The organism is Prevotella sp. C0026C3 (assembly GCF_056590795.1).
In genome coordinates, this window is sequence record NZ_JBWPWW010000008.1 from 1 (window position 1) to 104,925 (window position 104,925).

Consider the following 104,925-nt stretch of genomic DNA (forward strand, 5'->3'; position numbering starts at 1 on the left):
AAGAATATTACCAAGTAATAGCGAAATAAAATGACCCACCCGACCAGGGCATTTAGTGGGTCAATAATAAATCGTTTTACTGGGTCTAAGATACTTTGCCAGCGTGGGTCAAATTAGTGTGGATTTTCCAATAAGCAAGCGATACAAATTCTCGTTGAGCAGGCCCTACGACGGCAAGATCAAGACCCTCGCCGTCAAGCGCAGTCCGCTGGGAGAGTATTTCGTCATCATGGTTCTTGACAAAGCCCCTGTCAGTCTCGGAAAGACACTATCTTTGTGCACGTCAAGGGCACATACGATTCTCATAAGCCTACATTTGAGGATTATTAATTTTTTTGCTCAAAGATAATACATATTGTGACTTAGAGCACGCATTTAGGACAAAGAATTTATGCTGGCCTTGACACTTTTCCGTCAAATGGGAAGGCGATTCGGGAATTTATTTCCCGTTTTTTATTTCCACTGGCTTATATATCGCGATTTTGCAATTAGAACAACGTTCAAATACAGCGACATTGATGGAACGAGGAAAAGGAACAGAGAGGGAGAGGAAATTACGGATGATCGGACGATATGAAGGGCAGAGTTCATTTGTCATATCATTGTGAGCCATATAGGTACCGATTAAAACGTAATTTCCTGGCTATCAATAGGGTTATGGTAGTGCATCGTAAGTAATTATCCAATATAAGAATGCTCATCTTCAATAATTATAGAAAAGAATACTAGACTCCTTGAATATGCGCTTGCCAAACCTAATATTTGTACGTTGGATGAAGATAGTAAATTAACATTCATAGATAAATAAAAAGCAATTACAAGAAAGTGTATACACGATGTAAATACGGTATAAGACAAGATGAAGAAACACATCCGGAAATACCTGTACCTTGAATATTTCACCTATGCTATATTCTTCAATTCTTCATTGACTATTCCATGGATTCATAGTAATATTTCCGTTTTTGATAGTTAAAATAGCACATTTTTCTATTACTTGCTCAAATAACTTAAAGAATTCATCCGCTATAAATGTTTTTTCAGTAACTTTGCTTTCATTAAACATAGTGATGATTTCTTTGCAATTCTTTAATATCTAATGCCATAAAGTAGCAATTAATCTAGCTATTCTTCAAATCAGAAATGATAGATATTTCGTTGGACTCACATTAAAATATTTAAAACTAAAATCTACATTATCATGAAGAAAAAATTATTGATGACGGTTATTGTCTCTATTGCAGTATTCTCTGCTTGTAACAATAGCGATGAGAAGTTTACGCCTGCTTGCAATGGAGAGGAAGTTAGTTTCTTTGTAAACAGTAATCCAATTACACGTACAGTGGTAAGCACTTCAGACGGTTCTACCCAATTCAAAGATGGCGATTTGCTTGGTATCTACGCTACTGGTGGCGCGACAGCTACTAACGTTAAGTATAACGTAAATGCTACCGATGGAGGCAGTCTTACCGTTGCAAATCAAGGAAATGAGATTACATGGACAGATGCAACAGCTATTGGTAATTTTTATGCTTATTACCCTTATGCCGAATCAAATGCTGATGGTACTGTGGCATTTACAGTTACCAATCAAACTTCACAAACCGATTTTGAAGCTAATGATTTCTTGTATGCCAAGTCTAGTGCTACAGGTACAGCTGTAAAATTTACCTTTAATCATGGACTTTCTTTGGTAAAGGTGGTACTAGTAGGTGACGCATTGTCTGATGCTACTAGTATTACTGTTAAAGCACAGCCAACAATAACATGGACACACACTACTAATAAGTTCGCTACAAGTGGTGAAGCTCTCTCTATTAAAATGTGGAAAGTTTCAGAATCGTCACAAGAATATTGGGCTGTAGTTCCCGCACAAACATTTACTTCGGGTAGTGAAATGTTCAAAATAGCTGTAGGTTCAACCGTTTATAGGTATAAACCTGCAGAAGATAAGACTCTTACACAAGGCGGTAGTACTAAGTTTACCCTGTCTATTGATGCAGAGAAAAAGGTCGTGGCAGTCTCTACTGATGTAACTACAAGTGGATGGAATACTGATGTCGACCAAACCGGTAAGTTAGAGAAAGACCCTATAGTACCTGTGGAATTGATTTCGTCTGCACAAGGAACTTTCTCAACTTCTACAACCCTAACTGCTCAAAAAGAGAAGCAGACTTGTGTAGAAGGTTGGAATACAGTTATTACACAGGCAAGTTTTAAAGATAACGCGATAATTGCTTTCGATAATACGGAATCGGCTATGTCATTAGTTCGTAAAGATGGTGCATGGCATAATGGTACACTTTATTATTGTACACAAGAAAATGCAGCTAAAGCAGGAAAATATACCTTAAAGTTTAAGGTGAAAGCCAGTATGGCAAGTGAACTTCAACTAGGGGTAATACCTTGCATGGGCGAGAAATTGTGGTTTTACGAAAACGGAACAACTAATACTATCAAGCATATTGCTGCAACAACCGAATGGGCTGAGAAAACATTCACTTTTGATTTGAATAAAATAAAAGAAGGAAAAAGTGATCGTGCTGCAACTGCAAATGACTTGAAGAAGGTGCTTGTGTACTTTGTACCGGATATTTGCAGTACGACTAAGTTCTTTATTAAAGACGTGACCTTTATTGAAAATGTAAACTAATACAACGTGAGTCCAACGAACATAATATGTATATGATTATTTCAAGATCAGATTATTAGAGAGTTTGGCAGCCCTAATCTCAATGATAGAATGGGTAGGATACCCTTGCCTTGATTAAATAATGTAAAATCGTCGAATTCATATAACCTATACACTAGCTCTGAAAAAATAAATATTTAGGTATGCAAGAACACAATGCCGAATTATTAATATTGATTAGTTTTGGAGGGTTCATTATTTTGTTGTAATTTTGCACATTGAACATTTTTATTTAAACCAAACATCGTGGCTGAGACAAAATACATCTTCGTAACCGGCGGAGTGGTATCATCATTAGGCAAAGGTATCATCTCTGCATCTATTGGTAAACTTCTACAAGCAAGGGGATATAACATCACAATTCAAAAGTTCGACCCGTACATTAACATCGACCCGGGGACGCTAAACCCTTACGAACATGGCGAATGCTATGTCACAGTGGATGGTATGGAGACCGATTTGGACTTGGGACATTACGAGCGTTATACCAGCATTCAAACCACTAAGGCCAACTCTCTTACTACAGGTAGAATCTACAAAGCTGTCATCGACAAAGAACGTCGTGGTGATTATTTAGGCAAGACCATTCAGGTTGTGCCCCACATCACCGACGAAATCAAGCGCAATGTGAAGATGCTTGGCCAAAAATACCATTACGATTTCGTCATTACAGAGATTGGTGGTACCATCGGCGACATCGAAAGTGCTCCATATATGGAAGCCATCAGACAGCTCAAATGGGAACTTGGTAAGAATGCTATCAACGTACACTTGACGTACGTCCCCTATTTAAAGGCGGCTGGAGAATTGAAGACGAAACCTACCCAGCACTCAGTAAAAGAACTACAGAGCATTGGTATTCAACCCGACATATTGGTTTTACGAACCGAGAAACACCTCGGAGAAGGCATTTTAAAGAAAGTTGCAAGCTTCTGTAACGTAGATTTCGACTGCGTTATTCAGAGTGAAGATCTGCCAAGTATCTACGAAGTACCTGTCAATATGCAGAACCAAGGACTCGATGCAGCCATCCTTCGCAAAATAGGCGAGCCTGTCGGTGAGAAACCTACGCTCGGTCCGTGGAAAGAATTCCTTGAAAGAAGGAACAAAGCTACCGAAGAAGTACACATCGGCCTGATTGGTAAATACGACTTGCAAGACGCTTATAAGAGCATACGCGAAAGCCTTTCTCAGGCAGGTACGTACAACGACCGCAAGACCGTACTCACTTTTATCAACTCAGAGAAGATAACCGAAGAGAATATCAGCGAACTCTTGGAAGGTCAAGATGGTATCATGGTATGTCCGGGATTTGGTCAACGTGGTATCGAAGGAAAAATTATCGCTGCTCACTATGCTCGCATCCACGACATTCCTACATTTGGTATCTGCCTAGGTATGCAAATGATGGTGATTGAGTTTGCTCGCAATGTATTGGGATATAGCGATGCTAACAGCCGTGAAATGGACGAGAAGACCGAGCATAACGTTATCGACATCATGGAAGAGCAGAAAAATATCACCAATATGGGTGGTACTATGCGTCTTGGTGCATACGATTGTAAACTGCGACAAAACTCTCGTGTCTTCGATATTTACAAACAAGAGCATATTCAGGAACGCCATCGCCACCGCTATGAATTCAACAACGACTATCTGACCGAGTACGAAAAGGCCGGCATGATGTGTGTTGGAAAGAATCCGGAAAGCGACTTGGTAGAGATAGTAGAAATTCCAGGACTGAAATGGTACATCGGTACGCAGTTCCATCCGGAATATCAATCGACCGTTTTAAAGCCACATCCACTCTTTGTAGACTTCATTAAAACGGCTAGCGAAAGCAAGAAACACTAAACATTTCATACGATAGCCAAGTCCCATTGTTATTTTACGAGACTTGGCTATCATTATCTAACAAACAATAATGGATCGCAATAACGTAATAGGACTTGTATTAATAGGCCTCGTACTGATAGGCTTCAGTTGGTGGAGCCAGCCTTCTAAAGAGGAACAGAGAGCAGCATTCGTACAAGACTCCATCGCAAAAGCAAAACAAGAGGAAGCAAAGAAGGCTGCCGAATTTAAGTCTAAAGCCCAACAGACTGCTGAGAAACAAGCAGCACTAACCGATACCACAGCTCTTTTCCACGAATCATTAGTGGGTGAAGCACACACTGTTGTCCTCAAAAACAAGAAACTAGAACTATCGTTCAATACGAAGGGAGCCACCGTAACCAAAGCTGTTATCAAGAATTTCTCAGATCGTAATGGTAACAAAAACGTGACTATCTTCGATGGGAAAGACCAAAGTTTGAATTATACATTGGCGGCCAAACAGACCAATATTGCTACGCAAGACTTGTATTTCCAGCCAAGTCAGGTAACAGATTCTACTGTTACATTCACCGCTAGTGCCAATAGTGGTCAGGCTATTACTATCAATTATACACTTGGCAAAGATTATCTGCTACGCATGCAGATGCGTGTGAGTGGCATGGCAGGCCTATTTGCCCCAAACACATCAACTATGGATGTGACTTGGGAAGACATGTGCCGCCAGCAAGAACGCGGTTTCACATTCGAGAATCGCTACGCTACCCTCACCTATCACAAAGTAGATGGAGGCACAGATTACTTGAATGAAACCCAAGAAAAGATTGATGAGAGTATCGAAGACAAAACAGATTGGGTGGCATTTAAGAATCAATTCTTCTCAGCCGTAATGATTGCGAAGAATGATTTTGCGGCAAATTCACTGATGACAAGTATCCCCCAAGAGAAAGAAAGCGGATATTTGAAGCAGTATAGAGCTAAATTGAAGACTTTCTTCGACCCCAAAGGTAATCAAGCATCGGAGTTTGAGTTCTATTACGGTCCCAATGATTTCAGGCTATTACAAAAGGTTGAAAAAGAAAGTACCTTTGGTAAGGATCTTCAACTACAACGCTTGGTTTACTTAGGCTGGCCACTCTTCCGCATCATCAACCGCTGGTTTACCCTCTATGTATTCGATTTCCTGACCGGACTCAATATCAATATGGGTATCGTATTGATACTGATAACCCTCTTGCTAAAGGTTATTACCTACCCGATGGTGAAGAAAAGCTACATGAGTTCAGCCAAAATGCGTGTGTTGAAACCGAAATTGGACGAGGCAACCAAGCAATATGACAAGCCGGAAGACCAAATGCAAAAGCAACAAGCCATGATGGCTGAGTACTCTAAGTATGGGGTAAGCCCACTATCAGGCTGTCTTCCTATGCTGATACAGATGCCTATCTGGATTGCAATGTTCAACTTTGTGCCGAACGCTATCCAATTACGAGGTGAGAATTTCTTATGGATTAAAGATTTAAGTACCTACGATCCCATCTTCGAATGGAACAATAATCTTTGGTTGATAGGCGATCACTTGAGCTTAACCTGTATTCTTTTCTGCATAGCCAACGTCCTTTACTCTTGGATGACAATGCGTCAACAGCGCGATCAGATGGTAGGTCAGCAGGCTGAACAGATGAAGATGATGCAATACATGATGTATCTGATGCCTCTATTCTTCTTCTTTATGTTCAACGACTATAGTGCCGGACTGAATTTCTACTACTTCGTCAGCCTCTTCTTCAGTGCTGCTATCATGTGGGCATTGCGAAAAACGACCAACGACGAGAAACTTCTTCAACTCTTGGAAACACGTTATAAGGAGAACCTAGCGAATCCTCAGAAGAAAATGGGAGGCTTAGCTGCCAGACTCCAAGCCTTGCAAGAGATGCAACAGAAGCAACAAGAAGAAACCAGACGTAAGCAAGAAGAACTCAATAGAAAGAAAAAAGGATTATAAATAACACAGAAGCCACTAACTCGAATTCGGAAAAAGAAGAAAGTTAGTGGCTCTTTTAGCATTATAACAACAAATATGAACAGAATAGTGGGACTAGCAATGGCAACAATGCTCACTGTATCAACACAGAGCCAAGCCCAAGAACAGAGTATCATAGGGCCACATCACATCACTTTACAATCCGACTTGATGACTCCGGAAGCACTTTGGGCCATGGGCAGAATAGGTGGTTCACAGGTTTCTCCGAATGGAAAACAAATAGTATATCAAGTATCTTATTACAGTGTAAAAGAGAATAAGAGTCATACAATACTCTATCTTGCAGACATAAATGGCAAGAACAAGAAACAACTTACACTTGATAACAAGAGCGAAAGCGATGCTACATGGATTGAAAACGGCCAAAGAATAGCCTTCTTAAGAGCCGGTCAGATATGGAGTATGAAGGCAGATGGAAGCGAACGCAAGCAATTATCACACTCAGTTATAGACATTGAGGGCTTCCGTTTTAGCCCCGATGGCAAGAAAGTGGTGCTCATCAAATCGATTCCTTACTACGGAACCATCAAAAAGAATCCTGATGATTTACCCAAAGCTACAGGTAGATTGGTCACCGATATGAACTATCGCCACTGGGATCATTACGTAGAAAGCATTGCTCATCCATTCCTTGCAGAGGTATCAGAGGCCGGTATCAACAATGGAACAGACATCATGGAGGGCGAACCTTACGAAAGTCCGGTTGCTCCTTTTGGTGGAATAGAGCAAATAGCATGGAGTCCTGACTCTAAAATCATTGCCTATACTTCTCGAAAAAAAGAGGGAATACAATACGCAATCTCCACAGATACCGACATATATCTTTACGATATAGAGACTAAGCAGACCAAAAACATCTGCAAACCAGTCGGTTATGTCGAGCCAAAGATTGATGCTACCAAGACGATGAAGACTCAAGCGGTGAATCATCAAGATGCAGATATGAATGTAGGCTACGATGTCAACCCAAAATTCTCGCCCAATGGCAAATACATTGCATGGCAAAGTATGGAGCACAACGGCTATGAGAGCGATCGCAACCGCCTATGCGTATACAACTTGGCAACCGGAAAAAAGAAATACGTAACGGAGAGTTTCGACTCCAATGTAGACGATTACTGCTGGAATAACGACTCAAAAACACTTTATTTCCTCGGTATTTGGCATGCCACAGAAATGATATATCAGACTAACCTAGAGGGAAAAGTGATACAACTTACCGACGGTTGGTTTGACTATGGAAGCATACAACTAGCCAACAACGGTAATATGCTCTTAGCAAGCAGACACTCTCACCAGAATGGCGACGAACTTTTCTTGGTGAAACCGGGCAAAGAGAAGAAAGCAATTGTTAGTCAAATAACTTTTGAAAATAAGCATATATACGACCAATTGGCACTCGGCAAGACAGAACAGCGCTGGGTGAAGACCACCGATGGCAAAGATATGCTCGTTTGGGTAGTACTTCCGCCACACTTCGATGCCACAAAGAAGTACCCCACTCTATTATTCTGTGAGGGTGGACCACAAAGTCCGGTAAGCCAATTTTGGAGCTATCGTTGGAATTTCCAAATCATGGCAGCCAACGGGTACATTGTTATTGCCCCCAACAGACGCGGACTTCCGGGCTTTGGAAGCAAATGGAACGAGGACATCAGTGGCGATTGGACCGGTCAATGTATGAACGATTACTTCAGCGCCATTGACGATGCTACCACCAACTTACCTTATGTTGACAAAGACAGATTGGGATGCGTAGGAGCCAGCTTCGGTGGTTTCTCGGTATTCTATTTGGCCGGTCACCACGACAAACGATTCAAAGCGTTCATCGCACACGACGGTGCTTTCAACCTCGAAAGCATGTATACCGATACCGAGGAAGCATGGTTCTCTAATTGGGAATACGAGAGTGCGCCTTGGAACAAGGATATTACTGCCAATGGCAAGAAGACTTATGACAACAGTCCTCACAAGTTTGTCGACAAATGGGATACTCCCATCCTCGTCATTCACGGTGAAAAAGATTATCGAATCAATGCTAATCAAGGTATGGGAGCATTTAATGCAGCCCGTATGCGCGGCATCCCGGCCGAACTTCTCATCTTCCCCGATGAAAACCACTGGGTATTGAAGCCACAAAACGGTATTCTCTGGCAGCGTACCTTCTTCAGTTGGTTGGATAAATGGTTGAAAAAATAATAATACATATCAATAAAAATGGTCGAAAAAATACAAAAGAAATTGAGTGACAGTGCCAGTGCTAGATGGACAGCCTTGTTCATCGTAGCCTTCACAATGATGATGGGATACTTCATCACCGACGTTATGTCACCTCTAGAAGTACTACTTACCAAGCCAGCATCGGCTGGTGGACTAGGTTGGAGTTCCGATGATTACGGATTCTTTGCCGGCTCTTACGGTCTCATCAACGTCTTCCTGCTCATGTTATTCTTCGGGGGTATCATCCTCGACAAGATGGGAATCAGATTTGCCGGAATCTTATCATGCGTACTCATGGTTGCCGGTGTATTCATCAAATACTACGGAATCACTGGAGATTTCGGCGATACCAAATTCACACTCGATTTTGTCAACTTCTCATTACCGATGTCGGCGGCTATCGCTTCACTCGGTTTTGCCATCTTCGGAGTTGGCTGTGAAATCTGCGGAATCACCGTTTCTAAGATTATGACGAAATGGTTTGCCGGTCACGAGTTGGCATTAGCCATGGGATTACAGGTGGCATTGGCTCGTCTAGGAACTGCGGCTGCTATGATGGGAAGCCTCCCTATTGCCAAGGCTTTTGGCAATTCTATTGGTGCTCCCATTCTCTTAGGCGCAGCACTCTTAATCATTGGTCTGCTGGCATTCTTGGTTTACAACATCATGGACAAGAAACTAGATGCATCGACAGCTGCATATAATGCAGAAAACACTGTAGAGAGCGAAGACGAATCATTCCATTTCAGCGATTTGAAACTTATCTTTACCAATCCCGGCTTTTGGTGTATTACCATCTTATGCCTCCTTTTCTATAGCGGTGTGTTCCCCTTCTTGAAGTTTGCTACCAAGCTAATGGTTGCCAACTATGCCGTAAAAGAGGAATGGGCCGGTATCATTCCCGGCTTGATTCCATTTGGAACCATCTTCCTTACTCCCCTATTCGGTTCTATATATGATAAGGTAGGCAAAGGTGCCACACTGATGTTGATCGGTAGTACTATGCTAACAGGCGTACATCTCATCTTTGCTACCCACATCATGCCATACGGTTGGTTTGCCGTTATCATCATGATTATTCTAGGTATTGCCTTCTCTTTGGTACCATCTGCCATGTGGCCAAGCGTCCCAAAGATTATTCCTTTGAAGTATTTGGGAAGTGCTTACGCCGTTATATTCTACATCCAGAATATAGGATTGTCCTTGGTTCCAATGTGGATAGGAAGAGTTAACGGAAGCGACCCAAGCTATACCACCTCCATGAGTATCTTCACCGGCTTCGGTATCGCTGCCATTATTACATCGTTGGTGCTCATTGCCATCGATAAAAAGAAAGGATATGGCCTACAAAAAGCCAATATAAAGAAGTAAGATAACAATATTATAAAACAATCCCTTTCATGGAATGGAACAAAGCCATCTGTGAAGGGGATTTTTTATTATTCTTTATTTACTCATAAAACTTCACTTCTCACTCGAACTTCATCCACTCGTCATCCTGTGCACTTATCTACGACTCCACTGCAAGGCCGTAGCAAGATTGCTGCAAGGCTGAGTCAGCGAAACTGCAGAGACTAAACAGCAATGTTGCCATGCCTCTGCAGTAAATCCAATAAAAAGTATAGATATCCTAAAAGCGACATGGTAAGATGGTGATATAGCATGATTAGGAACATCAATACATAACAAAAGCGGTGCAACCCAAACAAGTTGCACCGCTTTTCTATATTTCTAAATGCTGCTTAGCACACTTTTTCAAGCTTCTTCATAATCGCAAGCATGAAGATAAATGCCAACAGGCAGAGCACAATAAGCAATCCCCAAACCACATACAGAGGCGCATGGGCCCACAATAAGGCAGGAATACTGGTAAGATAGTTACCAATAGCGGTAGCCACAAACCATCCTCCCATCATCATACCTTTGTACTTTGGAGGAGCAACCTTGCTGACAAAAGAGATTCCCATGGGTGAAAGCAGAAGTTCACCGAATGTCAATACCAAATAGGTAGAGATGAGCCAATTGGATGATACCAATGTTTCGGGTGTAGCACCGTTAGCAGCTTGCATCGCTGGAGAAGGAAGACCGACAGACCCAACCGTCATAATCATGAAACCAATAGCAGCTACCAACATACCGTATGCTATCTTACGAGGAGCAGATGGCTCCTTACCTACGCGACCTAGCCAACCAAATAGTGCCATACTTACAGGTGTCAAAGCAACCACAAAGAATGGATTGAACTGCTGGAAGATAGGAGCATCAATCTCTGTTGAACCTGATATATGAGCATATTTCCATGCCAAACCGGCAGCAGCTAAAGCAACTATAGCACCGGCAATGCCTTTTCCACGACTTGTTTTAGATTGGAAGAGACCAAATAAGCCATACACCATCACGATAGCCAATACCAAATTAAATACGTCGAAGAACATACTTTCAACACCGGTAGTGCTCTTCACGGTGAATTCATCGGCAAAAAGGGTTAACGTAAGACCATTCTGATGGAAAGCCATCCAGAAGAATACAACGACTGCAAACACCAAGATAAGAGCCGTAATACGGTCTTTGGTTTCCTTGGGTGACAACTCTACAACCTCATCCTTAGCCTCAGAAGTACGTACTGTACCATTTCCTTCTACATGTTTAAAAGTGCTTCTGAATCCATAATAGATAAGGATAGAAACTATCAATGAGATACATGCCACTCCAAAAGCAAAATGATAACTATCATTAACACCTACACCGAGATTGTTCTGAGCCCACTTCATGATACCAACGGCAGCAGAAGGAGCAAAGAGCGCACCAATATTGATGGCCATATAGAAGATAGAAAAAGCCGAATCGCGCTGAGATGAATAGCGAGGGTCATCATATAGGTTACCCACCATTACTTGCAGATTTCCCTTAAACAATCCGGTACCAGCCGAAATCATCAACAATGCGGCTGCCATACCGATAATTGCAATGACATTTGCGCCTAGTGGCATAGCTAAAACCACGTATCCGGCAAACATAATCATCACACCTATCTTCACCATTCGGCCATAACCGAACTTATCGGCAAGGATACCACCAATGAAAGGAAGAAAATACACTAATGCGAGGAAGGCAGCATAGATAGAACCGGCCGTTCCTGCTGAGAAGCCAAAGTTGGCTTTCAAGAAGAGTACAAAGGTAGCTAGCATGGTGTAATAACCGAATCTTTCGCCGGTATTAGCCAATGCTAAAGCATAAAGTCCTTTAGGTTGGTTTTCAAACATAAGTCATTAAGAATTTAAGTGATTATTTTTTATTTTTGTTTTTCTTGGTTTTAACTATATCAAACCAGTAAGTCATCTTTACCACAACATTACTTAGATTAGATTTAGCAAAGTAATCTTTCTTTGAAGCACCGTATAAATTGCCCAGTCCAAAATAATATCTGGCCTCCAACGCAAAGTGTCCTACGGCAGGAATACTATATTCCAAACCTGCGCCCGCAGCAATTCCATAGTCGAAACTATGCTCCACGGCCATCGTATCTTGCGCTACTACTGAGCTAACACGGTCTTTGGTATTCCTTGAAGCGAAGTCGAAGTTCATCTGAGTACGCTCACTAAGCAGCCAACCAAACTGTGGTCCCAAGTTAATAAAGAACTGTGCGCCTCGCGTTTCGCGCCCCCATGCCAAATGGGCAAACACAGGTACCTGCACATAAGAGAGTGTTCGGCTGTATTCTTCGGCTACTCCAGTGGTGGCATTTATCACCGGTTTATCGTTTACATCCAAAATATCTTCTTTCCAACCTACCTGAGAATAGTTCACTTCTGCCACAATAGAACAAATCGTACTAAAGTATTTTTCACTTTTATAACGGATAGATAAACCACCGGTCATACCTCCCAGCCACTTCTGATTCACTTTGGGAGTAAAGCCTACTTGACTCATCACGTAGCCCCCATTAACTCCGACAGAAAGGTCATTACGGTACTCTCCCACCTGAGCGTGGGCAAAAGATGCCGTCAAGAGCATTGCACCTACAAATACCAAACGGATATAACGGTTCTTCATATCAATAGTTGATGCTCTCAATAGTTTGATTAACAGTATAATGAATCAATTGGAAACAGTCATTCATATAACCTCCATTGCCCACCTTATTGAAATACAAAGGAGCCTGCATAGCCTTATATACATTCTGGGATTTACTTCCTATAAAGGATTTTCCATATCTCCACAGACCTCGAACAAAATAAGAAGCATGGTCATAACCTGTCAATGCGAAGCGAGGCAACGCATTCTGCATACTCGCATGGAACCATCGCGTATAATTATTTATAGCCTCTTTCGTTTGACTATCAACAGGATTATAATAGAATGTGGTAGGAATATAAGTGTCATATTTATAAAATGACGGCAGATAATAGTCCACATACATCAACCATTCCGTGTATCCAAACATAGAAACTCGTACCTGTGGATAACTGACAGACAAACCATCAAGTTTGGCAAGTGCCACTCTCAACTCCGGCGAACGACCAGTATTCAGAATAACAACATTGGGCTCTGTACGACTAAACGCCTTGGCAAACATCTCTTCACTCGATTTCAAGTTCGTAATATTATACTTGATACCGCGTTGATCCAACTGTTTACGTAACCCGAATGTGAATATTCCCTTGCGACTAGTGGTATCATTGCAATCGATAAAGACAGCATGATGGTGCGGAAATCGCTCCAAAAAGGCTTTGATAGCAGCATCATTCTGCTTCGTCGGGCTCTGATAGATTTGATAGACCTGCTTATATGCCTCCACGTCATTGCCACTAATAGAGAACGGAACGACCAATTTAATATCGTTACGTGTACAGAATTCGGCCAACGATTTGAGCTGTTTCGTGTACAAAGGACCGAATATCAAATCGCATTTCTTGGCATTATCATCTAACAATACTGTTCTTACATCAGCATCAATAGCTACATTCCAACTATGGATAGAGGTGGAAATACCCTCCTTCTTCAGCTTATCACATGCCATCAAGACACCACGATAATACTCAACCATGCGTCTACCATCACCGTCAACATCGTGTAAAGGCAGCATCACACCAATATTCACGGTGCGCCCAACAGCTTGTTTCACAGTAGATTTAGCCTGCGTTACCGGCTGAGTAGGTTTGGCGGTTGCCGCTTCCGGAGCAGAATAAGGAATAAATATATAATCTCCTTTCTTGAGAGAGTAGCCTTCTACCTTCATTTCGGGATTGGCATTCATTAGCTCAGGAATTGATATTCCATATTGTCTAGCTATTCCAAAAAGGGTATCTTTCTTCTTTACTTTATACATATCGCGCCACTTTGTGGTCTGTCCGACAGCTGATAAAGCCAAGAATAAGAATAATATGAATGACGCATAGCGAGTCAAATACTTCATGATTGGTGCTTTTATTTATTACAATTGCAAAAATACAAAAAAACTCTCATCCCCATATGACATCTCTCATCTTTTTAGTAACTTTGCACAATTACAAACAATGAGAATAGGGATATTACATACTTCTATCATAACAGCAATGCTTTCGATTTCTCCGATTGCTGTATATGCAGATGTTACGCCTACGATAAGCCCTACCGTCAACGTCACTACGACAGACGGAACGACTGATGAAGGCATAACAACTTATTCAGGTTCTGCCCCTGTTACATGTGCATTCAAAGCCAATGTACTCAATCAGACGGGATGGGATGCCCTCTATGAATGGCATTTCTATACTGAGGGGAATGCCAAGACGCCGTATCTTATTAGATATGAGGAAAATACCAGCTATACGTTTAAGGAATCAGGATCGCATTACGTACAGCTTTATGCCACCTTTACGAAAGGGGGTGAGTCTATCACATGGCAAAGTGAGGACACCAATCCCATCACGATAACCATCTCGGAAAGTAAGCTTGAAATGCCCAATGCGTTCTCCCCCAATGATGACGGAGTCAACGACATCTATAAAGCCAAAAAAGGTTATCAGAGCATTGTGGAGTTTAAAGCCTACATTTTCAACAGATGGGGACAGAAACTCTATGAATGGAATGACCCGGCAGGAGGCTGGGATGGGACTTTTCGTGGACAAAACGTCAAGGAAGGAGTGTATTTTGTCTTGGTTAAAGCGAAAGGGGCAGATGGCCGTACTTTCAATATTAGAAAAGATGTAAACCTGTTAAGAGGATATAGCAACGCACATGAATAGGAATGAAGACCAAATAAACATTTGGGGAGCACGCGTACATAATCTGAAAAATATAGATGTTACCATTCCGCGTAACTCATTAACGGTCATCACCGGACTTAGTGGCTCGGGTAAATCGTCATTGGCTTTCGACACAATCTTTGCCGAAGGACAACGTCGATACATCGAGACTTTCTCAGCATACGCACGCAATTTCTTAGGAAACATGGAACGTCCGGACGTTGATAAGATTACAGGTTTGAGTCCGGTTATCAGTATTGAGCAGAAGACAACCAATAAAAATCCACGCTCAACGGTTGGTACGACCACCGAAATCTACGACTACTTACGTCTGCTATACGCCAGAGCTGGCATAGCCTATAGCTATATGACGGGCGAAAAGATGGTGAGATACACCGAAGAAAAGGTGCTAGAGATGATTCTCAACACCTATGATGGCAAGAAAATCTACATTCTTGCCCCACTTGTAAGAAACCGAAAAGGACATTATCGTGAACTTTTTGAAAGCATGCGGCGCAAAGGTTACCTCTATATACGGGTAGATGGGGAAGTTATGGACCTCAAACCCGGCATGAAGACCGACCGCTATAAGAACCACAACATAGAAGTCGTGATAGACAAACTGGCCGTACAATCCAAGGATGATCAGCGATTGAAGAAGACAGTTCAGGTGGCCATGCGAGAAGGTGAAGGCCTCATCATGATACTGGATAAGGAGAGTAACGAGGGCAAATATTACTCCAAGCGATTGATGTGTCCCACTTCGGGAATCTCATATAAGGATCCTGCGCCCAATATCTTCTCATTCAATTCTCCCGAAGGTGCCTGTCCACACTGCAAAGGATTGGGCTATGTAAATCAAATAGACTTGAAGAAGGTCATTCCAAACGACAAATTGAGCATCCATGATGGAGCCATTTTGCCACTTGGCAAATACAAGAACCAAATGATTTTCTGGCAAGTTGGCGCCATCCTTGATAAATACGACTGCACGCTGAAGACTCCGTTCAAAGATATTCCACAAGAAGCTGTAGACGAGATTTTATACGGAAGTCTTGAGAAAGTGAAAATTAGTAAAGAACTTGTACACACAAGTTCCGACTATTTCATTGATTTTGACGGTATCATCAAGTACTTACAAAACGTTATAGAGAATGATGATACGTCGGCAGGACAAAAGTGGGCCGACCAATTCTTGGCCGAAACCGAATGTCCGGAATGTCATGGACAACGACTAAACCGTGAAGCTCTCTCTTATAAAATATGGGATAAGAACATCGCAACAGTTGCCAACTTTGACTTACTGGAGCTGAAGGAATGGCTCGACCAAGTGGAAGAGCACATGGACGATACCCAAAAGAAGATTGGAACAGAGATTATCAAGGAAATTAAAACACGTGTCAACTTCCTCTTAGAGGTAGGACTTGACTATTTATCTCTAAACCGCCAATCGGCAAGTCTGTCGGGTGGAGAGAGCCAACGCATCCGATTGGCCACACAAATTGGCTCCCAATTGGTAAACGTACTATATATTCTCGACGAGCCAAGCATCGGTTTACACCAACGAGACAACGAGCGTCTCATTCGTTCATTAAAGGAATTACGCGACCTCGGAAACACGGTTATCGTGGTGGAACATGACAAAGATATGATGTTGGCAGCCGATTACATCGTCGACATCGGCCCCAAAGCCGGACGAAAAGGTGGTGAAGTGGTATTCCAAGGTACTCCTCAAGAGATGCTCAAGACACATACCATAACCGCCGATTACCTCAATGGCGACCGAGAAATTGCCATTCCGGCCAAGCGTCGTAAAGGAAACGGCAAAACACTACGCCTGCTTGGCGCATCGGGCAACAACTTAAAAGATGTTGATATAGATTTCCCGCTAGGCAAACTCATCGTGGTAACAGGCGTTTCGGGGTCGGGTAAATCCACCTTAATCAATGAAACACTGCAACCAATCCTATCTCATCACTTCTATCGGTCATTGAAAAAGCCGATGCCCTATCACTCTATCGAGGGCATAGACCATATAGATAAGGTGGTAAATGTAGATCAAAGCCCCATCGGAAGGACTCCTCGTAGCAACCCAGCCACCTATACGGGCGTGTTCAGCGAGATAAGAAAGCTCTTCGTCAACCTGCCCGAAGCCAAGATACGTGGCTATAAGCCCGGTAGATTCTCATTCAATGTGAAGGGTGGAAGGTGCGAAACATGCGGTGGAAACGGCTATAAAACCATCGAAATGAATTTCTTACCCGATGTGATGGTGCCTTGCGAGGTATGCCACGGCAAAAGATACAACCGCGAAACGTTGGAAGTAAGATTCAAAGGAAAGAGTATTGCCGATGTCCTCGATATGACTATCAATCAGGCAGTAGAGTTCTTTGAGAACGTGCCAAGCATCCTGCCAAAGATTAAGAGCCTGCAGGATGTAGGCTTGGGATATATCAAACTGGGGCAGAGTTCCACTACCCTATCGGGCGGTGAAAGCCAACGAGTGAAGCTGGCAACGGAATTAGCCAAGAAAGATACAGGCAAAACGCTCTATATTCTTGACGAACCTACTACCGGACTACACTTTGAAGACATCAACATCTTGATGGATGTACTTCAAAAACTCGTCGATCGTGGCAATACAGTCATCATCATCGAACACAATCTAGATGTCATTAAACTAGCTGACTACATCATCGATATGGGACCGGAAGGTGGTCGTGGCGGAGGAAAAGTACTGTGTACCGGTACACCGGAAGAAGTAGTAAAAGAGAATAAAGGCTACACCGTAAAGTTTCTCAAAGAGGAATTGAAGGACTAGAAACAGACCACAACACCTCAAGTATGGCACATCTGTGCTCACCCAAACACCATGTTTAGCATGGCTTAGAATAGTCTTGAGTTGCTGCAAGAACATAACAGCAATGCTGACTCAGCAGTTCAGTAAAACAGCAAAGGCTCCGCAGCAATGCTGCGGAGCCTTTGCAATAATATAATAAAACCACTAATGGTATATCAAACAAATGCCTTAGATATACTAGATAAAGTTACTTAGCCTCCTCTTTCTTTATAGGAGCAGCCTTGACAGCCTTCTTTCGAGTAGTGGTCGTCTTCTTTTTAGAAGCTGATTGTTTCTCACGACGAGCAGCTTCGGCTTTCTCCATCTTCTCAACCTTGGCTTGCAGACGGATGATTTCCTTTTCTTTCATCTCAATTTCTTCGCCCTGATTGTTGATTGCCGTAAGCAGACTATTCAACTCATCATTGTCTATTTCTTCGGGATAAAGCCTATTAACACGGCTGATAAAGTCGCCGAGGATGTTCATATAGTTCGTAAACGCATCGAACGGACTGGTATAAATACCGCGATCTAGTCCCACATTGCTTGGCTTGGTGGTCATAAAGCGGAAGTTATTGCTAGCCTGTAGATAATCCCAATCTTGATTTATACGCGGGTCGTTGGCTATGCGTACACGGTCGGCAACACTATAAAGTTTGTTGAAAGCCTCACGCTGCATGGGATTACCAAGCCATGGACTGACGTCACGTTCCTCATCTACCCAACTCAATGTATCGGGAACATCAAGCGCACCAACACTCTTCGTCTGTTTGAATACTTCACTCGGAGTAGAGAATGTTATATTCCGTTCCTTAGCACAAGCTGGTAAAGCCTTAAAGAATTCAAGAATATTGCTGGAAAGCGGCTGTGAAATACCAAGGGCAGAGAGCTCCATGAAGATGTTAACATTCTGTTCTTCAGCCGGAAGAGCAGCAATCTTGTTCATATACACATCTGCAAAGAGAGGATAACCATCCCAACCGGTATCACTAAACCGCAATGCGATATCATCGCTGAGTTGATAATCACGAAGCAACAACTTCAAGTTACGATTCAAAGCACAGTTATATACATAGTGCGGAGATTTCCAACCCAGCACATGTTTAGCTCCTTCCGTAATCATACCTTTAAAGCCCATACCGGCAGCTTGGACTCCAATATCATCACTATAAATCAAAGAAGAGTTACGAAGGACGGTAGGATACTTTCCAAAATATTCCTTGATTTTTTCGCATTGGCGCTTTACGTCGGTGGCAAAACACTCTTCGTTGACTAGAGAAGAAAGCCCATGAGAATAAGGTTCGGCCAAAAACTCCACACAACCGGTCTCATTCAGTTCTTGCAATTTGGCCAAAACTTGTGGGGCATGCATCTCCAATTGCTCCATTCCAACACCGGATAGCGAGAACGTCACTTTAAAATTGCCTTCATTCTCCTTTATCATACTGAGCAAAGTATCCAATGCCGGCATATAACAACGCTCAGTAAAATCATTGATGGTACGCTCGTTCTCGAAATCATCATAGTAATAATGATCTGTTCCTATATCGAAAAAACGATAACGTTTCAGATGAATAATCTGATGTATTTCAAAATATAAACATATTGTTTTCATGATCTATGGTCGTTTAAATATTTAACTATATAAATTGACAGACGCTATTTCCACCCCAAAGTACGCATATAGAGTTCGCGAATCCAAGCTCCTACACGCTCCCATGTGATTTGGTCAACTTCTCGTTTGCCTTCTTCTTTCAGATAATTGAACAGACTTTCATTCGTACATATGCTGTAAATAGAGTCGGCAAGTGCATGGATATCCCAATAATCGACCTTGATACAGTTGGTCAATATCTCGGCACAACCGCTCTGTTTAGAGATGATAGTAGGTGTTCCACACTGCATTGCCTCCAAAGGAGAGATACCAAAAGGCTCACTGACAGACGGCATGACATATACATCGCTATTCTTAAGACACTCGTAAACCTGCTTTCCGCGCATAAATCCGGGGAAATGAAAACGGTCAGAGATCCCTCGCTCTGCTGCCAAATAAATCATCTGATCCATCATATCACCCGAACCGGCCATACAGAAACGAATCTTCCGACTACGATGAAGCACCATATTAGCAGCCTCAACGAAGTATTCCGGCCCTTTTTGCATGGTTAATCGGCCTAAGAAAGTGACCACTTTCTCGCCTCCTTTATGGTCAGGACGAGGGATGGCATCATTCTCCGGACTCAAAGGATAAACGGCATTATGTACTGTAAATACCTTACGTGGATCTTGATGATACTGGTGTATGACTGTTTGACGAGTTAATTCAGACACGCACATGATGCAATCAGCATTGTCCATTCCGTCTTTCTCGATTCCATAGACAGTCGGATTAACTTTTCCACGGCTACGGTCGAAGTCGGTAGCATGCACATGTATGCACAGAGGTTTGCCACTTACTTTCTTCGCATGAATTCCCGCCGGATAAGTAAGCCAGTCATGAGCGTGTATAATATCAAACTCAACGGTACGAGCTACAACCCCCGCTATGATGGAGTAGTTATTAATCTCATCATGAAGATTAGCCGGATACCCACCTGCAAACTCTATACATCCTAAATCATTGAGATATAAATAGTTGAAATCGGCATAGAGATGGTCGCGCATTTTGAAATACATATCAGGGTTCATCACATTCCCTACCCGACTCTTTACATAATCATAATCCACGTCGCGCCATGCTACCGGTACACAGTTCATGGCTACAATATTCGCATAAGTATGGTCTTCATCACCCCAAGGCTTCGGTAAACAGAGTGTGGTCTCTATATCTCCTTGCGCATGGAGTCCTTCGGAAATACCGAAGTTGGCCGTTGCCAATCCACCATAAACGTGAGGAGGATACTCCCATCCAAACATTAATACTTTCATAGCATTCTCCTCCTATTCTTATTTAAAGTTATATTTTTCCAACAATTCCAATGTTCGCAGAATCTCAGCCACGTTCATGGCAAACGAAATAGCACCACGTCCATGGAACGGAGGATTACCATCGAAGAGTTCAGGGATTGTACCAAGGCAGTGATAAAGCATCTCATCCTCGTACCCCACCATCTGACGTTCAATAAAACTAAGGCGAGTGCGCTTATAAAGGCGAAGACATGCCTCCATATAAAAGCCTACCAACCATGGCCATGCAGTGCCTTGATGATATGCATAGTCACGCTGACTCTGCGGTCCTACGTACATTGGGTTGTATCCTCCGCTCTTGGGAGAGAGCGAACGCAAGCCCTTCGGCGTTAAAAGTTCACGTGTACAAATATCCAAAACGCTCTTCTTCTGAACCAAATCAAGCGGTGAATAATCTAGAGCTACGGCAAAAATCATATTGGGACGGACACTCCAATCTACAGTATTATCATCTACATAGTCGAACAGATAGCCATATTCATTGTAGAATACGTTAACAAACGACTCTTTACAACGCTCTGCCAAAGCCTGAAGACGAGCTACCGACTTGGCATTATTATCTAGTTCAGCCAAGGAAGCTGCGAAACATAAAGCATTATACCATAACGCATTAAACTCTACTATATAGCCTGTACGAGGTACAACGGGACGCCCATTAGCCACTGAATTCATCCAAGTGACCGGCTTTTCTTTACCATCCGTACGAAGCAGTCCATTCTCATCAAGATGCAAATTGGGATGTTTGTTACCTTCAATAAACTGGATGATAGCCTTTAGGAAGGAACCATAACGACGAAGACATGCCTCATTACCTACTTCCTTAGCATACTGTTGTATGCACCAAACGGCCCACAGAGGTACGTCAGGTTGCTCCATTTCATAGATATTTACTGTAAGCGGTTTACCAACCATAAACTCTCTCAATCCCTTTTCCGCAGTTTTCATAACCAACTCAAAGTAGTCTTGCTCTTCGATAGAGAGCGTCAGACCCGGTAATGAAATAAATGTATCACGAGCACGGCATTTAAACCAAGGATAACCGGCAAGAATATAGCGGTCGTCATTGGGCTTACGAATATGAAATTGATGGGCAGCATTGACTAAACAATGGAAGAAATTATCTCGCGGACTGCGCTCTTCCACCTCTGTCTCAAAGAGCTTCTTCAACGTTTTTGTCTTCGATTCAGAAGTAGATGCAGCAAAGACGACACTCTCCCCTTTCTTGATATTCATCTCAAAATAACCGGGAACATAGAGGTCTTCATTTGAAGCATATCCACGTTCTTGCTCCTTTGGATATTCAACACCACGGTACCAATCGGGTTGGAAGATAAATTCATTCTTTTTACTAAACTGCATATACAAATCGGGATAGCCCGCATACATGCATGTTTTGATTCCATCTTCTACCTGTTGGTAATCTCTATTCACATTTGAGTTCTCATGAGTAAACTGTCGAACACTGCGGAATGCCAAGAAAGGACGGAATCTTAACGTTGTAGCAGAATGTGCATCTACCAGCGTGTAACGTATTAATATTCGGTTCTCATAGTGCTGGAAAACCACTTCTTTTTTCAGAATGACTCCTCCAACCCTATATATTATGGTGGGAACCTTACCACAATCAAACTCACGGATGTACTTATGACCCAATGGACTATAATTATTGCCTTGATACTTATGCAGTCCAAGATTAAATTCTGCACCATGTTGGATAACCGTCACATCCATCGAAGAAAGTAGAACATGATTTTCATCATCCAACTCTGGAACCGGAATAACAAGTAAGCCATGATATTTTCGAGTATTACAATCCACTATCGTAGAGCAGGAATAAGCTCCTGAACGATTCGTACGGAGTAATTCTCGTGGCAAAGATTCTTCCAAATTAGTCATCAATGCCTTTTCAAATCGTAAATAACTCATAGTTCCGTATTAAGGTTTTAAATATTTCGATAATTATTTTCAACAACAAGAGCCTCCCGTTACGACATAAAGCACTTGTCATGACTTCAAAGTTAAACATTTCTTGCGGTAATACAAAATAAAAGAAGCGTTTTTATTGAAATTTGAAATCATTTCAAGTAGACACTTATATTTTTCCTACAAGGAAACTTATTTTCAAACATTTTTGTTAATTTTGCACATAGTTGGAACTATTTAAAAACATCCTACCATACCCAATTAATAAAAAGAGGAAGGTAAACTATGGCTTTGAAAGGTGAGATCAACAAAGAAGAAGTTGTCAAAGCGATTTCTAATTTATGGAAAGAATTGACAGACAAACAACGCATCATACTGTCTGACAACATTGAAATCCGTAAGTTTAAGAAAAACGAATTAATATATAAAGACCAAGATGGACCTACACAAATAATGTGTCTGATACATGGGAAAGTCAAGGTATATAAGGTTGGCATCGGTGGACGCAACCAAATTCTACGCGTTTTTAAGCCTATGGAGTTCTTTGGTTACCGAGCTTACTTTGCCAAAGAAGAATACAAGACGGCTGCAATGGCTTTTGAGACCACCACAGTAGCTTTCTTTCCCATGGATGTAATCATCAAGCTGATGCAAGACAATCATCACATCAGTTTTTTCTTTATTCAAAAACTTGCCGTGGAGTTAGGTTGCTCAGACGACCGTACCGTCAATCTCACCCAAAAACATATTCGAGGTAGACTTGCCGAAGCATTGATATTCCTGCAAGAAAGTTATGGGTTGGAAGAGGATGGATTTACTCTTAGCATCTATATGAGCCGAGAAGATTTGGCCAATATCTCTAATATGACAACAAGCAATGCCATTCGAACACTTTCAACCTTTGCCGATGAAAAGCTCGTTGCCATTGATGGCAAGAAGATAAAACTCATCAATTACGATGAGCTTGTCAAAATTTCAAAGATGGGTTAAGACGGTATTAGGAAATTAATAACTTCCTGTTCTACATTGATTCTAAAGGGGCCGACAGGCGTTTTCATCAATCTCCCATCTATCCCTACCATCGCATGCTGTGCTTCTAGAACTTCTATTTCCCTTGCACGATAAGGATGCACGCTTTTGTGATTTAAGAACTTACCTTTAACAAAGAGATAAAAGCCCTCTAATAATTGTGTCATCTCTGGATGATAGACTACAGATATATCTAACAGGCCATTATAAGGGACTGCATTGGGAGTCTGTCCATACCCCGTTGAATTACCCACACACACAGTCATCACTTTTCGCTTCACTTCATCGGTATTGATTTTAAGATGCATCTTATAATCAAGTCGTTGGAATATCATCAGCACAAAAGAGAATATAAACGACAATGTACGCGAACCAAACAAATGATGTGTCTGTCTTCGAAGGTTCATAATAGCAGCTATCAATCCCACATTGACACAATTTAAGAAATACCGATGACATTTCTCACCAAGTTTATTGGTGTATCGGATACATCCTAAATCAATCTTTCTAACACGTCGTGCTTTCAACCACTCTATTGTTTGGTCGTAATCAGACTCCTTAAATCCCCAGAAATGAGCAAAGTCGTTCATCAATCCATTGGGTATTAATCCCAATGTAACAGTATCGCGCACCCTCTTTTCTACTTGCATCAAGCTGTTAACAGCATCATTCAAAGCCGAATCACCACCTACAATCACAATAGTACGATAGCCATTATTGACCATCATAGAGACGAGTCGTTCAACGCTACCGGCATTCTCACTCTGTATAAAATCGTATTCTACGCCGTGATTATTCAAACTTCGCTCTATCTTCTTCCATTGTTTTGCAGAAGTACTCCACCCTTCATGCTTAGGACAAAAGAGTATTCCCCATCTATTTTCACTTACTGCCATAACTTCTTGATTATATTTATCTTATCTTCCATTGGGCTTAATGCGTCAATCCAATGAATATGTAACCCACGTCGCTCCATACCACGGAACCATGTCATTTGTCGTTTTGCAAATTGATGTATGGCAATTTCCAGCAAATGATACATTTCATCATAAGATAATCTTCCTATAATATATTCCGTTACATACTTATATTCCAATCCATAATAGATAAGAGAATCTGCATCTACCCCACTATCAAGGATAGATTTCACCTCATCTACCATTCCATTTTCCAAACGCGATTTAAGTCTATGGGATATTTTTGCTCTTCGAGCATTCCTTTCAATGTCAAGACCTACTATCAAAGAGTCTACTCCCAGCATCTCTCTTTTAGCCATAGGATGCTGTACATTGTAGGTTTCTATTTCTATTGCACGGATAGCACGTTGGCAAGAATCAACGTCAGTTGTATTATGCATAATACTTCCTGTCTGTCTCTTCAATTGCTCTAACATCGGAACAAGCTCATCCAATGTCTTTTCAGCCAACGATTTTCTCAAAGATTCATTCTGTGGAACCGGCGATAATTGATAACCTTTCAATACAGACTCAATATACAATCCAGTTCCTCCACAAAGAATAGGTAGTCGTCCACGGCTCACAATACTTTGATATGACTTTCTAAAATCTTCCTGATAGCGGAATAAATTATACTTGGTACCGGGCTCACAAATATCTATTAGATGGTAAGGAATATCCCTTCCATTGACAGTATAGTCGTCTAAGTCCTTACCTGTACCTATATCCATACGCCGATATACCTGCCTACTATCAGCACTAATAATCTCTGCATTTAAATCATAAGCCAACCTAGCGGCCAAGTCAGTCTTGCCACTCGCCGTCGGACCAAGTATGGTAATCATATTGTAGGGCATATCTTTTCCATGAATTGGATTTAATGAACATACAGAGCTCTGATTCAAAATGCAAATATACTGTTTATCGCCCACAAATCCAAGAAAGCAAACAAAAAAGTCGACTATCTATCAGATAGCCGACCTTATATTTCAATTGTAATATCTTAGTGTATTACTTCAACTCTGCGAGGCACTTGATAGTACGAACCATCTGAGAAGTATAAGAGTTCTCATTGTCATACCAAGAAACTACCTGAACCTGATATGTGTCATCGTCAATCTTGCTAACCATTGTCTGAGTAGCATCGAAGAGAGAACCAAAACGCATGCCGATGATATCAGAAGAAACGATCTCATCCTCTGTGTAACCGAAGCTCTCTGTAACAGCTGCCTTCATAGCTGCATTGATACCTTCCTTGGTTACATCCTTACCCTTAACAACTGCGATAAGGATAGTTGTAGAACCTGTAGGAGTTGGGATACGCTGTGCAGAACCAATCAATTTACCGTTCAACTCAGGAATTACAAGACCGATAGCCTTAGCTGCACCTGTTGAGTTAGGAACGATATTGCAAGCACCTGCACGTGAACGACGGAGGTCACCCTTGCGCTGAGGACCGTCAAGAATCATCTGGTCACCAGTGTAAGCGTGGATTGTTGACATGATACCGCTCTGGATTGGAGCATACTTGTGAAGAGCTGCAGCCATAGGAGCCAAGCAGTTTGTTGTACAAGAAGCTGCAGAGATAACAGTATCGTTAGCTGTCAGAGTCTCGTGGTTTACATTGTAAACGATTGTAGGAAGATCGTTTCCTGCTGGTGCAGAGATAACAACCTTCTTAGCACCTGCCTGAATATGAGCAGAAGCCTTAGCCTTTGATGTATAGAAACCGGTGCATTCGAGAACTACGTCTACGCCAAGCTCGCCCCAAGGAAGTTCAGCAGCGTTTGGTTTTGCATAGATAGTAATTTCCTTACCGTCTACAGTGATAGAGCCCGGAGTTACAACAGTCTTACCATCCTCAGCAAGAACAGAATCCTTAAAGTCTACAGTGTGCTTGCCTTCACCGAACTTTCCAGCGAAGCCACCCTGTGCTGTATCATACTTAAGAAGGTGAGCAAGCATCTTGGGGCTTGTAAGGTCGTTGATAGCAACAACTTCATAACCATCTGCTTCAAACATCTGACGGAATGCCAAACGACCGATACGGCCGAAACCGTTAATTGCAATTTTAATCATTTTACTTTAAATTTATTAATTAAAGGGTTAAATATCATATTTTAAAAAGTATCTCTGTCTATCCTGACGAAACCCCTTTAATCATTCTCATATCAAAAGATAACGCCATTGAGACATTTTTTCTTCTTTCCGAGTGCAAATATACAAATTTATTTCTATATTTGCAGATAATTAGAGTATTAAAATATTAAAAATCAACTCGCCACAACGGCCAAGGCTTGCAAGAAAGAATTAGACTTCCAGAGTGCAAACTCAAGGTGGCAAAATAACATTTTATCATCATAAACAAATTATTATGGGAAAGCTTTTAACCGAATTTAAAGAGTTCGCAGTAAAAGGAAATGCAGTCGATATGGCTGTCGGTGTAATCATTGGTGGTGCTTTTGGAAAAATTGTTAGCTCCATTGTAGACGATATTATCATGCCCCCTATTGGTTGGCTCATTGGTGGTGTAAACTTCACCGACCTTAAAATCACACTACCATCAATTGATATGGGCGTAGAAAAACTTGCCCCTGCAACTATCAACTATGGTAATTTTCTACAGACATTATTCAATTTCATCATCATTGCATTCTGTGTATTCTTGATAGTTAAGGGAATTAACAAACTTAACACAAAGAAAGAGGAAGAAGCACCCGCTGCCCCTGAAGTGCCGGCAGAACCTAGTAACGAGGAAAAACTCCTTGGTGAAATTCGTGATTTGTTGAAGAACAAATAATACTTCTGTTTAGAGAATGAAAATATTAGGAAATATCATTTGGTTAATATTCGGTGGCTTGGAAACAGCCATCGGATATTTTCTTTCCAGCCTAGCCTTGATGATTACAATAGTAGGAATTCCTTTCGGCATCAAGACTATTAAAATAGGAATTCTATGCTTATGGCCTTTCGGCTCACAGGTAGTAGAAAACTCTAGCATAGGCGGCTGTTTAGACCTTATCATGAATATTATTTGGATATTCATTGGTGGCATTTGGATTTGTCTTACCCATCTGTTATTCGGCTGTCTACTCTACATTACTATCCTCGGAATACCTTTTGGCAAACAACATTTCAAACTGGCACGACTTGCTTTAACTCCTTTCGGTAAAGATATTGTTTAAGAGATAGAGCTAATAACACCTCATTCAATTCATTGCAACGGCTTAACAACAATGCTGCCAAGCCTATTCAGTTTTGCTGTTAAGGCTGAACAGCAATTTTGCCAAACCGCTGCAAGAATTCATAAAAGAGAACTTTGTATCATCATAAAAAAGGGAATAAGCGCTGAGCTTACTCCCTTATATAGTCTTTCGTCAGCATATCATAGTATAATGCTTCCAATTCTCCTTGTTTCAATTGTTCTACTGAGTGGACAATCTTCCTTAACAATTCCTCGCGTTTGTACTCATCTTCGATATGACCAAAACGCGTTCTCACATTCGTCATTGCTCACTAAGTGTTATTCCCACTCGATTGTCGAAGGTGGTTTTGAAGAGATGTCGTAGCAAACACGGTTGACGCCTTTCACTTTACGAATGATTTCATTCGACACATCGGCCATAAAGTCATAAGGCAAATGTGCCCAATCGGCCGTCATAGCATCCATACTGGTCACCGCACGCAATGCAACAGGATGCTCATAGGTGCGTTCGTCGCCCATCACTCCGACACTACGAATCGTCGAAAGCAATACTGTTCCAGCCTGCCAAACCTTATCGTAGAGGCGTTCACCATCTTCACAAACATAATCGTGCATCTTTTCGATGTATATATCGTCGGCATCTTGAAGGATACGAACTTTCTCTCTGGTAATGTCACCCAATATACGTACGGCCAAACCCGGTCCCGGGAATGGGTGGCGCTTAATCAATCTTTCGGGCATACCCAGTTCATAACCTACACGACGAACCTCATCTTTGAATAGCCATTGCAACGGTTCGCAAAGCTGAAGTTTCATCTCTTTGGGCAATCCACCCACATTATGATGGCTCTTAATGGTCATACCTGTAATGCTCAAACTTTCAATCCGGTCGGGATAGATCGTGCCTTGAGCAAGCCATTTGGCGTCAGTAATCTTCTTGGCTTCGGCATTAAACACCTCAACGAAATCACGACCAATAATCTTGCGCTTCTGCTCCGGATCGGTAACACCCTCCAAATCTTTGAAGAATTTCTCACTTGCATCCACGCCAATCACGTTCAAACCAAGTCCGGAATAAGCTTCCATCACCTTATCGAACTCATTCTTGCGAAGCATTCCGTGGTCAACAAAGATGCAGGTCAGATTCTTTCCTATCGCCCTATTCAGCAAAGTAGCACATACAGAAGAATCTACACCACCCGACAAGCCAAGAATAACGCGGTCGTTACCAAGTTGCTTTTTCAACTCTTCTACCGTACTTTCCACGAAAGAAGCCGCACTCCACTCCTGTTTACTGCCACAAATATCAACTACAAAATTCTTCAGCAGCGTCTTACCTTGCAAAGAATGGTATACTTCGGGATGGAACTGAACAGCCCAAATGCGCTTTTGCTCATTTGAGAATGCAGCAAACTTCACATCACCAGTAGAACCAATAATATCAAATCCTCCAGGTATGGCAGTAATAGTATCACCATGCGACATCCACACTTGCGAACCTTTATCAAATCCATGGAACAATTTAGACTCTAGATTGATGGTTTCTAGATTGGCACGACCGTACTCACGAGTACCCGCCTGCTCTACTTTTCCGCCTCCGGAATAAGAAATGAACTGCGCACCGTAGCAAATTCCCAAAACAGGATACTTACCTACGAAGTCATCCAAATTACACTTGAACGCCTCCTTATCATGTACCGAATAAGGCGAACCGCTCAGAATGACCCCTATAACTGAAGGGTCGTCTTTCGGAAACTTATTATAAGGCAAGATTTCGCAGAAGGTATCGAGTTCACGAACACGACGTCCAATCAATTGAGTCGTCTGTGAACCGAAGTCTAATATGATTATCTTCTGTTGCATAATATATATTTGATTAAATTTCTTTCAAAAACTTTTCTGCATCATGCAGAGTATCTAATTTCCCTACATCCATGAGTTTAAGATTATCTTTTACATATCCACGGATGCGATAGTCCTTACAATGACTCAAATAGAAATCAACAATACCAAACTTATCGGGCATATCGTCCATGCAAGGAAATAAAGATGGCGAGAATACATGAATACCACTGAAAGCATACATATCATAATTTGTGATTTCCAAATCTTGATATGGACTCTTCACTTCACGTGTTTCGATATTCGTCCAACCCTTTAACAAACGCGTATCATCCTGTGAAAAAAGAAAATAGCGTTTCGTCTTACGGGTACTTACAAGCAGTGTCGCATCTGAATGCAACCCTTCTTCATAGAACTTTTGCAGGTCTATATTGCTCAGAATGTCTACATTGTGTATTAAGATGGGAGCTGATAAATCAAAAAAGGGTCTAGCTTTCTTGATACCACCGCCTGTTTCCAGTAATCCACTACGCTCATCACTGATTAGAATATCCAATCCGAAGTTGTTATTTGCAGCCAAATAATCTATGATTTGGTCGGCAAAATGATGAACATTTACAACGATTCGAGTAAATCCGGCAGCCTTTAATTTAAGGACAACATGCTTGAGCAACGGTTCCCCTCCTACCCTTACCAATGCCTTTGGAGTGCTATCGGTAAGCGGTTTCAGGCGAGTTCCTAAGCCTGCAGCAAAAATCATAGCTTGCATCATCGTCCTTATGTCGTTTTATATCTGCAAAATTAGTCTTTTTATTTGGAATGCACAAGTTTCACATCTACATTCCACGATAGCGGAATATCATTTTCTTTCCGCCGAAAGTATTTGCTCTATATTCTGCTCACGATGGCAAATACGAACTTCTATTCCAAACTTTCGATGTAAATGTTCAGCCAAATGCTGAGCACTGTAAACGCTTCTATGCTGGCCACCCGTACATCCAAAAGAGAACATCAAGCTAGTAAAACCACGCTGTATATATCGTCTGACATGGTTATCGGCTAGTTTATAAACGCTATCCAAGAATGTAAGAATCTCCCCATCGTCCTCTAAAAAACGGATAACCGGTTCATCTAAACCTGTCAATTGCTTATAAGGCTCATAGCGTCCGGGATTATGTGTACTTCGACAGTCGAATACATAACCTCCCCCATTGCCTGTCGGGTCTTCCGGTATACCCTTTCTATAGGAGAAACTCCATATCCGTACTACCAACGGACCTTTCCCATCATACTTCGAAAAAGTTGCCGGACCATCTTGAGGATGAGCTTCATAGATTGGATGCTCTGTTATTTTATATCCATCAGCACGCGTTACGACAGGCTTTTCAGTCTCTGCAAACTGCGGTAACTCGGTCAAACGTTTCAGCATTTCCATCATATACGGATATGGAAATATGCTTGGATTCAACTTCAACAATTCTCTCAGATTCTGCATTGCGGCCGGAATAGAATCGATAAAATGTTTTTTACGCTCAAAATACCCACGGAACCCATACGCTCCAAGAACCTGAAGTGTGCGGAAAAGAACAAACAAACTAAGTCTGTCTACGAAATGACGAACCGATGGAACCTCTATATACGTCTTTAAAGATGCATAATATTCGGATACCAACTCCCTGCGTAACTTAAACGAATACTTAGCTGATGCCTGCCACAAGAACGATGCTAAATCATAATAATAAGGTCCCTTACGGCCTCCTTGGAAATCTATGAAATGCGGATTTCCCTTATCATCCAACATGATATTGCGTGCTTGGAAATCTCGATATAAGAAACTTTCAACCTTTTCTGATGTCAAATCTTTGGCAAACATATGGAAGTTGGCCTCTAATTTTAACTCATGGAAATCTAATCCCGTAGCTTTAAGGAAGCAATATTTGAAATAATTCAAATCAAAGAGCACTCCATCTTCATTGAATTCGGGTTGGGGATAACAGTTCTCCCACTCCATTCCACGTGCACCGGCAATCTGGAAACCGGGCAATTCACGCACCGCTTTCACCAACAACTGTTTTTCTCGCTGGTTATAACGGCCATCGGCTTCCCGTCCACCTTTGATTGCATCAAAGAGAGAAACACTTCCTAAGTCACTTTGCAGGTAGCGTAACTCATCACTACTCACCGCTAAGACTGTGGGAACTGGTAATTTTTGTTTTGCAAAATGCCGTGCCATGTAGACAAAGGCATGATCCTCATCTCTGCTAGTTCCAATGACTCCTATTACCGATTGATTGTCTTTGCTCCATAAGCGAAAGTATTGTCGATTGCTCCCTGCGCCCGGTAATTTCTCCATACGAGCAGGTTCTTGACCTTTCCAAGTCTTATATAGGTCGATGAGTTTTTGCATTTCTATGTTGATTATAGCCGAACGGCATTTTCTGTTAGTTCAAGGTTTATCAAGATACAGCCTATTTTGTGCCTTTATTTTTCTTGCGTTGCTCGGTAAAATACTCTATAATATACTCTAAAGCAAAAAGCAACACAAAGACACCTGCCGACATTAAGAATGAGCCAGTCAGCAATATGAGCGCCCAAGCAACAATCACATAGAGCGCTATCATCTTCCAATTTACACCTTGTCTCATATTGATTGCAAATTTACAAAATTATATTGAGATTATAATATAGTATCGTATTAAACAAAAAAAATCGGTTGTCATCACGACATCCGATTTCTAAAAACAAACTACTTAAAAACTAATCTACTAAAACAAATCAAAAAATATCTTCTTTCGGAAGTATTCCGACATTATATTTCAAATCTTTTTGCAAAGGTAGGAATATTTTGGATATGTTCAAATTAGATACGCTTAAAATCACTCATATATTTAAAAAAAATGATAAGAGGGACGATTCCTAGCAGAATCATCCCCCTTTTTTATTGTTTCCTTGCGTATTTAGCACTGTTTACATCATGCCACCCATACCCGGTTGAGCTGCCGGCATAGCGGGCTGAGGCTCAGGTTTGTCTGTCAACACGCACTCTGTTGTCAAGAACAGACCTGCAATTGAAGCAGCATTCTCTAAAGCTACGCGTGCCACCTTAGCCGGATCAACGATACCAACTTGTCGCAAATCTTCGTAAACATCCTTACGTGCATTGTAACCGAAGTCGCCCTTGCCCTCACGAACCTTGTTCACTACAACAGAACCTTCACCACCTGCATTGGCTACAATTTGGCGAAGAGGCTCTTCAATGGCACGAACTACGATATTAATACCAGTCTGTTCGTCGGCATTTTCGCCCTTCACATCCTTCAAGACTTCCTGAGCGCGGATGTAAGTAGTACCACCACCGGCTACAACACCTTCTTCAATAGCTGCACGAGTTGCACAAAGAGCATCGTCTACACGATCTTTCTTCTCTTTCATCTCAACCTCACTGTTAGCACCAACATAAAGAACAGCTACGCCACCTGACAACTTTGCCAAACGCTCCTGAAGCTTTTCCTTATCATAAGAACTCTTAGTATTCTCAATCTCATTCTTGATTTGAGCAACACGGTCGGCAATAGCTTCCTTCTGTCCACCACCATTAACAATAGTAGTATTATCCTTGCTGACAGTAACCTTCTCTGCTGAACCAAGCATTTCCAATGTAGCCTGTTCCAACTTCAAGCCCTTATCCTCACTGATAACAACACCACCGGTCAATACGGCAATATCTTCAAGCATAGCTTTGCGACGATCTCCGAAGCCGGGAGCCTTCACTGCGCAAATCTTCAAACCACCACGCAAACGGTTGACTACCAATGTTGTCAAAGCTTCTGAGTCTACATCTTCTGCTATAACCAACAAAGGACGACCGCTCTCGGCAGCAGGCTGCAATACAGGCAAGAAGTCTTTGAGATTGCTAATCTTCTTGTCGTACAACAAGATATAAGGATTATCCATCACACACTCCATTTTCTCAGAGTCTGTAACAAAGTAACCTGAAAGATAACCACGGTCAAACTGCATACCTTCTACTACACCTATGTTAGTATCACGGCTCTTGCTTTCCTCAATAGTAATAACACCATCCTTAGAAACCTTGCGCATAGCATCGGCCAAAAGCTTACCGATTTCAGGATCGTTATTTGCAGATACGGTAGCAACCTGCTCTATCTTATCGTAGTTGTCGCCTACAACCTCTGCACTACCTTTAATGAATTCTACCACTTTATCAACAGCTTTGTCAATACCACGCTTCAAATCCATAGGGTTAGCACCGGCTGTTACATTCTTCAAGCCTTCGGTTACGATGGCTTGAGTAAGGATTGTGGCGGTAGTAGTACCGTCTCCGGCATCATCTCCAGTCTTACTAGCTACGCTCTTTACAAGCTGTGCACCAGTGTTCTCGAACTTGTCTTCCAACTCAATTTCCTTTGCAACGGTCACACCATCCTTTGTAATCTGAGGAGCGCCAAACTTCTTCTCAATAACAACGTTGCGTCCCTTAGGACCTAATGTTACCTTTACTGCGTCTGCTAACTGGTCTACACCCTGCTTCAAAAGGTCGCGGGCTTCTGTATTATATTTAATTATCTTTGCCATGATTATTTATATTTAAAGCGTTAGAATGATTGATTATTCCTCTACGATAGCCAAAACATCGCTTTGGCGCATCATAAGATACTTCTCAGCACCGAACTCCAATTCGGTTCCGGCATACTTTCCGTAAAGCACGATATCACCTTCTTTCAAAAGCATCTCCTCGTCCTTTGTTCCTTTACCTGTAGCTACAACCTTGCCACGCTGTGGCTTTTCTTTTGCTGTATCAGGAATAATGATTCCACCTACTTTTTCTTCTGCTGGTGCAGGAAGTACCAGTACTCTGTCTGCTAATGGTTTAACGTTCATAAAATAATATTTTAATTGTTAGATTTACTTATCTTCTATCGACAGTCATACATACTATCGATTCACCCACTACTATGCCAAAACCATGCCAAAGCGTTCCTATGACAATTCTGTCACATCCATACTGACAGATTTGACAATATCTATGAACTTGCTGCAAGGGCTTATCAGCATTGCTGTATCGGCCTTTCAACAAAACTGCCAAACTTCCGCAGCGATGCTGCGAAAGCCTGACAGTTGTTTAGATGAAGTGTTAATGAGTTAACAAGTAGACAAGCTTTTTTGTCTAGAAAGCCTAAAAGCAGCTATTACTTGGCATTCAATCTATATTTATTCTTTTGTTTTCGGATAGTTTTGGCAGCACGATTAACAACTTTAGAATACTTAATCTCACCCACCACATTCTTATTTTCCGCAGCATCTTCTTGATGGTCGAACAACATCCGATGCCCCGATTTTGGCCATTCTGCATAACTATATCGACCATCTATAAAATTATCGCCACCTTCCCATTGCACAAATACATTCCTCTTTGTATCCGTCTTCTTATCTTTTAGGACCGGCAAGAAACTTATTCCTTCCAATTGTGCGACTGGTATTGGTAAATGACAAAGATCGCACAAGGTCGGATATAAGTCTACCAATTCCACCATTGAGGCGGACTTTCCCTGTTCCATGCCGGGTACATGAACGATAAGAGGTATTCGAGTGGCACAATCCATCAAGTTATGTTTGCCCACGAAACCGTGTTCACCCAAATTCCAACCATGGTCACCCAGCAATACGACGATGGTATTGTCGGCAAGTCCCAATGTATTAAGTTCTTCCATAACGCGTCCAAAAAGTGCATCTACATAGCTCACACAAGCATAATAACCATGTTTCACCTCGCGCAAGAAAGCCTCATCAGTAGGAGTTGATACCCGTGCATACGCATTTATCTCATTAGAATTTTTCACTTCATCTGGCAAATCTTTCGGTCTATAGCGATTCGAAGCCATCGGGATGCTGGCCCTATCGTATAAATCCCAGTACTTTTTGGGTGCACAGAATGGCAAATGGGGCTTCCAAAATCCGCAAGCCAAGAAGAAAGGCTCGTTCCGACTCTTGAGTCTACGTAGGTCGGAGATGGTTTTCAGCATCACATGTCCATCATCATAAGCCGTATCGGGCACATCGGCCATCTCTGAAAAGGGGCCACGCATCGTTTTTGGATTCATATGCTTGCCCGATTCACTGTTCAACCAAAGTTCCCACTTGTTGTATTCCGCCCAATAGACATCATATCCTTTCGGATGTAATCTCCACGGTGCTTCACTCCATGTATCGGCCTTATCCTCCACATGATGAATCACCTTTCCATTAGAAATAGTATGATATCCATGCGAAGTAAACCACTGTGACAAGGCTATCGCATTGGGCGCGTCATGGCTTATACGGCTTGTGTAATTGACAAACCGATGTGGAAACTTGGGGTACATGCCCGTAAACAGACTGGCACGCGACGCCCCACTCACCGGAATATTACAATAAGCATTGTCAAACACCAGTGATTGAGCAGCGAATCGGTCTATATTTGGCGTGCGTATGGCCTCCACACCGTAGCATCCCAATTCCGGCCGAAGGTCATCACACATCACCAACAAGACATTCATACGCTTTTGCCCGTCTTGATTAGCAGCCATCACACACTTACAGCCACTACTTACGACTGCTCCTACAAAAGTAAAGATTAAGCGTTTATTCATTCCTTCCAATTCTTGTGAGAGAAAAAATTACTTTATGACACTTCCGGCAACGGCATTGGACACCAGTGCGCGGAGACGAATAACATTAGACTTATCGACCGGATGAACGCAATTAGTCAGTAAGATGATAGAAATATCGTTGACAGGATCTATCAATATAGAGGTACCACTGTAGCCTGTATGGCCATAAGTTTCTTGACTCAACAAGTCGCCGGCATTAGATGCATAAGGCGAATAAATGACCCAACCCAGCGTACGGCCAAATTTCATGAGATCGTGGGGTATCGTTCGCATGGCTTTCACGGCAAGTGGACTCAACACGCGTTGTCCATTCCACTCTCCACCGTTTTGTAACATAGCGCAGAACACGGCAATATCATCAGCTGTGGAAAACAGACCGGCATTACCAGAAACGCCACCATTCATAACACGAGCCAATGGGTCGTGTACTTGACCCAACAATACGCTACCATCATCTTGCCGTTCTGTCGGGGCTATGGGATAATTTTCGCCATCAGCTTTCGTTCCCTCTTTCAGCCATCGGGGACTATCGGTGTTGACCCATAATCCTTTCTTATTTTGCTTACAAGGCAAATAATCTGTGTGTTCCATTCCCAGTGGTTTGAATATTTGCTCGGTAGCAAAGTCACGCAAACTCTTCCCGGCAAGCTTCTCTACAATGTTTTGTAGCGTAATATAGTTCAAACAACTGTATTGAGAGCCGGTTCCCGGTTTAAAATCTCGCTTGCATGTAGCAATATAATCCATTGTAGCCGCAGGATTAGGACTACCATATTTAGCCTTCAATTCGGCTACAGGAGCATACGAAGGCAACCCTGATGTGTGCGTAAAAAGATTGACCACCCGAATTGTTGCAGAATCCTTACCTTCCACACTCCAACTGCGAAAGTTTGGAATAATTGTATTTACGGCATCCAACGTGCGCAACTGTCCACGTTCCATAAGAATCATGGCACATGTAGCCGTTGACATAGGCTTGCTACATGAGGCCAAATCAAACACGGTCTGCACAGTCATCGGTTTCTTTTCGGGATATACTTGGCGATTACCATAAGCTTTTAGATAAGCCATCTTGCCATGCCGCACCACCGCTAACACAGCTCCCGGCGTACGACCTTCTTTAATTGCCTGTTCAATAGCTGCGTCGGCATTTTTCAATCGCTCGCTACTCATACCCACACTTTCAGGTGTCACCCTAGGTAAATTGCCAGCCCATGCTACGTGACAACACAATAATAATCCTATAACCGAAAATCTAATTTTCATATTTTTACTATTTTTGAGTTATGTTTCCATTCATTTCTTTCGTTTAATAATACTCACAAGCACTACTTATCATAGGCTTCGAGCGTCTTTTCCACAGATCCATGAAGTAGCAACAATCTCTTGGCCTTACCATAATCGAGCCCTAACATATCGACGAGCATACGAGTTCCACGGTCAACCAATTTCTGATTGGTGAGCTGCATATTCACCATTCGATTGCCTTTAACTCGCCCTAGCTGAATCATTACAGAGGTACTTATCATGTTCAGTATCATTTTCTGACCGGTTCCCGACTTCATTCGCGAACTTCCTGTCACATACTCAGGCCCAACAATCATTTCTATAGCCACGTCAGACTCTTTAGACATTGGTGAATCGGGATTGCTTGTGATGCACGCTGTCAAGATACCATGCTCGCGAGCTTCGTGCAACGCCCCCACAACATAGGGAGTTGCACCGGAAGCAGCGATGCCAATGACAGTATCATTGGCATTGATATTATTTTCTACCAATTCATTCCAACCATCCTCTACGCTATCTTCTGCTTTCTCCACAGCATTGCGCAAGGCGGTATCACCACCGGCTATCAACCCGATGACCAATGTTTTGGGGACACCAAACGTAGGGGGAAGTTCAGAAGCGTCGAGCACTCCAAGACGCCCACTCGTACCTGCACCCATATAAAAAATACGACCTCCTTGACGCATTCTAGGTACAATCTGTTCTACAAGCTTCTCTATTTGTGGAATAGCCTGCTGTACTGCCGAAGCCACTTTTTGATCTTCTCGATTAATATCTTCCAATAATTCACGTACAGACTTATTCTCTAAATCATTGTAGAGGGAAGACTGCTCTGTAATCTTAGTAAAACTCATACTCAATTCTTCTTTGAATTTAATCTATGATACTCTATCAAACCTTCCATCGGTGTCTTACTGATAGTTCCAATGCGTACGCCCAAAGTCTCAGCCGCCTCGGTAAGCTCCTGCCGATACACCAATGCTATCGTTCCAATACAGTTAAGTGGATACGTACGATAATCATAATGCAAGATATTACGCTTCACAAAGGCAGTGAAAGCTTCTATCAATAACCGATGGACAGTAGCATCGTCACGGTGCTGTTCAAGGAAGATATTCAAGCTGGCAAGGAATCGACTGGGGAAAGGTTGGCGATAAACACGCTCTATAATATCCGCTTGTGACAAACCAAATTGTTGAAAGAACTGATCTTTCAATGCCGGGGACATCTGATCTTTCAATATATCACCGACCAAACGCTTACCAAGATTTGCCCCACTTCCTTCATCGCCAAGGATGAAACCAAGCGCAGGTGTATTCTTAACAATCTCCTTACCATCAAAGAAACAGGAATTAGAACCTGTCCCTAAGATACTGGCAATACCCGGTGCATGTCCACATAAACTGCGAGCTGCAGCCAATAAATCGGACTGAGCCTCTACTATTCCATCAACTGGCAAGCTACGTCGTATCGTAACTTCTACTTCAGGACTCTTCTGAGGAGTACATCCAGCACCATAAAAATAGACGGAGTCTAGGCGTTCAACAGGCAATTGGGGAAGCAAGTTTTCACGAATTTCGGCAGCCATCTCGTCAGAACTCTGAAAAAAAGGATTCATTCCCTTAGTCGGGATTCGACGAATTGCTTTTCCATCTTCTACTAAACACCAATCGGTTTTAGTAGATCCGCTATCAGCAATTAATAGTAATTGACTCATATCATTATAGCTTTATGTAAATACGACGCTTGTATAATTGGTATCCTACACACCAATTCAATAGCACAAACAGCAATGCATAGGCCAACGAACCGCCATTATCACCAAATACAGGTTGCAACAATTCATTGTAGAAGAAGCCTATGATTGTGGTGTCCTCGCCACCAAACTTAAACGAGAATGCTCCAAACACTATAGCAAAGAAATCACTTAATACGTATAGAAACAAAGGATTGACACCAAAAACCTCAAAGAATCGGCACCAACGACGGTGTTCCTTAACATCTATAATGTAAATAAGCAGAGCCAAAAGTGTGGCGGCTAGTCCACAAGCAACAAAGACATAGGTTGGAGACCAGACCTTTTTGTTGAGTGGACAGCCATAGCTCAACAAGAAACCACTAAAAGTCAAGGTTGTCCCAACAACAAATAAAGGAATAATTTTGGTAATCAGCAAATCGGTTTTTGTATCCGTTGATACGACATGAGTACGTTTGCTAAAAAGCAATCGGCCGACAAGAAACCCTAGAAGGGTATGAGCTACGGCAGGAATTGTACTAAGCAAGCCTTCGGGGTCAATACCATTGTCATGATACATGTGGGCATCGGTAAGGATAGCACGGTCTACTATAGAAAGAATATTGGTCTCATCGTAAGCAAAACCATTACCGACAAACAATATCACACAATAACCTACCAACAACGTAACAACAATATAAGGAATATAACGATGACGAACGGTGATAGCCACAAGCGATGCTACGCCATAACAAATGGCTAAACGAGCCAGTACACCCGATATACGCATCTTTTCAAACGACCAAACCATATACCATATTTGGTCCAACAAGCCTGCATTTTCCAAAGGGTTATTCCAACGATAACAAAATCTTGCAAACCAACCAATGGCTACCCCAACCAAATAAATAAGGATTATACGGCGGATAATCTTGGTAACTGTAGACCTATCGCACTTGAAATCAAACGTCAATAGAGATATGAATATACATACACCCATAATAAACATAAAGAAAGGAAAGACCAAATCGGTAGGTGTCATTCCATTCCATTCAGCATGTCCTAACGGAGTAAGGATGTGAGACCAACTTCCGGGATTATTCACAAGTATCATACCGGCTATCGTGATACCGCGTAGAATGTCGATAGCTAATATCCTATTGCTCTTTTTGATATGCTCTGTCATAATATCAGTAAGTTTAATGATAAAGATAATACTTTTTAGAAAGACTACGGAAAGCGTCTACATCTTTATACCAATAACCACGAGCATCGCTCCATTGGTTGCGCTTCATCATAAGTCGGCGAATCTGTTTGGAGCCACAGACTTTATCAAACATAGAGAATCTGCCCTTATCTGCATGCTCAAGAATTGAATATTCCGGATAAAGCCTGGCTATCTCTTGCATCAAGATAAACTGTATGTCGGTAAGAGTCGCCTCTTTATAATTAGTCAAATGCACTTGCACACCTTGCAACTGCTTTCCTACTCCAACGCTATAGTAAGGGCGTACGTAGATAGGACGGAACGTTACACCGGGCAAATGGTGAGCGTTCATGGCCGAAGCTAGTTGATTGGCATTCACCCAAGAAGCTGCAAACATCTGGAAAGGAATCGTATAGCCCACTCCAATAGACATGTATCCTAATTCTCCTAAGATACCACTGACGGGATAGTAATAAGAAGTAAGGGCTTGAGGGATATGGGGTGAGGAAGCAATCCATTGCAATCCAGTATCACCATAGTTCATATGGCGCTTCCAACCTTTCATCTTTACGACTGTAAGTTTACATTGTACCCCATTTTTTAACATGTGTTCGTCATTCAGCAGCTGCGCCAACTCTCCACATGTAAGTCCGTATATATAAGGTATTTTAAACTGACTGACAAACGAAACACAATCGGGCTCTACTAAATTCCCTTCAATTTTCAATCCACCAATAGGATTAGGACGGTCTAATACCACAAACTCCTTACCGCATTCTGCGGCAGCTTCCATTGCAAGCCCCATTGTACTGATAAACGTAAACGATCGACAACCAATGTCTTGAATATCGTATACCAATACGTCAATATCTTTCAACATATCTTGAGCGGGTTTGCGTGTCTTTCCATAGAGCGAATATACTGGTAATCCTGTAGTTACATCTTTGATATCTTCGACCTTATCACCGGCTTTTACATCACCACGTACCCCATGCTCCGGGCCAAAAAGAGCCACAAGATTCACATTAGGAGCTTCATACAAAATATCTATCGTAGACTTCAAATTGCTATCAACACCGGTAGGATTGGTTATCAAACCAACCCGTTTCCCTTCTAAGCATTTGAATTGTTGGTCACGTAAAACTTCGATACCCACCTCAACGCGATGGCTACGAGCCTCCATGACTAACGGAGAGCATGCAAGCACACCAATAAGTAATGCTATTATACCTTTATACGTCTTCATTTTCTTGCTCTTCTTTCTTCCCATACATAGGGTCAACCTTTACTAATAATGTTACGGCTATAGTAGCTAAACAGCATAAGATGACCATCCAAAAGAAGTGTTCATAGCCTAACCATTCTTGTAGATAACCGGCAAACATGCCCGGAATCATCATACTCAAAGCCATGAAAGCCGTACAGATAGCATAATGTGCTGTCTTGAACTCGCCCTCAGAGAAGTACATCATATACAACATGTACGCTGTAAAACCAAAACCATAACCAAATTGCTCTATAGCTACGCAAATACTGATAACAACAAGGTTGGATGGCACGAACATACTCAAGTATACGAACGTGAAACAAGGCAGGGTCATACAAGCAGCCATAGGCCACAAAGACTTCTTCAAGCCCCATTTAGATGCAGCAATACCACCGATGATTCCACCAATAGTAAGGAAGAAGACACCTATTGTACCATAGACGATGCCCACATTCTCGGTTGCTAGCTGCAATCCTCCATGCTCGCGAGTATCTAACAAGAAAGGATTGACCATCTTCAAAAGAAATGCTTCGGGCAAACGATAAAGCAACATGAAAACAATAGCAATCAATACACCGGGCTTTTTGAAGTACGTAACAAAGGTACGACCAAACTCAAAGATAATCTCTTTAGCCTGTCCTTTTGTGTCACCAAGGCGTGATGCATCTTCTTTGGGCCTTGGAATGAAGAATGTATGATAGAATGTTACCAAAGCAAACATAATGGCCGTGATTACCATCGTAATGGTCCAAGCCATTGGTATATTATTAGTCTTCGATTCTAACAACCCCGCAATAAATACCAAAACACCTTGTCCAAAGATGGAAGAAAGGCGATAGAAGGTGCTACGAATACCAACAAAAAGTGATTGTTCGGAATGATTAAGTGCCAACATATAGAATCCATCAGCTGCAATATCATGGGTTGCCGAGGCAAAAGCCGTAATAATAAAGAGTATTAGCACGAATGTAAACATACTCACAGGGGTCTGCATGGACTGAATCAATGACAAATCAGGATGCGGAATTGATAATGTAAGCAGCACAAAACATGCGCTTATCAGCAATTGCATCATCAAAATCCACCATCGCTTGGTACGAACAATATCGACAAACGGACTCCACAATGGCTTGATGGTCCATGGCAAATAAAGCAAACTGGTAAACAATGCCATCTCACCATTAGGCACTCCCATACGCGTAAACATCGTTACGGAGATGTTATTGACGATGAAATAAGGGATTCCCTCAGCAAAATAGAGGGTTGGTATCCACAACCATGGACTGATATTTCGAGTGATATTCTTCATTCAAACAAGAAAGTTAATTGTTATTGACGATTCATTGCTATACGCGCCTGAAGTTCCCAAGTACGGATTCTATCCTTATATAGATTATTAGCGTTCACCTTTTCTATACTCAATGCCGCATCCGAATTGCCTCCCCAACGCCGGCAAAGATAAAGAACATCATAGATTCGACCTATCTGATAGTGACGAGAAATATTCAATCCCATAGCATAATCCTCGCCGTAACTGGTATTTGGCAGTCCCAACTGCCTTACCAAAGGAGTAAAGAAAGCACGAGGCGCACCTAAACCATTGATACGCAAGGCATTATTACGTCCATTATCTGGAGTCCATTCCTTATGATCAATAATGCCGGGGGGTAATGTATTCAGGTCAAAATCGGTCATCATATAGGTTCCAATGACCATTCCACACTGCTGAGCATAGAATGCATCAACAATTGTTTGCAATGTATGAGCATCTTTATATAGGTCATCACTATCTAATTGAACAGCAAATCGACCACACAACTCAGACTGAACACCAAGATTCCAACATCCTCCAATACCCAAATCTGTACGTTCAGGTATTAAATGAACGACGCGCTCATCATCGGCAAATGTTTCAATAGCCTCACTGGTTCCATCATTTGAATGGTTATCAATAACGATTACATTGTATTTAAACGACGTTTCCTGCTTCAGAACAGATTCGATAGCTGCCTTAATTGTAGTGACACGATTACGAACCGGAATGATAACAGAAGCCTCATATTCAAAAGTTCCTTCTGCAAGATTGATTGTATCAAACTCTGGTTTCAAGTATCCACCTATCTCTTTCAGATGTTCTGTACATGCTTTCTCCATCTCTATTTGGCGGTCACGGTTACGAGGATCCACATAATCGAACTGCTTTTCACCGCTCTTTCGCGTATCATTTTCAATCTCACTATATAGATATTCGTTCACATGAACAAGACTAGCACACTGGCTCAACTTCAATCTTAAGTCATAAAGACCTGCAAATTGGTAATCAGCTGTCATCTGCTGAACAGCTTGTTTCAGCACCGAAGTTTTGAAGAAAAGCACAGACCCGAAATCAAAATCATCACGCAAAGAACCAAACTGATAATCAATAACGGGAGCTTTCACTTCTTCTCCGTTCATTACTTTATAATGATCGGCATAAACCATCCCCGCATCTGTGTCCTCGGCAATATTCATCAAGCGTCTCAGAGCCAAATACCCGAAGCGCAGAATAGTTTGTTTGGTGTAAATCAATGTATACTCTGCCGTTGCTCTTGCGGCAATAGCTCTCAACGTAGAAGTTTTAAATAGACTTTCATCTACTTTATTCACATCACTAACTTCAGCTTCAGAACGCAAAGCTTCTATTGTTTCAGAAGCCTGTTGTTCACTAATATATGGCACAAAACAGCTAATCTTTTTCATATCTTATTTATCTTTTTAGTTTGTACTATTATAATTATACCCTCCATTTTTATTCCTTTTCAAAGAAGCGAATCACGGCATCCATCAAACTTTCACGTTGTATGGAATCGATGATAGATTCAAAAGGAACTCCCATAATAAATGTCTTATAATCATGACCACTATAAGCTACGCCCGCACTCAAGTTGCTTTCAGGATAACGCATCACCGTAAACGACGCACTATCTGCTGGTTCTATACCATCGGGAGATTCAACTACATACGACTTTTCGTTTAGTTGATTCCAATAATTCACCTCTCCTATCTTTAAATCCAATGGAGAACGTACTCCTTTAACACGTCCTGTAATCGCAGCACGACTATTACGCCATTTGTATCTTAGCACCCCTGTTGCAAAATCTTGATCTTTTTTACTTGTAACTGCCAACGGATTATTCCAAATATCCGTTCCTACATAAGCGCCGGTAACCATGATGTTTACGCCTTGATGAGCATACTCAGTCAGCATTTGTTGCATGTTATCATCAAAAGCCTTAAACTCTAAAGGCTTCAAACCGCCTCGCCCCATCTTTGTCTGGCATTGTTTGCCAAGAATAACATCTACAAACGAGACACCATCCTCAACCTTTGTAAAAGTCTTTCTACTACATGATTCGAACGAATAACCAGCTTTTAAGATAGCCACACCATGCATTGAAGGATAATCAAACGTATTTCCTGCAATTACTTTTGTTTCTTGATCGCCATAACTATCGCCATACCCACCTGAATCATCATCCAACCAAGGTTGCATACGGTCAAAGTTTTTCATCTTACCGATGTAACTAATATCTTGCAAGTATGGTACCCCATGGTCTACATCGTCAAGAAATCCAGCCATCTTACAACTGCCATCACCGGGCGCAACAAAATCGGCCGGGGCACTTATGCGATTAAATCCATTCACTATCAAGGCTTTTTTAATCGGATTCTTAGACGAAATACCCACTGCAAGAGTTTCAGATGGGAAACTCTTACCACCTTTATTATATGCTACAACTTTGAAACTACAAACTACATCCGATGGAATTCGTGTCGTATAACGAGGCTTCTTCACAGTCGTCCCCTTATCAAACTCGCCCTCCCCTATTCGTTTATAAACAATATAACGGTCAGGACGAGCCGACTCTTCAAGTGAATCAAGTACAGGCGACCATGTCAATTCCACTTCTTTTTTCTCATTTAAGTGTGCTGCAAAATGATCTATCGGCAGTGGTTGAACCTCAAATTTCTGTCCTCTTTGCCTGCTCAAGAATCTCAACATACCCTTATAGATAGCCCTACTGACCGCGAAACGAAATCGAGGATCAAGCCCATAGCGCATATCTGCAAAGTTTTGATGCGACAAGAGTTCCAATAACATGGTCGGGACACGTGGCACACGCGCTTCAAAATACGATTCATCCCTGCTCCCACGACTTGTCCAATTGGGCTCAAATTGCAGTCGTATATCGTGCAAAATACTATTTTGAATACTATCTGTCAGCTCTTTACACAATTGTCTTGATGCTCCATTGGCAAACACGCCATCATAACAATCAGTCATATAGATGCCCAACGTGCCAATGATGGAATCATTCAAGGTCGTCCCGGCATCAGAATGGAAAGCAAAAGATAGGTCTACTGGGATATTCAATCCCACTTCTTGTGGATTCACTTCCGAACCACCAGCAAGCCAGTTGACCCACAATCCACGACATTTATAATCATCAGCATAGTCATTTGTCCCTTTCGAAGGAGTATAAACCGAATCAGGAGCACCTGCCCATTGCAACCAATAGCGAGCAGCTTCTGTAAAACGCGGATAGCCACTAGCATCGGGACGCCCTATATTTCCCATTCCGCCACCAAACTTTACAGCATCTGCAGTTACTATTTCGCCTTTTGAACCGGTAGCATTCGTTAATTCCACATATTGACTACCACTTGCATTCTTTTCAAATGAGAATGTTCCAAGATATATCCACGTGCCTCCACCCATCTGTTGGTTCACACTAAAACGGCTCACTCCGCCTTGATGCTTTACCGTATAAATAGCCGACGAAGTGCTTTGTGGCAACGTATGATAAGAAACATAGACCGCATAGCGCCCCCCATTCTTCACAGCCGGAACCCATCTTACCGTACTTTCATTTCCTTTTTTGATAGAAGAAGCACAACGGAACGTCCCTGCCGTAAACGGATTTTGCATATCCACATATACATCTTGTGTCTGTGCAAACCCATTCCCTTCTCCTGTAATCCACGCCTGAGCCCCAACTCGCTCTATATATTGGGAAGAACGATTGCCGAAAGCTCCATCATTGTCTACCACGATTTCCTCTGTATTCCAGTCTCTTTCGCGAGGTAGTAACACATTTGCGCCTGCATTTTCAAGCATAGGTACTAAAAATGGCAACACATAACTTTGCGTATAAAGATCTTCCACTGTCATCATCAAGCGAGCACGTTGCCATTCCCAACGATCTAGCTTATTCTCATAATATCGTCCATGGCTTTGCCACATGGCAATATGTCGCCCCACTAGCCCTTTGGTAGGAGTCTGCAAAGCTGTCAACTCTGTTACCAATGGCTCATTAGCTTTGGGCGCAAAAACTCCTTGTGCTGCTATATTCAGACTCATCGCAGCAAGTAAAATGCTCATTGAAAGTTTCTTCTCATCCATGACAACACTTTTCTAGTTAACCTTTACACGCTTGCTCAACAAACAAAGACCTATAAATGTAAAGAATGCATTGAAGATTAACAATTCATAACTGAAATGATAACCGCCAAACCAATGCTCAGAATTCTTATCCAAAATAAAGCAGATAACTGGCGAGACAATGGCTACCAATGGTATATACTTATCACGTACCGATTGCTTCATGATAATACCAAAAGCAAACATACCCAAGATAGGACCGTAAGTATAGCTTGCCAAGGTATATACAGCATCTACTACACTTGTATTATTCAGGAAATTAAATACCATAATCGTCACTCCCATCACGATAGCCATACCTAGGTGAACGCGCTTGCGAATCCGGCTGATTTCCTCTTCGCTACGATGCTTGATACCCAAAATATCTACTGTAAACGATGTTGTCAAGGCTGTAAGGGCTGAGCCTGCAGCATTATAAGCCGAAGATACCAGGCCAATGATGAACAATACTCCCACAATAACCGGCAAATAACCTCCTGTTGCTATCATCGGAAATATCTTATCACCCTCTTGTTGTAGGCCATTCATATCTGCAAACAGATAGAGTAATGCACCCAGCATCAGAAAAGCCCATACCACAACAAACTGTAACAAGATACTTATAATCATATTCAGTTGCGACTCTTTACTATTTCGGCAGCTCAAGTTACGCTGCATCATGTCTTGGTCTAGACCATTCATGGCTACCATCGTAAAAATTCCTGCTAGGAATTGTTTGAAGAAATACTGCTTATTATTTACATCATCGAAGAAAAATATACGACTCATGCTGCTTTCTTGCACCGCTTGCCACATCTGTCCACCAACCATATTCATTTGACGGGTAATGAAGTAGATACACAATCCGACTGAAATAATCAGGCACGAAGTCTTAATCAAGTCAGCCCAAATAACCGACTTCACCCCCCCCTGCGCTGTATAAAGCCAAACAAAAGATATTGAGATGGCTACATTCACGCCAAAAGGAATACCTAAGGGGTCAAAAGCCAACAGTTGAAGCGTAAAGCATACCAAGAACAAACGTACCGCTGCACCAAGCATCTTTGAAATAAAAAAGAACCAAGCTCCCGTATGATAAGAAGACAGACCAAATCGATTGCTTAAATATTCATACACCGATGTCAACTTCATTTTATAAAATAGTGGTGTCAACACAAAGGCTATCAACAGTTGTCCTACGATAAATCCCATCACCAACTGCAAGTATCCAAAACTACTTTTCCCTACCATACCGGGTACAGACACGTAGGTGACGCCCGAAATACTGGCACCAATCATAGAGAATGCTACCATATACCAATTCGACTGGCGGTTGCCTGTGAAGAAACCGGCATTGTCTACATTGCGTTTGGCATACCATGATATGGCCAAAAGTACTGCGAAATAGGCCGCAACGATGAAGATAATTGTAATTGGAGACATAGGCTTAAGGTTCTAGGGGGTTATTCCGGATAGAGTAAATAAGGTTTACGCTGTATCTTAAATTTCTTCACATCATTCTTCCAACGTGCTTTGATAGACTTTGCGTTGTGCCCACTCTCTATCATTTTGCGTACATAGCCTACACCGATGAGCTTTTCAAAAAATGGAGTGAAGAACTTATCACCGATACCTATCTTCCGATAAGCATCTATCACATAAGACAAATCAAGGCCATTCTTCCATATATCCTCATTTGGAATCATTGTTAAATTCACTCCATGACACTGTTCATTCAGCAATGGAGGGTTCTTAGCTCCGGATATACTACGCGGTATAAAGTCGTATGTTCCACCTTTCAACAAAGGATGACCATAAATTTGAAATGGCTTATCGGTACCACGACCCAAGCTAGCAACCGTCCCTTCAAAGTAACAAGTAGAAGGATACAGATATATTGACTTCATATTAGGTAAATTGGGTGATGGTGGAACAGGTAAATCATAATGCGACTGATGAGTATAATTCTTACAAGCTACCACCTGTAAAGGACACTTCCGGCCTTTACTGAGCCATCCTTCGCCATTAATCATCAATGCCAATTCGGCTAAAGTCATACCATGTACCACAGGAATAGGCAATGCGCCTACCCCCGACTTATACTTCATGTCAAGCAACGGGCCATCTACATAAAAGCCATTGGGATTAGGTCTATCCAGTATCACAACCGGTATACGTCGCTCAGCACATACATCCATCAACTTATACATAGATATATAATAGGTGTAGAAACGTAGTCCTACATCTTGAATATCCACTAATAAAATATCGGTTTTGTTTAATAACGCTTCATCGGGCTTTCCCCCTTCTCCCTTATAAAGCGAATAGATCTGCACACCAGTCTCTTCATCTATCGAGTTACCAACCGTTTCTCCAGCATCGGCCTTACCACGAAATCCATGTTCGGGTGAGAATACGCCTACTACATTAAAATGATGAGCCAACAATACATCTATTAGATGGCGTCCTTTAACCAAACCGGTATGATTGGAGAAAAGGGCTACCCGTTTATTCTTCAACAGTGGAAAGTAGGATTCTGTTTGTTCATCACCGCACATGATACCACTAGCCTGCGCTTGACAAACCATCACCAAGCAAAAAAGTGCACATATCACTAATAATTGTTTTTTCATGTCTAAGGTGGCTAGATTGTTCTTGAAGGTTTTAAATGATGCAGCGACTCCATATTTTGTTTCCCCTACATCCCTTCCTATTATTAAGAAGACGGTACAAGCGAGCAAAACGAGAGTTCGTTCTCATATTTTCTGACCGTAATCTGTCTTATGCAAAGATAGTTTAGTTTTTAGAATTAGATACAGAAAGTTTGAGTTTTTTCAATATTTTGGTATTTTTTAAGTTGCAACGATAATCTATTGGTATCACTTACGTGCTCATCGAAGAATGAAATTAAAAAAGTTCTATGGTTAAGAATACTCTAAAACTCCTTAACCATAGAACTTATATAAGCCACAATAGTATCTTCAACACCCTGTCCCATCAATATTGCATGAGGCACCATGACTTGCTCCTAGTGTAATACCAGCCTCTTCGGGTGAAAGCGTCACCCTACCATCTTCCAACACGAAGCAGGGAATTCCGGCATAACCATACTTACGAGCATCGTCGAAAACAGGATTATTGTCACGCAAGCGTAGGAATTCTTTCAGGTAACTCACATGTGCCCCTATATCAACTGTCTGATAACGGCTATCCCCTTCTATCTGTTCATAGACCGCTACACAGTCCGGACACGATTTCATACCATATATCTTAATCATATACTGGTCCTTGAAATTCAATGATTACAAATCTTAGATGCATCTACAGTAAACCCTTCCTGCTTAGAAGGCATAAACTTACCACGCTCTTCCAAGAAGTCTACCAATTCTTCAGCATCCATTCCATCTACCGAACAAGTATGAAAACGTTCTTCCGTACCAAACTTCTCGATGATAGCCTTCACCAAACTTTCCTTACTATCATAACTATTACCCTCCATCATGTGGAGGACATCGTGTCCATGTGCCATAATTCTATTGTTTAATTGTTGATTATTTATTGGGTTGACTGCTTTCCCATTCCTGCCATTCTTTCATAGCTTCCTGCCAATCTGTAGCCTCGCCCAGCTCTACAGCCTGCTTGATACGAGCAGCTTCGTCACGTGCCTTATCACGAGCACGCTTCTCTTTCATGTCGGCAATGGTCTTATCGTCTAATATCTCTATTGTACCACGCCGAATAGCATCCTGCAATTCTTCCTCTCCAAAAGCTTTACCGGGCTCATTGAAGTCAGAGATATTAAACTCGAATTCCACTCTCAGATCGTGTCGAATCATCTTTTGCTTAAACCGATTACTTTCATTCTTGAGATGCAGCAGACGAGCTATTTGCTTAATTTCTTGTTGTGAGAATTTAGTTCTACCCATACATTTTTCTTTTTATAATAGCAATTCGTGTGCCAAAAGGATAATTATAGAAGTGATAACTTCAATTATCGCAAATCCAATCTCACTTGTGCCGGAAAAGCGAATCGAGGATCATTGCGCTCTTTCAGTGTTGCTTCGAGCGTCGCACGCGAACGCTTCAACTTTCCTTTAAACACTTTCTTACCACGATACAACACCGTCACCTTCTCATCCAAGTTGACCAGTTCATCGTTCAAACTCAATGTTAGCTGTTTATAATTACACTCTGTGATATTGATAACATTTCCTTCTACCGACAAGCGGATAGTTTTACCACGCAACATCTCGCGCTTGGGAATTGTTATCCAATAGAACGATGGCCGGCGCACCTCTTCTTGCTGCCACACGATTTTCTTTGGATAAGGATTACGCTGATACTGTGCCATCCAATCAACGGCAACGGTATCTACACGTTGCATCCAGTGTCCCATCCCTTTTACGATATGTGTTTCGTGGATATAACCTTCAGGATCAGCCTGCTGTAATGAGTCCATCTGCACACCACGCTGCTCATCTAACTTGTTACGATCATAAGCAGCGTCATCTGCTCCACACCATATCATAAATGGAGTATTACGCAAATTCAACAATGAAACATCACCGGGATGACCAGCCATCATCGAAGCTGCAGCCCAAGTATCGGCCATACGCGGTGCCATGCGCCACACTCCATCTCCTCCAGCCGAATATCCCATAATGTAAACCTTATCGGGATTTACGTCTTCAAAGACTATTCCCATTTGAATAAGAGCCTCATAGAATTGATCTAACATAGGTCGACACCACATATTCCACAAATTATAAGGAGCACGAGGTACTAAATACACACTGTTCTTAGGTGCATAGAGGCGTTTCTGATTCTCATACTGCTGATCATTGACAGCTGCCGGTGCCGTACCGCCACCATGCAATGAGATATACAGACTATAACCGTCTTTCGGCTTCTCACCATATATTTTCACCCAAAACGGCATTTTCAATGTGTCAATACGTACACACTTGTCATTCCATGTTTGCCGATAACGCGCACGAACATCAGCTTTCCATTGTTCCACCAACTCTTGCTTGACAGCAATAGCCTGTTCTTTAGACAACTTCTCTTCGGCATGTAGACCACCTACAAGCCAAAGACAAACAAACAATAATAAATAATTTCTTTTCATGATTCAGGGTTGTGATATTTGTACAAAGGTACTAATTTACACTTAAAACACCAATACCAACAGCTCAAACTTATCTACTGGTGAAGTCGTTAACTTATTTACTAGAGACTGCAACATTTCGGCAATCTTACTGCCAAGCCCAAACAGCATTACTGCAAGGGCCAGCCAGCAGCACTGTTACGGCTTTGCAGGCTGCAAATTGGCCTATTGATAAATTGACAAACAAACAAGCTAGGAGTTAGAAATAAGGTTTTTGCCCATTACGAGTAGTATACATAGCAAATAAAAAAGCGTTTAAGTCAGACGACCTAAACGCTTTTTAAATATGAAGAAGGAATTTTACATGGCTTTAGATGCCATATCAATCCAATCGAAGACAAATGAGCAAACGCCGAAAGCAACAATACCAAGCGTACAAAGAGCCAATGCCAACTTGGTATTGAGATTGCTTTGGAATGTTGGCAACGGTGTATCGTTGTGACGAATGAACATGGCCTTGACAATAAGCAGATAGTAGTACAACGACACTACGGTATTAATCAAAGCTATGAACAATACAATGTAAGCCCAAGTACCAACAGTAGTGTCAATACTCATACCCTTAACGGCTGCCATAAAGACAAAGAACTTACTGAACATACCCGCAAATGGAGGAATACCACCGAGCGAGAACAAAGCCAAAGTCATCAAGAAAGCCAACTTGGGGTTGGTCTTGTAAAGACCATTGTAGCTATCCATCTCTACAGTTCCGTTGTTATGCTCTTCGATAGTGCTGATGATAGTGAATACACTCATATTAGCTACCACGTAAATCAAAACATAGAAGCTGAGTGTAGCCACGCTCAATGCAGAGTTACCCACGATGGCCAGCACGATATAACCGGCCTGTGAGATAGAGCTAAACGCCATGAAACGCTTCAAATTGCTCTGACGAAGTGCAAACAAGTTGGCGATGGTAATAGACAATACCACAACTATATAGAGCAAATACTGCCAATACTCCGCCATAGGAGCAAACACTTTCATCAAGATAGCGCACAATGTAAACGCAGCAGCACCTTTACTTACGACAGAAAGATAGCCTGTAACGGTGGTTGGCGCACCCTGATAAGTGTCGGCAGTCCAAAAGTGGAAAGGCACAAGACTAATCTTAAAACCAAGTCCACTGAAGAAGAATACTAATCCCATAATGGTCAACGGAGTAGCTGTAATTCTTGTTGCTACATCGTCGAAGTACAATGTACCGACAGCACCATAGAGGAATGAGATACCATACAACATCACACCACTGGAGAAAGTTGCTGTCAGAATGAACTTAGCACCTGCTTCGGCAGAGTCGTGGCGATATTTATCAAGTGCAACAAGGCAAGCCATAGGCACTGAAGCCATCTCTAATCCAAGGAAGAACAAAAGGAAATGGTTGGCACTTACCATCATGTTCATACCCAACAATGTTGAAAGCATCAATACATAGAACTCGCCTTCTTTGAAAGATGTGTCAGGACGGCTCATCCATTCCTTTGACTGAATAAGTACAATCAATGTACCAAAGGCCAAAATAGTCTTGATAATGCCGATAGAAGCATTCGTGTAATACATGCCACCAAAAGCTGTCGTAGCTTCTGTAGGACCGATATTGAATAACAAATGAGCCAACAACAGTACACATACCAACGGATTGAACCACTTACGGTCTGTGGAACTTGCACTCCAGAAATCGGCAATAAAAGTAATAACCAAGGCTACTGTCAACGTAACCTCTGGAATCATATTTAAAAATTGACTATAATTCATCTCTTTATTAATTCTAGATTATCCGATAATGTTCTGAAGAATTGTACCCACTGCATCTGAAATGGTATTGCCGACCCAAAGTGGGAACATACCTAATCCTGCAACACAGGCAATCAAACCAATAACAGCTACACGCTCATCCCAAGAGGCATCGTGCAATTTCTCGAACTCTGGGTTGGGCACTTTCTGATAAAGAATCTTACCAACAACACGCAGAATGTAGACTGCTGTAATCACAATAGACGTACAAGCAATGATGGTGCATACGCGACGGAACATGTCAGCATTCTGGAAAGAGCCTACAAAGATGGTCATTTCGGCAACGAATCCAGAGAAACCGGGCAGACCTAAGTTGGCCAAACCGGCAATGACATAAGCCACAGAAAGGAATGGGATAACTTTCATCAAACCACCTAGGTAACGTACATCACGTGTTCCGGCACGGTGGTAAATCATACCGATAACGGCAAAGAACAATGCTGTCATCAAACCGTGGGATAACATTTGGAGAATAGCACCTGTACAAGCAGTCTGAGTCATCATCAATAGAGCGAATAATACAAGTCCACAGTGAGACACAGAAGAATATGCGTTGATATACTTCAAGTCGGTCTGTACACAAGCAGAGAGCGCACCATAGACAACAGAGCAGGTTGTGAGAATCAAGAATATCCATGATAACTCCTGAGCAGCCTCAGGTAGCAAGTACATAGCAATACGGAAACATCCGTAACCACCAAGTTTCATCAACACACCGGCGTGCAACATAGATACAGCTGAAGGCGCACTGGCGTGACCGTCGGGGCTCCATGTGTGGAATGGGAACATGGCTCCAAGCACTCCAAAGCCGATAAAAATGAATGGGAAGAATACTTTCTGAACCTCAACAGGGATATTGTGCAGAGCTGCTATCTGAGTTACCTCCATGGTTGTTGCACCACTAAAGTAATAAATACCGAGGATACCGATAATCAACAAAGCCGAACCACCCATCAACATCAGAGTAAGCTTCATGGCAGCATACTCCTTTGGACCTGTTCCCCACACACCAATCAAGAGGTACATAGGAATCAAGGCCACCTCATAGAACATGAACATGGTGAACATATCGGTAGAGATGAAGAAGCCAAACACACCGATACTCAACAGAGTAAACCACAGGAAATACTCTTTCATCATGGGTTGCATACGCCAAGAAGCAAATGTTCCGGTCCAAACAATGATGGCACTCAAGAGTATCATCACTACGGAGATTCCATCAACACCCACACTATAAGCTATATTCAAAGGCTTAAACCAAGGGATACTAGCCGTAAAGAGCATCGCATCGGTATTGCCTGCATGACGCATCTGAACAAAAGTAACAGTAAGCCAAACCGCTAATACAAGAATAGCTGACGCACCTGCTACCATCACACCACGTACTTGATTATCATTGCGGGCAATCCAAAGACCCAACAACATCAGTACGGGAATAACTACGAATAAAGTTAATATACTCATCTTTCTATCTTTTCAAATTAAAGAATGCAAAGTAAGATCAACGTAAGCGCTACACTACCCGTCAAGAACCAAATAGCATACTGGCGTACATCGCCACTCTGCCACGGACGAATAGTCTCTCCAGCCTCTTGAGCACCCCAAGCCATGAAGTTGAATGTACCATCAATGACTTGACGGTCGAACCAAGCAATAGGTTTAGAGATACAGTTGAAGATGACTTTATGGGTAACAAACTGCCAAGCATCATCTATATAGAAACGATTGAGAGCTGCCTTATGGAGTGTAGGCAACTTCTTAGCCAGCATATCTGCCAAAGGTTGCTTCTTAGGAGCATACATATAAGTAGCCAAACCAATTCCTAGCAATGCAACAACAATGCTTGTAGCTGCCACCTGCATATTGATATGGATGTCATAACTCTCTCCTGTAGCTGACACGAAATGCCCAAATGGAATCAAACCGGCTACACATGAAACCACTGCAAGGAATACCAATGGAATCCACATAACCGCCGGAACCTCCTGAGGACGGCGACGATGTTCGGGATCTAGTTCATAATAGCTCTGTCCCCAGAATATAACATAGTATAAACGGAACATATAGAACGCAGTCATACCGGCTACCAACGTCATAAAGTAGCCCATCCAAGGACTGAATTGCATACAAGCCGTAATGATTTCATCCTTAGAGAAGAAGCCGGCAAATGGTGGAATACCGCTGATAGCCAAGCATCCAATCAAGAAACAAGCATTTGTAATAGGCATATACTTGTGCAAACCTCCCATATACTCTTTGAAGTTGCTGCCAATAATCACAATGATAGCACCTGAACAAAGGAAGAGTAACGCCTTAAACATGGCATGAGTAAACAAGTGGAACATACCGGCCATATAACCCAAGCCACCTTCATGGTTGTCCAAAGCTGTACAAACACCTAAAGCTACAAGCATATAAGCAATCTGGGAAATCGTAGAGAAAGCCAAACCACGCTTAATATCCCGTTGGCAACATGCAACAGCTGCAGCATAGAATGCTGTAAAAGCTGCGATATATGCTATCCAATGAAGTTGCTCTATAGCCCCAAACTGAACGTAAATGGGGAACATACTTGCAACTTGATAGACACCGGCAACCACCATGGTAGCTGCATGAATCAACGCAGATACAGGAGTTGGACCCTCCATAGCATCCGGAAGCCAAATATGTAATGGGAACATGGCACTCTTACCGGCACCACCGATAAACATCAAGAACAAAGCCCAAGGCAATACCCAACTATACTCTACGGCTACCTGAGATAACTTTGAACCTAATTCGGGATTAGCATGAAGGTCGTAATTGAATGTTCCAACATAGTAACTGAAGAACAAGATACCGATAAGGAAGAACAAATCGGCAAAACGTGTTACAATAAATGCTTTCTTACTAGCGTGCACTGCCTCGTGTTTGGGATAGTAGAAACCAATCAAAAGGTAAGAACATACACCCACCAACTCCCAGAACATATACATCTGGAAGATGTTTGTAGCTACTACCAACCCCAACATAGACATGGTAAAGAGGCTCAAATAGGCATAGAAACGTTGGAAACCTTTCTCGTAACCTTCCTTTTCGTAATGCTCATCTCTTTCTGCCATGTAGCCGAAAGAGTAGATATGAACCATAAAACTGACTGTAGTAATCACTATCAACATCATCACACTGATTGGCGACAAGCGGAAACCAATGTTAAAAGTCAATAGTTCTGTAAACTTCAACCAAGTCAAATTAAAGACGGTTACAGTAGGATAAAGACCTGTAGCAGCCTCGCGACCTACCGCGAAGAAGTATTCGTATGCCGTAAAACAAGACATAGCAAACACCAAGCCCATCATACAGGTACCTATCAAACCGGCAACCTTCTCTTTCATCTTCATTCCCGCAAGTCCAAGAAGCAAGAAGCTTAGGAATGGGAGAAGAAGTATTAAAAATGAATAACTATATTCCATTGTCTTTTTAGAATTTCATATTTTCAATACTGTTCACCTGATCACTCTTGTAATTACGGTAAACATTGATGATTATTGCCAAAGCAACGGCTGACTCAGCAGCACTCACACCGATGGAAAACAGCGTAAAGAAAAAGCCTTCCAACTGTCCGGGGAACAAGATACGATTGAATACTGCGAAGTTAATATCCACCGCATTCAGTACCAACTCGACGGAAATGAGCATAGCAACCAAGTTGCGACGGGTAACAAAACCAAATACTCCAATGAAGAACAACAATGTGCTCAAGATAAAATAAGCCGATACGGGTATCATTTGTTTTCCTCCTTTCGTGCTATCATAATTCCACCAATAATACAAGCCAGCAAGAACACAGAGATAAACTCAAATGGTAATACATATTGGAACTTATCTGCTCCAAGCAAACTATTACCAATCTGTGCCATTGGAACTTCAGTATCTGCTACTTGAGTAGCTGCATTAATAAACTCATTCTTGAGAAGAATCACTGCTACAGTAGCCAAACCGATGAGCGAAACCAATACTCCACTCAGCACACGGCTACCTTTAAAACGTTCTACCAAGCCTTGCAGGGCCTGCTTCGATACCAACTGGATAGCGAAGATATACATCATCGTGATACCACCGGCATAGATAGAAATCTGCGCAGCACCCAAGAATGTATAGTCAAGCAGGAAATATATGCCTGCAACACCGAACAACACGAACAACAGGAAAGTAGCAGCTCGCATAATTCTTTTTGTCATTACACACATCACAGCTGAGCAAATGATGACTACAGCTAGGATGCAAAATACAACTAAATTTGCCATATTCGTTACTAACCTATTTTGTTTTAGTATTGAACTTACCTATTTCGAATGGAGCACCACCATCAATCAATTGAGGCAGACTGCCACCCTTATATACTTCTTTATCTAGATGCAACACGAGTTTATCACGGTCGAAAACACTGTTTTCAAAGTCATTGGTAAACTCGATAGCATCAAAATTACAAGCATTGACGCAAAGCTCGCAGAACATACAGTCTCCAAGATCGTACTGATAGTCTATCAATTGACGCTTCTTTCTACCGGTTTCCTCATTGGTCACCATTTCAGAAGTGATCTTAATAGTATCATTCGGACAAGCTTTCTCACACATCAAGCAAGCAACACACTTATAAGCTTGATTCTCATCGCGCTTAAACACCAAGCGACCACGATGGCGTGGGCTCACGTGCAGTGTCGTCTTGCGGTTCTCAGGATACTGCTCTGTCGTCTTAGGAATAAAGTATTCTTTCAAAGTTACCCTCAAACCGGTAACCAAAGTCTTTAATCCATCGGCAATACCCCAGAAATATGATTTTTCATTATTTGCCATTTCTATACCTTATTTATTTAACCTACCAAGCCAAATGCTACACATAAAGTCATTAATACGAGATTGAGCAATGACAATGGCATGAGATATTTCCATTCAAGCTTCAATATTTGGTCGACACGCAGACGTGGGAATGTCCAACGAATCCACATCAATAGCCATACGACTACGAATGTCTTACCGAAGAACCACACGAATCCGGGAATCAAATTCATCAAATTATCGAAACCTTCAATGCCGATATTCAGGGGTGCCCAACCGCCTAAGAAGACTGTTGCAGCAACACCTGAGATAACAAACAGATTCAAATATTCTGCCAAATAGTAGAAACCAAATCCCATACCTGAATACTCAGTATGATAACCGGCAGTCAACTCGCTCTCAGCCTCAGCCAAGTCGAACGGGCCACGGTTTGCTTCCGCATTGCCGGCAATCAAGAATACCAAGAAAGCAATGATGGCTGGGATATGTCCTTTGATGATAAGCCAGTTCCAAGGACCTGTCTGTTCTGCCACAATACCGCTGATTTGCATCGTTCCGGTAAGTGCAACTGCTGCTATCAAGCATAGTCCTAACGATATTTCATAGGAAATCATCTGAACAGCTCCACGCATAGCAGAGACTACAGAGTACTTATTATTACTACCCCAACCGGCTATAAAGATACCCAACACGCCTATTGAAGAAACGGCGGTAAGCAAGAATATGCCGACATTGAAGTCAAGAATGACTGCACCATTATTCCAAGGGAGGAACGAGAAAGTCGTCACCGAAGCAATAATAACGAGGAACGGAGCTATGCAATAAAGAAGCTTATCAGCCTTATCAATGATGAAAATTTCCTTTATCAACATCTTCACAACGTCAGCAAATACTTGGAATATACCCCACGGACCTACACGAACCGGCCCGATACGGCATTGGAAGTATGCACAAACCTTGCGTTCCATAAATATAAGTATAATGGCAATGACGGCATATGCTGTCAATATCAACACACCGACGATCACACATTCTATCAATATAGACAAGAAATCTCCTAGACCAAGAGTCTGGCGGAGAAGATTGTCAAACCATGTTGTAACTATACTAAAATCAAACATAATTATTCGTTGTTTTTATTCTATCATTCTTTGAAATTAGTATTATCTGTCCAAATCGGGAATAACGAAGTCGACAGCAGCACCCGTTGCCACGAGATCGGCTATCTTCTGCCCCTTCAACATCTTGTCGAAAGCGCCTACAATATTCAATCCCATCGGACGCATCTTCACTCTATACGGACTTTTATCGCCACGGCTATCAAGATAAACACCGAATTCGCCGGCTCCACCTTCAACAGAGAAGAACCATTGACCTTCCGGAACCTTGATTACCGGCTTTTGTTTGATATAGTATTCTCCCTCAGGTATGTTGTCTATCAACTGTTCGATGATGTCCAAACTCTGATAGAGTTCTTGAATATGAATCATATATCGATCCATAGAGTCGCCATTAGTAGCAACGATATCGTTCCACTTCACCTTGTCATACAAAGCATATGGATGGTTCTTACGCACATCGTTGTGCCAGCCCGAAGCTCTACCGGCAGGACCCGTCACACCATAATTAATACAATTAGGCATATCCATAACGCCCACACCTTCCAAACGTTGATGTGTAATCACATTATCCCCGAATACGTCAAGATACTCTTGAATCATCGGACGGAGATACTTACACAACTTCTTCGTATTCTCAACGAAGTTCGGATCGATATCGGCTTGTAATCCACCTATTCTATAATAGTTCTGTATCAGGCGTCCACCAGTGGTCTCTTCCATCACATTAAGCACCTGTTCACGGTCGCGCATACAATAAAGGAATGCTGTCAACGCACTCAAGTCTTGTGCACATGTACCGAGGAACAACAAGTGGTTATCGATACGCTGCAACTCGTCCATGATGGTACGGATGTACAGTATACGGTCGCTCAATTCTATACCCATAGCTTCTTCTATCACGCCAACCAAGGCATGACGATGATGCATAGCACACAGATAGTTAAGACGATCGGTTAATGCAAGTGTTTGTGGATAGGTCATATCCTCCATCATCTTCTCAATACCACGATGGATATATCCCAAATGTGGATAAACATGCTTGATAGTCTCACCATCTACGACCGTCTGCAAACGAAGCACACCATGCGTAGAAGGGTGGTTAGGACCAAAGTTCATCACGAAATCGTTCTCATCAAAAAGACGATGCTTGGTCTCAACCAATTCACCATTGGCATTTAAATTCCATTCTGAAGTCCAGTCAGATTCAGGCTCGTCGGTCATAGGGAACTGGTTAGCATCCGGACTCATATCAAAATCCTTACGGAGAGGATACCCTTGGAAATCGTTGCGCAAGAAAAGGCGACGCATATCCGGATGTCCCAAGAACTTGATACCAAGGAAATCGAAGACCTCACGCTCCAACAAATCGCTGCTGGCCCATACATGATAGAGCGAAGGAATGACATACTCCTCACCCACTTGCTTTGCCAACTGCTTTACACTGATGCGTTCATGACTCTCTGTATTCTCCAAAATATAGATACAGCCAAGTCCTCCTTCGCCTCCAAAATCTTCACCTATGATTGTAACGAGGTAATCGAAATGTTTTTCATCTTTCAGTTTCGTCATCTCCGCAAGGAAACTATCGAAGCCTAATTCTTTATTTTCTAATTTCATATTGCTCGCTTACCTTATTTATTATTAGTTTCAGTAGAAGGCGACTCAGTTGCAGGAGCTGCGGGAGTAGCAGGAGTTACAGGGATATTTTCTGCCTTTACAGCATTCTGCTCCAATGTATCAAGTTCCTTGCCTAATTCTTCTATTTTCTCCTGAGCAGGCGTTTCCGTCACAATGATAGGACGATTGTTGCCCAACTTGTCGGCACTGAAATTCTCATTACTCAAACCACGAAGTCCACCAAGCTTCAAACTCTCAGCTTTCTCTTCGCTGTTCATCTTGTGGTTAGCACCACCAAAGAATTTCTCTACTTTAATCTTACGCTGCAACTGCATCATGCCATAGATGATAGCTTCGGGACGTGGAGGGCAACCGGGGATGTATACATCCACTGGCACCAGCTCGTCTATACCGCGAACCACACTATAGCTCTTCTTAAACGGACCACCACTGATGGTACATCCCCCCACAGCTACCACATACTTAGGTTCTGCCATCTCGTCATAAAGACGCTTGAACACCGGAGCCATCTTGTTGGTAATCGTTCCGGCACACATGATTAGGTCGGCTTGACGGGGCGAGTTACGTGTAACCTCCCATCCGAAACGAGCCATATCGTAACGAGAACAACCGATAGACATGAACTCGATACCACAGCAAGAGGTACCAAAGGTTAACGACCAAGGTGAGTTTGAGCGTCCCCAGTTGATGGCTGCGTCGAGCGAACCCAACACTACGTTGGCTCCACCTTCGTTCAGTTCTTCAGCAATACGCTCTAGTGAGTCATTGTCCTTAAAGTCATCGTAAGGAAAACTCTTGATAGATGCTCTTTTTCTTACTTCCATTCCAACGCTCCTTTCCGCCAAGCATAAGCCAAGCCAAATACTAGTACTACAAGGAAGAAGCCGATGCTAACAAGAGCCATCGGTCCAAACTGTTTTACAACAACTGCCCAAGGATATAGGAACACGGTCTCAATGTCGAACACCAAGAAAAGGATTGCAAAGAGATAGTACCCAATATGGTTTGGCAACCACGACGACCCACGGGTCGGAATACCACACTCAAATGCTTCACCTTTGACCGGATTGTACGAACGCGGACCGATAAGCTTGGCTATGACGTATGCTGCCACCACCAAAACTACAGCCGTTATCAAAACGGTAACAAATAAAGTAAAATACATAAAGAATTTATAACGTTATTATATGATGCTTCCAAAGCGAGCCCAAAGGTACTAAGTTTTAGCCTACAATTACGCTATATTAACACAAAAAATCATAAATTCAAACAAAAAGTCATGTCGAGATAGCAAAAAAGAGGGGTTAGATACCTAGTCTTAATGAACACGTCGAGCGCTTCATAGCTTCCATTTCAGCCCCAAATCTAGGCTCCTTACCAACTTGTTTGCACGTTTATCATCAAACTGCAAAGCCTAGGCAACATTGCTGTCTAGCCCATGCAGTAATGCTGAAAAGCCTATACAGCAATGCTGCGAAACCGGTGCAGTAATTTAGTTAACAAGTAAACAGGTTGACAAGTAGACAAGAACATCTAGAAGTTAACAAGTAAACGAGTAGACAAGTGGGCAAAGATGGGAGATAATATAGAAATACTAAACACAATTATTTGCCCATATACTTCTTGATCATGGCTGAAGCTATGGGCACAGCGACGTCTGCTCCCATCCCTCCATGCTCTATAAACACACAGATTGCAATCTTAGGCTGAGTCGCAGGAGCAAAGCCTATGAATACCGAATGGTCTTCACCAGCATTCTCTACCGTCCCCGTCTTACCGCAAATGGCATACGCTTTGGTGTTCATACTTTTACAGGTACCATGCATCACGGCCATTCTCATACCCGTAATCACAGTCCGATAAGCTGCCTGTGTAGCCATGGTTACATGTGGAGTATAATATTTTACAGGGTCAGCCTTCACCGAACTGCGATGTAGGTAAGGCGTGAAATAATGGCCTCGATTAGCTATAGTCACCGCCAAATTGCAAAGTTGGAGAGGTGTAACAAGTATAAGTCCCTGCCCCATACCGAAATATAGCACTTGACGTTCGTTCCATTTCTTGCCATAGCGTTTCGTTAAGAATTCGGCATTAGGTATCAACCCACCGGCTTCTCCATGTACATCGACTCCTAATGTATGCCCCAACCCATAGCTTTGCATGTAATCATTCCATACATCCACGGCTCGTCCATAAGTCTCATAGCGTATCGTATCAGCCACCATATCCATAAACGATTCGCAAAACCATGTGTTACAAGAATGAGACAAAGCATCTACAAGATTGAGTGAAGGACTATGAGGATGGCAACCTACGTGTGTTCCCTGCTTCCAAAAGCCTTTCTTGCAAGGATAAGTAGTTTGAGGAGTCACCTCTTCTTCCGACAATAGCGTCAGTGCTTGGGCAGTCTTGATAGTCGACCCCGGTGAATATATGCCCGTGATGGCGCGGTTGATCTTACTGGAATCCAAAGAATTACTAACCAATGCCAAGATTTCTCCTGTTTCAGGACGAATAGCTACAATGCTTCCTTGCTTCCCTTCCAAGAGTTGATGTCCCAATTCTTGAAGTGCAGGTATAGTGGTTAAGTCGCTTGTTTTCGTATGCTCGGTTTCAGCCTTTACCATAATGGTCACTAACAATAGTAAAGACAATGTCAAGATAACTCTCTTCATGACTGCAAAATTAGCCAAAACAAAGGTAATGGCAAAGGCTTCAAACAAAAAAGCTCTCACTTTTGGTGAGAGTCGTGTGTAGTTTTGTTTTTAGAAATCTGTCATTTAATCTTTCAAGAGTTGTCAGTAGGTCGCCTCCAACTAGCTATATAGGCGACCACTAGCCAACTCTATTACTGTTAATTTGTTTCTAGTAGTTCCTTCATCCTCCCGGATTCAAGAAATAAGCAATCTAATATTTACCATGAGTTACTATCTACATGCGCTCCATTAATTCCAAGCACATGCGACTATTGTGGTATGGACACTTCCATAACCCTATCTTATCATCCTCTAAATTCAAAGTTCCATCATCTAGCATCGCCCAATGCCATTCGCCAATCTTCCAGTCTATGAGGTTCTTTTGAACGTATGCCCAACATCTCACAGCCACACCTAGCGCCTCTTCATCACCAAAATGTTGGTATAGATTCACATGACCGACGATGTTTTCGCACTGAACCCACCATTGGCGTTGCCTGTCTTCACGGCCGGAATCTAGCCAACGTTCGTACAACATACTACCATCGGCCTGCAAACCTTCATCGGCTGCATCGGCAATACGACGAACCAAGGGGGCAATAGTGCGCAACAAAGCTTTATCTCCCAAAACAAGTGCAGACTCATGAAGTAACCATGCAGCCTCAATGTCATGACCAAAGCTTTGAATATTGCGCTCGCTCTCCCACTCATCATTAAAAAACAAGTCAAGATGCCAAGTCTTATGATTGAGTATTCTGTCTGTAAATATGGTCAGCAAATTGCGAATACGCTGCTCCAATCCGGCATCTTTCCATACCCGATAGAGATTCGTATAAGGTTCTATGATGTGGAGATGCGTGTTCATCGTACGACTTCCATTCTCGTCTTTATCACTCAATCGCATATCGGCAATGGGTTCCCATTCACGCGTCAAAGCCTCGATATAACCATTATTCTTGCTATCGAAAGCATGATTTTCTATGTCATGATACAACAGAATAGCCATATCAAGTGCCAGTCGATCGCCGGTAGCACGTGCATATTCGCTCAATCCATAGATGGCAAAGCCTATAGCGTAAGTCTGTTTCTTTGTATCTACCGGTTCACCATTGCAATCCACACACCAATATACGCCTCCGTATTCTTTATCCACGAAGTGCTCTAGCAAGTAATCCTTAGCATGCATGGCAGCCTTTAAGTATTCCGGCTTCTGCAAGACACGGTAAGCTGCACTGAAAGCCCATAAGATTCGAGCATGCAAAACAGCTCCCTTATCGGCATCGGCATGCAAAACATCGTGCCCATCTATTCTGCCATAAAAACCTCCACGTTCTTGATCGACAGCCTTATCAAGCCAATATTGGAGAATATTATGCTCCAAGACTTCTTGCATGATTTGCTTAAATCCATTCATAACTCTAGTCTTCTATACGGCGCACAGCCTTCAATCGTGTATTAATATCTTCAATCTTCTCCGTCGTCAAAGGGTAGAAGTAAACCACAACGAGTGATACCAATGCCACGCCGGCAGGGATAAAACTCATCAAATAACGCAGACAGGTGAGCGCAACTTCAGGTTGTGTCACGCTACCTTGGGCTAGAATAGCCGGATCTGTGATATATCCAAAGCCACCCAATAGCCATAATGCAGCCGAACCACCGATGGCTCCACCAAACTTTTGAGCCATAGAGCTACTACTAAAGATAAGTCCTGTCGAAGCTGTTTTGAACTTCAACTCAGCATAATCACTTACATCGGCATACATACTCCATACTAATGGACTCATCACGCCGGTAAGAATAGAAATCAATACTTGGAATATCAGCATCCACCAATAACCTGTCGGACTACAAGGAATAAAGAAAAAGGTGATGCTCAAAACTATCAATAGCATATCTACCAAGATGAAAGTAGTCTTCTTCCCGATACAATTAGCAATAGGAACAGTAATAGATACCCCCAGCATATTAGACACTTCACCCACTCCAAGGAACAATCCTCCATAAAAAGCCAACTGTATAGTGAAGAACAACAAGACAGCTTGATCACCTATAATATCCTTAAAGAAGTAGGCAACCGTAGACCCACGCACCGTATTAAACAGGTTAAAGCAGAGCGCAGCACCTATCAACAGCCACCAAGGCTTATTGTGTAGCAACGATTTTATATCCGAACCAATACTCACATTAGACACCGTCTTCAAATGTTCACGCGTGATTGCAAAGCAAAGCAAGAACAAAATAAAACATGCAACGGCAATCGAAACCATAGCCCAGAACCATCCTTGCGTGCTATCATAGCCACCGAAGAGGCGTGTCAGAGGCTCCCATGCAAACAAAGCAATAAAAGAACCGCCATAAGCAAAGAACATTCTGAAGCTGGAAAACACCGTTTTCTCGTTTGAATCATCAGTCAATACGCCCAACATAGCGCCATAAGGAACATTGATTGCAGTATAGACTGTCATCATCAAAATATAGGTAACGTAAGCCCAAATAAGCTTTGCAGCATAGTCCCAATCTGGAGTAGTGAACAGCAAGATGCCCGATATAGAGAACAGTGGGGCTACCCATAACAGATAAGGACGGTACTTTCCCCATCGCGTATTGGTGCGGTCGGCGATAATTCCCATCATAGGATCGGAGACAGCATCCCATATTCGAGTGACCAACATCAAGGTTGCAGCATCTGCCAAACGCAATCCGAAGATATTACTATAAAAAAACGGGAGATAATAGGAGAATATCTTCCAAAACATACTGGAAGACATATCTCCAAAACCATAACCAACCTTCTCTATCAACTTGCTCTTTGCCATTGTATCAAATATTATCTAAAGTTCATCCAAAAGTACTACTTTTACTTCGATGTACCCAAGTTTTGATTCTTTTCTATCAACTTTTTAATGGTCTCTACGCTATGTGTAGTGGTAAAACCATCCTCTGGCGTGTGCATACAATAATCTATCAACTTGTCGATAGTAGACACTGCCACATGCATACGAGTATCTGAAGAGGCATAATAGATATAGACCGTGCCATCAGGGTCGGCTATCCAACCATTAGAGAACACCACATTCATCACATCACCAATATATTCCTCACCTTGCGGAACAAGGAAATAACCACCCGGTTGTGCGATAACACGTGTTGGTTCATCCAGTGCTGTCATGTACATATAGAGCACATAGCGAAGTCCACTAGCACATCCACGCACGCCATGAGCCAAATGCAACCATCCTTGTGGGGTCTTTATAGGATGCGGTCCTTCTCCATTCTTCACCTCCATGATGGTGTGATAGTGTCTCAAATTGATGATTTTCTCTTCTTTGATTTCCGCATGAGTAATGTCATCTACCAATGCCCAACCGATACCACCGCCTGAACCGGCATCTATAAAACCATCTTGCGGACGTGTATAAAAAGCATATTTGCCATCAACAAATTCCGGATGAAGCACCACATTACGCTGTTGACTCTTTGTTTTCAAATCAGGCAAGCGATCCCAATGGATGAGATCTTTGGTTCGACCAATCGCTGCTGTAGCGGTAGCAGCACTCAAATCGTTCGGACAAGTATCGTCGTGACGTTCAGCACAAAACACTCCATACACCCAACCATCCTCATGTTGTGTGAGTCTCATGTCGTATATGTTCGTCGCCGGAACCAAATCATCGGGCATCGTAACAGGAGTTGGCCAAAACTTAAAGTTGTCTATACCGTTCGGACTCTCTGCAATAGCGAAGAAGCTCTTACGGTCTGCACCCTCAACGCGAACCATCAACACGTATTTTCCATTCCATTTAATAGCACCACTGTTCATGGTTGCATTCATCATAATGCGTTGCATCAAATAAGGATTGGTCTGTTCGTCGAAATCATATCGCCACTCCAAAGGAGTATGTTCAGCTGTCAAGACTGGATATTTATATCTTGTATAAATGCCATTCCCCCACTCTTCCGGCACATTCGGGCGCTTCAAAAGTTCTTGATGATGCTGTTTCAAAAGCTCTACTTTCTCCTTAGAATTCTTCATTACGTATGTGTTTTTATTTAATATCGTTTACAAACAAGGTCTTCTTCAGCTTATAAAAGGCCTTAAAATCATTCTCTGTGGCATGGCCGGGGCTAGTCATATAGCACTCTTTGGCATTATCCCACGCATTACGCCAAAAAAGTACATAGCTAATAGGATAATCTTTGATAGCCGGCCACAATGTTTGGGAAAACCAATCAGCGTAAGGTAGCCCTTGACAACCTGTCTCTGTGAATGCAATAAGCTTATTCTCTTGCTTCCCAAGGGCTGCCAATTCATCTAGACATTGCTTCACCGACAGCTGATACTTGGCGTTGTCTTTATCAAATTCATAGATATCAATACCCAACAAATCCACATATTGATCACCGGGATAATATTTCATGAAATCATCGTAACCTACATTTGGAGAATAAGCCCATACGAGATTGTCACATCCCATGCTTACCAACCGCCTGTAAAGCACTCGATAAAGCTGCTGGTATTCCTCCGGTGTGCAGCTATTACTGCCCCACCAAAACCATCCACCCGACATTTCATGGAACGGACGGAATATTACCGGGACTAAATTTCCTCCCTTATCTTTCAGTGATAGGATAAAATTACCAACCTTATCAACCCACTCCCTCATCTTAGCACGATGTGTACCATGAGGCAAAGAAGCTTTCACCGCATCGCCACTAGGATCCCATGCCGTCTTTTCGGTCACAGGATTATCAGGATGCCAACTCAATGTTACAATACCACCTCTGGCATGTTGGGCTATGATTTCCTCTCTCATCCGGTCGAAAGACACTCCATCCAAGTTTTCTTTTCGCCCTAATTCCAATTTACCTAAGTCGAATCCCATCACAGCTGGATAGTCTCCACAGACATCTTTCACATCAGAACGTCCTGTATCCCACTTCCATGTACGTCCATATACAGGGTCGTCTTGATGTCCAATCATAATCCCTTTCTTCTGAATCTTCTTCAATCGAAAGATTAATTTCTCTGCCGGAGTATTGCTCCCTAAGGCTATTGTACTCATAAACATCATGCCCCAAAACAGTGATAGATGGATAAATTTCATACTAACAAGTTATTTTTTCAATAAATGTGCAATCAACCAACCCTGCCATTCGTCCCATTGCTCTTGGTACCAAAAGTGACCAGTCTGTTGATATACGCTCAATTCCTTTTCTGCTTGAATGGTGTTATAAAGACCATAAGATGATGTCGGCGGAACAACCTCGTCGTTGTAACCGAACGAATACCATCCCGGAACCTGAATACGACGGGCAAAGTTCACACCATCATAATATCTTGCACCCTCCAATTTCTTCTTATCTACACCTTTATTATGATAGAAGTAATGTGGCCAACCGCCTGCCACACCGTGCAGTTCGGCCTCATAATCGCACATAGCATCGTGTACCGCAGCCAAGAAAGTAACACGCTTATCCAGCGCAGCCACCGCCAACGACAGGAAACCACCTTGACTTGCCCCCGTTACTCCAAGTGTCTTACCATCCCAAGCTGCCAACGAAGCAATATAATCTACAGCTCTGACAGCCCCCGTTACCACTCGCTTATAGTAATTTTGATTCGGTTCGTCCAAGTTTACAGACCAATAATTATTCAAAGCTCCTTGCAAAAGACGGTCGTAAACTTCTTGTTTCATTGTCACAGGAATACCATGTACACCGATTTCCAGCACAATACATTTACCCGGAGCTGTATAGGTGTCACCACCATAAGGACGGACACCGGCTCCTGGTACGCGCAACAGAGCAGGGTATTTACCATCGGCTACCGGCACAGATAGGATACCATACATTCTACTTTGAGAAGAATTATTGGTAAAGCTCACCTCGTATACATTCATATCTTTGGTACACCGCTCAGGCAGCAACACTTTTGTAGGATTCAAATCGTTCTTCCTAACATCGGCCAAAGCATTGCTCCAGAACTTATCAAAGTCTACAGGACATTGCGCATAAGGCTTCACCTGCTCAGGCGAAAAGGCTGCCGTGCACAATCCAGTGTATTGTTTACCGGCTATCGTAGCCATGGCCTTCACACGATAGAAACCGGGCTGCGTCATCGTTCCGCTCACACGAGTTGTTCCGTTCTTCAAGGTTACAGTCCGTTTCACCGTCGGATACATGTCAGGTCCAGCTTCTAAGTCTACCTTCACATCATCCATCAAGGTACTAGATTTCAATACTTGTACAGTAAATACCGCTTTTTCGCCAACACGATAGTTCCAATCTTGATGGTCAGGTTGTACCATCACAACGATATTGTTGCCTCTAATCTGTGCCTGCATAGGCACAAAACCTAGCAAACACAGTGTAAGAAGACTTATTATTTTGTAGTAGCTTGTCATTTTCATTTCATCAATCTAAAGGCTATCACATCTCTTGCAGGAACATCTACGACCATACTTACTTGATCCTTTTTGCTCGTCTTGCCAACAATCTTGTGTTTCCATAGGTCTCGTACCTTATATATATTATCAGCAAAATCCGTCGTTCGTCCCGAAACATCATCTTTCACACCGCTCAACCGGCACCAATTCAACTGTACTTTAGTAGCTCTTTTAGAAACATTCAGAAGTGTGAAAGCCCAATCTCCATTAGCCAATGGTTTGAGCCAAAAGGCTACTCCTTGTTCGTCTTTGAAGTGATATCCCTGCACACACAGGCTATCTTGGTCTATAGCTATCAATTCCTTATTCTCTAAAATGCCCTTTGTGTCAACGGACATATGCCGGATATCGTTACCGATAATTAGTGGAGAAGCCATCATACACCACATAGTGAAATGTGCCCTATCCTCATTCACGGTCATACCATTGCCCACTTCCAACATATCAGGGTCGTTCCAATGCCCCTTACCGGCGTAAGCCCTCAAGGTATCATTATAATTAACACACTGCATAACACCAAATTGAGTATAGGTAGGAAATACACGCAAGCTATCAAAATCGCACCAAATATCAGGTGTCGTACGCCAAGAATGCCCCACTTCTCGTGCCCATTTCCAAGGCCGACTGCTTCCCCACTCGCACATACTCAACAAAATGGGACGACCAGCAGCCCGCAAAGCATCACTCATCAACTGATAAGCACCACGCGGATCAATATTCGTAGTATTACACCAATCATACTTCAAATAGTCGATACCCCATCGGGCATATTGCAAAGCATCCTGATATTCATGTCCCAAACTGCCGGGCATACCACCACAAGTTTCTGTTCCGGCATCCGAATAAATACCAAGTTTCAAGCCTTTTGAATGTACATAGTCGGCCAAATACTTCATTCCATGAGGGAATTTCGCCGAGTCAACCTGTATAAAGCCATTAGCATCGCGCTTTCCATGCCAACAGTCGTCTATATTAATATAGGTATAACCGGCATCTTTCAGTCCGGAAGACACCATCACATCGGCAATACCCATGATAATATCTTCATTGATATTTCCCTGAAACTTATTCCACGTGCTCCAGCCCATCTGTGGTGTATCAGCCAAATGTTCCCACTTTTGGGCACAAGACGGAAGAACGATGGTCAAAAGTAACAACAAATAAAACAGTTTGGTCTTCATTTCTATTTTCCAAGTTAGATACTTACGATTTGTTTAGGTTATAAGTTGATTCTACAACTCGCTTTTTTCTATTTGCAAAGATAAAACAAACAAATTCAAAAAACTGACACTTTCTTGCCCGATGTTTTGCAATTTTTGCAAAATGAATTTATCATCTAAATAGCACCAAAAAGACTATCAAGTAACAACTTCTTTATCATCCTCTTCCCTATTCTGCAAACACAGGTTCCCTACATACACGATTCTACGCCTCATAACAGCAGATGCTATGCATTCAACCCATTCAAAGACTCTATCCACCAAAGGCTAGACTATCAGCACAGTTAATGATACTATTTTATCAAACAATAATACTTTGTTACCCCACATAGCTAAAGAAAGACTCTCTATACTCTCTTTCAAACCTATACAAAGCCTCTATAAACTCACAAACTAGCCAACTCGTCTATTTATAAACTTGTCAACTATCAGAATGCAAAGCCATGGCAACAATGCTGTATAGGCTTTGCAGCATTGCTGAATGGACTAGGCAGTACTATTGCCAAACCTTTGCAGCAAATGAAGTCTTTCAACTTTTAAGTCAGAGATGAGGACTTTTTTAGTGAGATATTGACTATACGAAATAGCAAATCCATAAAAACAAGTTCTCAAGTAACCCAGTTTGAAGTAAAATACACAAAAAAAAATTGTTGTCGAAAGAGCCACTGCCACAATTTATTCGTACTTTTGTCATCAAATGACCAAGAACTTATGTATAAGAAAATAGTACTGACACTCGCTGTCTTCATGTGTTTTGGACTCAATGGACATGCTGTTCTTAAAGAGAAAGATTTAGCCAACACGCTATCTATATTGCGCACCGAGTTGACCAACTACCACTCCGAGCTTGAAAAAAGAGCCGGCCTGCAGAAGGAACAACAACAGCAAGTGCGCGACAACATCATGACGGCATGGGGCAAAAGTAACCAAAATGCACTGATGCTCTATTCGCAAAAGCCTGAATATGTATTCGATTTGACTTACGCATGCCACGAAGCTACCAAGCAATACCGTACGTTTAAGGAATCCGTCATGCCTTTCAGATTGTTCTTGAAGAAGACAAACCAAGAGATTTCGCGCTACGATAGCTTGATAACAAGTCTTAGTAGCATGTACACCGTCAACCTCTCGGAGCGTTCTAAAATAGACCGTAATGTATGTTTGACGCTTGCTGTCAACATCAGACATACCCTAAAAGACAATTCCGAACAGTTTACGGAATACATTAAGTATTACAAAATGACGGAGGAACATCTTCGCAATCTGGACCACTACGCCAACAAACGGTATTCAGACATACAAAACAGTATCTTCAGCAATTCGGGTACCAACTATTTGGAAGTATTGTCAAGGCTCAAAAAGAATTGGATAGAAACCAAAGAGACGGTTGAAACCAAGTATTTTATCAAGTCGAAGACAATTTCACAATGGGACCTCAAGTTCATGATAGGACTGTTTATCAGTATCCTTTTCTATGGAGCTATCGCCTTGGCTCTCAACATATTGGTCATTAGATTCCTCATACCGAAACGCCTGTGCACGCCTTCTTTCCTCGAAAAGCGCAATTGTGTGATGCTATCAACGAGTGTTATCTCACTTGCTATCATACTAGGTGTCGTGCGATTTACGGTCGACCAAAACTTTATCTATATGGCTAGCGGTCTCATGGTAGAATATATGTGGTTGCTAGGTGTTATTCTTATCTCCCTACTCTTACGACTCGACGGCAATCAAATCAAAAGCGGATTCCAGATTTATTCCCCTATTATGCTTATTAGCTTTATCGTGATAGCTTTCCGAATTACTTTGATGCCGAACGATGTAGTAAACTTGAGCTTGCCACTTATCCAGCTTTTATGTACTTTATGGCAATGGTACGTCATCAGAAAACACAATAACAATATTCCCAAAAGCGATGTATTCTACACCTATTGTTCGCTCCTCGTCTTCTCACTATCAGTAATCAGTTCATGGATAGGTTATGTATTGTTCAGCGTACAAATATTGATTTGGTGGATGATGCAGCTCACTTGCGTCCTTACCATCACCTGTTTGTCAGGATGGCTCAGAGAATATTCACGTAGAAAAGGTATCATGCAGCAGCCTATTACAAAGACATGGTTCTTTAGGCTCGTCTATTCGGTCTTGCTACCAACGCTAGGTGTACTCTCAGTCATGATCGCTATCTATTGGGCTGCAGACGTCTTCAATCTGAGCGATACTACTAAACGCATCCTCACACAAGACTTTATACATACCACAAACTTCATGGCTAGCATCTCAACGGTGGCACTGGTCATCATCTTATACTTCCTTTTTGCGTATATCAACCATACATCGCAAGGCTTTCTGTACCATCATTTCGAACAGAGTGACCCTTCTACAGCCGCCAGTCGCATGGTTATGGCCAAGAATGTCATCCAAGTTGTCGTGTGGGGAACATGGTTGCTCATCAGTTTGAGCATCTTCCACGTCAGCAACACATGGTTGGTTGTCATCACAGGTGGTCTTTCTACCGGTGTCGGTTTTGCCTCTAAAGACATTCTGGAGAATATATATTATGGTATATCATTGATGGCCGGACGTATCAAGGTAGGCGATTACATAGAGTGCGATGGTATCCGTGGCAAGGTAAGTTCCATCAGTTACACCTCTACCATGATTGAGGCTACCGACGGAAGTGTCATTGCTTTCCAAAACAGTCAGCTCCTTACAAAGAACTATAAGAACATAACAAAGAACCATGGATACGAACTTGACGTTTTGGAAGTGGGTGTGGCATATGGCACAAACATTGCGGAGACAAAGAATATTCTCATCAATGCCATTCAGAAATTAGGTATTACCGATCCTGCTCGACCTGTCAAAATAGTATTGACTCAGTTCGATGACAGTTGTATCACACTGAAAATATTGGTTTGGGTGAACGTACTTACCCATTTTGGTGATGATGGTATTATTATGGAATGCATCTATGAGACACTCAATGCCCACGGTATAGAGATTCCATTCCCACAACGTGAAGTACGTATATTGAATACTTCCAACAAAGAAGAAGCCGAAGCTATCAGCCTGAAACAAGAATAAAACACTTGCAAATTAGTCTCAAAATGACTACTTTTGCATAAAACAATCATCTAAGATGTCTAATAATCAACAACAACCCATATTCATTGCGGGACCATGTGTGATAGAGTCGCAAGAACTCTTGGACACCGTTGCGCAAGAAATTATCAGAATCAACAAAACATTAAATACTCAAATCGTATTCAAAGCATCTTTCGACAAAGCCAATCGCACCTCACTACACTCGTTCAGGGGACCGGGATTGGAGAAAGGTTTGCAAATGTTGACACAGGTAAAAGAACGTTATGGGCTGAAAATTACCACTGATATACACGAAAGTTATCAAGCCGAAGCTGTAGCAGAGGTGTGTGATATTCTTCAGATTCCAGCATTCTTATGCCGCCAAACCGACCTTTTGATAGCAGCGTCCCGCACCGGACGCATCGTCAACATCAAGAAAGCACAGTTCTTAAGCGGCAATGATATGCGCTTCCCCGTACAGAAAGCACTCGAAAGTGGGGCTAAAGAGGTGTGGCTTACAGAACGAGGTAACTCATTTGGATATAATAATTTGGTTGTTGACTTCCGCAATATCCCGGACATGAAAGAAATAGTACAGACTGTCATTATGGACTGTACGCACAGCGTTCAACGTCCCGGAGGGGGAAATGGAAGTACAAGTGGAGACCGCAAATTCGTACCGGCAATGGCTAAAGCAGCCAAAGCATTCGGTGCAACGGGATACTTCTTTGAGGTACACCCTACTCCCGACCAAGGCTTATCAGACGGCCCGAACATGCTGGAATTGCATAAATTAGAATCACTTATCAAGGAATTACTCTAATGGAAAAAGATACTATCAACGATATACAGCGCGAACAAATAAGACAATGGGGCGAACAATGCATCAAAGATGAAGCAGAAGCCTTGTTGGAATTGATTCCCCAACTAGACCATAACTTTGAAGATGCTGTGAATATGATGTACCATTGTCACGGGAAAATCATTATCACCGGTGTAGGAAAAAGCGGTAATGTGGGTGCAAAGATAGCTGCCACACTGGCAAGTACGGGCACACCGGCTTTCTTTATCAATCCTTTGGATGTGTACCATGGCGATTTAGGTGTCATGACACAAGACGATGTGGTGCTGGCACTCAGCAATTCGGGGCAGACAGACGAGTTGCTTCGCTTCATTCCTGTGGTACTCCACATGAACGTTCCCATCATTTCGATGACCTGTAACGAGAACTCTCTCTTAGCCAAATACAGCAATGCACATATCAAAGTGCATGTGAAGAAAGAGGCATGTCCGCTAAATTTGGCTCCCACAAGTAGTACAACGGCTGCTTTAGCCATGGGAGATGCGCTGGCAATTGCCCTAATGCAAGTGCGAGGATTCCAATCTAGAGACTTCGCACAATTCCATCCCGGAGGCGAACTTGGCAAACGGCTGCTCACAACAGCAGAAGATGTGATGCGTAGCAACGATATGCCTATCATCTCGGAATCGGCACATTTGGGCGAAGCCATTATTGATGTGAGCAAAGGAAAACTAGGTTTGGGTATCTCATTGCAGGACGGTAAGGTTTCAGGATTGATTACCGACGGGGATATTCGACGCGCCATGGAAAGATGGCAAGCCGACTTTTTCAATCATACAGTCAGTGATATTATGACCCGTGAACCCAAGATGGTATTGCCGGAAACTAAGATTACCGAGGTTCAACGTATCATGCACAAATATAAGATACACACTGTTCTAGTGACAGACAACGAAAAGAAACTCCTTGGTGTAGTAGATCATTATAGTTGTATGATTTAAAAAGGAGAATGTCTTTACCCAAATATCATATCCAACGCTTTATAATTATCTGTGCATATCTCTTTGTTTACAGCTGGGGATATGCACAGTCTAGTGATTCTCTAGTCGTTCAGCACTTGCGGAACTATGGAATAAAGTTCTCTCACAACAATTCCGTAACACTCTTAATGACCGGACAAGAGAAATTTGACGATTTATTCAAAGCTGTTCGTCAAGCCAAACAATCCATCCATCTAGAATATTTCAACTTCCGCAACGACTCTATTGCCAATCAACTTTTCGACCTTTTGACCGAGAAAGCAAAGGAAGGAGTGGAAGTGAGAGCCTTATTTGATGCTTTCGGAAACTCTTCTAACAATAAACCCTTAAAGAAACGACATCTCAAAAAAATACGAGAAAACGGCATAGAAATCTACGAATTCGATCCATTAAGGTTTCCATGGATTAATCATGTCTTCTCTAGAGACCATCGAAAGATTGTAGTCATCGATGGAAAAATTGCCTATACAGGAGGTATGAACGTCGCCGACTACTACATAAACGGAACAAAAGTTGTAGGCGAATGGCACGACATGCACTGTCGTATAGAGGGAAATGAGGTGAATACGCTACAAAGTATTTTCCTCAGAATATGGAATAAAACCACCAATCAAGACATTCACGGAGCGCAATACTTCAGAGGAGGTGAATCTACAGATGATTTCCAAGGACTCAAACCAGACACCACCGCTACCGCCTATCACAAGATGGTGGGCATTATCAACCGAGAACCCGTACGCTCGAACGAGATAATACGCGAGTTCTACACCTCTGCCATCCAGTCGGCACGCGATAGTATTAAGATTATCAACCCCTACTTTACTCTAAATCACCGCATTAAGAAGGCATTAAAGAATGCCGTCAAGCGTGGCGTCAAGGTCGAAATCATGCTCAGTATCAAGAGCGATATTCCGCTAACTCCCGACTGTGGCTTCTACAATGCGCACAAACTGATGAAACACGGATGCAATATTTGGATGTACAAGCCGGGATTCCACCATACGAAAATCATCATGGTAGACGGCAAGTTGTGCACAGTAGGCAGTGCAAACCTCAATGCAAGAAGTCTCAATTGGGACTATGAGGAAAATGCTGTCATCGTAGATTCATGCACAACCAGGCAGTTAAGCAATCTATTTGATGTAGAGAAGAAAGATTGTTTCAAACTTACTGAAGCGGAATGGAATCATTGGCGCACCGGTTGGCAGAAATTTAGAGGATGGTTTGCACACTTATTGGCGCCCTTTCTCTAAAAAAGATACATGCAAATCGAGTTATTGTAAGATTTTTAATATATTTGTAGCATGAATAGACACGAAGCTTCAGGCAGACCCAAAATTGCCATCATAGACAACAACACCTTAGCTATTCTAGGGCTCAAACAAATACTTCAAAACGTCATGCCCATCATGACGATAGAAACTTTCAGCAATTTCGACGAATTGGAGAACAACAATACTGACGGTTTCTTCCACTACTTCGTATCCATTAAAATCGTATTGGAGCATAGAGCGTTTTTCTTGGAACGCAAGCAAAAGACCTTTGTACTTACCACTTCCAGCGATCCCAATTCCCAACTAAGCGATTTCCGCTGTCTGAGTATCAACGTATCCGAAGACCAACTCATCAAATCGCTTCTCATGTTAGCGCAACATGGACATTCACATGGAAAGAATTTACCTCCCATGCCCAACGTGTTGAAGGCTAAAATTCTATCAGATCGTGAGATAGAAGTGTTGTCATTAGTAGCTCAAGGCTACATCAATAAAGAGATTGCCGACCAATTAAATATCGGTATGACAACTGTGATTACACACCGAAAGAACATCCAAGAGAAACTTGGACTCAAGAGCGTGTCGGCTCTGACCATCTACGCAGTAATGCACGGATACGTAGATATCAATAAGATTTAATATTCCTAGCAAGTTACAACTTGACAGAAGATATGTCTACCAAGTTGTTTACAATTGCATAAATAGTAAGTCCGGCTGGACTATGTATCTGCAATTTACGCGCGATATTGCGTCGATGCGTAATAACCGTATTGATAGAGATACACAGATGGTCGGCAATTTCCTTATTAGTCATACCTTGTACTAGACTAATAATAACTTCTTTCTCGCGCTCACTCAACAAATCCCCACTATCAGGATTCTGCTTTATCATATTGGAAATCTTCACCGTGACGTCGCTTTGGCGTGCTTTCTTCTCCAATCTCCTGATAGCCGGCGTGAATATCTCATCTTCCACACGAGCATGTTGAGCCAGCCACTCCTCATTATTATAAATATCGTACAATGCAGCCGTTAATTGGTTGTTGTGCAATCCATCACTCGGCAAATACTTGATGATGATATTCTTCAATTCTCTCAACTTTACATCGGTCTGTCCATGATGCTTCGAGTAAGTCTCAATATCATAATTTGTATCGGCCTCATTGTTCAAAAGAGAATGCACGTATGGGAAAACAGTCTTCTCCTCATACGTCATGTGCGAGCGAATGGCATGTGCATATTCATCGTACAACTTCATGATGAGTCGTGCCAAATTATCCTTCTCGTCCAATGCGTTCATGAGTTGCTGGCGCATAAATGGCAGTTGGAAATCCAGATAGTAAGCATGTGACGCACGCAGATACTGAATCAATGTAGGGATAGATAGTCGGTCGGCATCGTCATAATCCCGATAACCATTAATAGCAAAATTGATAACAGCCAAGAAAGTATAGGTATCGACATTTTGATCTTCACAAACTTCCTGCACAGTCTTGTCTCCAAAACCAAGGTTTATGCCAAAGGCTCCTAGACTTTGGAGTATATTATAATTATCTCTGATAATCGAAATCAGCCGGTCACCGGATTCATACATCTTTTGATTCTTCATCTGTAAAATGCTATTTACATGTTAACAACCTGCTCAAAGACTCCTTTCATCTTCGGCCTATAATGTCTTTTACCTTCAGCATACATCTCGCTGAGATTGCTGCAAGGCTCTTTCACCAATATTGCCATACGTCGGCAGCAATACTGCATAGCCTTAACAGAAATGCTGGCACGGCCTTGCAGCAACATCAGCTCTGTGCCTACCATTTGCTAATTACTTTTGATTACGCCCGCCTCTAAACATCCTCACGGAAGAATACTTATCATCAAACACGTCAAAAGCCATATTATAAATTGCAAAATAACAAAAAAAACACGATTCGCACAATCATTATAATTAGGTAAATTTCTATTACACCTGTTATACAATAGGCCTATTTTCAACTCAGCATACCTATATATGATGATTATATCAATTACCGAGTTATAAGTATTGACACATCTTATAAAAGCTACTACCTTTGCAATCAGATAAATATATGAATGGATTGCAGATGTAACAAGAGATACGGTGATAGTTACCACTATTGATTTACCAAGTCGGACACCCATCAATACTAGAAGACTTGACAAAGAATAAAGCAACTAGAAATCCGTATCTCTTTTTATTTTAACATCTCTACCCTACTCCCTCACGACTATGGTATTAAATAAAACAAGTGAGCTCGGTAACAATACCAAGCCCACTCTCTCATAATTCTTAACTTTAATAAAACTCACACTGTCGCGCTTGACAGCATATAAAAACTTCTATACTATTTTTTTGCATTAAAATTGCCACCAATGCTTTTTCTTAGGCATCTCATCTTCTTGATACATCCCCTGCGACAAACGCTCACGCATGATGTCGTTGAAAGTCTTATGGTCGTGTATCATGTGATAAATCTGCCCCCAATCGGGCAATCCACCGAGGTTTCTATCGTCAATAAACATCTCCACTTTGAGTTTACGAGAGAAATGGTTGTTCTTTTCTTCTTCCTCTTCCGGATAGTCCCGATTGACTGCATAAAACTCCACTCCACGCTCACGACACCAATTAACGGCATCATCTAGAAGTTTTCCCTCTCTGACACTCCAAAGAATCAGCCGATGCTGGTCTTTAATGAGCATCTTGAGCGTCTCTGTTGCGAAAGGCAATTCTTCTCCTATCTCAGGATATTTATGCTCGACGATAGTACCGTCGAAATCTACTGCTATTGTCATCTATTCTATTTAAAGTCTAATCTGTATTATCATATAATTACCGCTTGATGGAATTATCGTCCTTCTTTCCGTAATGACTGTTCGAATAGTTGCCATAACTACCATAAGAACCATAAGTGCCATATTGCCCATAAGAGCCATAGGAATCATACTTACCATTGCCATAACGTGCGTACTTACCATACTTCGCATATTTACCATAGCCATAGTAATAGCCATACTTGCGCTTTGACATATCAATACCATTGATAGCTACGCACATATTCGGCATTTTATTCTCATTATGGAGAGAATTGATAAGGCCAAAGCTTTCTTTTGCAGTATAGTCAGCTCTACATACATAGACTGTAGCATCTCCTACTCTACTGATTTGGAGCGTATCTGTTACCAATCCAATAGGTGCTGTATCGATCAATACATAATCATACATACCCTTCAGAATATTGACAACCTTATCAAGACTCTCGCGTGCTAAAAGTTCAGCAGGGTTTGGAGGAATAGGTCCGGCCATTAATAAATCCAAGTTCTCATGTACTCCCGAACGGAGTGTCTGTGCCTGTATCATCTCTTGGGTCGGCTCTTCCTTAACCAAAATATTGGTTATACCATGGTGATGATCGTCAATTTCGAAGAGCTCAGCCAAACGAGGTTTACGCACATCAAGTCCTATCAAAACAACCTTCTTGCCTAGCAAAGCAAACGAAACGGCTAAGTTGGCAGCCAAGAAAGTCTTACCTTCACCAGATGTAGTAGAAGTAAAGATGATTGTTTTCTGCCCCTCGCGTAGCATAAACTGCAAATTGGTACGCATGCTACGGAAGACTTCTTCCATCAAATTGTTCTTATTTTCATGCACGACAACGTCGCCACGAGTCTTAATCGTATCACTTGACACAGGAATATCACCAAGAATAGGCAAACGAGTCAGGCGTACAACATCCTGATGTCCCTCTATACGATATTTGAAGAACTGCATAACAACCAATACCAAAGCAGGGATACCTATCGCCAATATCAATGATATCAAGAGAATCATGGCATTCTTGGGACTTATCTTGCCTATGGTCTCAGGTGCATCTATCATCTTACCCTTGTCGGCTGTGGCTGCCAAAGAGATAGAGTTTTCCTCTCTCTTTTGGAGTAACATCAAATACAAACCGGACTTAACTTCCTGTTGACGACCAATCTGAGTCAACATACGTTCTTGTTCGGGCGATGCTCCTACCTCACCACTATATCTACGGTACTCAGAAGCCACAGCATTGCGCAGCAACTGCATGTTTCTACGAGCTTGAGCCATAGCCTTTTGGATACTGAGCAACAACTCATCAAGCTGTGCTGTCAATGGAGTTACCGTCGGGCTGGTCTCTGATGCGCTTCTCAACAATCTGTTTCTTTCCAATACAATCTCATTATATTTTTGGATAAGAGCTGTTGTGCTCTCATCTTTCAAACCTACATTAGAAGGCAATGGCTGATATCTATTACCCGATTCGTGTAGAGTTGCATTTAGCTCGTTGAGCAAAGCCATCTGGGTATTAGCCTCTACTAACTTTTGGCTGAACTGATCTTGATTGGCCACAGACTGTGTAGCATTCAATTTTAGTTCCACCATATTGTTGTTACGCTTGTAAGATTCCAAAGCACCCTCAGTATTTCCAAGCTCTGCATTAATCTTTTCTAGACGGCTATTAATGAATTCCTCTGTACGAACAGCAATCTCGTTCTTATCTTCATTAGCCTGTAGATTATAGCATTCTATCAACTGATTCAAATAATCTCGGCCACGTTCGGGCAGTTCATCGTTCAAAACGAGCTGTGCAATGGTGGTCATTTTAGAAGTTTGGCTAACCGCCAATCTCTGTACATACTTGTTAGCTACATTCTTAGGTGACTCTACCACAGCCTTTGATACGGTCATCTTTTTCTTTGGATTCTCCACATATGCATGGTTCTTTTCAAAACGCAAGATACCTACTTTCGTAGAAATCTTAGCAGGAAGTGATTTCAGTACCTCATCAATACTAAATGGTCCTTCCACGACCTCATCTTTGTAGACAGCATAATATTCACCGGTAATATGATAACTTCCATCAGATGCCTTTTCCAGCTCCAACTGAATAGGGAATACCAACTTATCCAGATACTTCCAATCCATATCTACATTGACCGGTTGATTCTTGTATAAAAGGTTATCTTTCACCTTACCTATACTATAATAGGTCGTATATAGCTTCAAATTCTTAACAGTTCGCTCCGCAATAGAATGGGAAGACAAAATCTCCATTTCATTGTCTATACCATTAGAATTGGACATCATACCCAAATAAGTAATATTCTGCAAAGCGTTACCTCCACCACGTCGGTTGTTGTCATCGTCTTTGATGAGCAACTTAGTCTGCGATTGGTAGATAGGAGTAGCATATCTCAGATATACCAAAGCGACACCAATACAGATAATAAGCGACACAAGGAACCATTTCCAATTTAAGACTAATGTCGTGTAGAGGGCTAGAAAGTCAAATGATGACTGTTCTTCTTGTTCCTGTACCTGTGCATTTTCTGGAACAACGGTCTTTTTCTCTTCCATTATTAAATATTATCTAATTATTTTTATTCGTAATTAATTCTGAGAGATTCGCATGAGATACTGTCCGTACCCATTCTTTATCATAGGCTTAGCCAGCTCTGCCACCTGCGCTTTGGTTATCCAACCATTCTGCAAAGCAATCTCTTCAAGACAAGCTATCTTGAGCCCCTGCCTCTTTTCTATAACCTCAATAAAGGTACTAGCCTCACTCAAACTATCATGAGTTCCGGTATCAAGCCAAGCAAAACCACGTTGTAATGGTTTCACCAATAGTTTGTCCTGTCCCAGATATTCTTGATTGACAGTCGTTATTTCCAATTCTCCACGCTCACTAGGCCGAATGTTTTTAGCGATTTCAACCACTGAATTAGGATAGAAATACAGCCCAACTACCGCATAATTGCTCTTAGGATGCTCTGGTTTCTCCTCTATACTTAGACATTTTCCAGATCTATCATCAAACTCAGCAACCCCATAACGCTCTGGATCATTCACATAATAGCCGAAGACACTAGCCTTGTTACGCTCCTCGGCATCTTTCACACTTTGATGCAACAACCCCGTTAAGCCGGCGCCATAGAATATGTTATCGCCCAACACAAGACACACACTGTCTGTACCAATAAACTCTTCACCGATAATAAATGCTTGTGCCAATCCGTCGGGACTAGGCTGCTCGGCGTATTCAAAATTTACTCCAAGCTCATGACCATCGCCAAGCAACCGTTTGAAACCGGGTAAATCGTACGGGGTAGATATGATTAATATATCCTTAATACCTGCAAGCATGAGCACAGATATGGGATAATAAATCATAGGTTTATCAAAGATAGGAATCAATTGCTTACTGATTCCCTTCGTAATCGGATAAAGACGCGTACCCGAACCGCCTGCCAATACAATTCCTTTCATATTAATATGCTTGTTTATCCGGTATAACGAATCCTATTGCAGTCTTCATGATAATCTTAATATCCAACCAGAATGACCAATGTTCGATATACCATATATCTCGTTTAATACGTTCCTCCATTTGCCACAGTTCCTTGGTCTCACCTCTAAAACCTGTTATCTGAGCCCAACCGGTAATTCCGGGTTTACTAAAGTGCCTAACCATGTATTTATCTATCAAATCACGATACACATCTGTATGGTAAAGCATATGTGGACGAGGCCCAACGATACTCATATTTCCTTTCAACACATTGAAAAACTGCGGTAATTCGTCAATATTTGTCTTGCGCATGAAATTACCAAAGGCAAACTTTCGCGGATCATCCTTCGTAGCTTGCTGCTTATCAGAATCTGCATTAACGTGCATGGAACGGAATTTCAAGCAATTAAAGGTCTGACCATTCAGTCCTGTACGTTGTTGTTTGAACAGCACAGGGCCCGGACTCTGTAATTTGATGCACATAGCAATAATGGGATACATCAGCCCAATAAACACACAAGCCACCGAACTCACACACAAATCAAACGCTCTTTTTACGAATTTATTGAGTGGCGACGAAAGTGGTTCCATATAATTGGTAAATAATTCTGTATCTCCGAAATGCTCAGCTTTCAATTTCAACCTGAAATTACCAAACATTCTAGGTACATAATAGAAATGGGTAACTGTACGATCGCAAAATTTCATGATATTGATAATCTCCTTATAAGCATCATGAGACAGACAACAAAAGACATCATCAACACCTAAATTCTGTGATTCCGAAGCAATTTTTTCATTTAACTCTTCGAGACCACCCAAACGTTTAAGCTTTTCCGGACATTTGGCAATCTTTCGTTCGGCATAATATCCCACCACTCGGTAACCGGTAGACGGATCTTTCATCAAGTCGTTGTATAGTACAAGCACTGCAGGATCATGCCCAATAAACAGCACCGTACGCGTGTTGCGCCCCATTTGGCGATAATGCTTCAACAACACTCGCTGTATAAGACGTGTTACCATGAGAAAGAAGAAGACCGCGGGGAACAACAGTAGCAAACAATACAAGTCCTGCTCCTGCACACCTATCATTCTCAACATCACGTACATCACTACTGCTTGGCATGCACTCAGTTTGACCCCCCTGCTCAATATGTCTTCAAAGTTTACCCTACGCAAATGAATGATGGTATGATACAACTTTTGGCTAACCAACATCGAGAAGTTGGCTACCAGCAATGTCATCTTTGTTGCGACATGGAAAAATGATGGTACAAAATTTGGCATAAGCACTATAAATGCCCATAATGTAACATTCAACACCAAAAAGTCGCCAATCGCAACTAAAATTCTTATAAGGTCATTTCTGTTTCCAGACTGCTTCATACCAAAAACTGAACGAATGATTATTCAATCTCTAATTTGTCGCAAAGATAAACAAAAATACATAAAGATTCATGTGTTCACTTAAAAACTTTTATTCAGAGCATATTCTTTTTATAATACATCACTAGAATTTCACTGCAAAGACACTCCAACATCCCTGCAAAAACGCTTCAGCAAAATTGAAAAAGCTATACAGCATCACTGCCATCACACTGCAACCTGATAGTCGAGGAATTTACAAGTAGCCAAACAGACTAGCTCTTTAATGCAAAGAACCAACCTAAAACCACAGGAAACCTTTGGTCTTTAGCTCAACTTTCACTAACTTTGCAGCAAACAAGAATAACACAATTAGAATCAACAAGATGGGAATATTTTCTAAACTTTTTAAAAGCAAGAATAGTACAGCCAAAGTGGGTGGAATGGAAGACTACATGACCTTGGTACGTGTGTATTTCCAAGCATCGCTTGCAGCCAACCTTGGTATCAACAATCTAGCGATGCTCCCCGACTTGCGCATGTTTAAATCGACCCTACACGTGCCCACAGTCAACAACAAACTCGGTATTGGCGAGCGTAACCAGTGTAAGAAGATGCTCAAAGAGCTGTATCACACTGATGACACATTCTTCAAAGAGATAGACCAAAGCATCCGCAAAAACTGCCACAAGATACAAGACGTGCAGACTTACCTCATCCAATTCCAAGGATTCACACAAGACGTGATGATGCTCATGGGCAATTTGATGAAGTTCAAACTCCGACTCCCCTCCTTCTTCAAGCGCGCTATCTACAGCATGACAGAGAAAACAGTGAGCGACGTGTTCAATAAAAACGACTACACCGATGCCGGTGTGATGAAAACCGTATTGACTATTCGCCAGTACAACAAGCGACTGGGATTCTCACAGAAATGGATTACCGACTTCGTCTACCAAGTAGTGATGCTGGCCAAAAAGGAATCACCGAACAATACAGACGAATATAAGAAATAAAAATTTACGTATTATTTGGAATAACCGATTAATTCAATTAAATTTGTAACCAAATTGTAAGTCTATGGATGCTAACGAGAAGATACTATCTCTCTTTTCTACACGTGTCAGACAGATGATTCTCCAATACATTGAAACCAAGAAGGAGAACGATAATCTGTATGCAATGGTAGACGAAAGGGACTTGCGTATCAAGCAGTTGGAAAGCCAACTGGCTCAAGCAGAAAGGAATTACAACAGCCTTAAGATGGCCAAGATGATAGAAATCACCGATGGCGATATGGAAGAAGCTAGTAAACGAGTTTCTAAATTAATTCGAGAGGTAAATAAATGTATCACGCTGCTCAGTGAAAAATAACAAGTCGTGATGGAAGAAGACAACAAAGAGAAACTACATATCAGATTACATGTCTATGATACAGAGATGTCGGTCAACATTGTTCGGGCCGACGAGAAACTGTATAGAGATGCTGCCAAACTTATCACTGATACGGTAAATACCTATGCTGAGGTTTTCAAGGGCCGTAAAAGTGATAAGGAGATTTTGTATATGGCACTGATAGACATAGCTTTACGATATGAGCGAGAAGCCGATCGCAACGATACGGCTCCTTTTAGTGAAGTTCTCAAGACATTGACTTCTGAAATTGAAGACGCGCTGAAGTAGTTTTGAGAAGCTAACACTAAAAATATACATATATACACATGACAACAATAGTTATTATAGCCATTGTGGCTCTACTGGCGGGAAGCTGTATCGGGTATACTCTTTTCCGTTATGTAATGACTGGGAAATACAAGGAAATGATTAATTCAGCAACAAAAGACGCAGAAGTAATCAAAGAAAAGAAGCTCCTTGAAGTAAAAGAAAAATTCCTCAATAAGAAGTCTGAACTTGAAAAAGAGGTTCAGCAGCGCAATCAGAAGATTCAGCAGATAGAAAATAAGTTGAAGCAAAGAGAGTTGTCGCTGAACCAACGACAGGAAGAACTTGGCCGAAAGAAGCAAGAAGTAGACCAAAACCAGCAGCGCATCGACAATGAGAAGAAGTTGTTGCAGGTAAAACAACAAGACTTAGAGAAGATGCAAGACCTTGAACGAGCAAAGCTTGAAGAACTCTCAGGCCTTAGTGCAGAGGAAGCAAAAAATCGTCTTGTTGAGAGTTTGAAAGACCAAGCCAAGCTTGATGCTGCCAGCTATATTAACGAAATCATGGACGAAGCCAAGCTCAATGCCAACCAGCAGGCCAAGAAGATTGTCATTCAGACTATCCAGCGCGTTGCTACCGAGACTGCCATTGAGAACTCCGTCAGCGTATTCCATATTGATAACGATGAAGTTAAGGGACGCATCATTGGCCGTGAGGGTCGTAACATCCGTGCCCTTGAAGCTGCTACCGGTGTTGAGATTGTCGTAGATGACACGCCCGAAGCTATCGTTATCAGTGCATTCGACCCTGTTCGCCGTGAGATTTGTCGCCTTGCTCTTCACCAACTTGTAGCCGATGGTCGTATTCATCCAGCACGTATTGAAGAAGTTGTGGCTAAAGTCAAGAAGCAATTAGACAACGAAATCATTGAAACCGGTAAGCGTACAACCATCGATTTAGGTATTCATGGACTACATCCGGAGCTTGTAAGAATCGTTGGCAAGATGAAATACCGTTCTTCTTACGGTCAGAACTTGCTGCAACATGCTCGTGAAACTGCCAATCTCTGTGCTGTTATGGCCAGTGAGTTGGGCTTGAATCCAAAGAAGGCAAAGCGTGCCGGACTGCTCCACGATATTGGTAAGGTGCCAGACGAGGAGAGCGAATTGCCCCACGCATTATATGGTGGTAAGATAGCAGAGAAGTACAAGGAAAAGCCCGATGTGGTAAATGCTATCGCAGCTCACCACGATGAAGTAGAGATGCAGAGTCTCCTCGCTCCTATCGTACAGGTTTGTGACGCCATCTCCGGGGCTCGTCCGGGGGCTCGTCGTGAAATTGTAGAAGCTTATATCAAGCGCCTCAACGACTTGGAAGCTATCGCACTAAGCTATCCCGGTGTGACTAAAACCTATGCTATCCAAGCCGGTCGTGAGCTTCGCGTCATCGTTGGAGCCGATAAGATGGACGATGCTGAAAGTGAAAAGCTATCAAGCGAAATCGCTACCAAGATTCAGAACGAGATGACTTATCCCGGTCAAGTAAAGATTACCGTTATCCGCGAGACTCGTTCTGTGGCATACGCAAAGTAAAACATCTATTTATACATACCAAAAAGAGGGTGTGTCAAAATGAAAATGCCATTTTGATAACCTTACAGTTTGAAACAATTCATTTAAAAAGACCATTTCTGTACTCGATTTTGAGTAAAGAAATGGTCTTTTTTTTGCCTTTAGAAGAACCCTACTTATAGATTGAAAGTTGTCAAGTTATTAATTTGCATTTTGACACACCCTCTTTTTGGTATTATATGATTGACGAGAGAGGCTTATACACTCCTTCTCAGATAATACTTATATGCAGAATGCCAAAAACGGGCTATAGGACGCCCCCATAAAACCTCCGAAGGGAAATACCGACTGAATCTTAAATTTCGTTTTATCTCCAGTAGATATTGTTTGTAAAGGGGTAATCCAGCAAAATGATAGCGACTATCAAAATGTCCAAAGTTCCCAGCATATAATATTTCTACCAATAGAAGTTGCCCTATATTCTCATCAGGTTCCGTGTACAAATATTGCTTATCCAGTCCTAATACTTCGTGCATAAGCCACATGATTCCCTTTGAAAATTTCAACAGATGAAGTTTTTTTATTGTTTTAGCAATATTTTCCCTATCCTTTGGAGCAATACCATATCTTAATAAATAATAATAATCTATGATTTGTCGTAGTCCTATACCCTCAAAAAAGAAATGATGCATAATATGTGAGAGCTGAAATACACTATCCATATCGGAATTGAGAACATAAATACCTTGCCCAGACGTGTTAGGAAGTTCCACAAAATTTTCAAATTGTTTGCTTTTCTGTTGCTCAAAATAGCGCCTTAATTGGATTTCATGGTATAAATTTCCCATAAATGAGGGAAAATAATGAACCTCAATAGGAGTACGACCGAAGCTAGGCCAATCGATATGATGATATTCCGGTGAGGACATAATATCTTTTTGCTTCACATAGCGAACAATATCTTTGGCACTTTTCATATCCGTCCAAACGTCTATATCACCTGGCATACGATATAAAGGGGTCGGATATAATCGGGCATTAGCCTGTCCTTTTAGTATACATGATTGGATACCATCCTGTTTAAACACCTCTGTCAGTCGACAAGCATCTTGATTTACTTGTATATTTGCTCGTTTAATCTGATCTACGGCTGCAACCCATTTGAAAATGAGTTGCCGTGATGGACGACAAATACTATCCTTAGGTAATCTTTCCAATCCCTGATACAAGATGCCAAGAATGGAATGTCGATTAGCAAATTCGTACAATCCATTCCAATCTAACTTATCTAACGCTGGTAGAGAATACTCAGTATCTAGCGCAAAACGTAGAAAATGGAGATGTAATTTTGATTGATTCATTAGTTGTTGTCTAACTGCTCATACACAGAATTCTTTGACTTAAACTCCGGAACTAATTCCTTCATCTTCTTAACTATCTTCATATCATCAAAAGTCTGTGCTATATCTATCAGATTAAGAATCTCTTGATTGATATTGCCATATTCATATTGTCGAACTTTGGCAATACGAATCTTGGGATTAAATGAAGGTAAAGTATCTTCTTCTTTTGATAACACTTCCTCATATAGCTTTTCGCCTTCACGCAATCCTGTATATTTAATTTGAACATTTTGTGCTCCGGACAGCAATATCATACGCTTTGCCAAATCTGCAATCTTCACAGGCTCGCCCATATCAAAGACGAATATCTCTCCTCCATTGCCATGGGTACCAGCCTCTAACACCAGCTTGCAAGCCTCTGGTATCAACATAAAGAAACGGATAATATTGGGATCAGTTACCGTCAGTGGTCCACCTGCTTTGATTTGCTTTTCAAAAAGAGGTATCACAGAACCATTTGAGCCAAGCACATTTCCAAATCGAGTCGTCACAAACTGGGTCACTCTATCTTTCAAAGATTCTGTCGTCCCTTGCTTAATGGCCTTATCTAGCGACTGAATATAAATTTCGCAAATGCGCTTAGAACATCCCATTACATTTGTTGGATTGACTGCCTTATCCGTACTAAGCATTACAAACTTCTTCACACCATACTTGACAGCCAAATCCGCAATGACTTTCGTACCGCGAATATTATTCAAAACGCTCTCATAAGGATTATCCTCCATCATAGGTACATGTTTATAAGCTGCCGCATGAAACACATAATCAGGTCTGAACCTATTGAATATATATTCCATTCTGTGTTCATTGGTTATCGTTTCGACTACTACAGTCGCTTTAATCTTAGGATAATCGCGAGCCATCATCAACCGAATGTCATGCTGGGGAGTTTCTGCTTGGTCTATCAACATCAATTCAGAAGGATGATACACTGCAATCTGCTTCAATATTCCCTTACCGATACTACCGGCAGAACCCGTTATCAGAATTTTCTTTCCTGTTATCATTCTGCCTATTGCTTCCATATCTACCTGTATCTCATTACGCGGTAGCAGGTCTTCAATACTGATTTCCTTGAGTGCACTTGCAGTATTCTTTTCTGGTGTCCACTCCTCAGATTCAGCAACCATATATATATGGATATTAGCTTGTATCAATCTATCTTGCAAAGCTCCATCTCTACGAAACGCCTTATTCTGTAATGGAGAGACCAATACAACCTGAACATTCATAGATTTCAATACATCTATCAAGTCTTCATCGTTCTTATACACTCGCACTCCCAACAACCTACGTCCAGAGAAATAAGCATCAGGAGCTATAAACCCTTTTAGTTGGAATCTGGCTGGCTTTTCATTTCTAATATTTTTAGCCAGTCCGATACCACCCTTTTGTACACCGTATATGAATGTGCGCATACCAGTGTTAGAACTAAACAGCACTTCATATAATGTCTTTACAAGCATTCTAAATGCCATCATTCCTACCGTTGCAACAAGATACATCGCAACTATTTGGCGACCTTGCAACCTAATGAAATGCAAATGCCAATAATAAATAACATAATGCATAACCTCGGCTACAAACAAAGATAAGAACATGGCACATCCCACTCTCACTAAATCTGTTACAGTAGAGTATCTTATGACACCCGTATAAGTTCTAAAAAACTTAAAACCTATCAAGTTGAAAACCATATACATAAATATAGTCTTCGTCAATAAGATGATATTACCTAGCGTCACAGCGCCATTATAATAAAGCCAAAATACAAATAAGCCAGATAAATAACAAATAATACAGTCTATAATGAACACACACCAATAAGGTAATGCATCTTTCGAAAAATACCAACTAACTAGTTTATCAAGTAACTTCATATCTCGCACCATTTAATTAATCATATTTTCAGTAACCATGGAGAACATCCTTGCTTACAAACACGACTTGATTGTTTCAACAATCCATTCTACATCTTGATCAGAAACACAAGGACCAGAAGGCAGACATAGTCCACATTTAAACAATTGTTCAGACACTCCATTCACATAAGCAGGAGTATATCGGTATACAGGTTGCTTATGCATAGGCTTCCATAGTGGGCGACTCTCGATACCAACATTATCCAAACAAATGCGCATGGCTTCCACATTGGTATTAGGTTCACAATCTGTATGAGCATTATCTACAGAATGAATAACTCCCGCAATTCCACCTACAGCCCCCTTCACCGTTGACTTATATGCATTTTCTTGTCCTCTAACTTGAAGACTTGGAGCAAGTAGTATCGTACTAAGCCAAAAGTTAGAATCTATTTCTGAAGAAGGATTACCATGAAACGTTATACCGTCTATTCCATCAAAAGCTTTGGCATATAAATCAGCAATGTACCGATGATGGGCAACATGCTCATCAAGCACTGTCATCTGGCCTCGTCCAATACCCGCACATATATTACTCATCCGATAATTGTAGCCTATCTTTTCATGCTGATAATACGGATACCCCTCACGAGCCTGAGTTGCATAGAACATAATATTGTTGCGACTAGCCTCATCGGGACATATTAAAGCACCACCACCCGACGTGGTTATCATCTTATTACCATTAAAACTCAATACCCCATATTCGCCAAACGTTCCACACACCTGTCCATGATAACGCGAACCAAGACCTTCGGCTGCATCTTCTATAAGTGGAATATCATATTTTTGAGCCACAGCCATGATTTCATCTATTCGAGCCGGCATACCATAAAGATAAACAACGATAATAGCTTTTGGCTTACAACCAGTCTTCGCTATTCGGTCTTTGATTGCCTTATCTAGTAATACAGGATCCATATTCCACGTTTCTTCCTCTGAATCTACAAATACGGGCGTAGCTCCAAGATAAGTAACAGGATGTGAAGATGCACAGAAGGTAAAACTCTGGCAAATCACTTCGTCGCCAGCTTTCACACCCAAACCTATCAGCGCAAGATGTACAGCTGCCGTACCGGAAGCCAATGCCACGACCCGTTTATTTTCCAGTCCTGATAAGCTCTCCAACCACAAATTATCAGGATTACTCTCATGCGCTTCTACTGTTTGCGGATAGATTTCTCTAAGGTACGGCTCTTTCAATGCATCATTGCTTGTCGACACAACAAACCGCCTCAGATCTTCCTCAAATGCATTCACATTTGGCCCTAAAGGCACTACCCAATTTGTGTCAAACGCCTCTTGTATATATTTCATTTCATTGCCACTCATATGAGCTAGGCAGAGATAAATTCGCTTTTGCATAACAATGACATTTAATCTATAACAACGAAAAATTTCCTTCCAACAAGTCTGTTTTCTTTCGAATCACTACTGCATCATACATCATCATCAAGATATCTTCATCGTAGTTTCCAATAAGTGACTTATTTTCTTTACCGTCTATATTATTAAGAATCAGTTGTATAAAATCAACCCCTGCACCATAAGCATGAAGATAAGCTCCTCCAAAGCGAGGATTAATTTCTGAAAGATAATACTCTCCATCTTTCAGAAAAAAATCCATATCACAAGGTCCACTAAGCTCTAATGCGCTGCAAATCTGTTCCACAAATTCAAATGCAAGTAGCATTGCATAGTCTTGATAAATACGCCAGTCTTTCTTTTCGTTCATATCAGTAAGAGTAGACTTTGGTATGATTTTCAACCCCGCATGGTACAATTTGGAGTTGAATGCAGTAAGTTGAGCTTCTATGCTTCGAAGACTTGCACTGCTAGTAAATTGGGCATAACTCATGACAAGAAACTGATCACGGCAAGTGCAACGTCTTGCATGAAAATCCCCTCGATATCTGTCAACACATTTCCTGAGTTCGTAATCAGGGATGAGAGACACCAGTTGCGAGAATACAGTATTTCCTACATTCATATCCTGTGCTATCTTATATATGAGACAGTACAAAGATAAGAAATCAAATCGATAAATTTTAAAAATGGTGTATCTCATTGAATATTAAAAAAATAAATGACAGTCTTGAAATTTTAACCGGACAATAGTGCAAGCACAGTACAAATAATCATTTGCAAACCTTATTTCTACTTATGTATTTCTACTAAATAGTCGTTTTTAGCAAACATTCGATTATATACAGGTTGTAATATAGAGTTGTCTATTGCATTTCCTTTTAGCCACTCTATAATAGCCTTAGGTAAATTAACACCTGCTTCATAACTAAAAGGAAAACCACCACCAAAACGAGGATTAAGCTCAAGTACACAATATTCACCTTTTGAATTTTGCATAATATCAACATCAAGGTTTCCTATATGTTTTAATGCTTTTCCTATTTTAGTACCAATGGCTCTAACGTCGGATAAATTACAAGTAATAGCTTTGTCTGTTTCTCCTGCCCGCATGGCTAATTTCTGCTTTACACTAACAGAAACATGATTACCCTCAAGGTCATTTATAACATCTAATCCATATTCAGCTCCTATAAGTTTTTCTTGAATAATAATGTAATTCTCGCCAACGGAAGCTGTTGCAAGTATTGTTCGTTTTATTTTTTTCATTAAGAGATGATAATACATATCCAGCTCTTCCATATCGGTTATTGTTTCTAATCCAATAGAACTAGATCCCCAGCGCGGCTTCATAAACAAGGGGAAAGTTAAAGCACCTGAACTTAGTGCTTCTTTTGTTTCGTCTAAACTAACATAAGACTTTGGCGACTTTAACCCTTGTGCTTCTATCCATTGAGCTGTATTATATTTATCAAAAGCTATATTTATCACATTCAGGTTACTAACGATTAACCTTACATCTATTGCGTCAAACTTTGATTTGTTTGCTGCCAATATAGGAAGTTCTAAATCGTTTAACGGTATTAACGCATTAATTTTATGCTCTTTGCATATGCCTAACACTATATCAATATAATTGGGGACATAAACTGCAGGAACCTGTAATCTTATATCTGCAACTTGCAATGCTGGAGCAGATAATTGCATGTCCGTTGCTACTACTTTATCTCCTACGTTCATATTTTCCTTAAAATATTTAAGTAAATAAGTACGTCGGCCTGCACAAGTAAAAAGTATGTTCATTTTTATTTATTTTTGTAGGCTGTATATATTCAATATATCATTTATGTTTTGACGTCTTCTTATAAGAGAATATCTTCCTTCATTTTCAATCAATATAGGAGCAAGATAATTTATAAACGTAGGAGTTAGATTTACCGTGTATGCTCCTACTCCATCAAATTGTAAATAATCTCCTTCGGTAACACATGGCAACTCTACCCCTTTTAATAATACATCTTTTTCCATACATGTAGACCCCACAACATCGTATATTTTCGTATCTGAAACATCATTGCGTTTGTATAACGTATGTGGTAAATTATTCTGATGCATGGTTGGTTTAATGTCAAACACGGTTCCATCTACTATTATAAAATTAACATTACCAACCTTTTTATTTTGATATACCTTTGTGTAATAAGAAAAAACATTTGAAACAACAGAGGTTCCTGGTTCAATAACTATCCAAGGTTTTTGTGCTAAAAACCAATCACTTTTTTCTATTTCATCTATTACACAATTAGCGTAATCATCATATGTTGGTTTACCTTTTATATTCATTTCTTTTGGAGCTGCTCCAAAATAGCCTCCGCCTATATCAAAGTACACAAGGTCGTTTAACTGATACTTCTCACAAACATCTAACATGTGCTGAGTTATAATTTTATAATTCAAGACTGCACGATCAGAAGTAGAAGTATGCCCATGCAATGAAACGATTTTAATCCCCAATGTCCGTAATCGTTCAATATTCTTACCTAAGATGTCTTTAGGAAAACCAAATCGTCCAAAACGAATACCACTCTGAATTGTACTATTGCCATGTTCATCAGTTAGATTGATATTGATACGTAATCCCACTTTTACTTCTTCACGTGGATGTGTTTGCTTATAGTTACAAATCATATCCACTTCGTATTCACTATCTAAATTAATGAATGCTCCACGCTTTAATGCTTCTTCAAATATAGCTTTTCGTTTAATTGGACCATTAAAAATAATATTCTTAAATCCAAGTTTACATGCCATTTCATATTCCATTTCAGAAACCACTTCTGCAAAACATCCTTCTTGCAAAGCAATCTCACATAAAGCTGGTACATAATTGGTTTTGAACGAATACGCCAAAATCACTTTATCATACCTCTGCTTAAATGCATCTATAAAATTGTTTATATTTATTGAATATCGATTTTTATGTAGGATGTAAAAAGGTGTGCCATATTGATTGTCAAAACCTATAAGGGTCTCATAATTAATTTTTTCCATTGAAATCTTCTATTGTTGCATTATTTGCTTGATTAATATCTTCTCTACACAAAACTTTTTTTATTGTCAAAAACAATATCTTTAAATCTAAATAGATAGAGAGATGATCCACATACCAAACATCGTATTCGAACTTCTGCGACCATGAAATAGCGTTTCTACCATGACATTGTGCCCACCCCGTAATTCCCGGTCGAACCTCATGGCGACGAGCCTGCTTTTCGGAATAAAGAGGAAGGTACTGGGGCAAGAGGGGGCGAGGACCAATTAGTGCCATATCACCTTTTAATACATTAACCAATTGTGGAAGTTCATCTATCGAAGTAGAACGTACAAATTGACCGACCTTTGTCAATCGATCCTCATCGGGCAACAACTCCCCCCGCTCATCCCTATCATCCGTCATGGTCTTATACTTGATAACTTTAAAGATTTTCCCATTCTTCCCTGGCCTATCTTGTAAAAAGAATACACCACTCTTTCTATTCGCAAAATAAAGCCATATTGTAATAATCAATAAAATAGGACTTATACAAATCAGACTTATCAATGCTATACTAAAATCTATAAGTCGTTTAAAAAAGAACTTATACACAATCTTAACTTATTTAGATAAAACCCTTCTATATTCTTCACTTAACGCATGCCACACATCTTGTTGCTCATATCGTTTACAGATGAGTGGTCGGGAATAAATCCCCATTTGCTTTATCTTTTCAATATGTTCCATAAAATATTTCATACTCATATACAAAGCCTCCACATCCTTACTTGGTATGATGATGCCATTGATGTTATCCTCTATAATTTCATTACAACCATTAATATCTGTCACTATGGAAGGAAGCTCCATAGCCCCAGCCTGTAATACAACATTAGGGAATCCTTCCCGATAACTTGGGAATACCAAGGCATCAGCCGCAAACAAATAAGGTCTGACATCATTTTGATACCCTACAAACTTAACACTTTGATCATGAGTAAAGAATTCCATATCTTCCGGTAGCAAAGGGTCTAATTCCTCTTCAAAGTTACCCACAAGAATTAATTTGCAATGTATATTCTCCAGTGAAAATTTCTTCATTGCACTTGCCAACTCATGCATCCCTTTCCCCCTTACAATACGCCCAATAAAGATAAAACCGAAATCATCATCTGCTAATCCAAGCGATTGGCGAACACGCATTCTAACCACATCAGTAGGAATATCTTCCTTGAATTCCACACTTTGCTTTAAATGTTTAACAGTTACCTCACGCGAGAAATATTCCGTATCAATACCGTTAATACTTCCATGATATATCACGCTCAATGATTTCTTCGTAATTTTATCACTCTGTAAAGTATGTAGAACTCCTTGCCCTTCAGGAATCACTTTAGTAGCAGCCCAACAAGTAATACGCTCCATACCTATAAGTATGTCTCTAAACAATCCTTTAGTCCCTTGATAGCGCAGTCCCGTAACCGTATAAATACGATGAGGCACACGAGCACATCTTGCAGCTAGCATTGAGAGTAAACTTCCTTTGGGTGTATTGGCATGAACGATATCCGGCCTCTCTCTCTTAAACAGACGATATAACACCCACAAGCACTTCACATCATCCTTTAAAGAAATCTCACGATGCATCGACACCTCTATCACCCGAATACCCTCACGTTCACCTATCATCTGTAACATACCGGTATTATTCGAGACCCCTACCACCTCAAACTCATTACTCAGAAACTTCAATTGTCCCTTAATCAGAGATTCAAGGCTGATATCAGATGTTGTTACACGGATTAGTTTTCTTTTCTCCATTTTAATTCCAACTTTTGCAACGAGAACCACTACAAGACTCCATACTTGGTCGTGATAATATCCGTGTCAATTCAATGTAAACACATCACGATACACTCTAATATATCTTTCCACGGTCTTACTTATATCAAACTGGCAAGCACGCTGATAACATGCTTTTGCCACCATATTATAATATATAGGGTCGTCATGTAATTGGCGGATTATATCAGCTAAGGCTTGAGCATCACCATGCGGAAAAAGGATTCCATAACCCTTTGTAACCTCTCGCAATCCATCAACATCAGAAGCAACAAATGGTTTACCTACAGCCATCCCTTCAATACTAGACAACGAAAGTCCTTCATAGTGAGATGACATACATACAATATCAGCAGTATGTAAAATATTTGCTACATCAGCTCTATTTCCCCAAAACTTTACCTGCTCACCTAGCTCTAGCTTTTTTACGAGATTCTCTACCGATATCCTTTCATCACCGTCTCCTACAAGCCATAGCTCATACTTATCCGACGGCAACATGCTTATAGCATGTATCAAAGTCGTTTGATCTTTCTGTAGCCGAAAGCCGGCCACCATAACCACGATAAATATTCCTTGTTTATCATACTCTAAAGATTTAGCATTATAGAAATCAACCGCTTCTATGCCATTATATATAGTGATGATTTGGGTATATAAAACCGACTGTCGTAGATATTTCCTCAAATTTTCTTCTGCTTGATCCGAGATACATATAATCTGCGAGTATCTTCGATACATCCATTTGTCAATATGAGCCAACAACCAATTCCTTCGCTTTCTATTATCCGTATTATGCTCTGTTGTTACAAGCTTCTTTCCCACCCCTATATTGGCTACTGCCACAAATAGTTGTGGAGCTGAATTGTGCGTATGAATAATATCATAGTTACGCATAATACGCCGTAATCGAGGAATATACCTTAAGTCATAAAAATTAGCCCCATCAGAAAGACTATAAATTTTACATCCCGTGCTCTCCAACTCTTCATAAAACGAAGTTCGTTCACCATCAAACAGGCACACATCTGTTTCAATACCTTGTGCTCTCAGTCTCTCTACTAGCTGTACCAGCAAATGTTCCGCCCCACCAATAAGAAGGGATGTAATAACTTGAAGTATTCGCATATTACCCTTTATACAAAGATACTAAAATCTGCAGATGATTGCAAGTAAAAACAAGCATATTTCTCACATGCCATAACTAGTCTATATTTACATGGAACGTATTAAAGAGCACCTCTACCCACTCTTAATTTATCACTTATATGAATTAATATTCCAACCCATTTCAATATTCTATACTGCGAAGGTAAAGTATGTATACGAGGAGTTTTATTATTTAGACATGCTTCAAAACGATAATAATTAATTGCCGCCTTTATTTTTTCCACAAAAGGAATAGTATTCAATAATAATTCTGCATAATAGGTAGTAGCAGCTATCGGACTTGCCATCCTGATCTTTATAATATTATCTGTCAAACCTCCATCTAAATAATCTCGATAATAAACAACCTTATCAAATAGCCTCAATCTGTATCTCTGTGCAATACGATTCCAAACCAAATCCTCAGGAACGAACTTCTCTCTCTGTATTTCGGGAAAGAAGAACTCCCTTAAAACTTCCGTTCTGAACACTTCACACATATCTCCCATAATACCATACCGATAACGAAACTCAATAGAATTTGCATCTAAATACATAGACTTATTCTCATCAAAATACCCTAAAGTTATAGGTTTTCCATTACGGTGAGACATCTTACCAACAACACCTCCATAAGATTTATCTCCTCGTATTGTTAGATATGCATTCCATGTATTTCCCAAACTCTCTTCTGGCAGTTCATCATCACTATCAAGAATTAAAAACAACTCTCCCCTAGCCTCTCTAACTCCTACATTAATGGCAGTATGCTTTCCCCCATTATTCTTATATAAATAAATAATAGGAAAATGGTATGATAATTTCAGATTTTGCTCAATAATACCATGTACTACCTTTTTTGTTTCATCTGTAGAACCATCATCTACTATTAGCCATTCTAAATCTTTACAACGCTGATGGCAAAGATTATAATAAATACTAATAAGAAAAGAAGCTCTATTATAAGTTGGAGTAAAAACTGTAATCATTGGCATAACTACCTATAAAATTTGTCAATAGCATAGTTGTCATCATATTCATAAAATACATAGATGGGATCGTTCTTTCTAAAACCATCTGTAAAAAACGTTTTATAAGGATATAGCATAAATGACCAGCCGACAATAATTCTCACATATAAGATACAAGAAATAAATAATAGAATAAAGTCTATTTTGCTTTTCTTTCCATATTTTGACGTAGCCAAATTAGTCAGTGTAATAATCAGTCCTCCCATATAATACCAAGTAAGCCGACCTCCATTTTCTGAACGTATAAAGAATAACAAAATGGCACAAAATACAAATGACATATTATACATCAAAATCTCTATTTTGTTTTGGCCAATCCGTTTATACCCCTTTAATAATAGCCATAAAAATAAAATAGCTTCTATTAAATAAGCACCACGTGCGTCAGTTTTTTGGATATATGTATCAAAATTGGCTCTCTCTGAGATAATGTCATAAGAAGAATATAGTGCTATAGATAGTCCTGACCATCCTATCAACAAGCAAAAAAACATAACGGCCAATATTTGTCTTTGGGTAAATTTCTTTATTGGTAGAAAATAGATCGGGAAAAAAATAAAGGCTGAATTATGAAAAGAATAGGCTATCAACATAATAATAGCAAAAGGTAAGAACCTTCTCTCATATATATATTTAATAGAGCAAAAAGCCACAGTCGCTCCTATTACCTGCCTTATATAAGTAAACGAAAAGAAAAACCATAGTCCCATAAAAACAAGCAACCCATAGCTCTTGTTATCTATATAAAGACTAAATGTGTGATATAATAAGATATAAATAAGACAAGTTACAAGGAATATAAATATATACCGATTTGATGTAAAATATGAAATTAACCAATTTAAAAAAACATAACCAAATTCATTGCTATAACCCTTCCAAAGCTGAGTATGAAATAGATCCAAACCTGCTATACGATCATCAGCCAATGAGTCAAAGTAATCTGCATATATATATCGATCATACCCTCCCAACATATCTGAGCATCCTACAAACAAAGCAAGTAATAACATAAAAAAAGCAAAAAAAGATCTTGCTTCTATATTTCTACGCCGATGGATGGAATAATATATAAGAGGAATGCAAAATAATAAGATGTAAACCCACATAAAGCTTCGTATCGCTTAACTAAATAATTTAAAGAATTTCTGAGAAACTTGTTCACGATTGTGATTCATAAGGATAGCTTCTCGTCCAGCAACAGCCACAGACTCATATTGTTTTCTATTATTCTCAATATCGTGTAATTTTTCTATTAGACGTTTAGGGGTATCATAGACAATGCATGAGACACCATCTTCTACCGCAATATTTTCCATTGCATACGGAGTACCGATAGTAAGTAGACCATTGGCCAAAGCGTCTAGTACTTTCCCTTTTGTACCTGTCCCAATTGTTATTGGAGATAACTGTATATCATATTTAGAAATTTCCTGAATATAGTCTGGAACAAAATCTATATGTTGAACACTAAAATTTGTTTGCCGGAGTAACGCAACTTGTTGCTCCCACCCTGTTCCCAAAAATGTAATCTCATAACATTCCTGCAAAGTAGCATCATTGCACAAGGCTTTAATTGCAGCTTCTGCTTCTACCTGCATATAAAAATCATTCCGCCCAGCTATCAATAATTTAATTTTAGGATTAGAAAAATGTATTTCCTTTTGAGAATTTCCAATATTATAATGTGGATGACGCAAAAAGACAGCCTTTGCCTGTCTATTTATTCTTCGAAATTCTTTTACGTCCATTTCACCAACTAAACAATTAGTAATGAGTTCATCACCATCAAACGAAGCTTCCATCTCCCTAAAACGATGCCTCATTAATCTGTTTTTAAGTCGATCCAGCCATTTATCACATCCTTGAGGTAAACACAATAGTCTACTGTAGAACAAAGATTCACAATCAGGGAAAAGGTGTACTCTCTTATATTGTGGAAACTGACGCAATATTTTATCCCACTCTTCACTGTAAACCCAAATACCATCCGGGCTCTCATCATCAATCTTTTTTACATAATATTTCGCAAGAGTCATATAATACATCAAAGGAAAGTGAACAAAGAAGCGAAGAAGTCTAAATTTTAATAATAGAGTATAGAACAAAGGCTTTTTCATCACAACAATTTTTGCTTGCAACTCTGCTTCTATCTTGTTAATTTTATCACTATCTACATCATTTCCGTTAAATGTATATATACTCAAGCCTACGCCATGAGGTCTGTATTTAGCTAAATGATATGGTAGTGCAGATGCTCCACAACAATTGCTTTCTGTAGGAATAACATAGCTTATTAATACAATGTTCATAGTCTTTCTACTCTTTTATAGAAGCATACAATTTTTCGCAAAAAGCCCTATACGAATGAGTTTCGGCATAGGCTCTTGCATTCCTACCATATTCAAAAACAACTTCTGGATGAGAAGTTAGATACATTACCTTACTCTTCAAATCATTTTCGTCACCAGCTTTATAATAAAGTCCCATTCGATACTTTTCTATATCTACACTGATATTAGTGTTATCTGACATCAATATACAATGCCCCATTGCTATGGCATCATCAAAAGATGTCAGTCCACAAAGCCTTTCCTTTGGCAGTGAAGGAACTACAGGAATAATTGAGACATCAGATGTACTCATTAAATCTAACATATCATGATAACTAACTATATTTCCCCACTTGTGATCATTATGTTGGCAAACAATTCCATTTTTCTTCACAAAATTACTATTTATCATGATTAATGGAACTTTCATCTTTTTACAAACTTTCTCTACTAATGTATCATCACGGTTTGTTTTTCCTCCGGTAAAGAAAGTAACTTTCGAAGGAAGATGTTTTTCTTTATATTCTCTATAAAATGAGATATCCGGTCCCCATTCTAAATACATTAACTTATCTGACCCAGCATTATATCGCTTCATAATACCATGACTTATGAAGAATATCCTCTCAAAATTACCTTTTAATTGCCATGATTTAACTTCATGATGACATAATTCAAATAACCGTGGGTGCTTAATCGGAAACAACTTAAAAAATAATCCCACAAAATCAATTACAGGCGTATAAAAAGATACAACCACATCATATTTCATGATGATAGGTACTAATTTGATATTAAACCACAACCTCTGAAGCAGAATCATCCATCTATTTGAAGCCGATTGCTTGTAAACAAGCATATCAACTTCTTCACCCTGTGAAATAAGATAATCCACTCCCCAGCAATGATTGGCAGGGGTTATATCATGTTTCGCTTTTTCAACATAAATATCTATCTCGTAATTATTGATGGCTAATATCTTCATATTTAAATTTGTCTATTAATTATTCTAGATTTAGGACCAACAACAGTACAATTATCAGGAACATCTTCAACGACAACGGCGCCGGCACCTATCTTCACATTATCCCCAACACTTACACCGCCTATAATAATAGCACCTGCCCCTATAAAAACATTATTTCCGATTGTAGGTACCCCACCTTTGGCGAAGCCAATTGTTACAGACTGCATGATATGGCTATTCTTACCAATTATTGCCATCCCATTAATTACAGTTCCATAACCATGGTCTATATATAAGCCACCTTGTATATGATCACTCATATTTCCCAACATGCAGGGTATTGGATGAAGTAACTATTCAGCGATAGGGCATGACAAGCCGTCAAGCCCCGAATAAGGCTTGAATAGCATTGAACGGTGTTTGGTT

The 104,925-nt window shown here is 41.2% G+C and carries 86 protein-coding genes and 2 pseudogenes; 19 read left to right on the plus strand and 69 right to left on the minus strand.

The window, feature by feature from the left end:
- Positions 1-1,201: 1,201 nt before the first annotated feature.
- From AC1EK4_RS06615 to AC1EK4_RS06635, 5 genes are all read left to right on the plus strand, one after another.
- Positions 1,202-2,653, plus strand: coding sequence for a fimbrillin family protein (locus AC1EK4_RS06615; protein ID WP_480357520.1), 1,452 nt, complete (start codon positions 1,202-1,204; stop codon positions 2,651-2,653).
- Between the two features lie 285 nt (positions 2,654-2,938).
- Positions 2,939-4,546 carry a CTP synthase gene (locus AC1EK4_RS06620; RefSeq protein WP_480357522.1) on the plus strand — a complete coding sequence of 536 codons (1,608 nt, stop codon included), beginning with the start codon at positions 2,939-2,941 and terminating at the stop codon, positions 4,544-4,546.
- A 70-nt stretch (positions 4,547-4,616) separates the two neighbouring features.
- Complete coding sequence (yidC, locus tag AC1EK4_RS06625; protein ID WP_480357525.1) at positions 4,617-6,530, plus strand: membrane protein insertase YidC; 1,914 nt, start codon at positions 4,617-4,619, stop codon at positions 6,528-6,530.
- A 75-nt stretch (positions 6,531-6,605) separates the two neighbouring features.
- On the plus strand, positions 6,606-8,768 hold the full coding sequence (dpp5, locus tag AC1EK4_RS06630; RefSeq protein ID WP_480357527.1) for a dipeptidyl-peptidase Dpp5: 2,163 nt from the start codon (positions 6,606-6,608) through the stop codon (positions 8,766-8,768).
- Positions 8,769-8,786: 18 nt separating this feature from the next.
- Positions 8,787-10,160: an MFS transporter gene (locus AC1EK4_RS06635; protein WP_036900651.1), complete on the plus strand. Its 1,374-nt coding sequence runs from the start codon at positions 8,787-8,789 to the stop codon at positions 10,158-10,160.
- A 371-nt stretch (positions 10,161-10,531) separates the two neighbouring features.
- On the opposite strand, the gene AC1EK4_RS06640 is transcribed toward AC1EK4_RS06635, so the two are convergent.
- Genes AC1EK4_RS06640 through AC1EK4_RS06650 form a run of 3 tightly spaced genes read right to left on the minus strand, consistent with a single transcriptional unit; the run spans position 10,532 to position 14,205 of the window.
- Positions 10,532-12,052 (minus strand): peptide MFS transporter, encoded by a 1,521-nt coding sequence (locus AC1EK4_RS06640; protein ID WP_480357530.1) that lies wholly within the window; start codon positions 12,050-12,052, stop codon positions 10,532-10,534.
- 22 nt (positions 12,053-12,074) lie between these two features.
- Entirely contained in the window at positions 12,075-12,842 is a 768-nt protein-coding gene (locus tag AC1EK4_RS06645) for a porin family protein (RefSeq protein WP_480357532.1), read from the minus strand.
- A gap of 1 nt (position 12,843) precedes the next feature.
- Positions 12,844-14,205: an amino acid ABC transporter substrate-binding protein gene (locus AC1EK4_RS06650; protein ID WP_480357535.1), complete on the minus strand. Its 1,362-nt coding sequence runs from the start codon at positions 14,203-14,205 to the stop codon at positions 12,844-12,846.
- A 100-nt stretch (positions 14,206-14,305) separates the two neighbouring features.
- On the opposite strand from AC1EK4_RS06650, the gene AC1EK4_RS06655 reads away from it, so the two are divergent.
- Positions 14,306-15,016 carry a T9SS type B sorting domain-containing protein gene (locus AC1EK4_RS06655; protein ID WP_480357537.1) on the plus strand — a complete coding sequence of 237 codons (711 nt, stop codon included), beginning with the start codon at positions 14,306-14,308 and terminating at the stop codon, positions 15,014-15,016.
- Complete coding sequence (uvrA, locus tag AC1EK4_RS06660) at positions 15,009-17,837, plus strand: excinuclease ABC subunit UvrA (protein WP_062434663.1); 2,829 nt, start codon at positions 15,009-15,011, stop codon at positions 17,835-17,837. The genes AC1EK4_RS06655 and uvrA overlap by 8 nt, the downstream gene beginning before the upstream one ends.
- 226 nt (positions 17,838-18,063) lie before the next feature.
- Here the strand turns inward: uvrA and AC1EK4_RS06665 are convergent, their stop codons facing one another.
- Genes AC1EK4_RS06665 through AC1EK4_RS06675 form a run of 3 tightly spaced genes read right to left on the minus strand, consistent with a single transcriptional unit; the run spans position 18,064 to position 22,748 of the window.
- Complete coding sequence (locus AC1EK4_RS06665) at positions 18,064-19,470, minus strand: glycoside hydrolase family 57 protein (RefSeq protein WP_480357539.1); 1,407 nt, start codon at positions 19,468-19,470, stop codon at positions 18,064-18,066.
- A gap of 44 nt (positions 19,471-19,514) precedes the next feature.
- On the minus strand, positions 19,515-20,783 hold the full coding sequence (locus AC1EK4_RS06670; RefSeq protein ID WP_036897073.1) for a glycosyltransferase family 4 protein: 1,269 nt from the start codon (positions 20,781-20,783) through the stop codon (positions 19,515-19,517).
- An 18-nt stretch (positions 20,784-20,801) separates the two neighbouring features.
- Positions 20,802-22,748 (minus strand): glycogen debranching enzyme N-terminal domain-containing protein, encoded by a 1,947-nt coding sequence (locus tag AC1EK4_RS06675; RefSeq protein ID WP_198025881.1) that lies wholly within the window; start codon positions 22,746-22,748, stop codon positions 20,802-20,804.
- Between the two features lie 282 nt (positions 22,749-23,030).
- Between AC1EK4_RS06675 and AC1EK4_RS06680 the strand changes: the two genes are divergently transcribed.
- Complete coding sequence (locus tag AC1EK4_RS06680) at positions 23,031-23,735, plus strand: Crp/Fnr family transcriptional regulator (protein ID WP_036897078.1); 705 nt, start codon at positions 23,031-23,033, stop codon at positions 23,733-23,735.
- On the opposite strand, the gene AC1EK4_RS06685 is transcribed toward AC1EK4_RS06680, so the two are convergent.
- The 3 genes from AC1EK4_RS06685 to gap all read right to left on the minus strand — a co-directional run bounded on the left by AC1EK4_RS06685 (position 23,732) and on the right by gap (position 26,809).
- On the minus strand, positions 23,732-24,670 hold the full coding sequence (locus AC1EK4_RS06685; RefSeq protein WP_036897080.1) for a diacylglycerol/lipid kinase family protein: 939 nt from the start codon (positions 24,668-24,670) through the stop codon (positions 23,732-23,734). The genes AC1EK4_RS06680 and AC1EK4_RS06685 overlap by 4 nt on opposite strands.
- Entirely contained in the window at positions 24,661-25,587 is a 927-nt protein-coding gene (gene miaA, locus AC1EK4_RS06690; RefSeq protein ID WP_480357542.1) for a tRNA (adenosine(37)-N6)-dimethylallyltransferase MiaA, read from the minus strand. Before miaA ends, AC1EK4_RS06685 begins: the two co-directional genes overlap by 10 nt.
- A 154-nt stretch (positions 25,588-25,741) precedes the next feature.
- Positions 25,742-26,809, minus strand: coding sequence for a type I glyceraldehyde-3-phosphate dehydrogenase (gene gap / locus AC1EK4_RS06695; RefSeq protein WP_036897082.1), 1,068 nt, complete (start codon positions 26,807-26,809; stop codon positions 25,742-25,744).
- A gap of 295 nt (positions 26,810-27,104) precedes the next feature.
- Between gap and mscL the strand changes: the two genes are divergently transcribed.
- Together mscL and AC1EK4_RS06705 are read left to right on the plus strand one after the other, a co-directional pair.
- Positions 27,105-27,530 carry a large-conductance mechanosensitive channel protein MscL gene (gene mscL / locus AC1EK4_RS06700; RefSeq protein ID WP_036897085.1) on the plus strand — a complete coding sequence of 142 codons (426 nt, stop codon included), beginning with the start codon at positions 27,105-27,107 and terminating at the stop codon, positions 27,528-27,530.
- Positions 27,531-27,546: 16 nt separating this feature from the next.
- Complete coding sequence (locus AC1EK4_RS06705; RefSeq protein ID WP_036897087.1) at positions 27,547-27,915, plus strand: YccF domain-containing protein; 369 nt, start codon at positions 27,547-27,549, stop codon at positions 27,913-27,915.
- Positions 27,916-28,084: 169 nt separating this feature from the next.
- Here AC1EK4_RS06705 and AC1EK4_RS06710 read toward each other — a convergent pair whose 3' ends face one another.
- The 39 genes and pseudogenes from AC1EK4_RS06710 to AC1EK4_RS06900 form a co-directional block, all read right to left on the minus strand.
- Positions 28,085-28,240 (minus strand): hypothetical protein, encoded by a 156-nt coding sequence (locus AC1EK4_RS06710; protein ID WP_480357543.1) that lies wholly within the window; start codon positions 28,238-28,240, stop codon positions 28,085-28,087.
- Between the two features lie 13 nt (positions 28,241-28,253).
- Entirely contained in the window at positions 28,254-29,798 is a 1,545-nt protein-coding gene (gene guaA, locus AC1EK4_RS06715; RefSeq protein ID WP_480357544.1) for a glutamine-hydrolyzing GMP synthase, read from the minus strand.
- 13 nt (positions 29,799-29,811) lie between these two features.
- A complete protein-coding gene (locus AC1EK4_RS06720) occupies positions 29,812-30,549 on the minus strand; it encodes a nucleotidyltransferase family protein (protein ID WP_480357546.1) in 738 nt (245 codons plus the stop codon).
- 87 nt (positions 30,550-30,636) lie between these two features.
- The gene (locus AC1EK4_RS06725) at positions 30,637-32,184 is read right to left on the minus strand and encodes a RapZ C-terminal domain-containing protein (RefSeq protein ID WP_480357548.1); all 1,548 of its coding nucleotides are present in this window, start codon (positions 32,182-32,184) and stop codon (positions 30,637-30,639) included.
- 61 nt (positions 32,185-32,245) lie between these two features.
- Positions 32,246-32,422 (minus strand): hypothetical protein, encoded by a 177-nt coding sequence (locus AC1EK4_RS06730; RefSeq protein WP_480357550.1) that lies wholly within the window; start codon positions 32,420-32,422, stop codon positions 32,246-32,248.
- 322 nt (positions 32,423-32,744) lie between these two features.
- A complete protein-coding gene (groL, locus tag AC1EK4_RS06735) occupies positions 32,745-34,373 on the minus strand; it encodes a chaperonin GroEL (RefSeq protein WP_036897097.1) in 1,629 nt (542 codons plus the stop codon).
- Positions 34,374-34,406: 33 nt separating this feature from the next.
- Positions 34,407-34,679, minus strand: a complete 273-nt coding sequence (locus tag AC1EK4_RS06740; RefSeq protein ID WP_036897099.1) for a co-chaperone GroES — start codon at positions 34,677-34,679, stop codon at positions 34,407-34,409.
- 308 nt (positions 34,680-34,987) lie between these two features.
- Positions 34,988-36,364 (minus strand): sulfatase, encoded by a 1,377-nt coding sequence (locus AC1EK4_RS06745; protein WP_480357597.1) that lies wholly within the window; start codon positions 36,362-36,364, stop codon positions 34,988-34,990.
- A gap of 99 nt (positions 36,365-36,463) precedes the next feature.
- Positions 36,464-37,714, minus strand: a pseudogene (locus AC1EK4_RS06750) (serine hydrolase domain-containing protein); the annotation flags it as partial.
- 62 nt (positions 37,715-37,776) lie between these two features.
- On the minus strand, positions 37,777-38,589 hold the full coding sequence (gene murQ / locus AC1EK4_RS06755) for an N-acetylmuramic acid 6-phosphate etherase (RefSeq protein WP_036897114.1): 813 nt from the start codon (positions 38,587-38,589) through the stop codon (positions 37,777-37,779).
- A 2-nt stretch (positions 38,590-38,591) separates the two neighbouring features.
- On the minus strand, positions 38,592-39,452 hold the full coding sequence (locus AC1EK4_RS06760) for an ATPase (protein ID WP_062432910.1): 861 nt from the start codon (positions 39,450-39,452) through the stop codon (positions 38,592-38,594).
- Positions 39,453-39,456: 4 nt separating this feature from the next.
- Positions 39,457-40,656 (minus strand): acyltransferase family protein, encoded by a 1,200-nt coding sequence (locus AC1EK4_RS06765; RefSeq protein WP_036897119.1) that lies wholly within the window; start codon positions 40,654-40,656, stop codon positions 39,457-39,459.
- A 13-nt stretch (positions 40,657-40,669) separates the two neighbouring features.
- Positions 40,670-41,860, minus strand: a complete 1,191-nt coding sequence (locus AC1EK4_RS06770) for an exo-beta-N-acetylmuramidase NamZ family protein (RefSeq protein WP_062432924.1) — start codon at positions 41,858-41,860, stop codon at positions 40,670-40,672.
- Positions 41,861-41,909: 49 nt separating this feature from the next.
- Positions 41,910-43,253, minus strand: a complete 1,344-nt coding sequence (locus AC1EK4_RS06775; RefSeq protein WP_062432904.1) for an MFS transporter — start codon at positions 43,251-43,253, stop codon at positions 41,910-41,912.
- 20 nt (positions 43,254-43,273) lie between these two features.
- Positions 43,274-44,683 carry a glycosyltransferase family 2 protein gene (locus AC1EK4_RS06780; protein WP_480357552.1) on the minus strand — a complete coding sequence of 470 codons (1,410 nt, stop codon included), beginning with the start codon at positions 44,681-44,683 and terminating at the stop codon, positions 43,274-43,276.
- Positions 44,684-44,732: 49 nt separating this feature from the next.
- Positions 44,733-47,366, minus strand: coding sequence for a golvesin C-terminal-like domain-containing protein (locus tag AC1EK4_RS06785; RefSeq protein ID WP_480357598.1), 2,634 nt, complete (start codon positions 47,364-47,366; stop codon positions 44,733-44,735).
- A gap of 33 nt (positions 47,367-47,399) precedes the next feature.
- Positions 47,400-48,848 carry a sodium:solute symporter gene (locus tag AC1EK4_RS06790; RefSeq protein WP_036897131.1) on the minus strand — a complete coding sequence of 483 codons (1,449 nt, stop codon included), beginning with the start codon at positions 48,846-48,848 and terminating at the stop codon, positions 47,400-47,402.
- A 20-nt stretch (positions 48,849-48,868) separates the two neighbouring features.
- A complete protein-coding gene (locus AC1EK4_RS06795; protein WP_036897135.1) occupies positions 48,869-50,038 on the minus strand; it encodes an exo-beta-N-acetylmuramidase NamZ family protein in 1,170 nt (389 codons plus the stop codon).
- 348 nt (positions 50,039-50,386) lie between these two features.
- Complete coding sequence (locus AC1EK4_RS06800; RefSeq protein WP_036897226.1) at positions 50,387-50,683, minus strand: glutaredoxin; 297 nt, start codon at positions 50,681-50,683, stop codon at positions 50,387-50,389.
- 17 nt (positions 50,684-50,700) lie between these two features.
- The gene (locus AC1EK4_RS06805; RefSeq protein ID WP_036897139.1) at positions 50,701-50,934 is read right to left on the minus strand and encodes a YecH family metal-binding protein; all 234 of its coding nucleotides are present in this window, start codon (positions 50,932-50,934) and stop codon (positions 50,701-50,703) included.
- Positions 50,935-50,956: 22 nt separating this feature from the next.
- Positions 50,957-51,331, minus strand: a complete 375-nt coding sequence (locus tag AC1EK4_RS06810) for a hypothetical protein (RefSeq protein WP_036897142.1) — start codon at positions 51,329-51,331, stop codon at positions 50,957-50,959.
- A gap of 65 nt (positions 51,332-51,396) precedes the next feature.
- A complete protein-coding gene (locus tag AC1EK4_RS06815) occupies positions 51,397-52,533 on the minus strand; it encodes an alpha/beta hydrolase (protein WP_052052832.1) in 1,137 nt (378 codons plus the stop codon).
- Between the two features lie 339 nt (positions 52,534-52,872).
- A complete protein-coding gene (locus tag AC1EK4_RS06820) occupies positions 52,873-54,327 on the minus strand; it encodes an NADH-quinone oxidoreductase subunit N (protein ID WP_480357553.1) in 1,455 nt (484 codons plus the stop codon).
- Positions 54,328-54,345: 18 nt separating this feature from the next.
- Entirely contained in the window at positions 54,346-55,830 is a 1,485-nt protein-coding gene (locus tag AC1EK4_RS06825) for a complex I subunit 4 family protein (RefSeq protein ID WP_036897147.1), read from the minus strand.
- A 17-nt stretch (positions 55,831-55,847) separates the two neighbouring features.
- The gene (gene nuoL, locus AC1EK4_RS06830; RefSeq protein ID WP_036897148.1) at positions 55,848-57,818 is read right to left on the minus strand and encodes an NADH-quinone oxidoreductase subunit L; all 1,971 of its coding nucleotides are present in this window, start codon (positions 57,816-57,818) and stop codon (positions 55,848-55,850) included.
- A 7-nt stretch (positions 57,819-57,825) separates the two neighbouring features.
- The gene (nuoK, locus tag AC1EK4_RS06835) at positions 57,826-58,134 is read right to left on the minus strand and encodes an NADH-quinone oxidoreductase subunit NuoK (RefSeq protein ID WP_036897151.1); all 309 of its coding nucleotides are present in this window, start codon (positions 58,132-58,134) and stop codon (positions 57,826-57,828) included.
- Positions 58,131-58,652, minus strand: coding sequence for an NADH-quinone oxidoreductase subunit J family protein (locus AC1EK4_RS06840; RefSeq protein WP_480357556.1), 522 nt, complete (start codon positions 58,650-58,652; stop codon positions 58,131-58,133). Before AC1EK4_RS06840 ends, nuoK begins: the two co-directional genes overlap by 4 nt.
- Before the next feature lie 13 nt (positions 58,653-58,665).
- Complete coding sequence (locus AC1EK4_RS06845; protein WP_036897156.1) at positions 58,666-59,202, minus strand: NuoI/complex I 23 kDa subunit family protein; 537 nt, start codon at positions 59,200-59,202, stop codon at positions 58,666-58,668.
- A gap of 17 nt (positions 59,203-59,219) precedes the next feature.
- Positions 59,220-60,305: an NADH-quinone oxidoreductase subunit NuoH gene (gene nuoH, locus AC1EK4_RS06850; RefSeq protein WP_036897158.1), complete on the minus strand. Its 1,086-nt coding sequence runs from the start codon at positions 60,303-60,305 to the stop codon at positions 59,220-59,222.
- 42 nt (positions 60,306-60,347) lie between these two features.
- The gene (locus tag AC1EK4_RS06855; protein WP_480357558.1) at positions 60,348-61,922 is read right to left on the minus strand and encodes an NADH-quinone oxidoreductase subunit D; all 1,575 of its coding nucleotides are present in this window, start codon (positions 61,920-61,922) and stop codon (positions 60,348-60,350) included.
- 14 nt (positions 61,923-61,936) lie between these two features.
- Positions 61,937-62,767 carry an NADH-quinone oxidoreductase subunit B gene (locus AC1EK4_RS06860; RefSeq protein WP_480357559.1) on the minus strand — a complete coding sequence of 277 codons (831 nt, stop codon included), beginning with the start codon at positions 62,765-62,767 and terminating at the stop codon, positions 61,937-61,939.
- Entirely contained in the window at positions 62,758-63,108 is a 351-nt protein-coding gene (locus tag AC1EK4_RS06865; RefSeq protein ID WP_036897165.1) for an NADH-quinone oxidoreductase subunit A, read from the minus strand. Before AC1EK4_RS06865 ends, AC1EK4_RS06860 begins: the two co-directional genes overlap by 10 nt.
- Positions 63,109-63,547: 439 nt before the next feature.
- The gene (locus tag AC1EK4_RS06870) at positions 63,548-64,618 is read right to left on the minus strand and encodes a penicillin-binding transpeptidase domain-containing protein (RefSeq protein ID WP_082721668.1); all 1,071 of its coding nucleotides are present in this window, start codon (positions 64,616-64,618) and stop codon (positions 63,548-63,550) included.
- A 256-nt stretch (positions 64,619-64,874) separates the two neighbouring features.
- On the minus strand, positions 64,875-66,053 hold the full coding sequence (locus AC1EK4_RS06875) for an AGE family epimerase/isomerase (RefSeq protein ID WP_480357562.1): 1,179 nt from the start codon (positions 66,051-66,053) through the stop codon (positions 64,875-64,877).
- A 4-nt stretch (positions 66,054-66,057) separates the two neighbouring features.
- A complete protein-coding gene (locus AC1EK4_RS06880; RefSeq protein WP_480357564.1) occupies positions 66,058-67,458 on the minus strand; it encodes an MFS transporter in 1,401 nt (466 codons plus the stop codon).
- Positions 67,459-67,499: 41 nt separating this feature from the next.
- Positions 67,500-68,675, minus strand: a complete 1,176-nt coding sequence (locus AC1EK4_RS06885; RefSeq protein ID WP_480357565.1) for a glycoside hydrolase family 130 protein — start codon at positions 68,673-68,675, stop codon at positions 67,500-67,502.
- A gap of 13 nt (positions 68,676-68,688) precedes the next feature.
- Positions 68,689-69,747 carry a glycoside hydrolase family 26 protein gene (locus AC1EK4_RS06890; RefSeq protein WP_062432868.1) on the minus strand — a complete coding sequence of 353 codons (1,059 nt, stop codon included), beginning with the start codon at positions 69,745-69,747 and terminating at the stop codon, positions 68,689-68,691.
- A gap of 9 nt (positions 69,748-69,756) precedes the next feature.
- Positions 69,757-71,046 carry an acetylxylan esterase gene (locus AC1EK4_RS06895; protein WP_480357567.1) on the minus strand — a complete coding sequence of 430 codons (1,290 nt, stop codon included), beginning with the start codon at positions 71,044-71,046 and terminating at the stop codon, positions 69,757-69,759.
- 2 nt (positions 71,047-71,048) lie between these two features.
- Positions 71,049-72,269, minus strand: coding sequence for a glycoside hydrolase family 27 protein (locus AC1EK4_RS06900; RefSeq protein ID WP_480357568.1), 1,221 nt, complete (start codon positions 72,267-72,269; stop codon positions 71,049-71,051).
- 750 nt (positions 72,270-73,019) lie between these two features.
- Between AC1EK4_RS06900 and AC1EK4_RS06905 the strand changes: the two genes are divergently transcribed.
- The 5 genes from AC1EK4_RS06905 to AC1EK4_RS06925 are packed head-to-tail and all read left to right on the plus strand — an operon-like array spanning position 73,020 to position 79,150.
- Complete coding sequence (locus AC1EK4_RS06905) at positions 73,020-75,395, plus strand: mechanosensitive ion channel family protein (protein WP_480357570.1); 2,376 nt, start codon at positions 73,020-73,022, stop codon at positions 75,393-75,395.
- 55 nt (positions 75,396-75,450) lie between these two features.
- Positions 75,451-76,218, plus strand: coding sequence for a 3-deoxy-8-phosphooctulonate synthase (gene kdsA, locus AC1EK4_RS06910; protein WP_036897185.1), 768 nt, complete (start codon positions 75,451-75,453; stop codon positions 76,216-76,218).
- Positions 76,218-77,198, plus strand: a complete 981-nt coding sequence (locus AC1EK4_RS06915; protein WP_480357572.1) for a KpsF/GutQ family sugar-phosphate isomerase — start codon at positions 76,218-76,220, stop codon at positions 77,196-77,198. The genes kdsA and AC1EK4_RS06915 overlap by 1 nt, the downstream gene beginning before the upstream one ends.
- A gap of 8 nt (positions 77,199-77,206) precedes the next feature.
- Complete coding sequence (gene cls / locus AC1EK4_RS06920) at positions 77,207-78,490, plus strand: cardiolipin synthase (RefSeq protein ID WP_036897189.1); 1,284 nt, start codon at positions 77,207-77,209, stop codon at positions 78,488-78,490.
- Between the two features lie 51 nt (positions 78,491-78,541).
- Complete coding sequence (locus tag AC1EK4_RS06925) at positions 78,542-79,150, plus strand: response regulator transcription factor (protein WP_052052836.1); 609 nt, start codon at positions 78,542-78,544, stop codon at positions 79,148-79,150.
- Positions 79,151-79,163: 13 nt separating this feature from the next.
- Here AC1EK4_RS06925 and AC1EK4_RS06930 read toward each other — a convergent pair whose 3' ends face one another.
- The 6 genes from AC1EK4_RS06930 to AC1EK4_RS06955 all read right to left on the minus strand — a co-directional run bounded on the left by AC1EK4_RS06930 (position 79,164) and on the right by AC1EK4_RS06955 (position 86,235).
- On the minus strand, positions 79,164-80,120 hold the full coding sequence (locus tag AC1EK4_RS06930) for a LuxR C-terminal-related transcriptional regulator (protein ID WP_036897195.1): 957 nt from the start codon (positions 80,118-80,120) through the stop codon (positions 79,164-79,166).
- A 14-nt stretch (positions 80,121-80,134) separates the two neighbouring features.
- Positions 80,135-80,326: a hypothetical protein gene (locus AC1EK4_RS06935; protein ID WP_036897198.1), complete on the minus strand. Its 192-nt coding sequence runs from the start codon at positions 80,324-80,326 to the stop codon at positions 80,135-80,137.
- A gap of 561 nt (positions 80,327-80,887) precedes the next feature.
- A complete protein-coding gene (locus AC1EK4_RS06940) occupies positions 80,888-81,322 on the minus strand; it encodes a BT0820 family HAD-type phosphatase (RefSeq protein WP_036897201.1) in 435 nt (144 codons plus the stop codon).
- Between the two features lie 37 nt (positions 81,323-81,359).
- Positions 81,360-83,912: a GumC family protein gene (locus AC1EK4_RS06945; protein WP_480357573.1), complete on the minus strand. Its 2,553-nt coding sequence runs from the start codon at positions 83,910-83,912 to the stop codon at positions 81,360-81,362.
- 33 nt (positions 83,913-83,945) lie between these two features.
- Complete coding sequence (rfbA, locus tag AC1EK4_RS06950) at positions 83,946-84,824, minus strand: glucose-1-phosphate thymidylyltransferase RfbA (protein ID WP_480357574.1); 879 nt, start codon at positions 84,822-84,824, stop codon at positions 83,946-83,948.
- 1 nt (position 84,825) lies between these two features.
- Positions 84,826-86,235, minus strand: coding sequence for an undecaprenyl-phosphate glucose phosphotransferase (locus AC1EK4_RS06955; RefSeq protein WP_480357575.1), 1,410 nt, complete (start codon positions 86,233-86,235; stop codon positions 84,826-84,828).
- A gap of 365 nt (positions 86,236-86,600) precedes the next feature.
- Here AC1EK4_RS06955 and AC1EK4_RS06960 point away from each other — a divergent pair, with 365 nt between their 5' ends.
- From AC1EK4_RS06960 to rny, 4 genes are all read left to right on the plus strand, one after another.
- Positions 86,601-87,230, plus strand: a complete 630-nt coding sequence (locus tag AC1EK4_RS06960; RefSeq protein WP_062432856.1) for a hypothetical protein — start codon at positions 86,601-86,603, stop codon at positions 87,228-87,230.
- A gap of 64 nt (positions 87,231-87,294) precedes the next feature.
- Positions 87,295-87,588 (plus strand): hypothetical protein, encoded by a 294-nt coding sequence (locus tag AC1EK4_RS06965; RefSeq protein WP_062432852.1) that lies wholly within the window; start codon positions 87,295-87,297, stop codon positions 87,586-87,588.
- A 9-nt stretch (positions 87,589-87,597) separates the two neighbouring features.
- Positions 87,598-87,897 (plus strand): cell division protein ZapA, encoded by a 300-nt coding sequence (locus tag AC1EK4_RS06970; protein ID WP_036897215.1) that lies wholly within the window; start codon positions 87,598-87,600, stop codon positions 87,895-87,897.
- A 38-nt stretch (positions 87,898-87,935) separates the two neighbouring features.
- Positions 87,936-89,471 (plus strand): ribonuclease Y, encoded by a 1,536-nt coding sequence (rny, locus tag AC1EK4_RS06975; protein WP_036897217.1) that lies wholly within the window; start codon positions 87,936-87,938, stop codon positions 89,469-89,471.
- 236 nt (positions 89,472-89,707) lie between these two features.
- On the opposite strand, the gene AC1EK4_RS06980 is transcribed toward rny, so the two are convergent.
- From AC1EK4_RS06980 to AC1EK4_RS07050, 15 genes and pseudogenes are all read right to left on the minus strand, one after another.
- Positions 89,708-90,811 carry a nucleotidyltransferase family protein gene (locus tag AC1EK4_RS06980; protein WP_062432847.1) on the minus strand — a complete coding sequence of 368 codons (1,104 nt, stop codon included), beginning with the start codon at positions 90,809-90,811 and terminating at the stop codon, positions 89,708-89,710.
- Positions 90,811-92,736: a polysaccharide biosynthesis protein gene (locus AC1EK4_RS06985; RefSeq protein ID WP_480357577.1), complete on the minus strand. Its 1,926-nt coding sequence runs from the start codon at positions 92,734-92,736 to the stop codon at positions 90,811-90,813. Before AC1EK4_RS06985 ends, AC1EK4_RS06980 begins: the two co-directional genes overlap by 1 nt.
- 54 nt (positions 92,737-92,790) lie before the next feature.
- Positions 92,791-94,143 carry a DegT/DnrJ/EryC1/StrS family aminotransferase gene (locus tag AC1EK4_RS06990; protein ID WP_480357578.1) on the minus strand — a complete coding sequence of 451 codons (1,353 nt, stop codon included), beginning with the start codon at positions 94,141-94,143 and terminating at the stop codon, positions 92,791-92,793.
- A 16-nt stretch (positions 94,144-94,159) separates the two neighbouring features.
- Entirely contained in the window at positions 94,160-94,513 is a 354-nt protein-coding gene (locus tag AC1EK4_RS06995) for a hypothetical protein (RefSeq protein WP_480357601.1), read from the minus strand.
- 39 nt (positions 94,514-94,552) lie between these two features.
- Positions 94,553-94,846, minus strand: a pseudogene (locus tag AC1EK4_RS07000) (DUF4372 domain-containing protein); the annotation flags it as partial.
- An 89-nt stretch (positions 94,847-94,935) separates the two neighbouring features.
- Entirely contained in the window at positions 94,936-95,946 is a 1,011-nt protein-coding gene (locus tag AC1EK4_RS07005; RefSeq protein ID WP_480357580.1) for an ATP-grasp domain-containing protein, read from the minus strand.
- Positions 95,947-95,952: 6 nt separating this feature from the next.
- Positions 95,953-97,194, minus strand: a complete 1,242-nt coding sequence (locus AC1EK4_RS07010; protein WP_480357582.1) for a type III PLP-dependent enzyme domain-containing protein — start codon at positions 97,192-97,194, stop codon at positions 95,953-95,955.
- Positions 97,181-97,789, minus strand: a complete 609-nt coding sequence (locus tag AC1EK4_RS07015; protein ID WP_480357584.1) for a sugar transferase — start codon at positions 97,787-97,789, stop codon at positions 97,181-97,183. The genes AC1EK4_RS07010 and AC1EK4_RS07015 overlap by 14 nt, the downstream gene beginning before the upstream one ends.
- 9 nt (positions 97,790-97,798) lie before the next feature.
- On the minus strand, positions 97,799-98,998 hold the full coding sequence (locus AC1EK4_RS07020) for a glycosyltransferase family 4 protein (protein WP_480357586.1): 1,200 nt from the start codon (positions 98,996-98,998) through the stop codon (positions 97,799-97,801).
- Between the two features lie 66 nt (positions 98,999-99,064).
- The gene (locus AC1EK4_RS07025; RefSeq protein ID WP_480357587.1) at positions 99,065-100,147 is read right to left on the minus strand and encodes a glycosyltransferase; all 1,083 of its coding nucleotides are present in this window, start codon (positions 100,145-100,147) and stop codon (positions 99,065-99,067) included.
- 101 nt (positions 100,148-100,248) lie between these two features.
- Positions 100,249-101,157, minus strand: a complete 909-nt coding sequence (locus tag AC1EK4_RS07030) for a glycosyltransferase family 2 protein (protein ID WP_480357590.1) — start codon at positions 101,155-101,157, stop codon at positions 100,249-100,251.
- Positions 101,158-101,165: 8 nt separating this feature from the next.
- Positions 101,166-102,308, minus strand: a complete 1,143-nt coding sequence (locus AC1EK4_RS07035; RefSeq protein WP_480357591.1) for an EpsG family protein — start codon at positions 102,306-102,308, stop codon at positions 101,166-101,168.
- 15 nt (positions 102,309-102,323) lie between these two features.
- The gene (locus AC1EK4_RS07040; protein ID WP_480357593.1) at positions 102,324-103,511 is read right to left on the minus strand and encodes a glycosyltransferase family protein; all 1,188 of its coding nucleotides are present in this window, start codon (positions 103,509-103,511) and stop codon (positions 102,324-102,326) included.
- A gap of 7 nt (positions 103,512-103,518) precedes the next feature.
- A complete protein-coding gene (locus AC1EK4_RS07045; RefSeq protein WP_480357594.1) occupies positions 103,519-104,517 on the minus strand; it encodes a glycosyltransferase family protein in 999 nt (332 codons plus the stop codon).
- A gap of 2 nt (positions 104,518-104,519) precedes the next feature.
- The gene (locus AC1EK4_RS07050) at positions 104,520-104,819 is read right to left on the minus strand and encodes a serine O-acetyltransferase (RefSeq protein ID WP_480357596.1); all 300 of its coding nucleotides are present in this window, start codon (positions 104,817-104,819) and stop codon (positions 104,520-104,522) included.
- Positions 104,820-104,925 lie beyond the last annotated feature (106 nt).

What these genes read in the sequence shown, in the direction of transcription:
- AC1EK4_RS06730 (WP_480357550.1), bottom strand. Translation starts at nt 32,422, where the DNA reads ATGAGACAAGGTGTAAATTGGAAGATGATAGCGCTCTATGTGATTGTT.
- AC1EK4_RS06995 (WP_480357601.1), bottom strand. Translation starts at nt 94,513, where the DNA reads ATGAACGAAAAGAAAGACTGGCGTATTTATCAAGACTATGCAATGCTA.
- guaA (WP_480357544.1), bottom strand. Translation starts at nt 29,798, where the DNA reads ATGCAACAGAAGATAATCATATTAGACTTCGGTTCACAGACGACTCAA.
- AC1EK4_RS06890 (WP_062432868.1), bottom strand. Translation starts at nt 69,747, where the DNA reads ATGAAATTTATCCATCTATCACTGTTTTGGGGCATGATGTTTATGAGT.
- AC1EK4_RS06970 (WP_036897215.1), top strand. Translation starts at nt 87,598, where the DNA reads ATGGAAGAAGACAACAAAGAGAAACTACATATCAGATTACATGTCTAT.
- AC1EK4_RS06895 (WP_480357567.1), bottom strand. Translation starts at nt 71,046, where the DNA reads ATGACAAGCTACTACAAAATAATAAGTCTTCTTACACTGTGTTTGCTA.
- dpp5 (WP_480357527.1), top strand. Translation starts at nt 6,606, where the DNA reads ATGAACAGAATAGTGGGACTAGCAATGGCAACAATGCTCACTGTATCA.
- murQ (WP_036897114.1), bottom strand. Translation starts at nt 38,589, where the DNA reads ATGAGTTTTACTAAGATTACAGAGCAGTCTTCCCTCTACAATGATTTA.
- AC1EK4_RS06965 (WP_062432852.1), top strand. Translation starts at nt 87,295, where the DNA reads ATGGATGCTAACGAGAAGATACTATCTCTCTTTTCTACACGTGTCAGA.
- miaA (WP_480357542.1), bottom strand. Translation starts at nt 25,587, where the DNA reads ATGCCCTACAATATGATTACCATACTTGGTCCGACGGCGAGTGGCAAG.
- AC1EK4_RS06980 (WP_062432847.1), bottom strand. Translation starts at nt 90,811, where the DNA reads ATGAATCAATCAAAATTACATCTCCATTTTCTACGTTTTGCGCTAGAT.
- AC1EK4_RS06765 (WP_036897119.1), bottom strand. Translation starts at nt 40,656, where the DNA reads ATGACAGAGCATATCAAAAAGAGCAATAGGATATTAGCTATCGACATT.
- AC1EK4_RS06640 (WP_480357530.1), bottom strand. Translation starts at nt 12,052, where the DNA reads ATGTTTGAAAACCAACCTAAAGGACTTTATGCTTTAGCATTGGCTAAT.
- AC1EK4_RS07025 (WP_480357587.1), bottom strand. Translation starts at nt 100,147, where the DNA reads ATGCGAATACTTCAAGTTATTACATCCCTTCTTATTGGTGGGGCGGAA.
- AC1EK4_RS06840 (WP_480357556.1), bottom strand. Translation starts at nt 58,652, where the DNA reads ATGGCAAATTTAGTTGTATTTTGCATCCTAGCTGTAGTCATCATTTGC.
- AC1EK4_RS06655 (WP_480357537.1), top strand. Translation starts at nt 14,306, where the DNA reads ATGAGAATAGGGATATTACATACTTCTATCATAACAGCAATGCTTTCG.
- AC1EK4_RS06900 (WP_480357568.1), bottom strand. Translation starts at nt 72,269, where the DNA reads ATGAAGACCAAACTGTTTTATTTGTTGTTACTTTTGACCATCGTTCTT.
- AC1EK4_RS06825 (WP_036897147.1), bottom strand. Translation starts at nt 55,830, where the DNA reads ATGAGTATATTAACTTTATTCGTAGTTATTCCCGTACTGATGTTGTTG.
- AC1EK4_RS06870 (WP_082721668.1), bottom strand. Translation starts at nt 64,618, where the DNA reads ATGAAGAGAGTTATCTTGACATTGTCTTTACTATTGTTAGTGACCATT.
- AC1EK4_RS06875 (WP_480357562.1), bottom strand. Translation starts at nt 66,053, where the DNA reads ATGAATGGATTTAAGCAAATCATGCAAGAAGTCTTGGAGCATAATATT.
- nuoH (WP_036897158.1), bottom strand. Translation starts at nt 60,305, where the DNA reads ATGTTTGATTTTAGTATAGTTACAACATGGTTTGACAATCTTCTCCGC.
- nuoK (WP_036897151.1), bottom strand. Translation starts at nt 58,134, where the DNA reads ATGATACCCGTATCGGCTTATTTTATCTTGAGCACATTGTTGTTCTTC.
- AC1EK4_RS06670 (WP_036897073.1), bottom strand. Translation starts at nt 20,783, where the DNA reads ATGAAAGTATTAATGTTTGGATGGGAGTATCCTCCTCACGTTTATGGT.
- groL (WP_036897097.1), bottom strand. Translation starts at nt 34,373, where the DNA reads ATGGCAAAGATAATTAAATATAATACAGAAGCCCGCGACCTTTTGAAG.
- AC1EK4_RS06785 (WP_480357598.1), bottom strand. Translation starts at nt 47,366, where the DNA reads ATGAGCATTTTACTTGCTGCGATGAGTCTGAATATAGCAGCACAAGGA.
- AC1EK4_RS06880 (WP_480357564.1), bottom strand. Translation starts at nt 67,458, where the DNA reads ATGGCAAAGAGCAAGTTGATAGAGAAGGTTGGTTATGGTTTTGGAGAT.
- rny (WP_036897217.1), top strand. Translation starts at nt 87,936, where the DNA reads ATGACAACAATAGTTATTATAGCCATTGTGGCTCTACTGGCGGGAAGC.
- AC1EK4_RS06615 (WP_480357520.1), top strand. Translation starts at nt 1,202, where the DNA reads ATGAAGAAAAAATTATTGATGACGGTTATTGTCTCTATTGCAGTATTC.
- AC1EK4_RS06745 (WP_480357597.1), bottom strand. Translation starts at nt 36,364, where the DNA reads ATGGCTGCTAATCAAGACGGGCAAAAGCGTATGAATGTCTTGTTGGTG.
- AC1EK4_RS06935 (WP_036897198.1), bottom strand. Translation starts at nt 80,326, where the DNA reads ATGGTAGGCACAGAGCTGATGTTGCTGCAAGGCCGTGCCAGCATTTCT.
- AC1EK4_RS06990 (WP_480357578.1), bottom strand. Translation starts at nt 94,143, where the DNA reads ATGCAAAAGCGAATTTATCTCTGCCTAGCTCATATGAGTGGCAATGAA.
- AC1EK4_RS06775 (WP_062432904.1), bottom strand. Translation starts at nt 43,253, where the DNA reads ATGAAGAATATCACTCGAAATATCAGTCCATGGTTGTGGATACCAACC.
- AC1EK4_RS06855 (WP_480357558.1), bottom strand. Translation starts at nt 61,922, where the DNA reads ATGAAATTAGAAAATAAAGAATTAGGCTTCGATAGTTTCCTTGCGGAG.
- AC1EK4_RS06705 (WP_036897087.1), top strand. Translation starts at nt 27,547, where the DNA reads ATGAAAATATTAGGAAATATCATTTGGTTAATATTCGGTGGCTTGGAA.
- AC1EK4_RS06815 (WP_052052832.1), bottom strand. Translation starts at nt 52,533, where the DNA reads ATGAAAAGAAATTATTTATTATTGTTTGTTTGTCTTTGGCTTGTAGGT.
- AC1EK4_RS06770 (WP_062432924.1), bottom strand. Translation starts at nt 41,860, where the DNA reads ATGGAGGCTCGTAGCCATCGCGTTGAGGTGGGTATCGAAGTTTTACGT.
- AC1EK4_RS06725 (WP_480357548.1), bottom strand. Translation starts at nt 32,184, where the DNA reads ATGCAAAAACTCATCGACCTATATAAGACTTGGAAAGGTCAAGAACCT.
- AC1EK4_RS07035 (WP_480357591.1), bottom strand. Translation starts at nt 102,308, where the DNA reads ATGTGGGTTTACATCTTATTATTTTGCATTCCTCTTATATATTATTCC.
- AC1EK4_RS06780 (WP_480357552.1), bottom strand. Translation starts at nt 44,683, where the DNA reads ATGAAAAAGATTAGCTGTTTTGTGCCATATATTAGTGAACAACAGGCT.
- AC1EK4_RS06845 (WP_036897156.1), bottom strand. Translation starts at nt 59,202, where the DNA reads ATGGCAAATAATGAAAAATCATATTTCTGGGGTATTGCCGATGGATTA.
- AC1EK4_RS07030 (WP_480357590.1), bottom strand. Translation starts at nt 101,157, where the DNA reads ATGATTACAGTTTTTACTCCAACTTATAATAGAGCTTCTTTTCTTATT.
- AC1EK4_RS06960 (WP_062432856.1), top strand. Translation starts at nt 86,601, where the DNA reads ATGGGAATATTTTCTAAACTTTTTAAAAGCAAGAATAGTACAGCCAAA.
- AC1EK4_RS06635 (WP_036900651.1), top strand. Translation starts at nt 8,787, where the DNA reads ATGGTCGAAAAAATACAAAAGAAATTGAGTGACAGTGCCAGTGCTAGA.
- kdsA (WP_036897185.1), top strand. Translation starts at nt 75,451, where the DNA reads ATGTCTAATAATCAACAACAACCCATATTCATTGCGGGACCATGTGTG.
- mscL (WP_036897085.1), top strand. Translation starts at nt 27,105, where the DNA reads ATGGGAAAGCTTTTAACCGAATTTAAAGAGTTCGCAGTAAAAGGAAAT.
- yidC (WP_480357525.1), top strand. Translation starts at nt 4,617, where the DNA reads ATGGATCGCAATAACGTAATAGGACTTGTATTAATAGGCCTCGTACTG.
- AC1EK4_RS06810 (WP_036897142.1), bottom strand. Translation starts at nt 51,331, where the DNA reads ATGGGTAGAACTAAATTCTCACAACAAGAAATTAAGCAAATAGCTCGT.
- AC1EK4_RS07020 (WP_480357586.1), bottom strand. Translation starts at nt 98,998, where the DNA reads ATGGAGAAAAGAAAACTAATCCGTGTAACAACATCTGATATCAGCCTT.
- AC1EK4_RS06860 (WP_480357559.1), bottom strand. Translation starts at nt 62,767, where the DNA reads ATGGAAGTAAGAAAAAGAGCATCTATCAAGAGTTTTCCTTACGATGAC.
- AC1EK4_RS07005 (WP_480357580.1), bottom strand. Translation starts at nt 95,946, where the DNA reads ATGAACATACTTTTTACTTGTGCAGGCCGACGTACTTATTTACTTAAA.
- AC1EK4_RS06795 (WP_036897135.1), bottom strand. Translation starts at nt 50,038, where the DNA reads ATGAAAAAACAATTATTAGTGATATGTGCACTTTTTTGCTTGGTGATG.
- AC1EK4_RS06650 (WP_480357535.1), bottom strand. Translation starts at nt 14,205, where the DNA reads ATGAAGTATTTGACTCGCTATGCGTCATTCATATTATTCTTATTCTTG.
- AC1EK4_RS06760 (WP_062432910.1), bottom strand. Translation starts at nt 39,452, where the DNA reads ATGAGTCAATTACTATTAATTGCTGATAGCGGATCTACTAAAACCGAT.
- AC1EK4_RS06885 (WP_480357565.1), bottom strand. Translation starts at nt 68,675, where the DNA reads ATGAAGAATTCTAAGGAGAAAGTAGAGCTTTTGAAACAGCATCATCAA.
- AC1EK4_RS06930 (WP_036897195.1), bottom strand. Translation starts at nt 80,120, where the DNA reads ATGAAGAATCAAAAGATGTATGAATCCGGTGACCGGCTGATTTCGATT.
- AC1EK4_RS07045 (WP_480357594.1), bottom strand. Translation starts at nt 104,517, where the DNA reads ATGAAGATATTAGCCATCAATAATTACGAGATAGATATTTATGTTGAA.
- AC1EK4_RS06800 (WP_036897226.1), bottom strand. Translation starts at nt 50,683, where the DNA reads ATGATTAAGATATATGGTATGAAATCGTGTCCGGACTGTGTAGCGGTC.
- uvrA (WP_062434663.1), top strand. Translation starts at nt 15,009, where the DNA reads ATGAATAGGAATGAAGACCAAATAAACATTTGGGGAGCACGCGTACAT.
- AC1EK4_RS06720 (WP_480357546.1), bottom strand. Translation starts at nt 30,549, where the DNA reads ATGATGCAAGCTATGATTTTTGCTGCAGGCTTAGGAACTCGCCTGAAA.
- AC1EK4_RS06645 (WP_480357532.1), bottom strand. Translation starts at nt 12,842, where the DNA reads ATGAAGAACCGTTATATCCGTTTGGTATTTGTAGGTGCAATGCTCTTG.
- AC1EK4_RS06790 (WP_036897131.1), bottom strand. Translation starts at nt 48,848, where the DNA reads ATGTCTCCAATTACAATTATCTTCATCGTTGCGGCCTATTTCGCAGTA.
- AC1EK4_RS06985 (WP_480357577.1), bottom strand. Translation starts at nt 92,736, where the DNA reads ATGAAGTTACTTGATAAACTAGTTAGTTGGTATTTTTCGAAAGATGCA.
- rfbA (WP_480357574.1), bottom strand. Translation starts at nt 84,824, where the DNA reads ATGAAAGGAATTGTATTGGCAGGCGGTTCGGGTACGCGTCTTTATCCG.
- AC1EK4_RS06665 (WP_480357539.1), bottom strand. Translation starts at nt 19,470, where the DNA reads ATGAAAACAATATGTTTATATTTTGAAATACATCAGATTATTCATCTG.
- AC1EK4_RS06685 (WP_036897080.1), bottom strand. Translation starts at nt 24,670, where the DNA reads ATGGCAGTAAGTGAAAATAGATGGGGAATACTCTTTTGTCCTAAGCAT.
- AC1EK4_RS06710 (WP_480357543.1), bottom strand. Translation starts at nt 28,240, where the DNA reads ATGACGAATGTGAGAACGCGTTTTGGTCATATCGAAGATGAGTACAAA.
- nuoL (WP_036897148.1), bottom strand. Translation starts at nt 57,818, where the DNA reads ATGGAATATAGTTATTCATTTTTAATACTTCTTCTCCCATTCCTAAGC.
- AC1EK4_RS06915 (WP_480357572.1), top strand. Translation starts at nt 76,218, where the DNA reads ATGGAAAAAGATACTATCAACGATATACAGCGCGAACAAATAAGACAA.
- AC1EK4_RS06805 (WP_036897139.1), bottom strand. Translation starts at nt 50,934, where the DNA reads ATGGCACATGGACACGATGTCCTCCACATGATGGAGGGTAATAGTTAT.
- AC1EK4_RS06940 (WP_036897201.1), bottom strand. Translation starts at nt 81,322, where the DNA reads ATGACAATAGCAGTAGATTTCGACGGTACTATCGTCGAGCATAAATAT.
- AC1EK4_RS06925 (WP_052052836.1), top strand. Translation starts at nt 78,542, where the DNA reads ATGAATAGACACGAAGCTTCAGGCAGACCCAAAATTGCCATCATAGAC.
- AC1EK4_RS06740 (WP_036897099.1), bottom strand. Translation starts at nt 34,679, where the DNA reads ATGAACGTTAAACCATTAGCAGACAGAGTACTGGTACTTCCTGCACCA.
- AC1EK4_RS06680 (WP_036897078.1), top strand. Translation starts at nt 23,031, where the DNA reads ATGGCTTTGAAAGGTGAGATCAACAAAGAAGAAGTTGTCAAAGCGATT.
- AC1EK4_RS07050 (WP_480357596.1), bottom strand. Translation starts at nt 104,819, where the DNA reads ATGAGTGATCATATACAAGGTGGCTTATATATAGACCATGGTTATGGA.
- cls (WP_036897189.1), top strand. Translation starts at nt 77,207, where the DNA reads ATGTCTTTACCCAAATATCATATCCAACGCTTTATAATTATCTGTGCA.
- AC1EK4_RS06820 (WP_480357553.1), bottom strand. Translation starts at nt 54,327, where the DNA reads ATGAATTATAGTCAATTTTTAAATATGATTCCAGAGGTTACGTTGACA.
- AC1EK4_RS07040 (WP_480357593.1), bottom strand. Translation starts at nt 103,511, where the DNA reads ATGAACATTGTATTAATAAGCTATGTTATTCCTACAGAAAGCAATTGT.
- AC1EK4_RS07010 (WP_480357582.1), bottom strand. Translation starts at nt 97,194, where the DNA reads ATGGAAAAAATTAATTATGAGACCCTTATAGGTTTTGACAATCAATAT.
- gap (WP_036897082.1), bottom strand. Translation starts at nt 26,809, where the DNA reads ATGATTAAAATTGCAATTAACGGTTTCGGCCGTATCGGTCGTTTGGCA.
- AC1EK4_RS06955 (WP_480357575.1), bottom strand. Translation starts at nt 86,235, where the DNA reads ATGAAGCAGTCTGGAAACAGAAATGACCTTATAAGAATTTTAGTTGCG.
- AC1EK4_RS06945 (WP_480357573.1), bottom strand. Translation starts at nt 83,912, where the DNA reads ATGGAAGAGAAAAAGACCGTTGTTCCAGAAAATGCACAGGTACAGGAA.
- AC1EK4_RS06905 (WP_480357570.1), top strand. Translation starts at nt 73,020, where the DNA reads ATGTATAAGAAAATAGTACTGACACTCGCTGTCTTCATGTGTTTTGGA.
- AC1EK4_RS06675 (WP_198025881.1), bottom strand. Translation starts at nt 22,748, where the DNA reads ATGAGTTATTTACGATTTGAAAAGGCATTGATGACTAATTTGGAAGAA.
- AC1EK4_RS06865 (WP_036897165.1), bottom strand. Translation starts at nt 63,108, where the DNA reads ATGTATTTTACTTTATTTGTTACCGTTTTGATAACGGCTGTAGTTTTG.